This is a genomic window from Pseudomonas sp. MT92 (assembly GCF_058792515.1).
In genome coordinates this window covers 115,344-229,517 of the sequence record NZ_JBXAFA010000008.1, presented here as the reverse complement: position 1 = coordinate 229,517, position 114,174 = coordinate 115,344, and the positions used below count along the sequence as shown (strand labels likewise).

The following is a 114,174-nucleotide window of genomic DNA, read 5'->3' as shown; positions in this document are numbered from 1 at the left end:
CCGAGGGCGCAGACCGCGATGCCCAGGTGCGCCACCTGCATGCCCCAGTAACTGCGGGTCAGGGTCGGCAGGCCTTTGATCAGGCCTTTGTGGCGAGTCTTGTCGAAGATGTCACGCACACCGGCCAGCAATACCCAGGCGGCGAGCAGGAAGGTCGCCAGCACCGCCCAGTTGAAATCGCCATACGCGACACCGGCCACCACAGCCAGCGCGGTGCTGCCGAGCAACACCGGGGTCAGCATGCCTACCAGCCATTTCACCGGGGTGTCTTTCCAGCGCACGATCACGCCGACCGCCATCACCAGCATCAGCAACGCCATCAACGGAATGAACAGTGCGTTGAAATACGGTGGGCCGACCGACAGCTTGGCGCCGGTCATCGCATCCAGAACCAAGGGATACAAGGTGCCCAACAGGATCATCGAAGCCGCGACCACCAGCACCAGGTTGTTGCCCAGCAGCAGGGTTTCCCGCGACCAGAGGTTGAAGCCAACCTGGCTCTTGACCACCGGTGCGCGCAGGGCGAACAGCGTCAGCGAACCACCGACCACAAACAACAGGAAAATCAGGATGAACACGCCGCGCTCGGGATCGGACGCAAAGGCGTGCACCGAGGTCAGCACCCCGGAACGCACCAGGAAGGTCCCCAGCAGGCTCAGCGAGAAAGCGGCGATGGCCAGCAACACGGTCCAGCTCTTGAACACGCCACGCTTTTCCGTGACCGCCAAGGAGTGAATCAGCGCAGTGCCCACCAGCCACGGCATGAAGGAAGCGTTTTCCACCGGGTCCCAGAACCACCAGCCGCCCCAACCCAGTTCGTAGTAGGCCCACCACGAGCCCAGGGTGATGCCGATACCCAGGAACGCCCAGGCCACGATGGTCCAGGGGCGCGACCAACGAGCCCACGCAGCATCGAGACGACCGCCGAGCAATGCGGCAATGGCGAAGGCGAAGGCCACGGAAAAGCCGACATAGCCCATGTACAGCATCGGCGGGTGCACGATCAGGCCGATGTCTTGCAACAATGGATTGAGGTCACGACCGTCCGCCGGAATCTGCGGCAGGATCCGCGAGAACGGGTTGGACGTGAGGATCAGGAACAGCAGGAAACCGGTGCTGATCATGCCCATGACCGCCAGCACCCGCGCCAGCATCACTTGCGGCAACTGCCGGGAGAACACCGACACCGCGAAGGTCCAGCCGCCGAGGATCAGCGCCCAGAGCAGCAACGAACCTTCGTGCGCGCCCCACACGGCGCTGAATTTGTAGTACCAGGGCAACGCGCTGTTGGAGTTGCTGGCCACGTAGGCGACGGAGAAGTCGTCCGTCATGAAGGCGTAGGTCAGGCAACCGAAGGCAAATACCAGAAAGGCGAACTGCCCCCAGGCGGCAGGCTGGGCCAGGCTCATCCACAAGCGGTCGCCGCGCCAGGCGCCGAGCAGCGGCACCACGGCCTGAACCAGCGCCAGGCACAGTGCCAGGATCATGGCCAGGTGGCCCAGTTCCGGGATGAAGATTGCGGACGTCATGGGTCAACCCTCCTTCGCAGGTGTTGGAGCGGTTTGACCACTGTCCTTGAGGGCCTTGGTCACTTCCGGTGGCATGTATTTCTCATCGTGCTTGGCCAGCACTTCATCGGCCACCACCACGCCGTCGGCGTTGAGTTTGCCCAGGGCGACGATGCCCTGCCCTTCGCGGAACAGGTCCGGGAGGATGCCGCGATAGGTGATGGTGACGGACTTGTTGAAATCGGTGACGATGAACTTCACGTCCAGGGAGTCGCTGGAACGTTGCAGCGACCCCTTCTCGACCATGCCGCCGGCGCGGATGCGCGTGTCATGGGGGGCTTCGCCGTTGGCGATCTGGGTCGGGGTGTAAAACAGATTGATGTTCTGCTGCAGGGCGCTCAGGGCCAGGCCGACGGCAGCGCCGACACCGACCAGGATCCCGAGAATGATGATGAGACGCTTTTTACGCAGGGGATTCACTTGCCGTTCTCCCGGCGCAGACGACGCGCCTCTTGTTGCAGATAGCGCTTGCGGGCCAGGATCGGCGCCGCCACGTTGAGGGCCAGAACCGCCAGGCAGATGCCATAGGCTGACCAGACATACAGGCCATGATGGCCCATGGCGATGAAGTCGCCGAATGAAGCAAAACTCATCGAACGACCTCCAGGCTGTTTTCCACTTCGGCCTTCACCCAAGTGGCCCGCGCCTCGCGCTTGAGCACTTCGAGGCGCATGCGCAACAGCAACACCGCACCGAAGAAACAATAGAAACCCAGCGCCGTCAGCAACAATGGCAGCCACATTTCGGCGGGCATGGCCGGTTTTTCGGTGAGGGTGAAGGTCGCGCCCTGGTGCAGGGTGTTCCACCACTCCACCGAGTACTTGATGATCGGGATGTTGATCACGCCGACAATGGCCAGCACCGCGCACGCCTTGGCCGCGCTGTCACGATTGCTGATGGCGTTGCCCAGCGCAATGAGACCGAAGTACAGGAAAAGCAGAATCAGCATGGACGTTAGTCGGGCATCCCAGACCCACCACGAGCCCCAGGTCGGTTTGCCCCAGATCGCGCCGGTGACCAGTGCCACGGCGGTCATCCAGGCGCCGACGGGCGCCGCGCATTGCAGGGCGACGTCGGCCAGTTTCATCTTCCAGACCAGCCCGACGATGCCGCACACGGCCAGCATCACATAGATGGACTGCGCCAGCATGGCGGCTGGAACGTGGATATAGATGATGCGAAAACTGTTGCCCTGCTGGTAGTCGGGCGGTGCGAAGGCCAGGCCCCAGACCACGCCAACACCGATCAGCAGCAACGCCGCGACACTCAGCCATGGCAGCATTTTGCCGCTGATGCCGTAGAACCACTTGGGCGAGCCGAGCTTGTGAAACCACGTCCAGTTCATACTGTTTCCATCACGGTTGCCGCTCGTTATCACGAGTCAGCCAAAGGGTCTTTACTGGTTATTTTTTAACCAGACCTCATTATTCGCCGACGCTGATCTTCAGGCCAGCAGCTATTGCAAAAGGTGTCAGGGTTATCGCCAGGGCGGTCAGGCTACCAAGCCACAGGAGATAACCGGTCGCCGGCATGCCTTGCAAGGCCGCCTGCAAGGCGCCACTGCCAAGAATCAACACCGGGATGTACAACGGCAGTATCAGCAACGCCAGCAACAGGCCGCCGCGCTTCAAACCCACCGTCAGGGCCGCGCCCACCGCACCGAGCAGGCTCAGCACCGGTGTACCCAGCAATAAAGAAAGCAGCAACACCGGCAGACAGGCGGCAGGCAAACCGAGCATCAACGCCAGCAAGGGTGCGAGCAAAACCAGTGCCAGGCCGGAAAACGCCCAGTGTGCCAGCACCTTGGCCAAAACCAGAAGAGCCAGGGGGTGCGGCGAAAGGACCCACTGCTCCAGTGATCCATCTTCGAAATCACTGCGGAAAAGCCCGTCCAGCGAGAGCAAAACCGATAAAAGGGCTGCGACCCAGACCAGTCCCGGAGACAAGGTTTGCAACAATTGAGACTCGGGACCCACCGCCAAGGGGAACAACGAAACGACGATGGCGAAGAATACCAGCGGATTGGCCAACTCCGCCGGACGGCGGAACAGCAGACGGGCCTCACGGGCGACCAACAGGCCGAAAACACTCATACGGCCCATTTCCCCAGATCAATGTCGCGATAACCGGCCGGCATCCGGCTCAGGGTGTGGTGTGTGGTCAATACGACCACGCCGCCGCGCTCGCAATGCGCAGCCAGGTGCTCTTCGAGTTGGGCCACGCCCTGCTTGTCGAGGGCGGTGAACGGCTCATCGAGGATCCACAGCGGTGGACAGTCCAGGTGCAACCGGGCCAGCGCCACACGGCGTTGCTGGCCAGCGGACAGGGTGTGACAGGGAACATCTTCGAAACCGCGCAATCCGACGGTTGCCAGGGCCTGCCAGATGGCGTCGTGGGAGGCCGGCTGATGCAGAGCGCAGAGCCAGCTCAAATTCTCTTCCGGGGTCAGCAGGTCCTTGATCCCGGCGGCATGGCCGATCCACAGCAGGTTACGCGCCAGCTCCGTGCGCTGTTCGTTGAGCGGCTGACCATTGAGCAGAACTTGACCGTCGGTCGGCTGCATCAGGCCTGAAAGCAGGCGTAGCAGGCTGGTCTTACCACTGCCATTAGGGCCACTGATCTGTACCATTTCGCCACTGGCCAGTCTCAAATCGAGATTTTCGAAGAGCAGCCGAAGGTCTCGCTCACAGGCAAGGGCAACGGTTTGCAGGACAGGACTGATCAAGGGTTCAAGGGCCTTATACGGTTCAAGTCGGCTCTGGCACGGCCGTTAAAGAGAGGCAGAATAAAGGTATTGGCAGCCCGAACCAGAGAGCTGGGTCAAATATTTCATTGTTTCGGCCGCCCTGTAGACAACGGGGCCGCATTATACATGCCATTTCCTACTCTAAAGAGCGCATTTTCCCAAGGTTGTGACCGCGTATGACAGTCGAAATGAACACTCCACCTCTACCGCAGACCCTACCGGCGACCGCACGTCCGCTGACGGTCAGCGGCGAGCTGATCAAGCTGCTGACGCCGATGGAGGGCCTGATCACCGCCGGTCAGACCGCCACAGCCGAAGTGCTGTCGCTCAAGCAGGCGGACCAGACTTTTCAATTGCTGCTCAAGGTCACCCTCGACAGCGGCCGTCAGACCACCGTCCAGGCCACCAGCAACCAGCCGGTAGCCCAAGGCACCCGCATGGTGGTCACTCAGCCGTCGGCGAGCAACCTGGCGGTCACCGTGCAACAAGCCATTGCCTCCAGCGTCGCCACCCTCACCCGTATCGACACGGCGCAACTGCCGGTCGGCACGCTGCTGCAAGGCAAAGTGCTGACCTCCCAGGCGTTGCCGCAGGTGCCTGGCCAACCAGCGGTGTTTCGCTCGATGGTGAGCCTGCTCAATACCGTCCTGAGTGGCACTACCCTGAGCATCGAAAGCCCGCAGCCATTGCGCATCGGCACCCTGCTGAGCGCACAGGTGCAAGACACTCAGACACTGAAATTCGTGCCCTTGAGCACTCGTCAGGAACAACTGGCGGTGACTCATCAACTGCTCGACCAGCAAAGTCGCCAAGGCTCGCTGGACGGTTTGCTCAAACTCCTGCAAGACCTGCCGGATTCCGACCAGACCTCCGTCGAGTTGCGCTCCGCCGCTTCCCGGCTGCTTGCCGGCCTGCCCGATGTTCAGCAACTGAGTACGGCCAAAGGCCTGGCCCAGGCGTTACTCAACAGCGGTACGTTCCTCGAGACCAAGCTGCTGGCCGGGCAGAACCCGACACTGGCGCCTGACCTGAAGGCCGACCTGCTGAAGCTGATCGCGCAATTGACGCCAGGGCCTCAAGCCAACACCAACCTCAGCGCGATCATCGCGGCGAATACGCTGGTCCAGGCCATGCCGAATTTCGTGCGCAACGCCCTGGGCATGCTCGGCCAGGTCAGCGCCAAACCGCCGCCGACCAGTTTCCCGTTGCCCGAACGCCTGCTGCAAAATGCCGAGGGTGAAGATGACCTCGAACATCTGCTGCGCCTGGCCGCCGCTGCGGTTTCACGCCTGCAGAGCCATCAATTGTCGAGTCTGGAACAGACCGGCGTGACCGCCGACGGGCGCCTGGTGAGCACCTGGCAACTGGAAATTCCGATGCGCAACCTGCAGGACATCGTGCCGTTGCAGGTCAAGTTCCAACGAGAAGAAGCCCCCGAAAAAGAATCGCAACAGGAACGCCGCGAGGAACGCGAGCCCAAACAGCAATTGTGGCGCGTCGACCTGGCATTCGACATGGAACCCTTGGGGCCGCTGCTGGTTCAGGCACAGCTGATCAAAGGCAGCCTGTCGAGCCAACTGTGGGCCGAGCGGCCCTACACCGCCAGCCTGATCGAAAGCAACCTGTCGGCATTGCGCGAACGTCTGCTGGCATCCGGACTGAACGTCGGCGATCTCGATTGCCACCTCGGCACACCGCCCCAAGGCCCCCAAACCCGCCTCGAACAACGCTGGGTCGACGAAAACGCATGAAAAACCCCAACGCCCCACGCCAGGCCATCGCCCTCAAATACGACGGCACCCACGCCCCTTCCCTCACGGCCAAGGGCGATGAAGAACTCGCGGAAGAAATCCTGCGGATCGCTCGCGATCATGAAGTGCCAATCTACGAAAACGCCGAGCTGGTGAAATTGTTGGCGCGCATGGAATTGGGAGACAGCATTCCGCAGGAGCTCTATCTGACGATTGCCGAGATCATTGCGTTTGCGTGGATTCTAAAGGGCAAGTTCCCGGCCGGACACATTCCGGACGCGCCCATGGTCGAGAAGGATGTCACTGAACGCGGGGATGATTACTGACGCCATCGCGAGCAAGTCACGACCACAGAGGCAGCGGCCAAGACCTAAACCACTGTAGGAGCGAGCCTGCTCGCGATGGACTCAAGCTCGCCGCGTTGATTCAGAGAGCCCGCGTCATCGTTAACGCCCATCGCGAGCAGGCTCGCTCCTACAACGGCACCCTCGCACCGGTATCGGCCTTGAAAAAACGCAAAAGCCTGAGGCTGCGACCAACGATCAGACCGTTGATGATGCCTGACGCCAGTGCGGACGTTGCGACCGCCGACACGCCATCAGCGAGTTCCGGGTACATGGCCTCTTGATATCCGCTGTAATAACGCCAGGCAAAGAACCCCCAATACACAAGTAGCACCTTGGCGGTGCCATTCAGCACCAGACGTTCTCCATCGCGTACTACGCCTTGATACGAATAAAAGCGCAGTGCCAGAACCCAGCCTGCCAGCATTCCCAACGCATATACCAAGAGCGGGATTGCAGCGCCTTGGGTGAAATTCAACGAAACCAGGGAAATGGCGACAAATACCGCCGGAGTGAACTGCAGCGACCTTTTCGATTCATGACTCTTGAAACAGCCGCGCACACCGCAGTAAGTCAGGATAAAAAAGACCGCATAAACCCACAGCGGTGTACCACGCAAAATGTCGTACATATGCCTCCCTGGCATTGAAATTCACTCAACCAAGCGTCGTTGAATAACGGCGATGGTCTCAAGTCCGACGCGTTGATTCAGAGAGCCCGCGTTATCGTTAACGCCCATCGCGAGCAGGCTCGCTCCTACAGGCTTTTAGCTGCTCTTGTGCAACTTGCTCATCAACTCTGCCTCGGCCTGGGTCAAGCCGCAGGACTGGGTCAGTTCGTCGACGCTTGCGCCCATTCCGACCAGTCGCGCCGCCTGGGCGAACGACAGGCTGGAAGGGTCGCGCTGTTCCAGCTGGGCCAGTTTGTCCGGCAAAGGCGCGACGATCGCGCGCAGTTCGTGCAGGTCTTCACCCATGCGCACGCTACCGTTCTGGTAATTGTCGACGCGCTTGGCCAGCTCCTTGATGCGCTGATCACGCAGCGCATCACTCTGGGCCTGTTGCGCAGCAATCAGTCGCTGACCGCGAATGTACGCCAGAAACATTGCCAGCGTGCCTGCCCAAAACAGGAACAGGACAATGACCGCCACCTCAAGAATCAATCAGATACTCTCCAGTTCCGACCATTCTTCTTCGCTCATCATCTTGTCGAGTTCGACCAGGATCAGCAGTTCGTTGTTCTTGTTGCACACGCCTTGAATGAACTTGGCGGATTCTTCGTTACCCACGTTCGGCGCGGTTTCGATTTCCGACTGACGCAGGTAAACCACTTCGGCCACGCTGTCGACCATGATCCCGACCACTTGCTTATCGGCTTCGATGATCACGATACGGGTGTTGTCGCTGATTTCGGCGTTCATCAGGCCGAAGCGCTGACGGGTGTCGATCACGGTGACCACGTTACCGCGCAGGTTGATGATGCCCAGCACGTAGCTCGGTGCACCCGGAACCGGAGCGATTTCGGTGTAGCGCAGGACTTCCTGAACGCGCATCACGTTGATGCCGTAGGTTTCGTTGTCCAGTTTGAAGGTTACCCATTGCAGGATCGGATCTTCGGAACCCTTTGCCGCCGTCGCCTTATCATTCATACCCTGACCCCTCAAGAAACCGCCCTAGCGGTATTGTTCTGTTATGTAGGTTTGTGAGCCGGCTTGCTGCCGCCCATGTGCTTGGCCCCACCGCTGGCGATCAACTCGGCCAGCGCGGAAACGTCGAGCAATGCACACATGTGTTCAATCACGGTGCCCGCCAGCCATGGCCGTTGGCCACGATGGCTGCGCCATTTGATTTCGTTCGGGTCCAGGCGCAACGAGTGACTGACTTGATGCACCGCCAACCCCCACTCGTAGCCCTGGACCGAAATGACGTATTGCAGGCCCTGGCGGAAGTCATCGCGATAACGGTCGGGCATGACCCAACGCGCAGTGTCCAACACCTTCAGATTGCCCGCCTGGCTCGGCAGGATGCCAAGGAACCACTCCGGCTGGCCGAACAACGGCGTCAGTTCGTGCCCCGCCAGCGGGTAGATCGACCCCAGGCACACCAGCGGCACCGCCAGGGTCAACCCAGCGACATCGAACAGCAGGCATTCGAACGGTTCGGCGGCCCAGGACGGACGGCCATCGGTTTCCTCCGGTGGCGGTGTGACCGGCGGCAGATGCACTTCGACGACCGGTGGCACCAAGGCTTGGTGCATTTCAACGGGCGGCGGAACCAGTGCCTGCAGCAACGGCGCGATGGTCGATACCGGCGCCAGAACGGGGGCCGGTGCTTCGAGCACGGCGACTGCCGGCTTCGGTACTGAAGGTGTTAGTTCCGGGGCGGCAGCGACGGCGGCTTTCTGTGCATCACGGGCCTGTTCTTCGAGCACAGCGGCCTGGAACTCATCCAATGCAGCTTCGACTTCAATCGCTTCGACAACTTCGACGATTTCAGCAAGCGCTTGAACTTCAACCGGCAGTTCTTCGGTCGCCTCCATCAGCAAGCTGTCCAGATAAGACTGGAGCGCCAGTTGCGGACGCGAGGTGATCTTCACCGGCCGGTTCATGGCTGCCCCCTTTCCGGAGCGAGCTTGCTGGCGATGAAGGCATGAGCGCCGCGCATCTCCAGGAAGCCCGCGTTATCGTTGTCATCCATCGCGAGCAAGCTCGCTCCTACAGGGACTGGATTCATCTCACGCCACCTGCGGAACGAGTTGCGCCGCCAGCAAATGCTTGAGCAACGCACGGTAGGCAAGAACGCCCCGGCTTTTCCCGTCGAATTGCGAAGGCGTCAGCCCTGCCCGGCTGGCATCGCGCAATCGCGTGTCCACCGGAATGTAGCCTTGCCAGATGTCATCAGGGAATTTGTCGCGCAGGACACGCAGCGTGCCCATAGACGCTTGCGTTCGACGATCGAACAAAGTCGGCACGATGGTGAACGGCAATGCCTGTTTGCGTGACCGGTTGATCATCGCCAGGGTGTTGACCATACGCTCCAGGCCTTTGACCGCCAGGTGTTCGGTCTGCACCGGGATCACCAGCTGCTGGCTCGCCGCCAAGGCATTGACCATCAGCACGCCCAGCAACGGCGGGCTGTCGATCACCGCGTAGTCGAAGTCTTGCCACAATTGCGCCAGGCTCTTGGCAATCACCAGGCCCAGGCCACTCTGGCCCGGTGACTGACGCTCAAGGGTCGCCAGCGCCGTACTCGATGGCAGCAGGGAAATGCATTCGTCGCTGGTGGACAGCAACAACTGGCCGGGCAAGCCCTCAGGCACGCTGCCCTTGTGCAGGAACAGGTCGTAGTTGCTGTGTTCCAGGGTGTCGGGGTCGTAACCGAAATAGCTGGTCATGGAGCCGTGGGGGTCGAGATCGACCACGACCACGCGCTTGCCCGCCTCGGCCAGCAATCCGGCTAAAGCGATAGAGGAAGTGGTTTTACCGACACCACCCTTTTGATTGGCGACTGCCCAGACTCTCATTCGGATTGTTCCTCCCGGCCGATTGGATCGACCGAGAAATAGCTCAACGTGTTAATGCGGGTGACGGAGAATTGACGGCACCCTCTCGTCCCGGCGACTTGACCGGGGTCGGTGCAGTTTGTGTGCCAGCACGCTTCAACGCCGCATCCGGTTGTGCATGAGCGGTCCCCGTGCCGGTCAGGCTGCGTCGCACATCGAGATTGCGCGACACCACCAGCACCACCCGACGATTGCGCGCCCGGCCTTCCGCCGTGGCGTTATTAGCCACTGGCTGAAATTCGCCATACCCCACCGACGCCAGACGACTCGGGTTGACCCCCTGCATCGCGAGCATGCGCACGATACTGGCCGAACGGGCCGAAGACAGTTCCCAGTTGGTCGGGTACTGCGACGTGCGAATCGGTTGATCGTCGGTGAAACCCTCGACATGAATCGGGTTGTCGAACGGCTTCAGAATCGCGGCGACCTTGTCGATGATGTTGAACGCGATGTCACTGGGCATGGCGTCGCCGCTGCCAAACAACAGGCTGGAATTGAGTTCGATCTCGACCCACAACTCGTTGCCGCGCACAGTCATTTGATTGGAGCTGATCAAGTCGCCGAACGCCGCACTGATGTCGTCGGCGATGCTTTTGAGTGGATCGCTGGTGCCAGCGACACCGGCATCGACCTGATCGCTGTCCTGGACCAGTGGCTTGGCCGGGGTCACGGTCTTGGGCCGTTCCTCGCCGATCGGGATCGGTTTCAAGGAGCGATCGGCGTCGGTGAAGACACCGATCAGCGCTTGGGAAATAACCTTGTACTTGCCTTCGTTGATCGAAGAGATCGAGTACATCACCACGAAGAAAGCAAAGAGCAAGGTGATGAAGTCGGCGTAGGAAACCAGCCAACGTTCATGGTTTACATGCTCTTCATGCTGGCGACGACGTGCCATAGTTCATTACCCCCATCAATCCATGAAGCCCTGAAGCTTCAACTCAATGGAGCGAGGGTTCTCACCTTCGGCGATCGACAGGATGCCTTCCAGCAGCATTTCGCGATAACGCGATTGACGCAGCGCGATGGACTTGAGTTTCGCAGCAATCGGCAACAGCACCAGGTTGGCACTGGCCACGCCATAGATGGTGGCGACGAAGGCCACGGCGATTCCGCTGCCCAGTTGCGACGGATCACCCAGATTGCCCATGACATGAATCAGGCCCATCACCGCACCGATGATGCCGATGGTGGGTGCGTAACCGCCCATGCTTTCGAAGACCTTGGCGGCTTCGATGTCACGGCTTTCCTGGGTATAGAAATCGACTTCCAGAATGCTGCGGATCGCCTCGGGTTCGGCACCGTCGACCAGCAGTTGCAGGCCTTTGCGCGAGTAGTTGTCAGGTTCGGTGTCGGCCATGCCTTCCAGCCCGAGCAAGCCTTCCTTGCGCGCGGTCAGGCTCCAGTTGACGACACGGTCGACGCCACCGGCCAGATCGATGCGCGGCGGAAACAGAATCCACGCCAGAATCTGTATGGCGCGCTTGAAGGCGCTCATCGGGGATTGCAGCAACGCCGCGCCGAAGGTCCCGCCGAGTACGATCAACGCCGCCGGGCCGTTGGCCAATGCACCGAGGTGACCGCCTTCGAGGAAGTTGCCACCAATGATGGCAACGAACGCCAGAATGATCCCGATCAGGCTGAGAACGTCCATCAGACACACGCCTCGACCAAGTGCCGGCCAATGTCGTCGAGGCTATACACCGCGTCGGCGAGTTCAGCTTTGACGATGGCCATCGGCATGCCATAGATCACGCAACTGGCTTCATCCTGGGCCCAGATCGAACTGCCGCCCTGCTTGAGCAGACGCGCGCCTTCACGACCGTCGGCGCCCATGCCGGTCAACACGACCGCCAGAACTTTGTCACCGTAGGACTTGGCGGCGGAACCGAAGGTGATATCCACGCAAGGCTTGTAGTTCAGTCGCTCGTCGCCCGGCAGGATTTTCACCGCGCCACGACCATCGATCATCATTTGCTTGCCACCCGGCGCCAGCAGCGCCAGGCCCGGACGCAAGATATCGCCGTCCTCGGCTTCCTTGACGCTGATGCGGCAGAGCTTGTCCAGACGCTCGGCGAATGCCTTGGTGAAGGCTGCGGGCATGTGCTGGATCAGCACGATCGGTGCAGGGAAATTGGCCGGCAACTGGGTCAATACCCGTTGCAGCGCAACCGGACCGCCGGTGGAGGTGCCGATGGCGACCAGTTTGTAGGCCTTGCGTTTTGGCGCCGGCGACGAAGGCGCGTGCGCAGCACGAGCCGGAATCGGAGCCGGTGCCGGACGCGCAGGCACGTTGCCGCCGTAATTGCCAACGCTCGAAGGCGCTGGTGTCGGGGCGGGGGCCGCGACCGGTGGCGGTGCCGTGTAGGTGCTGATACGTCGGTTACTGCGCGAGATGCTGAGAATCTTCTCGCACAGCAGCTGCTTGACCTTCTCGGGATTGCGCGAGATGTCTTCAAAATTCTTCGGCAGGAAATCCACCGCGCCGGCGTCCAGGGCATCCAGGGTGACCCGGGCGCCTTCGTGGGTCAGCGAGGAAAACATCAAGACCGGGGTCGGGCAGCGCTGCATGATGTGCCGCACGGCCGTGATGCCGTCCATCATCGGCATCTCGTAGTCCATGGTGATCACGTCCGGCTTTAGGGCCAGCGCTTGATCGATCGCCTCTTTTCCGTTGGTCGCCGTACCGACGACCTGGATATTCGAATCCGCTGAAAGAATTTCCGAGACGCGGCGGCGGAAAAACCCCGAATCATCCACCACCAGGACTTTGACTGCCATAAACACTCCATTAGACAGAGCGAGGCTCAGTTGCCCCGCTCCATCAGAATCAAATACGCCGCGTGGCGTAACGCTTGAGCATGCTCGGAACATCGAGAATCAGCGCGATGCGACCGTCACCGGTAATGGTGGCGCCCGACATGCCTGGGGTTCCCTGGAGCATTTTGCCCAATGGCTTGATGACCACTTCTTCCTGGCCCACCAGTTGATCGACGACGAAGCCGATCCGCTGAGTGCCCACCGAAAGGATCACCACATGGCCCTCGCGCTGCTCTTCGTGAGCGGCGGAGCTGACCAGCCAGCGTTTGAGGTAGAACAACGGCAGCGCCTTGTCCCGCACGATCACCACTTCCTGGCCGTCCACGACGTTGGTGGTCGACAGGTCGAGGTGGAAAATTTCGTTGACGTTCACCAGCGGGAACGCGAACGCCTGGTTGCCGAGCATGACCATCAGCGTCGGCATGATCGCCAGGGTCAATGGCACCTTGATGACGATCTTCGAACCCTGGCCCTTGGCCGAGTAGATGTTGATCGAGCCGTTGAGCTGGGAAATCTTGGTTTTCACCACGTCCATGCCCACGCCACGACCCGACACGTCGGAGATCTCGGTCTTGGTCGAGAAGCCCGGGGCGAAGATCAGGTTGTAGCACTCGGTGTCGCTCAGGCGATCGGCCGCGTCCTTGTCCATCACACCGCGTTTTACCGCGATGGAACGCAGGACGTTCGGGTCCATGCCCTTGCCGTCATCGGAGATCGACAGCAGGATGTGGTCGCCTTCCTGTTCCGCGGCCAGGATCACCTTGCCACCGCGGGCCTTGCCCGAGGCTTCGCGTTCTTCCGGCGACTCGATACCGTGGTCGACTGCGTTGCGTACCAAGTGGACCAACGGGTCGGCCAGGGCCTCGACGAGGTTCTTGTCGAGGTCGGTTTCTTCGCCGACCAGCTCCAGGTTGATTTCTTTCTTGAGCTGGCGAGCCAGGTCGCGAACCAGACGCGGGAAGCGCCCGAAGACTTTCTTGATCGGTTGCATCCGGGTCTTCATGACCGCGGTCTGCAGATCGGCGGTGACCACATCGAGGTTCGACACAGCCTTGGACATGGCCTCATCGGCGCTGTTGGCACCCAGGCGAACCAGGCGGTTACGCACCAACACCAATTCGCCGACCATGTTCATGATTTCGTCGAGACGTGCGGTGTCAACCCGCACGGTTGTCTCTGCTTCACTGGCCGGCTTTTCGTGCGCCGGGGCCGGGGCCGAGGCCGGGGCACGGGCCGGAGCCGGGGCAGCGGCTGGCGCGGGTGCAGCGGCTGACGCCGGTGCTTCGGCTTTGGGCTCGCTAGCCTTCGCCACCGGTTTCGGGGCCGCGGCCTTGGCCACGGGCGTCGCCACCGAAGCACTGGCGCCGGTAGCAGTACCGACTTCAGTGAACTTGCCTTTGCCGTGCAATTCGTCGAGCAGCGATTCGAACTCGTGATCGCTGATCAGATCACTGCCCGCCGCCGCGGCGTTTGGCGCTGCTGGCGTCGGTACCGAAGCGATGGCCGACTCCAGCGCATCGACAGCAAAGTTGCCCTTGCCGTGCAACTGATCGAGCAAGGCTTCGAATTCGTCGTCGGTGATATCGGAGCTGTCGCCCGCCTCTTTCGGGGCTTGCGGTTCCGTGGACGCAGCAGGCGTCGCCACCACATCGACGGCGAACTGACCTTTACCGTGCAGTTGATCGAGCAACGACTCGAACTCGGCATCGGTGATTTCGTCACTGGCGGCGGCAGCGCCGTCCGGTACTGGAGCAGCAGCTGGCGCTTCAGCCTGGGCCTTGACGGCATTCAGCGAGTCCAGCAGTTGTTCGAATTCGTTGTCGGTGATGTCGCCCGAGTCGCTTTCGGCAACGGGCTCTTCCATCACTTCGGCGACAGGCGCGGGAGCCGCCTCGTCAGCCGATTGCGGCTCGGCCAGACGGGCCAGCGCCGCCAGCAATTCGGGTGTGGCCGCCGTGATCGGACTGCGCTCGCGGACTTCGCCGAACATGCCGTTCACCGCGTCCAGTGCTTCGAGAACCACGTCCATCAATTCCGAGTCAACGCGACGCTCGCCCTTGCGCAGGATGTCGAACACGTTCTCGGCGATGTGACAGCACTCCACCAGCTCATTGAGCTGAAGGAAGCCGGCGCCCCCTTTTACAGTGTGAAAACCGCGAAAAATTGCATTGAGCAAGTCCGCATCATCCGGCCGGCTTTCCAGCTCGACCAGTTGCTCGGACAGTTGCTCTAGAATCTCGCCGGCCTCAACCAGGAAATCCTGAAGGATCTCTTCATCGGCGCCGAAGCTCATTAAGGGGGTGCTCCTACAGGTCTAAAAACCCAAAAAACCTAAAATTCTAAAACGCTAAAATCCCAGGCTGGATAACAAATCGTCCACATCGTCCTGACCGGACACAACGTCTTCTCTTTTATCGGCATGAATCTGCGGACCTTCACCCTGAGAGAGATGTTTTTGTGGATCTTTTTCTGCAAGCATCGCTTCACGGTCATGTTCGATGCCGGCGAAGCGGTCCACCTGACTGGCCATGAGCACGAGCTTGAGCAGGTTGCTTTCGACTTCGGTGACCAGAAGGGTCACACGCTTGATCACCTGACCAGTGAGGTCCTGGTAATCCTGGGCAAGCAGGATGTCGTTCAGGTTGCTCGACACCGCGCGGTTGTCTGCGCTGCTGCGCGACAGGAACCCGTCGACCCGCCGGGCCAGCTCGCGGAACTCTTCAGCCCCGACTTCGCGACGCATGAACCGCCCCCAGTCCGTGCTCAAGGCCTGGGCTTCATCAGCCAGGCTGTTGACCAGCGGCGTGGCGCTTTCCACCAGGTCCATGGTGCGGTTGGCTGCGGCCTCGGTCAGCTTGACCACATACCCCAGACGCTCGGTGGCGTCGGTGATCTGTGACACCTCCTCGGCTTGCGGCATGTGCGGGTCAATCTGGAAATTGACGATCGCACTATGCAGCTCGCGGGTGAGCTTGCCCACTTCCTGGTACAGGCCGCGGTCACGGGTCTGGTTGAGCTCATGGATCAATTGCACAGCATCGCCGAACCTGCCTTTTTCAAGGCTCGCGACCAGTTCGACGGCGTGTTTTTTCAGGGTCGATTCGAAATCGCCCTGCGATGATTCGTTATGTCCCATAGCTCCCCCGTGGCGCAGTTCAACCAATGCGTTCGAAAATCTTCTCGATTTTTTCTTTCAACGCCTGGGCCGTGAAGGGTTTGACCACATAGCCGTTAACGCCCGCCTGGGCCGCTTCGATGATCTGCTCGCGCTTGGCTTCAGCGGTCACCATCAACACGGGCAGATGCTTGAGTTTTTCATCGGCACGCACGTGGCGCAGCAGATCAATACCGGTCATGCCAGGCATGTTCCAGTCCGTCACCAGAAAGTCGATGCTCCCGCTGTTGAGAACCGGAATGGCAGTAGTGCCATCGTCGGCCTCGACCGTGTTGGTGAACCCAAGGTCACGCAACAGGTTTTTTATGATCCGCCGCATCGTTGAGAAGTCATCAACGATGAGGATTTTCATGTTCTTGTCCAATTCGACCTCCAAGCAGACTAAAACGCGCCCAGCACCTGGACGCGCCATTTCAATCAATCTGGCAAAGCACTCAATGACAGTCTGGAGTACAACGGATCGAGACCGGCGCGGTTAATACCCCACCAGTCACGTCGCAGTGCCCCCACACTGCCTTCAGCGCGCTCGCCACTCTCCCAAACGCCCCCGCAAGCGGGCCGCGCACTGGCTGTGTAACTGGCTGACCCGAGATTCGCTAACCCCCAGGACCTCACCGATTTCCTTGAGATTCAACTCTTCGTCGTAGTACAGCGCCAACACCAGTCGCTCGCGCTCCGGCAAATTGGCAATCGCATCCGCCAGCGCCGCCTGGAAGCGTTCATCTTCCAGATCGCGTGACGGCTCGAGATGAGCACTCGCGCCATCCTCGTGCAGCCCTTCGTGTTCGCCGTCCTGCAACAGATCGTCGAAGCTGAACAACCGGCTGCCCAGGGTGTCGTTCAAAATCCCGTAATAATCATCGAGACTCAATTGGAGTTCGGCCGCAACTTCGTGATCTTTAGCGTCACGGCCGGTTTTAGCTTCAATCGAGCGAATTGCGTCGCTGACCATGCGCGTGTTGCGGTGAACCGAACGAGGCGCCCAGTCCCCCTTGCGCACTTCATCGAGCATGGCGCCGCGGATTCGTATGCCCGCGTACGTTTCGAAACTCGCGCCTTTGCTGGCGTCGTATTTGGCCGACACTTCCAGCAGGCCGATCATCCCGGCCTGGATCAGGTCTTCGACCTGGACACTGGCCGGCAGACGCGCCAGCAAATGGTAGGCAATGCGTTTAACCAGTGGCGCGTAACGCTCGATCAACTCGTACTGCGCGTCACGTGCCGACTTCTTGTAAAGGTTGTAACCGCTGGCGGTCATAGCACGGGTCCTGCCGTTTGTTGCACAAGGCGCTCAACGAAAAACTCCAGGTGTCCACGCGGGTTGGCAGGCAGCGGCCAGGTGTCGACTTTCTGGGCGATAGCCTTGAACGCCAGCGAGCACTTGGAGCGCGGGAACGCTTCGTAGACGGCACGTTGCTTCTGTACCGCCTTGCGTACGCTTTCGTCGTAAGGCACGGCACCGACATATTGCAGGGCGACGTCAAGAAAGCGATCCGTGACCTTGGTCAGTTTGGCGAACAGATTGCGGCCTTCCTGCGGGCTCTGCGCCATGTTGGCCAGGACCCGGAAACGGTTCATGCCGTAATCGCGGTTGAGCAATTTGATCAAGGCGTAGGCGTCGGTGATCGAAGTCGGCTCATCGCAGACCACCAGCAAGACTTCCTGCGCCGCGCGGACAAAACTGACTACCGAGTCACCAATGCCCGCAGCGGTGTCGATCACCAGTACGTCGAGGTTGTCGCCGATGTCGCTGAAGGCCTGGATCAGGCCGGCGTGTTGCGCCGGACTCAGATGAACCATGCTCTGGGTGCCGGACGCGGCCGGCACGATGCGGATGCCGCCCGGCCCCTGCAACAGGACGTCACGCAGCTCGCAGCGGCCTTCGATTACGTCGGCCAGGGTACGTTTGGGTGTCAGGCCCAGGAGAACGTCGACGTTCGCCAGCCCCAGGTCGGCGTCCAGCAGCATGACGCGACGGCCAAGCTCAGCTAAAGCCAGGGACAAGTTCACTGACACGTTAGTCTTCCCGACGCCACCTTTGCCGCCGGTCACCGCGATCACCTGTACGGGATGCATGCTGCCCATGTTATTTCTTTACCTTGTCTTGCATAGACGGAGGCCACATTACTGGCTGCGCGTTCTCAACCGGAACAATGCATGGCAGACCATCGATGTAGGTACAAAAACTATTCATTTTTACCTCAGCCAACCTGCTTGGTCGGACTGTGGTAGATGTCAGCGAACATGTCAGCCATGGCTTCTTCGCTGGGTTCTTCCTGCATTTGCACGCTAACGGCGCGACTGACCAACTGATGACGACGCGGCAGATGCAAATCATCCGGAATCCGCGGGCCATCGGTCAGGTAGGCCACCGGCAGTTCATGACTGATGGCCAGGCTCAACACCTCGCCCAGACTGGCCGTTTCATCCAGTTTAGTCAGGATGCAGCCGGCGAGCCCGCAGCGCTTGTAACTGTGATAAGCGGCGGTTAGAACCTGTTTCTGGCTGGTGGTTGCCAGAACCAGATAATTTTTCGATTTGATGCCCCGACCGGCCAGGCTTTCGAGCTGCATGCGCAGGGCCGGATCACTGGCCTGCAGGCCGGCGGTATCGATCAGCACCACGCGCTTGCGCAGCAATGGATCCAGCGCCTGCACCAGCGATTGCCCCGGATCGACATGGGTCACCGACACATTGAGAATCCGACCAAGGGTCTTGAGCTGCTCCTGGGCACCGATGCGGAAGCTGTCCATGCTCACCAGCGCGATGTTCTGCGGGCCGTACTTGAGCACGTAACGGGCGGCCAGCTTGGCCAGGGTGGTGGTCTTGCCCATGCCGGCGGGGCCGACCATGGCAATCACGCCGCCCTCTTCCAGCGGCTCCATTTCCGGCGTAGCGATCATCCGCGCCAGGTGCGCCAGCAGCATGCGCCAGGCCTGACGGGGTTCGTCGATATCGGTGATCAGCGCCAGCAGATCCCGTGACAACGGGCCGGACAGGCCGATGCGCTGCAAACGGCGCCACAGGTTCGCCTGATCCGGACGACTGCCTTGCAGCTGGTTCCAGGCCAGGGAGCCGAGCTGTACTTCCATCAGCTCACGCAAGCTGTTGAGTTCGAAACGCATGGAGTCCAATGCCCGCGGGTCCACACCGCTCGACGCTGGCGCTGCAGCGGGTGCAGGACGACGGGGTTCGGCATACGTCGGTTCGATCAACGGCTCGGCAGCGGTCAACGGCAAGCCGGCGAACAATTGACGATTGGTGCCAATGTCGCTCTCGCCATCGCCTCGCAGGCTCAATTCAGCCTGGGCGGTGACGATCCGCGATTGCGTCTTGCGCAGCTCGTCCTCAAGCTCCATGTTCGGCACACGCGGGGCCAGCGCCGACAGCTTGTAATCCAGGGCAGCCGTGAGTTCGACACCACCGGCGATACGGCGGTTGCCAATGATGGCGGCGTCGGCGCCCAGCTCATCACGAACCAGCTTCATGGCCTGACGCATATCGGCGGCGAAAAAACGCTTAACTTGCATAAACCACTACCTCAGCCGTTGGGCCCTACTGTCGCAACGATGGTCACTTGCTTGTTGTCAGGGATTTCCTGGTAAGCCAACACGTGCAAACCCGGGACTGCCAGCCGGCCAAATCGCGAAAGCATCGCGCGAACCGGACCAGCGACCAGCAGAATCACCGGTTGACCTTGCATCTCTTGACGCTGCGCCGCATCGATCAACGAGCGCTGCAGCTTCTCAGCCATGCTTGGCTCCAGCAGAACGCCCTCTTCCGAGCCTTGCCCTGCCTTCTGCAGACTATTGAGCAATATTTGTTCCAACCTTGGCTCCAGAGTGATAACCGGTAGCTCCGACTCAGTGCCTACAATGCTTTGGACGATGGCGCGGGATACGCCGACGCGCACGGCGGCCACCAAGGCGGCAGTATCTTGACTCTTGGCGGCATTGTTCGCGATGGCTTCGGCGATGCTGCGGATGTCCCGCACCGGCACCTGCTCGGCCAACAGCGCCTGCAGCACCTTGAGCAACTGCGACAGCGAAACCACGCCCGGCACCAGCTCTTCTGCCAGTTTTGGCGAGCTTTTGGCCAGCAACTGCATGAGTTGCTGCACTTCTTCGTGGCCGATCAGCTCGCTCGAATGCTTGTACAAAATCTGGTTCAAGTGGGTTGCCACTACTGTACTGGCATCGACCACGGTATAGCCGAGCGATTGCGCCTGTGCACGCTGGCTCATTTCGATCCAGACCGCCTCCAGGCCAAAAGCCGGATCTTTGGCGGTGATGCCATTGAGCGTCCCGTAGACCTGCCCCGGGTTAATCGCCAACTCGCGCTCCGGGTAAATCTCCGCCTCGGCCAGGATCACCCCCATGAGGGTCAAGCGATAGGCACTGGGTGCCAGGTCGAGGTTGTCACGTATATGCACGGTGGGCATCAGGAACCCGAGGTCCTGAGAGAGCTTCTTGCGCACGCCCTTGATTCGCGCGAGCAACTGGCCACCCTGGTTTCGGTCCACCAGCGGAATCAGGCGATAACCCACTTCCAGGCCGATCATGTCGATAGGCGTCACATCGTCCCAACCCAGTTCCTTGGTTTCCTGGGCGCGAGCCGGCGAAGGCAACAGTTCTTGCTGACGCTTGACCTCTTGCAGCGCCTGGACCTTGGCCACGTTCTGCTTCTTCCAGAACAGGTAGGCGCCGCCTGCCGCCAGGGCTGCCATGCTCAGGAACGAGAAATGCGGCATGCCGGGCACCAGGCCCATGACCGCCATCAAGCCAGCGGCCACCGCCAGCGCCTTGGGCGAGGCGAACATCTGGCGATTGATCTGCTTGCCCATGTCTTCCGAACCGGAAGCACGGGTCACCATGATCGCAGCAGCGGTCGACAACAACAGTGATGGCAATTGCGCCACCAAACCGTCACCGATGGTCAACAGCGCGTACACCTTGCCGGCATCGGCAAAGTTCATGTTGTGCTGGAAGATCCCGACCGCCATGCCGCCGATCAGGTTGATAAACAGAATCAGCAGGCCGGCAATGGCGTCACCGCGAACAAACTTGCTGGCACCGTCCATGGAACCGTAGAACTCGGCTTCCTGGGCCACTTCCATCCGGCGCAGCTTGGCTTGATTCTGATCGATCAGGCCGGCGTTGAGGTCGGCGTCGATGGCCATCTGTTTACCGGGCATCGCGTCCAGGGTGAAACGCGCGCTGACCTCGGAGATGCGTCCGGCACCCTTGGTCACAACGACGAAGTTGATGATCATCAGAATCGCAAACACCACGATACCGACCACGTAGTTACCGCCGATCACCACCTCACCGAAAGCCTGGATCACCTTACCGGCAGCGGCGTGGCCGTCCTGACCATGGAGCATCACCACCCGCGTGGAGGCCACGTTCAACGCCAGCCGCAACAACGTCGCCACCAGCAGAATGGTCGGGAACACCGCGAAATCCAGCGGCCGCAAGGCGTACACGCACACCAGCAGCACGACGATCGACAGGGCAATGTTGAAAGTGAAGAACACGTCGAGCAGGAACGGCGGCACCGGCAACATCATCATCGCCAGCATGACCAGCAGCAACAACGGCACACCCAGATTGCCTCGACTGAGGTCAGCGATATTGCTGCGGGCACTGTTGATTAACTGAGAGCGATCCACCGGTTTTCCCCGTTCCTTTAAAGCAAACTTTTGACGCCTGAAGCGGGCGCAGAGCGGCTACTGCAAGAAGCCTTCCAACTTTTGCGAAGGGAGAAACAGATGTTTTTTTCAGGGGGATATGGATGGCCTGGACGGACGTGCTCACGGGTTTGCGCTTTGGCAACACTTCTTGCGCAACCATCGGTGCGACGACTAACCCCCGGTTAATGCAGCCCCTGCAAACTGCGGCCCGGCAACGAATATCGATAAGGCCTTGAAACAGGAAGGAAACGGCAATGCAGGACATCAAGAATACTGAATACACCCGCACCGCCAAGGGGTTGCACTGGGGCATGGCGCTGGTCTGGATGATCAGTTGGGCGATGGGTATTTTGGCCACGCACTGGCGTGATGAGCTGAACCCTCAACACGGGCTCACCTTTTTGCACAAGGCGCTGGCCAGTACATTGCTCTTTGCGATTGTCATGCGCGTTGCGTGGCGACTGATGCACCAACCGCCTGCCTTGCCGCACAGCATGTCTGCACTGATGAAACGCGGCGCAATGATCGGACATGCTTTGCTCTACGCAATAGCCTTGATCGCCCTGCCCCTTTCGGGCTGGTACTGGAGCTCGGTTGCGGACAAACCCATCCTGGTGGCGGGCCTGTTTACTCTGCCTTCACTGGTGAATCCCGATCCCGATCTCTACGACCTGGCCAAATACACTCATACCTGGACCTCGTGGTTCTGTGGCGCACTGGTCGGCGGGCATATCTTGATTGCGTTGAAGCACCAATTTATCGACAAGGACAACATCCTCGCTGCAATGCTGCCAAAAACCAAAACGCAACGTTGAAAATCAGGCGTCGCGCCGCAAATCCGGCGGAATCGGCAGATCATCCTTGAGCGGATCAGGCCGCTTGCCCTTGCCTGCCCGGTACTGGCGAATCTGATAAACGTAAGCCAGCACCTGCGCGACGGCCAGATAGAGCCCACCCGGAATTTCCTGCTCAAGCTCGGTGGAGTAATAAATCGACCGCGCCAATGCCGGCGATTCCAGCAAAAGGATCTCGTTGGCCGCCGCGATTTCCCGGATTTTCAGGGCCAGGAAGTCGCTGCCCTTGGCGATCAGCATCGGCGCCCCGCCCTTGTCCGGATCGTATTTGAGCGCCACGGCGTAGTGGGTCGGGTTGGTGATGACCACGTCCGCCTGGGGAATTGCCGCCATCATCCGCCGCTGGGACATATCGCGCTGCAGCTGGCGAATCCGCTGTTTGACCTCTGGGCGCCCTTCCTGATCCTTGTGTTCGTCGCGGATTTCCTGCTTGGTCATCAGCAGCTTCTTGTGGCTTTCCCAAAGCTGTACCGGGACATCCACGGCGGCGATGATGATCAGCCCGCAAGCCATCCACAAGGTGCTCCAGCCCACCACTTGCAGACTGTGGATGATCGCCATTTCCAGCGGTTCATGGGCGATGCGCAACAAGTCGTCGATGTCGGAGGTCAACACCGCCAGGGCCACGAACAGGACGATGATGAACTTGGCCAGGGCCTTGAGCAGCTCCACCAGCGCCTTGGCGGAAAACATGCGCTTGAGACCCGGACCGGGGTTCATGCGACTGAATTTGGGCGCCATGGAACCCGCGGCGAACAACCAGCCACCGAGTGAAATCGGTCCGATAATCGCCGCCAGCACCATCGCAATCATGAAGGGTTGAATCGACCATAGCGCGATTTTCCCTGAATGCATGAGGTAGGTGGCCATGGATCGCTGATCCAGAATCACTTCCCGCGGCAGCGAGAAATTCAGGCGCATCAGCTCCATCATGTCTTGCGCCATGACCCCGCCGAAAATCAGCAGCGCACTGGCACCGACGAGCATGATGGCCAGGGTGTTGAGCTCCTTGGAGCGGGCAATCTCGCCCTTCTCCCGGGCATCCTTTTTCTTTTTCTCCGTGGGGTCTTCTGTTTTGTCCTGACCGCTTTCGCTCTCTGCCATGACTCAGCGCGCCTGTGCCAGTTCGCGTAAAAACTGCAAGGCCTCGGAGGCCATCGGTTGATACTGGTTGAGTATGTCCGCCAGCCCGACCCAGACGATAAACAGCCCGAGCACCAGCGTCAGTGGAAAACCTATGGAGAAAATGTTCAATTGCGGCGCCGCCCGGGTCATCACGCCAAAGGCGATGTTGATCACCAGCAACGCCGTGATCGCCGGCAACACCAGCAGCAGCGCCGCACCCAGCACCCAGCCGAGCTTGCCGGCCAGCTCCCAGTAATGATTGACCGTCAAGCCACTACCGACCGGCAGCGTGGTGAAGCTTTCAGTGAGCACCTCGAACACCACCAGATGGCCGTTCATCGAGAGGAACAACAGCGTCACCAGCATGGTGAAGAATTGCCCGATCACCGCCACCGACACACCGTTGGTGGGGTCGACCATGGACGCGAAACCCATGCCCATCTGAATGGCGACGATTTGCCCCGCCACGACGAAGGCCTGGAAGAACAACTGCAACGAGAAGCCCATTACCGCACCGATGAGGATCTGCTCGGCGATCAGCAGCAACCCGCTCAGGTCCAGCGCATGCACCGGCGGCATGGGGGGCAGGCCCGGCGCGATGACCACGGTGATCGCCACGGCGAAATACAGGCGTACCCGCCGGGGCACCAGGGTCGTGCCGAAAACCGGCATGACCATCAGCAGCGACCCCACGCGAAACAGCGGCAACATGAATGCCGCCACCCAGGTACTGATCTGGGTGTCGGTCAATGCGAGCAGCGACATGGTTTAACCGATGACCTGCGGAATGCTGCCGTACAACTGCTGGATGTACTCCATGAAGGTCTGCACCAACCACGGACCAGCAACGATCAGCGTCACCAGCATCACCAACAGACGCGGCAAAAAGCTCAGGGTCTGTTCGTTGATCTGGGTGGCGGCCTGGAACATCGCCACCAACAGACCCACCAGCAAACTGGGGATGACCAGCACGGCCACCATCATGGTGGTCAACCAGAGCGCTTCGCGGAAGATATCGACGGCGACTTCAGGCGTCATGGCGACACACCGCCAAAACTGCTGGCCAGGGTGCCGATGATCAACGCCCAGCCATCGACCAGTACAAACAGCATGATTTTGAACGGCAGGGAAATGATCAGAGGCGACAGCATCATCATACCCATCGCCATCAGCACACTGGCCACGACCAGGTCGATGATCAGGAACGGAATGAAGATCATGAAGCCGATCTGAAACGCGGTTTTGAGCTCCGACGTCACGAATGCCGGCACCAGGATGGTCAGTGGCGCCTGATCAGGCGTGGCAATGTCGGTGCGCTTGGACAGGCGCATGAACAGCTCCAGATCGCTGGTACGGGTCTGGGCGAGCATGAAGTCCTTGATCGGCACCTGGGCCTTGGCCACGGCATCCTGGGCGGTGAGTTTCTCTGCCAGGTACGGTTGCAAGGCATCCTGGTTAACGCGATCGAACACCGGCGCCATGATGAACAAGGTCAGGAACAGCGCCATGCCCGTGAGGATCTGGTTCGACGGCGTCTGCTGCAGGCCCAGGGCCTGACGCAGGATCGAAAAGACGATGATGATCCGGGTGAAACTGGTCATCAGCATGACGAACGCCGGGATGAAACTCAGCGCGGTCATGATCAGCAGGATCTGCAGGCTGACCGAGTACTCCTGCGCGCCCTGGGCATTGGTGCCCAGGGTAATCGCCGGGATCGATAGCGGATCGGCGGCGAACGCCAGCGGCGTGGCCAGCATCAGCGCCAGCGTCAAGACGATGCGTAACGCACCCATTACTTCTTATCCTTCTGATCCTTGCCCAACAGCTCCATCAGGCGCTGGGCAAACTCGGGGGTCGTCGACTCGGTATTGGGCACCTGCACCGGCTCCTTGAGCACATGCAACGCCGTGATGGTGCCAGGGCTCAGACCCAGAAGAATCTGCTCGTTGCCGACTTGCACCAGCATCAAACGGTCACGCGGGCCCAGGGCACGGGAACCGATCAGTTCGATCACCTGCCCCTTGCCGGCCGGTCCAGCCTGCTGGACCCGACGCAACAGCCAGGCGAGGAAAAAAATCAGCCCCAGCACCAGCAGCAAGCCGAATACCAGTTGCGTCAATTGCCCGGCCACACCGCTGCCGACCGCGGGTACGGCAGCGGCGTTCGCAACCGTCGCCACCGGTTCGGCCGCCAGCACGCTGAGCGGCAACGCCAGCACAAACCCCAGAAGCCTTTTCACTCAGCGCAGCTTCTTGATGCGTTCGCTTGGGCTGATCACGTCGGTCAGGCGGATGCCGAACTTCTCGTTGACCACCACCACTTCGCCGTGGGCAATCAGCGTGCCGTTGACCAACACGTCCAGAGGCTCACCGGCCAGACGATCGAGCTCGATCACCGAACCCTGGTTGAGCTGCAGCAGGTTGCGGATGTTGATGTCGGTGCTGCCGACTTCCATGGAGATCGACACCGGAATGTCGAGAATCACGTCCAGGTTCGGACCCTCGAGACTGACCGGCTCGTTGCTTTTCGGCGAGCTGCCGAACTCTTCCATGGGCAAGCGATTGGATGACGAACTGGCCGCATCGGCGGCCAGCAAGGCATCGATGTCGTCCTGCCCGGCATCACCGGTTTCTTCCAGGGCCGCAGCCCATTCGTCCGCCAGCGCCTGGTCGTCCTGGGTATTCATGTCGTTTGCCATCTCGTGTTCCTCGGCAGGCAACCATTCGATTGGAAGCCGTCAGTTAAAAGCGAATGTTTAGGGCGCCTGTCAGCGGCGTTCGATCGGCTCGATCACCTGCAACGCGAGGTTGCCTTTGTGCGAACCCATCTTGACCTTGAAGGCCGGCACACCGTTGGCGCGCATGATCATCTCTTCCGGCATTTCCACCGGGATCACGTCCCCCGGCTGCATGTGCAGGATGTCGCGCAGGCGCAGCTGGCGACGGGCAACCGTGGCGCCGATTGGCACGTCGACATCCATGACGTCCTGGCGCAATGCATTGACCCAACGCTCGTCCTGATCGTCGAGGTCCGACTGGAAACCGGCGTCGAGCATTTCGCGCACCGGCTCGATCATCGAGTACGGCATGGTCACGTGCAGGTCACCGCCACCGCCATCGAGTTCGATGTGGAAGGTCGAGACCACAATGGCTTCGCTCGGACCGACGATGTTGGCCATGGCCGGGTTCACTTCCGAGTTGATGTACTCGAAGTTCACTTCCATGATCGCCTGCCAGGCCTCCTTCAGATCGACGAAGGCCTGTTCCAGCACCATGCGCACGACACGCAGCTCGGTCGGGGTGAATTCACGACCTTCGATCTTCGCGTGACGGCCGTCCCCACCAAAGAAGTTGTCCACCAGCTTGAACACCAGTTTGGCGTCGAGGATGAACAGCGCCGTACCGCGCAGCGGCTTGATCTTGACCAGGTTGAGACTGGTCGGCACGTACAGCGAGTGCACGTATTCGCCGAATTTCATCACCTGCACGCCACCGACCGCCACGTCTGCCGAGCGGCGCAGCATGTTGAACATGCTGATGCGTGTGTAGCGGGCGAAACGCTCGTTGATCATTTCCAGGGTCGGCATGCGTCCACGGACGATGCGATCCTGGCTGGTCAGGTCATAGCTTTTGACGCTGCCGGGTTCGGCAACGGTATCGGTCTGTACCAGACCATCGTCGACGCCATGCAACAGCGCGTCGATCTCATCCTGGGACAGCAGGTCTTGCACGGCCATGTCGTGTTCCTACTGCAGTACGAAATTAGTGAAAAGCAACTGTTCGACGACCACTTTGCCAAGTTCTTTCTGCGCCACTTCCTGGACGCTGGCCGTGGCCTTCTGGCGCAACATTTCCTGGCCGACCGGCGACGCGAGCGTGGCGAAGTCTTGCCCGGAGAACAGCATGACCAGGTTATTGCGGATCACCGGCATGTGAACCTTGAGCGCATCCAGATCAGCCTGGTTGCGGGCCAGCATGGTGATGCTCACCTGCATGTAGCGTTGACGGCCGTTCTGGTTGAAGTTGGCCACGAACGCCGGCGCCATGGATTCGAAAATCGCGGGCTGCTTGCCGACCGGGGCGGTTTCAGCCACGGCAACAGGCTTGCTCTGGTTACTGTGCATGAAGTACCAGGTCGCCCCCACGGACAAGCCGATCGCCAGCAGCAGGGCCACCACGATCAAGATAATCAGCTTGAGTTTGCCTTTGGTTGCGGGGTCTTTTACTGCTGCGTCGCTCTTCGCCATGCCAATAATCCGTCACTATTCGGGTTTTCACAGTCGCACGGCAAGGCAAGAGCAAGTGTTATGCCATGTAGGAGCGAGCCTGCTCGCGAAAAAACCGGGAACGTCGCCGGACGCGGGGTCTGGCGCGTTATCGTTGACGCCCATCGTCGGAACGCCACCCGGAGCGAGCTCGCTCCTGCAAGGGTTTTGCGGTTAATCAGGCGTAGTAGTCGACGGCACTGGAGCCGATCACGCTGGTCGTTGTCGCAGCCACTTCAGCCACGCTCGAGGCGATATCGTCATCCACGGAGTCGAGGCGGCCACCACTGGCACTGGTACGCCCACTCTGCCCTTGATGGGCCTGATCCTGTCCTTGCTGCGATCCACGGGACTGATCGGACACGTTGACATCGACCTGCCCCATGCCCTGCTGCGCGAACATGTCGCGTAACCGATGCATCTGCCCGTCGAGCGCTTCGCGAACAGCCGGATGAGCGCTCATGAACGTCACCTGGGTCTGTTGATCCGGCACCATGTTGACCCGAATGTCGAGGCGCCCCAGTTCCGCCGGCTGCAACTGAATGTCAGCCGCCTTCAGATTGGCACTCGACAGGTACATGACACGATTGACCACTTCGTCGGTCCAGCCACTCTGATGCATCGCGATCGGCTGGTTCACGGGCAATGCGTTGGCGGTTTTCGGCGTGGCGGCCTGAGTCAACGCCGCCAGACGGTTGGCGAAATCATCAACCCGAGTGTCGCTGCTGGCGGATTTGAGATCCTTTAGACCGTCATCGATCAGGCCACTGAACGCCTTGTCCCCACCCTGGCTGGTGCTGTCCTTGTCGGCTTGCACTTCAAGCATGCTCGCCATGCCGGCGGCAAAACTCTGTGCCGAGGTCGGCTCTCCATCAGCCTGCGCCTGTGCGGAGGTCGATGCCGCTTTCGGCTGCGCCTGACTGGATGCGGAAACGTGGCCGCTCTGCTCCATCGCCATGCGAACAGCCGGTAACGCGTCAAGGGGATCGGCTTGGGGATCAAAATCGGGGGGCGTGGTCGCGGCGGCCGCAGTTGTCGTTGTCGCTGGCGCTGTGACCGCTGCGGCGACTGGCGCTTCAACCGATGGCTGTACAGTTTCAGCCACTGGCGGCGTTGTCGGCACAGGGGCGGTCACCACCGGCTGCACGGCCTGCATCATGGCCGGATCGAGCGCCGGGTCTACTGGCGCTGTATCGGCAGCCAGGGTCTGCGCGGCATCCGAAGCATTATCGCTGGCGACCTTGTCACCGCCCTGCGCCGGTTTATCGGCGGGCAAGGTTTTGCCGCTATCGGCAACCGTCGGTTCCGGGGCGGCAGATTTATCGCCGGTGATGTCTTTTTTTCCGGCGTTGTCGGGAGCTGTTTCGCGTGCCGGCTTGGCCGGTCCGTCTGCCGTTGCAACGGGTTTGTTCTCGGCTTGCTTGGCATAGACCTGCGCGAAGCTGGAGGCCTTGTCCCCGGGCTCAGCGGTTGGCGCCGTGGAATTGGCGGCAGCTTGAGTCTTGGCCTGCGCGGCGGCCTGAAGAAGTGAATTGGGGGTAACGGGCATGAAACGGTCTCCGCTGCACTGGGATCGTAGGTACAGTTGGGGGAGATTACTGCAAGGGTCGCGCCAGTTTTGTTCAAACGGCGCCGTTACTAGCGCCGAATGATCAAACTGGCGGAGAGCGAACGCCGTCGCTCCTCCTCATAGAGCGGTCGAACGAACGCGAATTCGCGATCGATTTCCGCGACAAGCGCCTCAGCGCCTGAAAGATTTTTACCTTGAGCCTTCAGCTCCAGCTCATGACACAGGCCAGCCAGGCGAATCGCGCCCATGTTGCTGCTGCTGCCCTTGAAGCTGTGGGCCGTCTCAAGGAACTGCGTAGCGTTGGCGGCCTGTTTCAGCAGCTGCAAGCGCTGTTCGGAATCTGCGAGAAAGGTATCCACCAGGATCGGATACTCGCCCTCCATGACCTCTTGCAACGCGCTAAGCACGTCCGGGTCGAGATGTTTATCTGCCACTTGCTCACTCCTTGATCAAGAATGCGCGGATTATGCCAGAGCCTCCCAGTAAAACTCCACGCGGGCACTACGACCATCGTCGGACCAGCTGGCATTGCGCCCCAACTGGCGGATCAGACTGATTCCGCGTCCCGACAGACGGACAGGATCCAGGGGACGTTCCAGCACCCGCTCGACATCAAATCCCTTGCCGCTGTCTTCGACGCAAATCGCCAGGCAACCGCCCTCGCCCTCTGGCGTGACCTGCAAATGCACCCGGACAAAACCGTCCTGCAACTCATCCAGGCGCACATTGCGCTGTTGGTAGTAGCGGGTAAAACCCGAAGCATCGCGCTTGAGGCCTGAATCCAGGCCAAGCACACCATGCTCCAGCGCATTGGAATACAACTCGGCCAGCACGCTGTAGAGCGCCCCGCTTTGTGCCCGCAGACCGTGAACCTCCAGCAGCAATTGCAGCAAATAGGGCAACGGGTTGAAGCGCTTGAGGGTGGCGGCACGAAATTCGAAACTCACCGACCAGTCCAGCGGGCAGGATTGACCGCTGTCGGAGTAGACCACGGCGGGCGGATTCAGCCGCGCGGGCTCCAACAGGCTGATTTCGACCATGCTCACGTCGTCGCGCGCTTCGCCGCCAAAGTCCCGCAGCGCCCGCTCGATCTCTTCGAACAGTGCATCCGGCTGACGATTGAGCGCAAACACCTCTTGCAGTCGCTGCACGCCAAACAGCTGTTCGTTGGCATCGCAGGTGTCGATCACACCGTCGGAGAGCAGGAATACCCGATCCCCGAGCGCCATCGGAAACACTTCAGTGCGATCATCAAACGCTTGCGGACTCAGCACGCCGAGGGGCAAATGGCGGGCAGTCAGGGGCGTTCGTTCGCCAGTGGCCATGCTGTGCAGGTAGCCGTCCGGCATGCCGCCATTCCAGACCTCCACCGAACGTCGCTGAACACTCAGGCACAGCAGCGTTGCGCAGCAGAACATGTCCACCGGCAGGATGCGTTTGAGCTTGGCATTCATCTCGCGCAAGGTTTCCGCCAGGCCATAGCCCTTGGCGGTCATGCCGTAAAAGACTTCAGCCAGGGGCATCGCACCGACGGCAGCCGGCAAACCGTGGCCGGTGAAATCGCCAAGCAGCACATGCATGTCACCCGCCGGGGTGAACGCGGCCAGTAACAGATCGCCGTTGAACAGCGCATAGGGCGATTGCAGGTAACGGATATTAGGGGCGTTGAGGCAGCCAGAATGGGCCACCTTGTCGAACACGGCCTTCGCCACCCGCTGCTCGTTGAGCAAATACTCGTGGTGCCGGGCGATCTGATCGCGCTGTTGCAGCACGGTGGCCTGCAATCGTCGCAATCGGTCCATCGCCTTGATCTTGGCCGAGAGAATCACCTGGTTGTAAGGCTTTGCCAGAAAGTCGTCGCCGCCCACTTCCAGGCAACGGGCCAGGGCTTCGCTTTCGGACAATGACGTCAGGAAGATGATGGGCACCAGGGTTTCCCCGGCCAGCGCCTTGATCTGCCGGGCGGCTTCGAAGCCATCCATCACAGGCATCATCACGTCCATCAACACCAGTTGCGGACATTGCAGGCGAAAGACTTCGACCGCTTCGGCACCGTTGGCCGCGGTCAGCACCTGATGCCCCTGGCGACGAACGATGCTCGACAACAGCATGCGATCTGCCGCGCTGTCTTCGGCAATCAGAATCGTCAGCGATTCGAGTGCAGGCTGCACGGCGTTCAACTGATGTCGAACAGTTTGTCGAAATTGGAAATCGCGAGGATTTTCTTCACATCGGAACTGCTGTTGACGACGCGAATATCGGAGTTTTCGCCACCGGCATGATCCCTAAGCAGCAACAACATCCCCAGTGCCGAACTGTCGAGATAAGTCGCTTCTTTGAGGTCGACGACAACGGAACTCGGCATGGCGCGATCGGCGAGGTCATAGGATTCACGAAATTCCTGATGCTTGGCGAAATCGAATCGTCCCTTGACCGATATCGTCAGCTTTTGTCCATCCGCAGAGATTTCTGTAACAACTGACATGTCATGGCTTCCTTGTCATTGGGGAACCTGCTTGTACAAGGTTTAGCATTTGGTAAAGGTTGGGGCAAGGCCGGAAAAAGTTGCCGTCCATCAGATCGCCATCGCGGCTCATCTTTTCAATACGCATCCTGGCGCGGCAAGCGCTGGGACAACTCATCCAGCAGCTTTTGTTCGCGCTTGTCTTCGAGCACCCGCGCTTCATCCGCGTAGCGTTGCACCAGTTTGCGCAAACCTTCGACCCGAGCAAATGCCTGCTGCCAGGTTTCCCGGGCCTTGTTCAGGTTGTTCTGGTGCCAGGCCAGGCTTTGGCGCTGCTGATCGATGGCCGTGCCCAGTTGCGCCAGAAAGCCTTGATAGCCCAGCAGCCATTGGCCCGACACGCCGCCACTGCCGCGCACGATCCATTGTTCTTGATAATCGAGACGAAAGGCTTCGAGGTCGGCGAGTTTGCTTTCCGCCAGACGCACCTGCCCCTGAAAGTGCCCAAGACGCTGGGCTGCGGTTTTCTCGGCCTTTTCGGCCATGCCCACCACGGGGGCCAGGCGCCCTGCCCGGGTCTGGGCCATGACCGGTTAACCGCCCGCCGCAGGCGCGAAGATCGAGGCTAGATAGGCTTCGCTTTCGCCCAGGCTGACGTTGTCGTTGAGGCCCTGGCGCAGGTATGTGACCAACCGTGGCTGCAGGGAAATCGCCAGATCGGTCTCGCGATCACCACCGGCAACATAGGCACCGACGCTGATCAAATCGCGACTCTGTTGATAGCGCGACCACAACTGTTTGAAATACTGCGCACGGGCCATGTGCTCCGGCGACACCACCGCCGGCATGACCCGGCTGATGGACGCCTCGATGTCGATCGCCGGGTAATGCCCCTCTTCGGCCAAGCGCCGGGAAAGCACAATGTGGCCATCGAGCACGCCTCGCGCCGAGTCGGCAATCGGGTCCTGCTGATCGTCGCCTTCGGACAGTACGGTGTAGAACGCGGTGATCGAACCACCGCCCTTCTCGGCGTTACCGGCCCGTTCCACCAGTTTCGGCAACTTGGCGAACACCGAGGGCGGATAACCCTTGGTCGCCGGCGGTTCGCCGATGGCCAGGGCAATTTCCCGCTGGGCCTGGGCGAAACGGGTCAGCGAATCCATCAGCAACAGGACGTTCTTGCCCTTGTCACGGAAATATTCGGCAATTCGCGTGCAATACATGGCTGCGCGCAGACGCATCAGTGGCGCATCGTCCGCTGGCGACGCCACCACCACCGAACGCTTGAGCCCCTCCTCACCGAGGATGTGCTCGATGAACTCCTTCACTTCACGACCCCGCTCACCGATCAGCCCGACGACGATAATGTCGGCCTCGGTGAAGCGGGTCATCATGCCCAGCAAAACGGATTTACCGACGCCGGTACCGGCGAACAGCCCGAGCCGCTGACCGCGACCGACCGTCAACATACCGTTGATGCAGCGAATGCCGACATCCAGCGGCTCGCTGATCGGTTCGCGCTTGAGCGGGTTGATGGTCGGGCCGTCCATCGGCACCCAGTCCTCGGCTTTCATCCCGCCCTTGCCGTCCAGCGCACGCCCGGCACCATCGAGTACTCGCCCGAGCATGCTCATGCCCATCGGCAGGCGACCGGCATCCGCCAGGGGAACAACCCGGGCGCCGGGCGCAATGCCGGCGACGCTGCCGACCGGCATCAGAAAGACTTTGCTGCCGGAGAAGCCCATGACTTCGGCTTCGACCTGTACCGGGTGATAGCTGTCGTCGTTGATGACCATGCAACGGCTGCCCATGGCGGCGCGCAAGCCTTCGGCTTCAAGGGTCAAACCGACCATGCGCAGCAAGCGCCCTTCCAGGATCGGTGCGCCGGCCAGTTCCGTGGCCTCGGCATAACTGCCCAGGCGCCTGGCGAAACTGGTGCGATCAAGGCGCATCGGGAACGTCCGGCGCTGGCGCAATGGCCGGCTTGGCTTCGACCGGCAGTTCCAGGCTCAGGTCAGGGGCGGCCGGGTGCAGGGCCTGTTCGTGCAGTTGATCCAACAGCTTGTCCATCACCCGTGCAACGCGGGTTTCGATCGTGGCATCGATGCGGCTGTGTTCCGTCTCGACCCGGCAACCGCCCGGCAGCAATGCTTCGTCTTCAACGATGCGCCAGGTTTCCTCATGACGCTCGCGCAGGGCTTTGACCTGCTCGAAATCTTGCGGATTGATGTACAGCCGCACATTGCCGACGCCCAGCGGCAGGAGCTTGAGGGCCTCGCGCATGACGTGTTCAATCTGCGTCGAATCGATGGTCAGTTCGCGCTGAATCACTTGTTTTGTGATGTGCTGGACGAGGTCGACCAAAGACTTTTCGATCTGTGTGTCCTGTTCGGCAATAGGCTCGAACAGATGCGCCATCAGTTGTTCCAGACCGGCAATCTTCGCCGCCAGCGCCACTTCGGCTTCCTGACGAACCCGCAGCGTGGTGCTATGGAATCCCTCTCGCTCACCGGTGGCGAAGCCTTCGTTGTAGGCTTCCTGACGAATGCTTTCGAGCTCTTCGAGGGTCAGTGGCTGGACTTCTTCCAGCGGCACTTCTTCCATTTCCGGCGGTTCGGGTTCGGGTTCCGGCTCAGGCTCGGGTGCAGGCGGGTCGAAGCTGGGCAGCGCCCAGGTATCGAAACCACTGACATCCCTGGCCCGGATCAGGTCAGTGGGCGACTCATCATGCTTGGCCATGGTGTTAGATCATTTCCTCGCCGCCCTTGCCGCCGAGAACGATTTCCCCGGCTTCGGCCATACGGCGGGCGATGGTGAGGATTTCTTTCTGCGCGGTTTCCACGTCGCTGACGCGCACCGGGCCCTTGGCCTCTAGGTCGTCGCGCAACAGTTCGGCCGCACGCTTGGACATGTTCTTGAAGATCTTTTCCTTGACCCCTTCGTCCGAGCCCTTGAGGGCCAGCACCAGGACGTCGGAGGACACTTCGCGCAGCAACGCCTGGATACCACGGTCGTCGACATCGGTCAGGTTGTTGAACACGAACATCAAGTCTTCGATCTGACCGGACAGGTCTTCGTCGACTTCACGGATCGAATCCATCAACTGACCTTCGATCGAGCTGTCGAGGAAGTTCATGATGTCGGCGGCGCGCTTGATACCGCCCAGGGTGGTACGCGAAGCATTCGAGTTGCCGGAGAACTGCTTCTCCAGAATCTGGTTGAGTTCTTTCAGGGCTGCCGGTTGCACGGTGTTCAGCGAGGAAACCCGCAGAATGATGTCCAGTCGCACCTTGTGGTCGAAGTTGCCAAGCACTTCACCAGCCTGGTCCGGATCGAGATAGGCCACCACGATTGCCTGGATCTGCGGGTGTTCGTAGCGGATCACGTCAGCGACGGCGCGCGGCTCCATCCACTTCAGGCTGTCGAGGCCACTGGTGTTGCCGCCCAGCAGGATCCGGTCGATCAGGCCGTTGGCCTTGTCTTCGCCCAGGGCCTGGGTGAGCATTTTGCGCACGTAATCGTCGGAGCCAACGCCCAGGCTGGTCTGGTCGCCGACGATGTCGACGAACTCGCTCATCACCTGCTCGACCTGCTCGCGGTGCACGTTACCCATCTGCGCCATGGCCACACCTACACGCTGGACCTCCTTGGGCCCCATGTGGCGCAGTACCTGAGCGGCATCGGTCGAGCCCAGAGACAGCAGCAGGATCGCGGCTTTGTCGACTTTGGACAGTTTGGCGGCAACGGCTCGGTTATCACTCATCTGCGTTAATCCACTCTTTCACGACCTGGGCCACACGACCCGGATCTTCTGCCACCAGACTCTTGATTGCGTTCAACTGTGCGTCATAGCCTTCGCTCGGGCTCGGCAGCAGGATGCTGGTCGGGCCACCGAGGCTGACGCGGTCGTTGGCCAGTTCGCCGTCCAGACCGCCCATGCCGCCCAACTCGACGTCGCTGCCGATGCCGGCCAGCTGCTTGCCTTTGCCGCCACCGGTGATGTTGTTGAGCACCGGACGCAGTACACCGAACACCAGCACCAGGATGAACAAGACACCCAGCACTTGCTTGACGATGTCCCAGAACCACGGCTGGGAGTAGAATGGAATATCGGCAATCACTTCACCGCGCTCGGCAGAGAACGGCATGTTGATCACGCTGACACTGTCGCCACGGCTGGCATCGAAACCGACAGCGTCCTGCACCAGACGAGTGAAGCGCGCCAATTCATCGGCGCTCCACGGCGCACGGGTGGTTTCACCGTTGGCCGGGTTGATCTTGACCTGATCATCCACCACCACCGACACCGACAGGCGATTCAAACGACCCTGCTGCTGCTTGGTGTGGCTGATGGAACGGTCGAGTTCGAAGTTCTTGGTGGATTGTTGACGCTTGTCCGCCGGGTACGGAGCCAGCATCGGCTGACCGGTGGCCGGGTCCATGATTTGCTGGCCGTTGGCATCAAGCAATGGCTGGCCTGGCTGTACCATACCGGCCGACGCCGTGGCGCCACCGGTGGTTTGCGGTGCCGAGGCCGGCGACGGCGGCTGGTTGCTCAGGGCACCCGGTACGCCTTGCGGGCCATTGCTTGCGGTACGCTGTTCGTTGACCGACTGCTCACTGCGCAACGCTGGCTGGTCGGGATTGAACTGCTCGGAAGTCGATTCGACGGCACTGAAATCCACATCGGCCGAGACTTCGGCTTTGTAGCGGTCATTGCCCAACACCGGCTGCAGGATGTTATACACGCGCTGGGTGAGCATGCTTTCCATGCGACGGCTGTAATCGAACTGCTTGCCGGCCATGGTCAGTTCGGAGTTTTCCGCCTGATCAGACAGCAGGTTGCCTTTCTGGTCGACGACGGTGATCTGCGACTTGCTCAGTTCGGGAACGCTGGTCGCCACCAGGTTGATGATGGCCACGACTTGGCCAGGCTCCAAAGAGCGGCCGGAATAGAGTTCAACCAGGACCGAAGCGCTTGGCTTGCGCTCGTCACGCACGAACACGGAGCTCTTCGGAATCGCCAGGTGCACGCGGGCACCCTTGACGTTGTTCAGGCTGGAGATGGTGCGCGCCAGTTCACCTTCAAGACCGCGACGGTAGCGGGTCGCCTCCATGAACTGGCTGGTGCCCAGACCCTGCTCTTTGTCGAGGATTTCAAACCCGATGTTACCATCGCTGGGAGTGACACCAGCAGCCGCGAGTTTGAGCCGCGCGCGGGACAGGTCATCGGCCTTGACCAGCAAGGCACCGGAATTGGGTTCAACGGTGTAGGGAATATCGGCGGAGGCCAGGGTATCCATGACCTGCTTGGCGTCCATACCGGCAAGGCTGCCGTACAGCGGCCGATAGTCCGGTTGCTGGGACCACAACACCACGGCAAAACCAATCGCCACGCTCGCGGCCAGGCCGACCAACAGGCCTACCTGACGCAGCATGGTCATCTCGGAAAGATTTTCCAGGAAGGACAGGCCGAACAGCGGCGGTTTGCCGTCTATCGGTGTGGCCTTGGCCGGAACATTATCGGCGACTGCTTCTGCCATGACTCAATCTCGTCCTTAAACCGGCATCTGCATGATGTCTTGGTAAGCCTGAACCAGCTTGTTACGCACTTGGGTCAACGCTTGAAAAGACACGCTGGCCTTTTGCGAGGAAATCATCACGTCGGTAAGGTCGACGCCGCTCTTGCCAATCTCGAAGGCGTTGGCCAATTGAGTGGAAGCCTGCTGGGTGTCGCTCACTTTATTGACAGCCTGACCGAGCATGTCGGAAAAGCTGGTGCCACTCAGTTCAGGGACTGCGGCAGACGACTTCGGCGCAGACATGGCATCCATTTGCATGGCGCGCATATCCAGCATCAATCGGTTGAACTCAATACCTTGGCTCATGACTTCTCTCTTTGACGAACTACGTCGTTGGCGTCCCGCAATTTTTTTGACACTCACTCGGCGGGTAATGAGGTGTTAGCAACAAGGGTGCCAGCTCCGTGGCTGCGCCCAACAAAAGCCAACCCCGGCCCTAATCCGAACCTCGCTCCCACAGGAACTGCGTCAGGTGGCGAACAAACAGGCTTCCACGTCCATTCCCGCATCGCGCATTTGCGCCAATTTGTAGCGCAAGGTACGCGGGCTGATGCCCAGCCGCTCAGCCGCCTCCTTGCGCCTGCCACGCTCGGTACGCAGCGTGTCGATAATCATCTGGAACTCACGGCGGCGCAGGTCATCCCCCAGCGCTCCGCCCGTTTCGGCTTCGACCTCCACTGCCCGCACGGGCACCGACGCCAAGGCCGGCAGGGGCGCGCAGGCGACCGGGCCGCTCAGACAGAAATCCTGAGGCTGAATCAAGCCACCTTGCTGCAGGATCAGCGCACGCTGGATCGCGTTATCCAGCTCACGCACATTACCCGGCCACGGATAACCGACCAGGCAAGCCTGCGCCTCGGGGGACAGTCGCGCCACGGCATGCTTCATTTTATTGACGTGCTTGGCCAGAAGACGCTCGGCCAGCGGCAGGATGTCGGCGGGGCGCTCACGCAACGGACGCCAGGCCAGCGGAAACACCGACAGGCGATAATAAAGGTCTTCACGGAAACGCCCCGCCGCCACTTCCCCGGCCAGATCACGGTTAGTGGTGGCGACGACACGAATGTCCAGGGTGATCGGCTTGCGCGCACCGACTCGCTCAACCTCGCGCTCTTGCAGCACACGCAGCAATTTCGCCTGAAGCCCCAGGGGCATCTCGGAAATTTCGTCGAGCAGGATAGTCCCGCCATCGGCCTGCTCGAACTTGCCGGCTTGCGCCGCTATGGCACCGGTGAACGAACCTTTTTCGTGACCGAACAGCGTGCCCTCCAGCATGTTGTCGGGGATCGCCGCACAGTTGATCGCAATGAACGGCTGGCTGCCGCGATGAGAATGCTGATGAATATAGCGTGCCAGTACTTCTTTCCCCGTCCCCGACTCACCGGAAATCAGCACCGTGGAGTCGCTGCGCGCGACCCGCGCAGCCAGTTCGAGCAACTGCGCACTGGCCGGTTCGAACGCGACAGGCCCCTCGCTCTCCGACGCGCCCAGACTGCCCAAGGCATGCCGGGCCACCAGATCGAGCAAGGCCTTGGGCTCGAACGGCTTGACCAGATAATCCGCAGCGCCCTGGCGCATCGCATCGACTGCCCTCTCCACGGCACCGTGCGCGGTCATCAGCAACACCGGCAGTTGCGGCTGACGCGCGCGCAGCAAGCCGAGCAATTGATGACCATCCATGCCCGGCATATTGACGTCGCTGATCACCAGGCTGAACGCCTCGCCCCCCACGGCGGCCAATGCCTCTTCCGCCGAACCGACGGCTTTGTAATCGCGTCCGGCGAGCAACAGCGTGTCAGCCAGTGCTTCGCGTAGTGCGCGGTCATCCTCGACCAGTAAAACTTTGATACCCATAACCTTCACTCGGCTCTCTGAGCGCTGGTTTTCTCACCAAAAAAAAGCGGCAGACTCACCTGCGCACAAGTGCCGCGCCCCAGCCGCGAGCGCAACTGCAACTCGCCCTGATGGGCACGCGCAACCGCCTTGACCACCGTCAGGCCCAGGCCGGTCCCGGTGGATTTCGTGGTAAAAAACGGCTCACCCAAACGCGCCAGCACGGCGTCGTCGATACCGCTGCCGCTATCGCTGACACACAGGCGCAGAGTGTTTTCGCGGGTGTACAGATGGACCTTCAGACGGACATGACCGCCGCTGGCCTGAATGGCGTTTTCGATGAGATTGAGAATGGCCCCGACCAGGGTGTCGCGACTGCACAGCAACTCGCCGACATGGCTATCACACTGCCAGCGGATCGGCATGTCCTGCACATGGGTCAATGCGGCCGCTTGCAGCGACTGCATCAGTTGCCTAGGGGTTACACGATCGGTCAAGGGCAGCTCGCCGCGGGCAAACACCAGCATATCGCGCACCTGGTGCTCCAGCTCATGCAGGCGCTCCTTGAGTCGCCCGGCGAAACGCTGCTGGGTCTCGACCGGCAACGCCTGCTCGGTCAAATGGCTTGCATACAGCAACGCGGCAGACAATGGCGTACGAATCTGATGAGCCAGCGACGCGACCATTCGCCCCACGGACGACAGGCGTTCGTGGCGGGCCAATTGATCTTGCAAATGACGGGTTTCAGTCAGGTCGTTGAGCAACACCAACTGACCGGGTTCTGCATCCAGCGAGCGCGTGGCAATCGACAAACGCCGACCGTCCTTGAGGGACACTTCATGGCCGTCGTCTTCACGGGGCGCAAAGCAACGGGCAATGACATGCCGCCACAGCTCACCCTCAAGAGGCAGCCCAAGCAGTTCGCAAGCCGCCGGATTGGCCTCGCGCACGATGCCCAGGGCATCAATGACGATGACACCGCCGGGTAACAGATCGAGGAGGTTTTGCAGACGGTTGGCCAGGCGTTCTTTTTCCGCCAGCTCCTGCATGCGCTGGGCACTGACCACCGCCAGCTCACCCTTGAGTTCAGTGACCCGGGCCTCGAGCATGCTGTAGGAATCGGTCAACTGGCTCGACATTTGGTTGAACAGGGCAAAAGCCTGCTCAAGACCCTGCCGGCTTGCCTGCTCTACCGACGACGGTTGCCCCAGGGTATTCCCAAAAGCATCTGAGACAGGAGACATCTGGGCGGCTTGGGGCATCGTGCTCTCTCGCTTGGCTGACCGTCAGTGAAACGGAACGTTGCGAGGGATGTAGCAATACCCGTGCCGAAAAAAAACCGCCTATAAATGAAGGAGTTGAAAAACAGGCGTCAATCATCCGCCTGTTCATCACCGTCACGACGACTCATACCGTACTTGCGCATCTTCTCCACCAGGGTGGTCCGACGGATTCGCAGGCGTTCGGCAGCTCGCGCGACAATGCCGTTGGCATCGTCCAGGGCCTGCTGAATCAAGCCTTGCTCCAGACCACCGAGGTAATCCTTCAGGTCCAGGCCTTCCGGCGGCAGCATGGCATTGGCACTGAAGTCGGGCGTATGACCGTTGATGGCCACCCGCTCTTCCAGGTCGGTGCGCAGGCTGTCGACCAACTGCTCGTCTTCGTCGTCGACGTAGCGGAATTTTTTCGGCAATTCGACCACGCCGATCACGCCGTACGGATGCATGATCGCCATGCGCTCCACAAGGTTCGCCAGCTCGCGGACGTTACCCGGCCAGCCGTGACGGCACAGCGACATGATTGCCGCCGAGTTGAAACGGATCGAACCCCGCTTTTCGTGCTCCATGCGCGAGATCAACTCGTTCATCAGCAGCGGAATGTCCTCGACGCGCTCGCGCAACGGCGCCATCTCGATCGGGAACACATTCAGGCGGTAGTACAGGTCTTCGCGGAAGGTGCCGATCTCGATCATGCTTTCGAGATTCTTGTGAGTCGCCGCGATGATGCGCACATCGACGCTCTGGGTCTTGTTGCTGCCCACGCGCTCGAAGGTGCGCTCCTGCAACACACGCAGCAATTTGACCTGCATCGGCAACGGCATGTCGCCGATTTCGTCGAGGAACAGGGTGCCGCCGTTGGCCAGTTCGAAACGCCCGGCACGGCTGGTTATCGCACCGGTAAAGGCGCCCTTCTCATGGCCGAACAATTCGCTTTCCAGCAGCTCCGCGGGGATCGCCCCGCAGTTGACCGGCACGAACGGCGCCTCACGGCGCTTGGAGTGGTAATGCAGGTTACGCGCAACCACTTCCTTGCCAGTCCCCGACTCACCGAGGATCAGCACGCTGGCATCGGTATCGGCGACTTGCTGCATCATCTGGCGGACGTGTTGAATGGCCCGGCTGGTGCCGACAAGGCTACGGAAAAGATTGGGTTCGCGGTGACGACCGCGCTCACGGGCCTGGTCGTACATCTCGCGATAGACCTGGGCACGGTGCAGGGAGTCGAGCAACTTGCTGTAGCTGGGAGGCATTTCCAGGGTCGAAAGCACTCGGCGACGCTGGTCTTCCGGCAGGTCAATTGAAGAATTATCGCCCATCAACAAAACTGGAAGGAACTCATCCCAGGTGGAGAGTGTCTTTAACAGACTCAGAAGCGCACCTGGAGCATTGACCGTCCCGATGAGGACACAGATTACTTCACGACTGGATGCCAACGAACCGACAGCCTGCTGCCAGTCATGGCTACCGCAGGGTAAATTTTCTTCACCGAGAAAATTCAGAATCACCGCCAAATCGCGGCGGCGGACGCTATCGTCATCAATCAGCAGAATTTTGGTTTCACGCCACATGCAATAGCAACTTCCCTAGTCAACTCAATGCCCGAAATAAGGGGCAAGCGAGACGCTTGCAGGACACCATGTGCCTGTAGACGCCTGAAATCTGAAAACAGCCACTAGTTAAGTCAAAAAAACGTGCACAGTCAAATTTATGGCGCACATGTCTGGATTAACCGAGGATTAATTATCCAAACAGATGGTAAACCTTTGCCGCGTTCTGTGCTTGATGGATCTGCGTCATCTCATCGACTATCGCCTGCCTTTCTCCCGTTGCCGCCTCAAGAAGCTGCTTGTACACCCCCAGCAACTCCTCAAGGTTATCGCGCAACGCGGCCTCGTCCAGGATCGCCTCACTCATAACGTCTTCCATGCAGGAACGGCAATCCAGGTCCAATGCACCAATGACTTCCCAGTTGCGCTCAGCCAATGCCCCGACCAACGCTTCGCGGGTCTGTTCGATTCGCTGCAATACAAGACTCATGGTGATCTCCTTAAAACTGCGGGCTTGGCTCGGCGATGGCGTCCCACCCTTCTTTGACGGTGCGAAGCAAACCCGCGACTTCGTCGAGAATCTTTGGGTCGGTCTTGATGTTGGCTTCAGCCAGACGCTTCATCATGTAGACATAGAGGTTATCAAGCTGCCCCACTTCTTCAGCCCTGCTCTCAAGATCCAGGCCCTCACGCAAGCCGCCAATGATACCGATGGCCTTGCTGATCAATACACCTTTACCCGGAATATCCTTGCGCTCCATGGCACCTTTTGCCTGGGCAATACGATCCAGCCCACCCTCCATCAGCATCTGCACCAAACGGTGCGGACTGGCTTCGGAGACCTGGGCTTGCGCTCCAACTTTTTGATATTGCCGAAGGGCTAACATCGGATTCATGTTTCTACCTCATCACAATTCATGGGCTCGCTTGACCAATATATCGGCTACGAGCCAAAAAACTTTAAATCAAAAAACAAAAACCCGGCGCGTTAAAACACAGCCGGGTTTTTTCTGTCACATCATCGCTACTTAGCCGCGTTGTTGCGCATCCAGGCTATTGAAGAACGAGGTGATGTTGCTTCCCGTCGCCTTCATCTGCCCAACCAACAGGTCCATGGCGTTGTACTTGGCGGTCAGCGTCGCCGTCAGCGTGGTGACACGCAGATCCAACGCCACTTGCTGAGAACTCAAGTCGTTTTTCTGCTTGTTCAGGCTGGTGGTGCGCTGATCCAACATGCCACCGGTCTGCGAGTAAGGGCTGATCGCCTTGCTCATTCTGGCCAGTAGGCCGTTGCTGCTGTTGGTACCGGTAAACAGGGTTTGAATCTGACTGCCCAACGCCTTGGTGGTCATTGCAGTATTGAACTTTGCGGTATCAAAATTCAGCGTACCGGCCTTCTGGTCCGTCGTGATACCCAATTGCGCCAGCACCGACAGCTGCCCACCCGGACCCGGCGTGACCAGCTCCTTGCGAACATCAGCCAGCAGCGAACGAGGCAAGGAGTCACCGGTCATTGGAGCAGAGACCGTCAGCTTGCCACTGCTATCGGCGGTGGCCTGGGTCAGTGAGGTGACCGTTTTCACCAAGGTGTTATAGGAGTCGACGAAGGACTGCAACGCAGTCTGCAACCCGGTCGTGTTGGTCGACACAGTTACTGTCGAGGTACCCAGTGCCACCAGCGTCATGCTCAATCCGCTCACCGCACCATTGATGGTGTTGGTTTTGCTGGTCACTGCCAGACCATCAATCGTCAGACTCGCATCAGTAGCCAGCGCACCAATCGTTCCTGCACCGTTTGGATCAGGAATGGTCTGGCCCGGGTTACTCGGATCAGGGATGGTGCCCAGGACTTGAGTGCCGTCGATTGCCAGACCGGGAATACCGCTGACCTTCAGGTCTGACCCCTTGCCGGTCGTAGTCGACCCGATAACAAGGCGTGAGCCCGAGCTGTCAGTCACGATGTTGGCCGATATGCCTTGACCACTCAGAGTGGAGTTGATCGCGTCACGAGCGGATTGCAAAGTTGCACTCGTCGGGATAGTAACGTTGTAGTCAGTGCCATTTTGACTGATGGTCAAATTACCACTCGGAATGGTACTGGTAGCACCGCCTGCAAAAGAAGCGCTAGCCACTTTCGAACCGGTAGCCAGGTTGTTGACCTTGATGTTGTACGTACCGTTGACGGCCGTGTTGTCAGAGGTCGCCGTCAAGGTCGTCGCAGTCGACGAAGTTGCCGCAAAACCCGCAAACGCAGGGGCTGTGCTGCTATTGAGCTTATCCATGGCGGCCTGATAGGCGGCCAGCGCACTTTTGAGCGAGCCCACACCCGATATCTTCGACGTATTGAGCGTCGTCTGGGTGGTGATCTGGTTCTGCTTGGCCGACTTGTCACTGTTGACCAGCGCTGTAACGATCGAATTGATATCCAGACCGGAACCGAGGCCTGTACCCGGCGTGATTGGACTTGCCATGTGCATCTCCCTTTCTGTCTGTCGCCGGTCTTTTGACCGGATGCGCCGTCAACTCAACGTACAAACACGATTCATGCCATTTCTCAGGCTTTCGCGTCGAACAGCACGTTGCTGGCCGTATTCAAACTTTCCGCCAGTTTCAGGACTTCTTCGGAAGGGATCTGCCGCACCACCAAACCCGATTCACTGGCAATCACTTTCACAACCACTTTGCCGGAAGCCTCGTCGATGGAGAACTCCAGATTGCGTTTGACCGACTGTACGAATTTTTCGATCTCTTGCACGGCCTGCTTCAACTTGCCCGGATCCGAGCTTTTGCTTTCAGCCACAGGTTGAACGGTATCGTTGTCGCTGCGAGACACAGTAGCCGGTTTATCGGCAGCGGTACCAGGGGCGGCCGGGTAAGACAAATTCAGCTTAACGCTCATGTCCATATCCATCACCTTCTAAAGCAAAAAAGCGAGAGAGCACGACAAGCGCACCCCCCCGCCAAAACTCATTCCGAAATTACTGAAGCAGTTTCAGTACAGCGGAAGGCAGCTGGTTGGCTTGAGCCAGAACAGCGGTGGAAGCTTGTTGCAGGGTTTGTTGCTTGGTCAGCTCCGAAGTCTCTGCTGCGAAGTCGGTGTCTTGTACGCGACCCATTGCAGCGGTGGCGTTCTCGTTGACGTTTTGCAGGTTGGCGATGGTGCTAGTCAGGCGGTTTTGCGAAGCACCGAGGTTTGCACGGTTGGCAGTTACGATGGCGATAGCGGCGTCGATTGCGGTGATTGCACCGTCGATAGCCGAACCGGCGGCAGCACTGGTTGCACCGGTCAGAACAACAGTACCGGAACCTACGGACAGGCTGGCGGCGTCGAACTTGCTGCTCAGGGTCAAGGTGATCTGGTTGGAAGTACCGGTGTTGGCACCTACTTGAATAGTCATGGCGCCAGCAGTACCGTCCAGCAGGTATTTGCCGTTCAGGTTGGTGCTGCTCGCGATACGAGTCAGTTCGTCCGACATCTGGGTGAATTCAGAGTTGGTCGCGGTGCGGTCAGCAGTACCGTTGGTGCCGTTACGTGCTTGTACAGCCAGTTCACGCATACGCTGCAGAATGTTGGTGGTTTCTTGCAGAGCGCCTTCAGCGGTCTGAGCCATCGAGATACCGTCGTTGGCGTTTTTGATCGCTACGGTCTGACCGCGAATCTGGCTGCTCATGCGGGTAGCAATCTGCAGGCCGGCAGCGTCGTCTTTTGCGCTGTTGATTTTCAGGCCGGAAGACAGGCGAGTCATGGAAGTAGACAGGGCGTCCGATGCACGGCCCAGGTTCTTCTGGACGTTCAGGGAAGTAACGTTAGTGTTTACGCCTAAAGACATGATGAGTTCCTCGTTGGTTGGGTGCTGCGGCTTCCGGCCCTGGCAACCGCCGGGTATGGCCTAGAGAACCTTCGTAGTAGTTATCGTCGCGATTGCAGGTTGCTTGAGGGCTTTTTTGAAAAAAATTGCCATCACACTGCCACCCCTCCGAAAACAAAGGCCTGCACGAGACCCACGAGAGAAACTTGACGTCAAAAAACGCCTATAAAAGCGAAGCGAAAAAACGACAGGATTACGCTGACCCAGTAAAAATATCGATTAGAGATAAACGTGGCCTGCTTCCAGCAAGTCGATCAATTCATATTCCATTGAGTCAGCCAACCCCAGCCAGTCCTGCGCTTCCTGTGCAGCGAACATCGACATCAGCAATTGCGCCCACTGCTGCTGGATCGCTGGAGGTGTTCGGCTAAACAGAGTTTGCGACTTCTCAAAGACGTCGACCATGGTCAGCGCCGCCTCGACATCACGCCCGAGACGAAACAGCCCGGCGCACTGACGGCAATCACTGATGCATTGTGCAAAACCACTCACTGCACGAACTCCTGATTGAACGTCGTACCGACAATCATCGCGCCTGCCCGACTGCTGTTAAAAAAGCGCACCTGCGGATGCCCGGCGATGTAGCGCTCCAACTCACACAGGTAACTGCGAAAATTCAACTGCGTGCGCACGCGCTGCCCATGCCCGTCGAGCACCCAGTGCTTGGCCTGACTCACCGCAGGACCAAGCTCGCCATCATTCCAGCCGGCATGGGTTTTGTTCATGGGGAACGCGAAATCGGCGCCGAACAGCGTAATGCGGTCCGCGCCCATCTTCACGGCCAGATCCACCGCTGGATGGATCACACTGCCGCCGACATACAACTCAGCCTTGCTGATCTGCTGGCGGATAGCGGCATAGACCGGACTGGCGGAATACCCGACGTAACGAGCCCCTTGCCACGCCGTCAAGACCTGAGGGTCGCTCAGCGGCAGATAGACCAGAGGGATGTCGCCCGTGTCTTCGGGCGGCAAATGCCTGAAGCTGATGCGTTGGTCGATAGTGACCACCAGGTCCGGCTTGATGCCGTGTTCGCGCAGGGGTCGGTAGGCGGTATCGACGCTGATGAACAAGGGCCGCTGTGCCTGCGCGCGTACCGCTCGAAGCTGCTCGAAATGCTGTTCCAGGCTCGGCCCCGTGGCAATCACATACACTTCCCGACCCTGGCATGTCGCAAACAACTCGGCGACATCGGCATCCTGGCTGACGAGCTCAACACTCTCTTCCAGTCGCTGGACAATCTCCGGGGACTGCGGGTCGAACTCGCGATTATTGAAGGCAAGGTGCACTTCGCTGATCAGCCGATCACGAATCTTGGCGTTAAAATCGTCTGCCAGCAGCATCTCGGAGGGCAACGCAAAAAACGGCAGGTGGATGTCCGGCGAATCACCGGCATACCGCAACTCGATCCGTGGATCGCTGAGCCACTGCCGCTGATCGAGCAACTGCAGCGTCAACAGGAAAATCGCACCGTTGAGGATATGCACGTACAAACGCTGAAGATCGGTGCTCTCAAGCAAGACGGACGGCAAGTCACCCAACCCCGTGCCGTAGACATGCACCACCGGGCTGGCCGGGGGTAGGCTGGCGGCCTGCAGTCGTGCTTCACGCGTACGGTCATGGCGACTGGTGAGCTGAATGCCGGCAATGCTCAGGGTCGAGCCTAAACCTTCTACCAGCGCAGCCTGATCTTCCATACTCGCTTCGGTGATCAACCGTGCAAACAGCGCCGGCCAGCGTCGCTCTATCACCGGAGCATTGTGGTCAAAGCTGTCGCTCATATCGCCTCGCTCGCCATCCAAAAAAAATAGCGTTCAAGGTTACACCCTGAACGCTATTTTTTATGCCCCAAAGTCAGCTCAAGGACGATAAATGATCGCCGAGCCCCAGGACAATCCAACACCAAAACCGCTCAACGCGACGCGCTTCCAGCTGGAACCCAGAACGTGTTTTTCCAGCAGCAACGGAATGCTCGACGACACGGTATTACCGGTCTCGACCATGTCCTTGATGAACTTTTCCGGCTCACCTTCGAAGCGTCGCGCCACTGCATCGACAATCGCCGCACTGCCCTGGTGAATGCAGAAGGCATCGACATCGTCAGCCGTCAGTTGCGCTTCAGCCAACAGCTCATGCAAATGCGCCGGAACCTTGAGCAGCGCGAAGTTGAAGACCTGACGGCCGTTCATGAAGAACACGCCATCGGTTACCTTCAGGTGCGGTGCGCCGGAACCGTCGGTGCCGAACTTGGCCTTGCCCAGCTGCCATGGCGCGTCTTCGCCCATCCAGGTAGCGGTGGCAGCGTCGCCGAAGAGCATGGTGGTGTTGCGATCTTCCGGGTCGACGATCTTCGAGTACGGGTCAGCCGTCACCAGCAGACCATTTTTCAGCCCCGTGGCTTCCATGAAACCTTTGATCGCATAGATGCCGTAAACGTAGCCAGAACAGCCCAGGGAGATATCGAACGCAGCGACGGTGGTCGGCAGGCCCAGTTTGTCCTGAACGATCGCTGCAGTATGGGGCAGGCCTTCTTCGTCGCCGTTCTGCGTGACGACGATCAGCACGTCGATAGCTTCACGTTTCAAACCGGGATTGTTGGCAAACAGCGCGTTGACTGCTTCGACACACAGGTCCGATGTTTCCTGCCCGGCGTCTTTGCGCGGCAGGAAAGCCGAACCGATCTTGCCCAGGATGAACTCTTCATCCTTTTCGAATTTTGCACCTTGTGCGTAATTGTCCACGCCGGCTACAGGAACGTAGCTCGCAATGCTTTTTATGCCAATCATTACGACTTCCCAATAATAAACAGCCCAAAACCACCGCTCGCAAGGAATTGAGGGGCGCCGACTAACGGAGAAAAACGTCACCTCGAAGAGGCGACAGCAAGAAGAATAAAAGGCTATCACTGGCCAAAAACAGAGACCAGGCGCCACCTTCCCTATTTATACAATACAGTGAAGATGCGCGTTCTGACTCGCAGGTCACTCTATTTTGCCGAATCAGGGCGATAAGGCGTTATTCGACCAATGACCAGTCCAGTGGCGTCCCACGCTTGATAGCGTGGCGCGCACGGCGCCCCAGAAGGATTTGCGCGTGTTTCGGTGCCAGCCCGAGGCCTGGACGAATGGCACGCAAATTGTCGACGGTGAAGGGTTCACCGGCCGTCATATCCTCGGTGACGTAGAGCGAACGGCGGTACACCAGCGACTTTCGCTCGGCCTCGGACACACCGTAATGCACTTGCCCCATGGCTTGCCAGGCACGTTCGGTTTCGATCACCAGGCTGGCGAGCTCAGCCGGTTCGAGCGAAAAACTGGCGTCCACGCCCCCGGCAGCACGGTCGAGGGTGAAGTGTTTTTCCACCACCGTCGCCCCCAGCGCGACGGCTGCCACCGACACGCCGACGCCCATGGAGTGATCGGACAGGCCCACTTCACAACCAAACAATTCGCGCAGATGAGGAATCGTCCGCACATTGCTATTGGCTGGCGTCGCCGGATAGGTGCTGGTGCACTTGAGTAATACCAGGTCCTGGCAACCGGCCTCGCGGGCAGCACGTACGGTTTCGTCGAGTTCCGCGATACTGGCCATGCCCGTGGAAATGATCAATGGCTTACCGGTAGCAGCGACCCGCCGAATCAGCGGCAGATCGGTGTTCTCGAAACTGGCGATCTTGTACGCCGGCACGTCGAGGCTTTCCAGGAAGTCCACCGCGCTGTTATCAAACGGCGTGGAGAACGCCAGCATGCCCAGCTCCCTGGCACGGGCGAAAATCGGTGCATGCCACTCCCAGGGTGTATGGGCCTTCTCATACAGCGCGTACAGCGAAGTACCTGCCCACAGGCTGTTCGGGTCCTTGATGAAGAACTCGTCTTCGGACAGGTCCAGGGTCATGGTGTCGGCGGTGTAGGTTTGCAGCTTCAAGGCATGAGCGCCGGCCCTGGAGGCGGCTTCGACGATCTGCAGCGCCACTTCCAGGGACTGGTTATGGTTGCCACTCATCTCGGCAATGATGAACGGCGGCGCATCAGCACCGATGCTACGGTGGCCAATCTTGAAACTAGTCATTGTGGTGATCCTTCAATAGGCGCGTGAAGGCGCAAGCACTCTGGGTGAAACCGGCTTCGCGAAACACCTTCAGCGACGGCTTATTCGCCGGCAAAACCTGCGCGGTAATGGTTTGCAGTTGCGGCCAATGCTGCGTCACGAAAGCTTCGCCTCGCGCCAGCAACGCGCTGCCCCAACCCAGGCCAAATCGCCCTTCGAACAGGTAAATCGAGACTTCGGCTGCGAAGCCGCGCAAGTCATAACGCAGCACCCCGACCGGGCCGTCATCCGCTTCGGCGATCAACAGCAAGCGTTGATCGTTGCTCAGACTGGCAGTCAGCCAGTTTTGATGCGGCTGCCATTCAATCACCCCGGTTTCCAGCGACCAGCGACGCACCGCCTCGGCATTGCGTCCTTCGAACAACAACTGTGCATCGCCTGCTGTCGCCGGGCGCACCTGCAACACCGCACCGGCCAGCGCCGCCGCGACACGCTGCGCACCCCGACCATCGACCAGTTGCCGTGAACGTCCAGCCAGGCTTTGCCGTAATCCCTGATTGCCGACGACAAAACCGATGGCCTGACGCAACTGCTCGACACTGACCTGCTCGCGGGTGCCCAGATACACATGAGCCCCCGACGTCGCCATCACTTCGCCGTTGGCTTGCTGATTATTCGAGACCGCAATACAGATCGTCGGCAGCCCCATGGCCGCCCTCTCCCAACTGGTCCCGCCGCCGGCACCGACAAACAGGTCGGCTTCGGTCATCAATCGGTAAAAGTCGTCGACAAAACGGTGCAAGCGCCAGTTCGGATGATGTGCCGCCAGAACCCGCATTTCCTCCCACGCCGGGTTATCGCCACCGGCAACAAAATCGACTTCAAGCTGATGAAAATCCGCCAGCGCCAGCATCGCGTGGTGAGTCTGCATCGCGGCATCGAAGCCGCCGAAGTTCACCAGTACGCGCTTCGCCTGGCGCTTGATCTTGATCGCCGGGCAGCAGAACTCATCCCGCAGCATGGCGAAGCGTGGTCCGATCAAAGTCCGACAATCGGGTGCAAGCAGTCCGGCATAAGCCTCAGGGGTACCCGACAGATTCTGGTTCAGCAGCAAATCGACGCTGTAGGTGCGCGTCGCCAGATCATCCACCGCCGCAATCCGGGGTGCCCAGCGACGAGCCGCCGTCTGCCAGTGATGATCGAGGCTGTAGTGGTCGACGATGATCCAGTCGAAGGCCTGATGGTGTTCCAGCGCTTGCCCCAGCGCGGCAATGTCCGCCTGCCACGGCAACATGGCTTCGATGGCTTGCTGCGGGTCTTCGTCGGGATAGCGATCCGGCAACGCAAAGGTTTCAAAACCTTCGGCGGCAACGCTGTCGAGTCGATGGCCCTGCAATTGACGACAGGCAAATGCCACGTGCCCGCCCTGCTGGCGCAACACCCTGGCCAGGGTCAGGCAGCGGGCAATGTGACCGCTGCCAATGGTCGGCGAAGCGTCGGCACGGATCAGTACTCTCATTGCAGCTCCCCACCGGCCTTCAGCGCCGCGTAAAGGTATTCGGCGCGCTTCCAGTCCTCGAGGGTATCGATGTCCTGCACCAGATAGCGCGGCAGGATCACCGGCAGGCTTTGCGGTGAATACAACACCTCGCCCTGCAGCCAGGCACTGCTGCGGCCCCAGTAAAACTGCCCGGCGTCTTGATAGGCCGGCGGCAGGTCCTGGGAGCGAGTCTCGCGAAACTGCGGGTACAACGCCATCAAGGCACCCTGCTCATCGAGGGTCAGGGCACGCTGCACCGGAAAGCCGAAATCGCAGACCGAGAAGGCGAAGGACTTGTCCGGATGCTGCTCCAGCAGCTTTAAACCCTGCTGCAAAAATCGCGCTTGCAGCCATGGCGCCGTGGCATAGATGCAACAGGCGCAATCAAAATCCTGGCCTTGTCGAGACAACTCCGCCAAGGCATGCACAATCACCGCCGCCGTGCCGGTGAAATCATCAGCCAATGCCGCGGGCCGCATAAACGGCACTTGCGCACCGCAGGCCCGAGCCAGCGCGGCGATTTCTTCATCGTCGGTGCTGACCACCACCTGGGCGAACAGTCCCGAATCGAGGGCGGTTTGAATCGAACGGGCAACCATCGGCACGTCGTCGAACGGCTTGAGGTTCTTGCGCGGTATGCGTTTACTGCCACCGCGAGCCGGGATGATTGCGACGTTGTTCAAGAGCGTTTTTCCAGCAGGAACCACGTGATGTCGTCTACCGGGAACTGCGGGTCGCGGTGATAACCAAAACCGTAATCCAGCAGTTGCAGGTCAGCGTAACGATCAAGCATTTCACCGGCAAAATCGCGTTTGAACAACTTGCCGCTGTTCCCGCGATAGGACACTTCGACCGGCACCGGGTTGTAGTACTCGGCGATCAGGATATAACGCTGGCTCAACGCATACAGCTGGTCATAGGCTGCGGCCAGCAGTTCCGGCGCCAGATGAATCAGCACGCCTTTGCTCAGGGTCAAGTCAAAGCTGCGCTCGCGGGGAAAATCGAACAGCGAGCCGTGCCATATTTGCGCGATGTCCAGCGCCTGGGCCTGGGCACAGGCGCTGGCATTGATCTCCACGCCGAACAGTTCACACCGGGGCAACAGCTGGCGCAGCGCCTGCAAGTTATTGCCGGCATTGGTGCCCACCAGCTCAACCAGACTGTCAATCCGCCCGGCACGTGTCAGTGCCTTGGCAAACAACGCCAGGTTGGCCGCCACCAGGGGCTGCCCGACGTTGCGGTCGACGTACTGGTTACCGAAGTCGCCTTGCCAGAATCTTTCCTGCTCGCTCAATTCGCGCATCGCACATTCCCATCCGCCGCCTGTGGCGGTATTTATTCGGTCAGCCGGCGCAGTTGCTCGACCACGAAATCCTGTTGCTCATCACTGAGCAACGGAAACAGCGGCAGGCTGATGGCCTCGGCGTAGTAACGTTCGGCTTGCGGAAAGTCGCCCTCGGCGAAACCCAGGTCGCGATAGTACGGCTGCAAATGCACCGGAATGTAGTGCAGATTCACACCGACGCCGGCAGCTCGCAACCCTTCGAACACCTGTCGATGGCTGAGTTTGATGCGATCAAGTTGCAAGCGCACCACATACAGATGCCACGCCGACTCGGCTTCAGGCTGAGGGCTGGGCAAGGTCAACGGCAAAGACGCCAGCAACCGGTCATAACGCGCCGCCAGTTCACGCCGGCGCTCGATGAAGCCATCCAGTTTGTTCAGTTGCGACAGCCCGAGGGCGGCTTGCAGGTCGGTGATTCGGTAATTGAAGCCCAGTTCCACTTGCTGGTAATACCAGGGGCCATGGCTGGCCTCGGTCATGTGCTGCGGATCGCGAGTCATGCCGTGGCTGCGTAGACGTTGCAAGCGCTCGGCCAGTTCCGGGCGATTAGTCAGCACCATGCCACCTTCGGCGCTGGTGATGATTTTCACCGGATGAAAACTGAACACCGTCATTGCCGCGAAATCACCACAGCCCACCGGTCGCCCGGCATAGGACGCGCCGACCGCATGGGAGGCGTCCTCAATGACCGTGAAAGCATAACGCTCGGCCAGCTCGGCGATCAGCCGCATGTCGCAACTCTGGCCGGAGAACGCCACCGCCACCAGCACCTTAGGCAACGTACCGTTGTCCTCCGCCGCTTCCAGCCTGGCTTTCAGGGCATCAGCATCGAGGTTCCAGGTCAGCGGATCGATGTCGACGAAGTCCACCTCGGCACCGCAATAACGACCGCAATTGGCCGACGCCAGAAAGGTGTTGGGCGTGGTCCACAAACGATCACCCGGCCCGAGCCCGGCCGCCAGGCAAGCGATGTGCAACGCCGCCGTGGCGTTACACACTGCCACCGCAAAATCGGCCTGGCAACGGTCGGCCATGGCCTGTTCGAATCGCTCGATGGTCGGCCCTTGAGTCAGCCAGTCGGACTGCAACACGGCGACCACCGCGTCGATGTCCGCCTGATCGAGACTCTGCCGACCGTAAGGAATCATGCCGACAGCTCCGCGTGCAGATCAGCAATCTGCCCCACCGTCAGGAATTGCGGGTTGGTGTCGGAGCGATACTCGAAGTCTTCGCTCACCGGCTGGCCCTGCTCGCCCAGTTTGTCCACGGAAAAATCCACGTCGACGCTGGTGAAGCGGATCGACGGCTGGATCGTGTAGTGATCGTCGAACTCCAGGGTCATGCGCGCATCGTCCAGCGGCACCATCAGCTCATGGAGTTTTTCGCCCGGACGAATGCCCACGTTCTTGTGCGGCAAGTGCCCGGCCATACCCACCGCCAGATCGACGATGCGGATCGACGGAATCTTCGGCACAAACACTTCACCGCCATGCATGCGGGCAAAGCTGTCGAGCACAAACTGCACGCCGTGATCAAGGGTGATCCAAAAGCGCGTCATGCGCTCATCGGTGATCGGCAGCTCTGTCGCGCCCTCGGCAATCAGCTTGCTGAAGAACGGCACGACCGAACCCCGGGAGCCGGCCACGTTACCGTAACGGACCACCGAGAAGCGTGTGTTCTGGTCCCCGGCAATATTGTTCGCGGCGACGAACAATTTGTCCGACAGCAGCTTGGTTGCGCCGTACAGGTTGATCGGGCTGGCGGCTTTGTCGGTGGACAGCGCGACGACTTTTTTCACGCCGTTATCTATGGCCGCGGCAATGATGTTTTCCGCGCCGTTGACGTTGGTACGAATGCATTCGGTGGGGTTGTACTCGGCCGCCGGCACTTGCTTCAGGGCGGCGGCATGCACCACGTAGTCAATGCCGCGCATGGCCTGGCGCAAACGCTCGGCGTCGCGCACATCGCCCAGGAAGTAACGCATGCACGGCGCGTTGAACGTCTGCTGCATCTCGTACTGCTTGAGCTCATCACGCGAAAACACCACCACCCGCTTGGGCTGATATTGCTCCAGCAGGCGACGGATGAAGTTGCGACCGAACGAACCGGTGCCGCCGGAGATGAAAATCGATTTACCGTTGAACATGCCGCGAATCCTTCTACCTGTGCACCAGACTTAAACCAGCAACCGCGCCCAATCCACACTGGTCGCGCTGCCAAGGGTAAAACCCTTGCCGGTCAAGGCGAGGTTCTTGTTGTACGCCAGATCATGCTGGAACGGCCCCGCCCACTTTTCACGCAAGGCCTGAAGAGTCTGCGGCGCATCGGGCAAGGTGCCTGGGTGAATGACCTGTACTTGCGGCGTCCACACCACCAGATAACCCGCCTGACCAACCTTCAGGCACAGATCGACATCGGCGAAAGCATCGGTGAAGGCGCCTTCGTCCAGTCCGCCAACCTCGTCGAACAACGCTTTGGGGATCATCAGGCACACGGCCGAGACGGCCGAATAGTTTTGTTCCAGCACCAGACGATTCAGGTAGCCCTTGGCATCCTTCGGCTCACCGACAAAGGCCGAACCGACGCCGTCGTTCATGCCCAGAATCAGCCCGGCCTGGGTAACGTTGCCGTCGCGGTTCTGCAACTTGGCACCGACCACGCCCACTTCCGGACGCTGGGCCTGGTTGAGCAGGGATTCGAGCCAGTTGGGGTTGACCACTTCACTGTCCGCTGCCAGCAGCACCAGGTATTCACCCTGGGCCTGCTGACTGGCTTCGTTGTACAAGGCCGACGTGCTGAGACGCTCTTGCGCGCGCAAGACACGGACCCGGTCGCCCGGCTGTCCGAGACCGTCCAGCCATTGCAGAAGGTCGGGGGACTGACTCGCGTTATCGGCAATCAGCACTTCGTAACGGGTGTAGCGGGTACGTTGCACGATGCCGGTGAGGCAACGTTGAAGTTGCTCCAGATCGTCCTGGCTCGCCACAATGATTGTCACCAGCGGACGTTCAGTGTGACGGTAGTCGATACGGTAAGTGCCAGGTTCGTCCGAGCTGACTTGCGCCTTGTAGCCACGGGTCGCGAGGTGACGGATCAACGCCTGACGCTCGTGGGCGTTTTCCTCCAGTACCGGTGCACGGGCGATCAGCAGCGGCTCGTCCAGATGTGCCAGCCAGGCCAGGCCGCCCTGTTCGATGATGCGCAGCAGCAGGTCGAATTCCAGCGCCTTGCTGAAGTCGGCCTGGTAACCGCCCGCGTCCAGCAACACATCCTTGCGAATCAGCCAGTGTCGCGCCATCAGCGCTGGGAGGCTTTGCAGCAGGTCGAGGTTAAAGCCTGGACGGAACACATCCACCAGCGCACCATTGGCATCGCGGTGAATTTCGTCGGATGCCACCGCTCGGCATTCAGGCGCGGCACGCAGTTCCAGTCCGGCGCGCAGCAGACCACCCGCAGTGAACTCGTCACCCGCCTCGGTCAGCAGCAACCAGTCGCACGTCGATTGACGCGCGATCTGATTGAGCTTGTCGACATAGTTGACCGGGGTTACACGAACAAAGTGCAGCGTGTTGCGCTCTGTGGTGGCCGTCAACAATTCGCCCGTGGTGAACACCACGATCTTGAAGGCGTGGTTGTGACCTTCCAGCAAACTGTCGAGGGTGATTTGCAGTTTGGCCGCGTCGTTTTCGAGGTCCAGCACCAAAATGCCAAATTGTGGACCACCGTTGTGGTCCGCCAGGAAACGCGAAGTCGCGGCGACTTCGTCAGCCTCAGGGGCGCGCGCCGCCAGCCACTTGAGCAGGCGACCGGAGCGCATGGCACCGAACGCCTCGTCATTGCCTTGCGTCGATACAGCGTCCAGGCGCTCGGCCCAGGCGAACATGTCCCGCGCCTCGTCGGCGTCGCCTAGCAGTTCCAACTGCTGCGCCAGGCGCTTGACCACTTGACGGTTGAACGGGCTGCGGTCATACGCATGCCAGAGTCGCTCGACAACACTTTCAGTCGTGTCGTTGTTGCGAGGACGCATCATGTCTTCCTGGTGCGCCCAAATACCTTCGAGCCCCTGGAGCTGAACACGGCCGGCCGGCATGCCGTGCAGCATCATCTCGAATCGGCTCAACAGATCGAAAAACGGCTGATTGTAGAAAGGCATTTCTACGTATTGCAAAAGCCCGAAGCGACGGCTTGGCCCCTTCTGCACATCAGTCCAGCGCGACTCGAAAATAGGTTCGGCGGTCAGCGCCCGACGGTTACGCAGGCTGTCGGCCAGAGCCTCGAAACTGTCCAGTGCCAACTGCTTGCCCTGCGCGGGATCGAGCCCCGTCTGGGCACTTGGCAACGTCGACAGTAATTGAGCGTAAGTCTCACGATCCGCCACCGATTTTGCATCGGCTAGGGTCAGGGTGCTGTAGATCTCGGTGTTGTGCTCCGACTCCAGGTAATTGACCTCGCGCACCACATAAGGGATCGGCAGAATTCGCGCCTTGGCCCTCGCCAACATGTAGTACGCATGACCGATTTCCTGCCATTCAAAGATGGTGTCTTGCGGCATGAGCGCGTACCAGTCACGCAACATCGCGGTACGGTGAACGGCATAGAACGGGGGAATGTACTGATGCATGAAGTCAATCACGCGATCCTGAGCGCGATCGGACGAATAGTCTTCACAAACCTTCTTGTCCCGGCGGTAATAGCTCACGCTATCGGCCAGCGCCAGATACATCAGGCAGTAACCATGGCACATGCCGTAGTCCGGGTTCGCTTCCAGGAACGAGACCGAAGCGTCGAGGGCGTCATGCACGATGAAGTCATCGTCGGCAGCGAACACCATGTAGGGCGTAGTGACTTGTTGCACACCGTAATCGAGCTTGGCCCGAATGCCCCAATAGCCGTACTGCGGCAAATGCCGGTAGTCGATGCCAGGGTAAGCACCGTCGATGCCATCGGTGACCTTAGCTGAAGAATCCAGCACCAGAATCCTGCAAGGCAAGGCGCTGTAAAACTTCACTGCCCGACGCGCAAATGCCGGGCGATTGTGGGTAATCACTACCACCGTCACCAACTCGTTCAGTGGTAATCCGCTTTCAGAAACGTACTTGCCTTGCATATTCTTTCCCCACAACCGGCGTATCGCCCGATGAACTCAACAATGATGTCGTTGCTTAACGAACCCGACGCAGATAACCGTCCGGTGCCACGGTGATCAGCAGTTTGCTGTGAATCCGGGCATCGATTTCAAAATCGCGATTCTCTTCCAGATAGGCCCATACGGCAGTTTTCGGGTTGTCACCCTTGCCCCAAGGACGATCCGGGAAGGCGTCTTCGGGCATGTCTTCGACCACGGTGTCCATCACCACGCAATAACTGCCGACCGAAACCAGCGGTGCATACAGACGCAACTCTTCAAGCACATGCTCATGGGTATGGTTGGAGTCCAGAACCACCAGCACTTTCTTGCCGGCAACCCGCGCACGGACCTCGTCAACTATGGCCGTATCGATACTCGACCCCTGGATCATGCTGATCCGTCGAGCCATCGGATGGGCTTCAATGGCTTCGCGGTTGTGTTGACGAATATCGATGTCCACACCCAGCACTTCGCCGTGACCGATCAGTTCCATCATCGAGGCGTAAAACACCAGAGAGCCGCCGTGGGCGATGCCCGTTTCGACAATCACATCCGGGCGCAGGTCCCAGATGATTTCCTGCATGGCGACCATGTCCTGAGGAAACTGAATGATTGGCCGGCCCATCCAGCTGAAGTTGTAGGTGTACTTGTGTTTGGCCGTGACACCGACCCAGTCCAGCGACTCGGACCGAAGTTTTTTGTCCTGCTGCAAACCTTCGATGTTCTGGCTTACTTCTTTGCGAAACTGCTCATGAGGATTCATGCAAACACTCCGTTACGGGGTTTTGTCAGTTGAAAACCCGGCCGTCCTGATAAGGAACAGCCTGAGTCTTGATAATTCGAGCTGGATTGCCCACAACGACTGCGTAGTCGGGGACGTCCCGGGTGACCACGGCTCCGGCGCCGACTGTCGCCCAGCGACCGATGCGCAACCGTGGCAGGATGGTGGCGTTGACGCCGATGAAAGCACCGTCACCCACTTCGACGCAGCCGGCGATAGCAACACCGGGCGCCATGAACACGGAATGCCCGATCCGGCCTTCGTGCCCGATCACGCTGCCGTAGCTGATGCTGCTGTTATCGCCCAGGGACACTTCAGCCTGGATGATCACGCCTTCCTGGAGATAGTTACCGGTGCCCATGCGCGTCATGCTCAGATCGATGCCCGGGTGCAGGAAGTTGCCCAGCGTCCCCCCGGCCTCGATGATCTGTCGTGTGGTCTCGTAACGGGTCTTGGTGTCGCGGGTGATCAGGTTCACAAACTGCGTATCCGGGCCTTTCAAATCGGCCACACGCTCCACTCCACCGATCACCGGCACGCCGTAAAACAAGGTGCCGTGCTTGGCTGCATCGTTGTCGAGAAACGCAAACTCCACGGCCGGATCGGCCCGTTTGACGGAGCCGATCATGCGCACTGCTTCAGGGTTCGCCGCCCCCAACAGGTAGACGATCACAGCACATTCCTTTGCTGGCAGACCGCGCGAATGACCTCAATCACCCGCTGCTGATCGGCGTCGGTCATGTCGTGATAGCTCGGCAGATTGATGGCCCGCTCCGACAGCGAAAACGCCATCGGCGTGTGCACCGGTTTATCGGCGAACATCGGCAGTGCCGACAATGGCCAGAAAAACACCCGCGCATCGATATCGGCGGCCTGAAAGGCTTCGATCAATAGCTCCCGGGTAATCCCAGTGTTTTCATGGAACACCACCGTGGGCATCCAGTAACCATTCCTGGAGTGATGCGGCTGCGGGTTCATGGACAGCAACGGGATATCCAGCAGCCCTTGGGCATAACGATCGAAGATCGCGCGTTTACGGGCGATCAGCTCATCGACACGTTCGATCTGGGCGCAACCGATCGCGGCCTGCAGATTACTCATCTTGTACTTGAAACCGATGAAGTCCGGCCAAAATTGACGTTTGCTGCCGTTGACCCGACCGTGATTGGAGAGCGTAAGCACTCGCTCATACAGCGCCTTGTCCGAGGTCACGAAAATCCCGCCTTCTCCGGTGGTCATGGTCTTGGTGCCATGAAAGGAGAATGCGCCAAAAGCCCCCAACGAGCCGGCGGCTTTACCACGCCATTGCGAGCCGATGGCTTCGGCGGCGTCTTCGATGACAGCAATACCGTGCTCACGGCCGATCTCCAGCAACGCGTCCAAATCACACAGATTGCCGTACAAATGCACTGCCACGATGGCCTTGGTTCGCGGAGTAATGGCTTTGCGCACCTGTTCCGGATCCAGGCACCAACTGTCCGCCAACACGTCGACGAAAACCGGGGTAGCCCCCAGGTAATCGATGGGCGCCGCCGAAGCGATCCAGTTGGTATTCGCCAGAATCACTTCATCGCCCGGACCGATGTCAAGTGCCGCCATTCCCATGTGCAAAGCGCCGGTGCAACTGGACGTCGCGATGGCATACGGTACGTCCATGTGCTGTGCGAAGGATTTTTCGAAACGTGTGATGTATTCGTAGCAGCGCTCACCCCAGCCATGCTGCACAGCGTCCAGCACGTACTTGGCCTCCAGTTCACCCACACTGGGCTTGGTATAGTGAATTCGGCTCATCTGAAGCTCAACTCCGGAATGGCAACGACAAAACGTGCGCCCCAACTGCGGACAACCGCGAATTGCTGGGTAATCTCGTACAGCAGGTTCCATGGCAGTATCAGAACGTAATCCGGCTTTTCGATTTCAATCCGCTCGGGAGAAACCACCGGAATGCGGCTGCCCGGCAAGTACTTGCCTTGCTTGTGCGGACTGGCATCTGCCACCCAGGCCAACAGATCCGGCTTGACCCCGGCGTAGTTGAGCAATGTGTTGCCCTTGGCGGCGGCGCCGTAACCGACCACGATCTTGCCATCAGCCTTGGCCTGCAACAGGAAACGCAGCAGTTCGTGTTTGATACGTTCGGCATTAGGCGCGAGGGTCGAGTAGTACCCGGCGGTTTTTACCCCGGCGTCGAGCTCGGCCTTCAGTTGCAGTTGAACAGCCGGCTGTACGTCGCGGCGAACGCCATCGGCGCGCTGGACGAAGACCCGAAGCGATCCGCCATGGGTGGTCAGCTGACTGACGTCGAATACTTCCAGGCCGTTGCGCTCGCACAGCGTCTGCACGGCAGTCAACGACAGGTAGGAATAGTGCTCGTGGTACAGCGTGTCGAACTGCTGGCCAGCCATCAGTGTGAGCAACTGCGGAAACTCGAACGTCGCCACGCCGGTTGGCTTGAGCAGGATCGCGAAACCGCCAAGGAAATCGTTGATGTCCGGCACGTGGGCCAACACGTTGTTGGCGGCCATCAGGTCGGCGGCCCAGCCTTCAGTGTTCAACTGTGATGCGGTGTAGCGACCGAAGAACAGTTCGCGGATCTCCAGGCCTTTTTCCCGCGCCGCTTGCGCGGTGCTTCGGGTCGGCTCAACGCCCAGGCAAGGAATACCGCGCTTGGCCACGTACTGCAACAGGTAACCGTCGTTCGCGGCGATTTCCACCACGCGGCTATCGGTCGTCAGGTCGAAACGCTCAACCATCTCGGCCACATAGCGCTCGGCGTGGGCCAGCCAGGTGCTGGAGAACGAACTGAAATAGGCGTACTCGGCGTCGAACAGGCTGTCGGCGCGGGTGTAGTCCTCGGTCTGCACCAGCCAGCAGTGCTGACACACCGCCACTTTCAGCGGCACCCATTGCTCGGCGTGCTCAAGCTGATCGGCGCACACATAGGCGTTGGACGGCGGCGAAGTGCCGAGATCGATCAGCGGCAAAGCCAAAGAAGTCCCGCAACCACGGCAGTTCATACACGCACTCCAGCGAAGTACTGATCGAGCAAGGGATGGCTGGAGTCCCGGGCCGACAGATTATTGACAGGCAACGGCCAGGCAATCGCCAGCCTTGGATCGTTGACACTCAAACCGCCCTCGTGCGCAGGCGCGTAGTCCGCGCTGTGCAGGTAGAGCAACTCGGCGTCGTCGGTGAGGGTCTGGAAACCGTGGGCGAACCCGGCCGGGATCAGCAGGCTGCGGCCGTCGCCGGCCCGCAGGTGTTCGGCGTGCCAATGCAGGAACGTCTCGGAGTCAGGGCGCAAGTCCACTGCCACATCCCAGACTTCACCGCGCAGGCAGCTGATCAACTTGGCTTCCGGCGCGCTGGCGTTCTGATAATGCAGACCGCGCACACTGCCGCATTCACGGGTGCGGGAATGGTTGATCTGACGGATATGAAACGGCTGGCCGAACGCGCTCAGGCTGCCTTCGCAAAACAGGCGCGCGAAATGCCCGCGCTCATCCTCGAAGCGTTTGTGTTGCACGCTGAACAGGCCGACCAGCGGCAACGGTTTCAACAGAAACTCGCTCACAGCGCGCCTCGGTACAGGTTCAATTGACCCAGGGTGATGGCGCGCATGTCATCGCCGTTCTGCCAGGCCAGGTGCCAATCAAGGGTTTGGGTCAGGCACTGCTGCAACGACCAGCGCGGCTGCCAGGCCAACAATTGGCGAGCACGGCTGCTGTCCAGGCGCAACAGACCCGCTTCATGCAAATCACTCGGTTCGATGCGCAAGCCACGCGCTTGTGGCCAGCGGTTGGCGAGCAACTTGACCACTTCGCCAACGCTGCACATGTCCGCTTCGCTCGGACCGAAGTTCCACGCGCCGGTAAACTCCGGGCCGTGCTCGTAGAGGCCGACGGCCAGTTGCAGGTAACCGGCCAGCGGTTCCAGCGCGTGCTGCCACGGGCGCACGGCGTGTGGGTAGCGCAGGGTCACGGGTTCGTCGGCGGACCACGCCTTCAAGACGTCGGGAATCAATCGTTCCGGAGCAAAATCCCCCCCACCCAGCACGTTGCCGGCACGCGCCGTGGCGAGTGCCAGGCCATGCTCGGCATATTTTTCGGCCGGGAAAAATGACGCGACATACGACTGCGCGAGCAACTCGCAACAGGCCTTGCTGCTGCTGTAAGGATCATGCCCGCCGAGGGCTTCGTTTTCACGGTAGGGCCACACCCATTCCTGATTGGCGTAAACCTTGTCGGTGGTCACCAGCACGCACGCGCGAACGCCGCCGACCTGACGGATCGCCTCGAGCAGATTGAGCGTGCCCATGACGTTGCTGGAGTAAGTCCCCAGCGGATCGCGATAGCCTTCGCGCACCAGCGGTTGGGCTGCCAGGTGCAGGACAATTTCCGGTTGGGTTTCGGCGATCAATTCCAGCAAGGCACCCAGGTCACGCAGGTCACCGCGTTGATCGTTGATGCCTTCGTGAACACGCGCCAGTTCGAACAGGCTTGGCTCGGTGGACGGATCAAGGGAAAACCCGCTGACCTCGGCGCCGAGGCTTTGCAGCCACAACGTCAGCCAACTGCCTTTGAAACCGGTGTGGCCAGTCAGCAGAACCCGCTTGCCGCGCCAGAACTCCGGGCTCAGTCCCATTGTTTCCATGGGGCCTCCCCGCTCTGCCACAAATGCTCCAGATGGTTCTTGTCACGCAGGGTGTCCATCGGATGCCAGAAGCCATCGTGCTGGAATGCGTTCAGTTGCCCTTCGGCAGCCAGGGTCGTCAACGGCTGCGACTCCCAGACTGTTTCGTCGGCAGTGATCAGCGACAGCACTTTGGGTGACAAGACGAAGAAGCCACCGTTGATCCAGCCCCCATCGCCGCGAGGTTTTTCGATGAAACCACGCACCAGATCGCCGTCACGCTCCAGCGCGCCGTAACGTCCGGGTGGCTGCACCGCCGTGACCGTCGCCAACTTACCGCTGCTTAAGTGAAAATCCACCAAAGCGCCAATGTTTAGATCCGAGACGCCGTCGCCGTAGGTGAAACAGAACGCCTGTTCGCCTTCAACGTAACGGGCGGCGCGACGCAGGCGGCCACCGGTCATGGTGTCTTCGCCGGTGTCGATCAGGGTCACGCGCCACGGCTCGCTGTAGTTCTGGTGAACGTCCATGCGATTGTTGGACATGTCGAAGGTGACGTCAGAGGTGTGCAGGAAGTAGTTGGCGAAGAAGTCCTTGATCGCATAGCCCTTGTAGCCCAGGCAAATCACGAAGTCGTGAATTCCATGAGCGGAATACTGCTTCATGATGTGCCAGAGAATTGGCTTGCCACCGATCTCGATCATTGGCTTGGGCTTGAGGTGCGACTCCTCGCTGATGCGCGTGCCCAGACCACCCGCCAGAATAACTGCCTTCATCATTTCCCCTTTTGTTCGTCACAGGGCCTGCCCAAGCCTGACAAGGCTTTGCGGCCATCTGGATAAATCGCATGAGGCGGCACCCATCGGCTTCTGGCTGCGTCGCACATGCTAGATTTATGGCGATTTTCAGGGGACTTGCAGGAAACGCGCCAGCTCGAACGGCGGCGCTGTGTAGCCGCTACCGTTGGGCAGCGACTACATCAGAGGGTGTATCAATCGGCCAGCCAGCCATTCTCCCAGTACCGCACGTTATCGCCGCGCAGCATGTAATCGCGCAGTACCGCTTCGCGCAGTTCATCGCCCATGCGGTAGCTCGCTTCCGGGTCCGCCAGGTGCATGCGGATGGCTTGCAGCCACTCATCGGTAGAGTTGCTGACCACCCGCGTGCAAGGCAAGTAACCGCGGTACGCCTCGGTATCGGTGCAGACCACCGGGTAGCCGCACGCGCCATACTCCAGCAGACGCAAGTTGCTCTTGCAGTCGTTGAAGATATGAAACTCCAGCGGTGCCAGCGCCAGATCCAGGTTCAGACTGGCCAGCTTCGCCGGGTAGACGCTCAGGTCGATCACCCCGTGGAACTCATGCATGTAAGGTTTCAACTCTTCGGGACACATGCCGAAGAACACCCAATCGACCTCGTTGGCCAGTTCACGGACCACGTCGGCAATGATCGCCAGGTCACCGGAGTGGCTGGTGCCGCCGCCCCAGCCAACCCGTGGTTTTTTCGACGTGCGACGCTGACTGCGCAGATCACTCCACAGGTGAGTGGCGAGCATATTCGGCACTACCCGAATGTCGTGGTGCATGGACGACAACGCATCGGCCAGCGACTGCGTCGAAACCACCACGCGATCGCACAAGCCGATGCCGCGACGGACCAGACGCTCCATCTCGACATTGTCCGGCATATTGCGAATATGCGCGTTCTTCTTCGGCGCCTTGATGACATAGTCATCCAGCTCGAAAATCAGACGGGCATTGGTGTAGGGCTTGAACGCGGCGATCTCGTTGATCGGTCCTTCGCTGTAGCGCCCCTGCAAAATGATCACGTCAGGTGACTCGCGCTCGATCTCGAAAATCGACGGCAAATCGTAGTAGACCCGTCCGGTTGCCCGGCCAGCCTTCTCCAGCTCGATCAGCGGCTGGATCGCCCGATAGTGTCCGACCGCCGAGGAGTTGACCGGCAGCGCCATGACCTTCGGTAACTGGCGAACGGAGAACGGACTCCACCCTGTGCGCAAGCCTGGCTCTAAACTGTAGCTGGAGCCGCCCCACGTATTGAGCATCAGGTTGGGATTGTAGGCCGGGTCGCGAGCGACAATCGGTAGCCAACGGCGGTAGAACGTATCCTGCTCTTGAAGGCGAAGCGCAATCTCGGCCTCTCCCACCGTGGCCGCGGGCGGTGTGCCGAGGGCCAGTTGGGCATACGGCGTCCACACCACCAGGTAACCGTTTTGGCGAATCCGTAGACACAGATCCACCTCGTTAAGGGTCAAGGTAAAGTCCTGCGCCTGAAAACCACCCACGCTTTCGAACAGCGATCTTCGCACCATCAGGCAATCGGCACCGACAGCACTCATGTCCTGCACCACTTGCAAACGGTGCATGTAACCGGCTGCATTAACGGGGTCGCCGAAAAACGGTGAGGTTGCCGGCCCTTGCAGCCCGAGAATCAGTCCTGCATGCAGAACCCGGCCATCTGAATTGAACAGCTTGGCTCCCACGACACCGACTTCCGGGCGCTGGGCATGATTGAGCAGCTCATTCAGCCAGTCCTCACACGTGACCACCGCATATGGATCGAGCATCAGCACATACTCGCCACGGGCCTGCTGAACGGCGAAATTGCGCGTTGCCGCGACATTACCTTGCTGCGCAAACGCCTTCACCCGGAATCGGTCGCTGCCCAGTTGCGCCATGGCGCTCAACCACTCATGCATCGGCGGCGATTCACTGCCATTGTCGATCAACAGCAACTCGTACTCGCTGTACGCCGTTTTCTCCAGGAGCGTTTCGACACAACGCTGCACGGCTGCCAACTGGTCTTTGCAGACAATGATGATCGACACCAGCGGTCGGACCGCATGCAGGTAATCGACACGATTGAGCAAGGTAAAGCTGCCCTGGCGAATTTCATGGGCAACGCCCAATCGTTGAAGATGTGCCTCCAGCACCTGCGGGTTGAGTTCAATGACGCCCGGCAGTGCCAGCCATTGCGCCAGGCCGAGCGTCGACTCCAGCATCACCTCGGCAATATGCTCGATGACCTTGATGCCGTCCCTCTCGACCATGCGCCACAGCACATCGTGAGGCGCCAGTTCGCCATAGTTCGAATTGAAGCCACCCAACGCCAGGAACTGCTCGCGCTGAAATGCCAGGGCACGCCCGACGTAGGGATAACTGCGCATCAGGTCCAGGTTGAAGTCTGGCTTCAGGATCGGGTCCACCGACTCACCATCACGCAAACGACCTTCATCGCTATAAACACACAACGCCTCTGGCGACGCGCTGATCTTATCGGCCAGCAGCAACAAGGCCGGCTCAACCAGACGATCACCGGCTCGCAGCACATAAAACCAGTCAACGCCGTCGAGCTGTGGCAGCAAGCCGGTGATCTGCTCATAGCCGTCATCCTGCAACGGCAGGTTGAACACTTTGCCGTCGAGTTGCGCTTCGGTGCAGGCGCTGGACAACACCAGGATCAGTTCCGATGCATAGATCTGCCCGGCAAGGCTGTCGAGGGTGAGATCCAGACTGGCGCGACTGCCCAGATCATCAATAATGATCGGCAGAATTTTGGGTTGCCGCGACCAGCCAGCCAATGTGTCCGGCAGGAGACTGCGCTGGGTTTCGCTGAGCGTGCGACACGCCAGCCATTGCGCGTAAACCTCGGAAAAACTCTCGCTGGCAATACCGACACGATATCCCTGGTTGGCCTGGCGGGCACCCAAAGTTCGGCTCAGGGGCAGCTCGTCCCAGACACGTGGCGCCTCGTCGCTGCGACTCAAGGGCAGGTAACGAACCCAACCGGCCGCCGGTGCGCCCTCGCCACCGCGAACCTTGAGCATCTGCACCAACCACTGTCTTTCCTGCTCCGCCGCATCTTTCATCGACTGCTGACGGCTCAAACGCTCCGGATACAGGCGCTCGACACTCAATACATAGTTGAGCACCGCCAGGTTGCCCCGACGTAGCAGGCAGATGTACAAGGCCAGATCTAGTGACGCGACAAAACAATGGCCGGGCTGAGTCAATGCGGGCATTAGTTCCTCTAGATCCTTGCGGCGGAATAATGCGCCACTGAAACCACCGAGGAAGTTGACCGGAAAGCTCTCGAAAATCGCCAGCAGGTCATCGCCCTTGAAGATTCCGCACACAGGCGACAGCGTGCTGTTCTCCAGACGAGACGGCAACGGATGATCGTCAGCATCCCACAAGGCCCGCTGGGCCAGCACCAGATTGATGTCCGCCTGCTGATCCAACACGTGTGCCTGGCGCTCGATACAGGCCGGCGACAACTGATCGTCATCACACAGAAATTTGATGTACTCGCCTTTGGCTTCGTCTAGGCACGCCAGCAGATTGCCGACAAAACCCAATGTCCCAGGGTTTCGTACGTAACGCACTCGCTGCTCGGCATCACCCGTCAGCGACTCGACAACCTGGCGGATTTCATCGCCACGACTGTCGTCGCACACGATGATTTCAAGGTTGGCGTATTGCTGGATAAGGGCGGTGTGCAGGGACCCGGCAAAAAAGCGCGGATTGAAGGCGGGGATGACAAGGCTGACAAGCGAAACTGGATTCACGGCGGAGCTCTCAAGTGGTGGCCGCCCACCCGGCCGGATGAGCGCCTCAAACCGCTGAAAAAAGACGATGGGTATTCGGCGGTTTACGGCCGTGCGCTGACGCGCAGGCCCCGTTAGATTTTGTTGAACAGACCCAGTTGAGTGATTTTGCTGAACGCCAGTTGCGAAGCCTGCAACATCGTCTGTTGCAAGGTCAGACGCGTCATCACCTCAGCAGGATCGGAATCGCGAATCGACGCCTGGGTCTGGGTGTTGGCCAGCGACAGAGCCTGGTTGGTTGCGTTTTGGGTATCGAGGGCAGCACCGCGTGCACCCACCGAACTCAGGGCACCAGATAGCTGGTCAGTGCCACTTGCCAGGTTAGCGATGCCCGAGTCCACTGCCGCTTGCAGCTTTTGCATCGCGATCGCATTGCCATTGGTTGGTGTGCTCAGTGCGGTTTTCAACTGGCTCACGGTATCCAGAATGCTCTGGGTTTCATGAGAGTCGACGGCAACGTTGAACTGATCGCCAGCACTCGGACCTGGCGTCGGCGCAGGACCACTCGCCACGGTGAAGGTCACACCGGATGCGGTGCCAACGCCAGCCATTACCGTACCGCTGGACACAGGCTTGCTGTTGGCGGTCAGAGGCGCCGCATACAGATCAAAGTTAGTGGCATCCTTGAACTTGACGATGGCCGAACCGCTCGGAAAACTGGCGTGATAATCGGTAGCGTTGGTGATGCTGCTGCCCGTTATTTGTGCCGAGCTCGGGTTGCCAGGGCTGCGGGTCGTGGTGAATGTATCAGCCTTGGATTCCAGCGTAAAAACGTTAGGCAGCGTGGCCGCAGGACTGTCCGTAGCGCTCAGATTGATGTTCAGACTCAGCTCGACACCGCGAAAACTGACCGCTTGGCCAGCCGCGGTGGTTGGATCGAACATTCCACCCTTACTAGCTTCAGCCGTCACGTCGTTACCGGCCGAGTCAGTGATTTTCAGCTGGGTACCACTGGCGAACTCCACCGTGTATGGCTCACCGCTGCGGAACTTGCTGTTGTAGGTGATGTTCGACGAAACCTGGCCATTGGAAAGCGTTACCTTCCCGTTATCTGGCGACGGAGCCGTCATGATGACCTGACTACGACTGGTGTTGATCGCCTGCTCAAACGCTTCCCAACCGGTGCTGTTAGTGGCCATCGACATAGTGTCGCCAACGGCAAGATCAAGCGTCGTCTGATCGCCATTGTAGCTGTAGGTGCCGTCACTGTTACGCGAGAACGGAGCGGTATCGCCCTTGGAGCCGGCGAAAATGTACTTGCCGTTTTCATCCTTGGTGTTCATCAGGCTTAGTAGCTGATCTTCAATCTGGCCGAGTTCGGACGCATTCGCCTGACGGTCAGCGTCGCTATAACCGGTGTTACCGACACCAATTGCCAACTCCTTGGCGCGCTGCAACACACTGGTGATGCTGGTCATGACCGACTCGGTCTGCCCCAGTGTCGACTTGATCGTGTTGGAATTGACCGTGTACTGATCAAGCATCGAAGCCTGCTGACCCAATTGCAGCAGACGCGAAGCCCCCACCGGATCATCGGCGGCGGTGTTGACGCGAACCAGACTGCTCGCTTCTTCGCTGGTCTTAACGGCGTTGGCGAAATTTTTCTGATAGTTCGCCGCAGTGGACTCGTAAAACTGGCCGGTGGAAATGCGCATGGGCTACGACTCCTTAAAGACTGTTGATCAGTGTGCTGAAGATTTCTTGCGCAGCCTTGATGATCTGCGAAGAGGCCGTGTAGTACTGCTGATACTTGACCAGATTGCCGGTCTCCTCGTCGAGGTCGACACCGGAAAGCGAGTCACGGGCGCTCTTGGCGTTCGCCAGAATGGCCGAGGTCGCGGCACTGTCGAGCTTGCCTTGAGCCGCCTTGGCGCCAACACCCTCGATCAGTTTTCCGTAAGCATCGCTCAGGGAAATGCCTTTGCTGGCCGACCCCGTATCCACGGTTTTCTGGGTCTGTAAACCCGCCAACACTGTGCCATTACGATTGTCCAGCGTACCTGGCTGGCTGAGCGTGACATTGATCGCCGTGCCCTTGTCAGGAGAGCCGGCCACCGTCATGTCGAAACTCACAGTGTACTGAGTAGCTGGCGCAGGCGGAATCGGCGAACCGGTCGAATCCTTGAGCGGAATATTGAGTCTCAGCAGGTTGCTCTGACCTGGCTTGATGGTGCCAGCGGCGACAGCGTTACCCTGAGCATCCAGAAGCGGGAGAACGTTACCCTGGGCATCCAGAAGCTGGTAGCTCTGGCTGGTGCCGTCGGAAGACACATCACCAAACACAATCCTGGTCGGCGTGGAGTTTTTCAGGCCGTTCTGCATTGCAGTGGCGGTGGCCGAATCATAAATATCAAATTTCGTGGTCAGGGTCGGTTGACCACTGGCAGGAATGATCAGCGTTCCGCTACCACCCGGGGCAATGGCCGCGCCCAGCGGTGCCGCGATGGCCAGACGCTTGGAGTCGGTCATCTCGGTCTGGATGTTCGCCGCGGCATTACGGGTCGGGGTGATCTTGAAGCTGTCGCCCGCGGCTGCCCCGCCGTTGAGCGTCAGCGCAAAGCCCTCGATCACCGGTGGTGGGTTGGTGGTGGTGCTGTAGGCGCCCACGGCGGAGCCGTCCGGCAGGCGTTGTACGGTGTAGTCTGTGGCGCTGGTGAACGTCACCTTGTAATCGTTGGTGGTCAGCTTGCCGCTGTCTTCAATGCTGACATCGAAGTTGCCCGAGCCGGCGCTGTTGCCGATCGTGGCAATGCTGCGCTGAGCCATGTTCGTGGCACTGTTGATGTTGTTGAACAGATTGCCGCCGAAATTACCGTTCTTGTCGATGCCTTGGGCCTGGATGCTGTTCATCTGATCGGCGACGACGAGCGCCACACGACCCAACTCGTTCATGGCCGGATCGAGTACTTCGCTGCGATAACGCAGCAGGCCGCCGATTTCACCACCGGTCGTGATCGATGTGATGTCGATGGTGCTCGATCCACGATTGAGCTGCAGCGATACACGTCCCGGATCAGCCTTGCTTGGCACCGTCTCCAGTTTGTTGACGGTATTGCCAATCACCAACGGCTGACCGCTGCCCAGATAGATGTCTACGTTTCCTTCACGCTCAACAAACTGCGCACCGGTAAAGGTTGAAAGCTGACGCATGGTTTCGTTGCGAGCATCCAGCAGGTCATTTGGCGCACCGCCCGAACTGGAGACTTCGCTGATTTTCTTGTTCAACTGCGCCACAGTAGTAGCCAGCTTGTTGACCTGATCAGCCATGCTGGTCAGGTTGCCGTTGATGTCGGCGTTTTGCGAGTTCAACTGGCTGGAGATCGAGTTGAAGCGGTTGCTCAGGGCCTGCGCATCGCTGAGCAGCAACTGACGGGAAGCGTCGTCGCCGGGCTTGGCATTGACGTTCTGCACCGAAGCAAAGAACTTGGTCAGTGCGCCGTTGAGGCCGGTGCCGCTGTCGGAAAGCAACTTGTCGAGCGGCGTGACCTGGCCCAGGTAGGCAGCCGAATCACTGTTGAGCGATGTCGTGGTCTGCAACTGTGCATCGAGGTAGCTGTTGTACACCCGGCGCACATCGGCCAGTGTCGTGCCGGTGCCGATGTAGACGTTGCCGTACTGAATCGACGCCTTGGAGCCCTGCACGGTTTGCTGGCGCGAATAACCGGCGGTGTCGACATTGGAAATGTTATTGCCGGTAGTCATCAATGCAGACTGGCTAGCGGACAAACCCGACATCCCGATATTGAGCAAACTCATGATTCAGACCTTATAAATTCGTTGAAACGCCCGCCGCAGCGTAGTTCTGGTAACTCGTCATCTGCCTGGCTATCTGCGAAATCTTGCTTGCGTAGTCCGGGTCGGTTGCGTAACCGGCCTTTTGCAACTCGCGTACAAACTGTTCTGGGTTATCGGCCGACTTCACGACATCTTGATAGCGATTGTTGGTCTGCAGCAAAGTCACAAGGTCGTGGAAGCTGTCCTTGTAGGAATCGTAGGAACGGAACTGGGCCGTCTCCCTGACCATCTCGCCATTCCTGAATTCGCTGGTGATCGCCCGCGCCGAATCTCCCTTCCAGCTGCTGCCGGCCTTGATGCCGAACAGGTTGTGACTACTGCTGCCATCCTGGGCGCGCATGACCGATTTGCCCCAACCGGTTTCCAGGGCGGCCTGGGCCACCAGGTAACGCGGGTCGACGCCGATGCGCGCGGCGGCTTCCTTGGCCATCGGCAGCATAGTGTTGACGAATTCGTCGGCGGAGCTGAAGGCTTTTTTCGCCGGCGCGAGCGGAATCTGCGCCATGGCACGACCGTAAATCTGCATACCGCCGCCGGCAGCCGTGTCCGTTTGCGAAGCGAGCCAGTCGCCGTTGTACAGGGGGCCGGAACCGCTGCGAGTGCTCTGCGGCAACTGGATTTTGTTCTGCACCGTGGCGGCGGTCGCAGCGGTGGTCGAGGCCGAAGGCACCAGACCCGCCAGCAAGCGGTCAGCCAGTTTCGGCGGCAAGGCAAGACGCCGCTGATTGATCATCGCCATGTCGTTGCGGTGCGCGCCCTCGCCCGTCGGCGCATGGACCGACCGCGAAGCCCACAACGGACGCTGTCCATTGACTCGCGAAAGCGGCCCACCGGTTGCGACTGTACCGGCGGCCACCGGTGTCTGCGCTGCTGCCTTTGCCGCTTCCTGCTTGGCCGCCGACGCTGCGGCCGCCTCACCGGGAGCCATCGGCTTGTTCTTCGACATCTGCCGCATCAGCACGTCGGCCAGACCGATACCACCGCCCTCGCGGGACATGGAGACGGCCAACTGCTGGTCGTACATTTCCTGGTATTGCTTGGCCGCTGGCGTGTTAAGCGGATTGTCCTGACCGAGCGCCTCGGTGGCCGAGCGCATGGATTTGAGCATTTCACCGAGGAACAGCGACTCGAATTCCTGCGCAACCTTGCGCATATTGCCATCGCTGTTCTTGTCGCCGACCTTGAGCTGGTTCAGACGATTGAGGTCCGAGTAGGAACCCGAATCGCTGCTGCTGACCAGACCGCTCTTGCGCATATCCATGATGCCGTCCTCAGATCACGATCAGATCGGCTTGCAACGCGCCGGCCTGCTTCAGAGCTTCGAGGATCGCCATCAAGTCACCCGGGGCCGCGCCGACCTGATTCACCGCCCGCACGATTTCGTCGAGGGTGGTGCCGGGGCCGAATTTGAACATCGGCTTGGCTTCCTGCTGGGCATTGACTTTGGAACGAGGCACGACCGCTGTCTGACCATTGGACAGAGGGCCCGGCTGGCTGACGATCGGGTCTTCGGTGATGGTCACTGTCAGGCTGCCGTGGGTCACGGCGGCCGGTGAAACCTTGACGTTCTGACCAATCACGATGGTGCCGGTACGGGAGTTGATGATGACTTTCGCCACCGCCTGGCCCGGATCGATTTCGAGGTTTTCGATGATCGACAGGTAGTCGACCCGCTGACTCGGATCCAGCGGCGCACTGACGCGAATCGAACCGCCGTCGATGGCCTGGGCCACGCCAGGGCCGAGCATGTCGTTGATCTTGTCGACGATGCGCTTGGCGGTGGTGAAGTCGGAACGGTTGAGGTTCAGCGTCAGGCTGTTGCCCTGGTTGAAACCGCTCGGCACCGCTCGCTCGACCGAGGCTCCGCCCGGGATGCGACCGGCCGACGGAACGTTGACGGTGATTTTCGAACCGTCGCGGCCTTCAGCATCGAAACCGCCCACCACCAGGTTGCCCTGGGCGATGGCATAGACGTTACCGTCGATACCCTTGAGCGGCGTCAGCAGCAAGGTACCGCCACGCAGGCTCTTGGAGTTACCGATGGACGAAACGGTGATGTCGACCTGCTGTCCCGGCTTGGCGAACGCTGGCAAGTCAGCACTGATCGACACGGCCGCGACGTTCTTCAACTGCACGTTGCCTGATCCCGGCGGTACCTTGATACCGAACTGCGAGAGCATGTTGTTGAAGGTCTGCAGGGTGAACGGGGTTTGCGTCGTCTGGTCACCGGTGCCGTTAAGCCCGACCACCAGCCCGTAACCGATCAATTGGTTGGAACGCACGCCGGAAATACTGGCGATATCCTTTAGCCGCTCGGCTTGAGCACCCAGCGACAAGGACATCAACAGCGCAGCTGCGATCAGGTGCTTGAAGTTCAACTTGCTCACCAAAAAAGCCACCTAGAAAGGGAACAGCGGGCTGAGGAAGAAACGGTCGAACCAGCCTGGCTGACTCGCATCGGCAAACGAACCGGTGCCCGAATAGGTGATGCGCGCATCGGCGACGCGAGTCGACGAAACAGTGTTGTCGGTAGCGATGTCATCGGCACGCACGAGCCCTGCGATCCGCACCAGCTCATCCCCGGTGTTGAGGGTCATCCACTTCTCGCCTCGCACGGCAATGATGCCGTTGGGCAACACGTCGGCGACGGTCACGGTGATCGAGCCGGTCAGGGTATTGCCCTGGGCTGCCTTGCTGTCGCCTTTGGTCGCACGGTCACCTTCGTAACTGGCGCTCAGACTCAGGTCGCCACTACCAAACGGGTTGTTGGTATTGGGCGTAGAACCGAACAGCGACGTCAGGCCGATGCCGGTCTTGCTGTTCTTGGCCACCTGCGAGTTGGCGTTTTTACTGGCCTGGGTCTTCTCGTTCAGCGTGATGGTGATGATGTCACCGACCCGAAACGCCTTGCGGTCGCCGTAGAGGTTCTGTTCGAAACCGGCCTGGTAGATCGAGCCGTTGTTCGCGGCAGCCGGCAGCGGCGTACGCGGCAACACCGGGGCATAGTAGGGATCATTGGGCTTGGGTGTCGACGGCACACAGCCCGAGAGCACGGTGACTCCAGTCAATGCCAGAACGGAAACGAAGCGATTCATGACCCTACCTCACGGTGTTGCAGGCGGCCTCATGGCCGCCTCATAGACTTGATTACAGATTCTGCGTTACGAACGAGAGCATCTGGTCGGCGGTGGAGATCACCTTGGAGTTCATCTCGTAGGCGCGCTGAGTGGTGATCATGTTGACCATCTCTTCAACGGTGCTGACGTTGGACGTTTCCAGAGTGTTCTGCAGCGTGGTGCCGAAACCGGCCAGGCCTGGCGTACCGACTTGCGGCGCACCACTGGCGGCGGTTTCCAGGAACAGGTTGTTACCCACGGCCTGCAGGCCGGCCGGGTTGATGAAGTCGGCGGTTTGCAGGTTGCCGATCACCTGGGCAGCCGGGTTGCCGGCAACGGTGATGGACACGGTGCCATCGCGACCGACCGTGAAGGTCTGGGCATCGTTAGGAATGACGATGGCCGGCTCCAGGGCAAACCCGCTGGCGTTGACGATCTGGCCATTGGAGTCCAGGTGGAAGGTACCGTCACGGGTGTAGGACGTTGTGCCGTCAGGCTGCAGAATCTGGAAGAAACCGCGACCATCGATGGCCATGTCCAGCGGCTGCTCGGTGGTCTGCAGGCTGCCGGCGGTGAAGTTCTTCTGGGTGCCGACAATGCGCACACCGGTACCCAGTTGCAGGCCCGACGGCAGTTCGCTGTCCTGGGTCGACTGGGCGCCTGGCTGACGCTTGATCTGATAGAGCAGATCCTGGAACTCGGCGCGGTCACGTTTGAAACCCGTGGTCGACACGTTGGCCAGGTTGTTGGAGATGGTGGTCAGGTTGGTGTCCTGGGCGGACAGACCGGTTTTGGCAACCCATAGAGCCGGAAGCATTCGATTCTCCTCGTGCGCCTGTTTTACGGCGCGACGTTCTGATAGTTAGCTGATCTGCAAGACCCGAGCCATGGCCTGGTCGTCGTCTTTGGCGGTGTTCATCATCTTGATGTGCAGCTCGAATTGCTTGGACAAGGCCAGCACCGAGGTCATCTCTTCCACGGCGTTGACGTTGCTCGACTCGAGGAACCCGGACACCAGCTTGACGTTGGCATCGGCTTGCGCCGGCTGACCGTCCTTGGTGTGGATCGAACCGTCCAGGCCTTTGGTCATGTTCTTGATGTCCGGATTGACCAGCTTGATGCGGTCGACTTCGGCCATCACGCGAGGGCCTTCACCCATCGCACGGATGCTGATGGTGCCGTCTTCGCCCACTTCGATCTGCTGCTCTGGCGGCACGGCAATCGGCCCGCCATTGCCGATGACCGGCATGCCGTTGCCGGCCCGCAATACGCCCAGGGCGTCAACCACCAGACTGCCGGTGCGCACATAGCTTTCACCGCCATCAGGGTTCTGCACGGCCAGCCAGCCGTTGCCTTGCACGGCGACATCGAGGTCGCGACCGGTCTCCACCAGGGCACCCGGTGAAAAGTCCGTGGCCGGGCGTTCGGACATCGCAAACGCACGCGCCGGAAAGCTGTCACCGAACACCGGCATCGAACGCGCCTGCTCCAGGTCTTTCTGGAAGCCGTTGGTGGAGATGTTCGCCAGGTTGTTGGCATGAGCCTTTTGCGCCAGGGCATTCTGGCTGGCGCCGGTCATTGCCACATAAAGGTACTTGTCCAAAATCTTTCCTCTGCCTGCCGGACGTTTGCCGCCCACTGCTGTACTGATGAGCCACAAGCAATTTGCAGACCAACTTGTTCCTGGCGCGGTAAGACCCGGCAAACAAAGGGCTTGAGGGATTGAGCAGGCGCGGAGGGTTTGTATCAGAGACGAAAAACCGGCGGTGTTATGCCGGTGGGTGGCAAGGCTTGACCTGTTGTAGCTGCCCCCCCCCCCCCCCGTGGCAAGGGAGCTTGCTCCCGCTGCGCTGCGAAGCAGCACCGGAATGGATAACCGCAATCTTTCAGGCATATCGTGCAGCAACCACTTTGCCAAAGGTGCTTTGAGCTCAAGTCGGGCCTGGAAATCGATGTGCGCTAGCTCATGCTTACCGAAAAACTGGACGATCTCGTGATCTAGAGCAAGCCAAAACTCTTCATTCTGCCGTTTCCAGCTCAACTATGAGATCAATCTGAACATTTTCCCGTCGCCATCCGAATTCTCAATAAAAAGGCTGGCGGAAGCGATACGTTGCAGGCTGTCTTTCAACCACTTGTAGCTTGTCGTACCTGGGGATCTGCCAATAGCCTGGAGAAAATGGCTGCGTACAAAATGAATCTGTTCCCCAGCTTTACGGCCCTGGGCAAGGAGGAGTGCATGCAGGAAAACATCGTTATCGGCCATGTCCAGTTGTTCGCCCGTATAGAGGGTAGCACTAGTCGGGTAGCCCCAGCTTATTACTGATCCAGCCCCCCCCCTGAGAACCGTACGTGCGATTTTCACCGCATACGGCTCAAGCCGTTAATAAGCCTTGAGGAATTAAGGCGTATCGGCCTCTCTGCGTCCCTGGAGCCAATACACCTTTGCAATCAGTTCCGAGTCGACTACGCCTCCCTCCGATAGTGGTGATAGATGGCAGGCCGCAGACACGCGCTTTCGCCCGTGCTCTATCATGCTGGCCTGATGTCGCTACTTCTGAGATAGTCCCATCAGACTTTATGTAATCAACGACCGCGCAGAAGTCTGCCCGGTTTACCGTGGGGGGTGATGTTCCAACCCCTATCCGAACTATTACAGCCCCGCGCTCGCTTTCTCTGCGACCCCTTACCCAGACGGCCAACAGCTCACCTTACGGCTCACCTGCCCAAAAGGCAGCGGTATGGGCTTACCACGTTCGTTACCTGTCACACGACCAGGTTAGAGCCTGCCTTTTTGCAGGGAGCCTTGTGATGACGTATTTCCACATCCCACAGAAATAACCAACTCCCTACCTTTTGGTTCATGCCTGTCTGCCGCTTTGGCATGTTTTCAGTCATGGCATTTATCAGCAGCTCACTTGCGTTGCTCATACTGGCCAGCCTGGCGCCTCAACGCTCTGTGAGGCACGGCTATAACGCTTGGCGGTTGCAAAACTCCGTTGAAGACAGGACCACTCAACCGTGAGGCCTTCTTTCCTGTCTCGATAAGAGAAATGCGTTGGGATCAGCTCCTGCTGCAGCCTACAGCATGGCTGCCATCCTCAAAGACCTTGGTGGCCGACTTGCACATATAGCTCGTTCGGCTGAAGAACGCAGTCTGCCCCTCCAGATCACCACGATTGAGTTTGTAGATCGACTTGCGTGGGCTCTCGACCAAGCCTCTGACTTCCCCTATCGATAACCCCAAAGCGCTGGCCCATGCTTCTTGCAGGCGATTAAACATGTTGTCCCTGTCTGAGTTGAACCAGCCCAGGCAATTGAAGGCATCACGGTTGAGCAGGATTGCCAGGTGATAGTGAGGCTTGCCCTGCTGCCCGTGCTCCCGCACCCAGAAGTAGCGGACCTTGCAGTCATGAGCATACGGATTCGATACGCAAGCCCTGCTGCGGTTATGTTTAATCTTGGCTTTAAAGGATGCGATAAAATACTCAATGACTTGGTTCGTGTATGCGTAGTCAGGTAGCGGAATACCCATAGGTAGTCGTAGGTCTACTCGGAAAGCAAACACTCGTGGGTATTCAGCCAGCGCATACTGCATCGTCTCCAACAGACGATGCAGGTACTGCTGAATGAAGGGGGCCTTTGTCCTCTTGAATAGGCCAACCTAGGAAGGTACTGTCACGGTGAAAGATAAGGTTGGTGTTGTCAGGATGACGGATCATGGTGGTACTCCCGTGGGTAAGTTCATACCTTCAGCACGGTGAGTACTTTTTTACCGACATCCCTTAATGCCTGCCTGACAAGCAGGCCTCGATGGGCCTGCTACATTGCCTCAACCTACCGGATGAATCTTTGTCCTTGGGTAGATGAAGTAGCTACTAAAAGCATATTACCAGTACCGAAAAGCCACCCCCTGAACTCCCGCGATAAATGCCTACAGATCGTGGCTCAAAGCCCGTAAAACCCGGCAGGTTATTACTCTGGTGAAATATCATCCAGATCAATGGAGATCGATGTTTCATTCACTCCATGGCAACGCAGCCCCCCCTGGACAAAAAATAAGGCAGCGTGAGGTAGAGCCCACCGTGCCGATGACCACCCCCGGCTTCGGCCTAGGGCAGTCCATCGGACGGAATGACTAAGCTCGGCTCTTCAGTTACAGGTAACCTCGTTCAGCCAACGATACGCAACCTTCATAACCCACGACGACATGATCCAATAGCCGGGTGCCAACCATATTGAGAGCGTTCTTGAGGGTGGTGGTCAACGTGCGATCGGCTTGACTGGGCTCCGGGTCACCGGAGGGATGGTTGTGAACCATAATGACGGCCGCGGCGTTCTGCTCTAGAGCGATCTTGACCACTTCCCGCGGGTACACACTGGCCCCATCCAGCGTGCCTCTGAACAGCTCCCTGAAGCCTATTACCCGGTGTTTAGTGTCGAGCAGTAGCAAAGCAAAGACTTCGTGCTCGTGGTACTGCAGCAGTGTTTGCAGGTGGCTGAAGACCTGCTTGGGCTCAGTCAATGCCCGGCCTTTAGACAGACGACTCATCGCCAGTTGTTGCGCCATCTGCAGAATGTCGGCTTCGGTGACGGGTGATTCCATCACGTAGGTACCGGTGGTTTCACCGGCTACGAGCTTGTGATATTTCATGCGGATATTCCTGTGCGAATGCGTGAGAACTAAAGGGGAAGAGCGCGATTACTGGACGGTGGGCTTGCCGTTGTGCCGCGTGGCTTGCGACTCCAACTTTTGGGCGAGTGAGGGTTTGGCAGGCGCTGCCAGTTGGGCTTGGGGCTCTACAGGGCTGGGCTGATCTTCAATGGTGGGGAAGAACTCCTCGACGATGGCACCGGTGTCCTCCTCGCTGTCTTCAAAGGCCCCATTGTTAAAGCCCTGCCGGGCCGCGTGATCCAAGGCACGCTGGTCAAACCCCGCGGCTTGCCGGGTTTCCTCCAACTGCTGGGCTTCCCGCAAGGCGTCTTCCATGCTCAAGCCACTGCGCACCGTGATGTCCACGTAGAAGATCGGCGTGCCATGGCTTTGCCGGGTGGACTTACCGCGCAGGCGTAGCTCCAGCGGCAGGCAGGCCAGGCGATTGCCGGAGATTGCGCTGAAGTACTGCAGGCGTGCCGCCAGGGTGCGGATGCTATTGAACCCAGTGGTACGGAAGACAAAACTGCCCAGCGGATCGTCATCGCCAATTACCACGTTCAGCCGGCCGTAAGGCTTGCAGGCATGGCCTTGAGCCAGTGAACAGCCATCCGGTGAAGGACAGGGCAACGACTGGATGCCGTCCTTGGTCAAACGCTTGCAAGTCTCACCATTACCGACACACAGCGGCCGGCCGCTGTTACGGTCGAACAGGCTGTAGTCCGCCCGAAAGTTCAGGTCAGGTTCGTTGAACAGCAGCCGGATCGGAATACTGCGCAGTTTGCCATCCTGGCCATTGCGCAGTTCCTCATTGAGCGGGTGAAGCAGCCAACCGTCGCGGCTTTGTACCTGCGACGTGATGGTGAACTGATCATCTTTCTCCGGCAGACGTTTGCCGTTTTTCTCGACGACCTTGCCGATGGAAATACGCCCGAGTACCGGTGGGGTAATGGCTAAACCTTTGAGCATGGCGGTTCTCCTTAATCTGGAAATAAAAAAGCCACCGGGACCTAAACGGTCCGGGTGGCGTGGGTGAGGAGGGATGATTCAGCCGATCAGGAAGCGGCGACTGCCTGTTTTGATCTTGGGGTAGCGGGCCTGCAGGTAGGGTTTGTCCTTGAGCATCTGTTCGACATCCAGCCCAAGGCTGTCCTTGGACTTTTTCCAGCTGATGTAACCATCGGCAAACTCGGCCCGGGTGGCTGCTCCCATGGCCTGCTGCAGGACCTGCTTGAGCTGCGCCTCACGCGTCTCCTGCTGGGCAATGCGCTGGCGAACAGCCTTGAGCTCCAGGTAGGTGCTGGTCAACTCCGTGTGTTGGCTGAAGTCCAGGGTCTGACCGTGATCCTCGGGGTAGAGGCAGCGCAATGCCGCTTCCGCTGAGGCCGTGCCATCGGCCGGCGGTGGGGTGTCACTGACCACGTAATCCCAGAACAGCCGCTCCAGGTCGATCAGCCGAGCAATCATCGATTCGTCCCGTTCGATGCGATGGACCTCCAGGTGCTGGCCACCGAGCAGTACCGCCACATCCGCCGCCTGCTTGCCGGTGACGGCGAGCTGATGCATGACCTGCAACTGCACATACTCCGGTACACCTTCTTTCCAGAGGCGAGCCCCGTTGATACCGGCCGTTTTGCATTCGAGGATCTGTACCTCAGGCGCGCCGATCACCTCTCGGTCGATGTTGGCCAGCATCCAGGCCAGTTTTGGATCAGGATGCTGCAGCACCGCATTGACCCGGCGGACCCGATGGCCACTACGCTTGGTGTAATGGGTCGCGACAATCGGCTCCAGAATGTTGCCCCAGTAAGCTGGGCTGTCTTCATCCTGTGGATCGAGTTTGGGCAGTGAGGTATCTCGCCCGGTTTTTTCCAGCCACAGCTCCAGTTGGGATTTGTACGGATTAAGCCCGACGGCTGCGGCGGCATCCGAACTGCCGATGCCTTGTTTACGCACGACCAGCCATTCCTCACGCGGCAGGTGTTTGGTGCCCACCAGGCGCAAGGCCGGACGGGGTTTGCGACTGGGGTGTTGCAGATTTTGCATGTCCATGATGGTTTCCTGTGCGGCATAAAAAAACGCCCGGCCAGCAGAAGCTGACCAGGCGTTTTAAGCGTTGAGTGGGTGAGTAGGACTAAGCGGCGAGTTGCAGGGCTGCGGTCAGTGCGCGTTGTTTGATCACCGCTCCTTGGCCAAACCAGGCCGAGTCCATGCGGTATTCCGTACTGCGGGCACGCCGCTCGTGATCAACGTACTCGGTCACCGCATTGAGCAAGCCCCACGCAGTTCCTTGCGCTGACTCCAGGGTCGCTCCGCGGCCCTGCCCTTCATACAGGCTCTGAACCTTGCGTAACGCCCGCTCGTTGGGCAGTACCGCCGGTAGCGGACTGCTAGGACTGGCATCGCACAGCACATTCATAAAGAAGCCCATAGCTTCATGCCACTGAACCTTGCGTTCAGACAGCATGCGCATGTGGTGCATGAAGGTGTCCCATTGGGAGACGGCGATACCCAACTGCTTTTTCACCGCCTGCGGATCGAAGCGGGTGTTGTGCGGCACCTTGATCGCACGGGTGGTGCCATCCAGAGCGATGGTCAGCGTGTTGTTGCAAACTACCCGCACCGTGGTGGGAGTGGCGGTGGTGGCCAAGGTGCCATCACAGGAGGTGGCCAGCAGCAGGTAGCCATTCACCTGGTCGTTACCCTTCAGCGCGGTTGTCTGCCCTGTACGGGCGAGAGCCCAGAACTTGCGACCGCCTTTCAGTACCCCAGCGGTTTCCAGCTCGTAGCCCGAGACATCGGTGAGATCGCGATAGAACTCCAAGACCTCACGCGGCTGTACCACCTGATAGCGCTGAGAAACCACCGACAACGGGGCATTAGTGTCGGAGCGGTACAGCACTTTCTGTTCAGGGAAGGTGTGAATCGATCCCAGGGAACCGATGCTCTCGGATTTGAAATGCACTGGGCTGTCTTGGATCTTCCAATCCATACCCGCTTCGTGCTGCCAGACTTCGAGCGGTTGTTTGGGGGAGAGGCGACTGCCCAGACCATGCCAGGGCGTAGCTCCCACATAGGCCATTTGTTCAACGAGATGAGCCATGGGAATGATTCCTTGCGAATAAAAGGAATGGCCTCGCTGTCAGCGACCAACGAGGTCAGTTCATCACTACTTAGCGGTTGACGCTGAAGCGGTAACCGCACTCCAGGCACAGGTAGTTATTCAGCACCTTGTCATCCAACTGTGCACCTAGCGTGGCTCCGGCGACCCCTCCTGCAACCCCACCGAACAGACCACCGAGAATCGCCCCGGCAATACTGCCAATGGCGATCCCCACCGGCCCTCCAACTACACCTAAAATCGCGCCGGCTTCCGCGCCCGACAAGGCACCCGCGGCGCCACTGGCCGCACCGCCGGCGGCTCCCATCAATCCACCCGTTTGTTTACCGATATTTTTCGTGACTATTCGTCCAGAGTTGCAGCTTGGGCAAGGGCTATACATACGTAGATCCTCTCAAGTAATGAGCGTGCAGAGCCAACAAGCAAGCACGCCAAATCCCCTACCGCAGTCAATACCGTAGGGAGTACAGATGAGTGATATAGATCTAAGATTTTTTTATTTAATGTTTGCCACGGGACGTGGAAAGAATTTTATGAGTGTCTAAGGAGACGCTGATGAATTCGAAAACCGGTTAATGTCCATCTTATAAACCAAGAGCTCCAGCCTAGTTAAAGAGGCAAAATCTGAATTGATCAGCGAACTCCTAAAGTAAAGCGCTGATGTAGTATATGTTCAACGAACAATGTTCAAAACTTATTTCAAATGGCCATTCGCAACTCAGAAATTTCAATTACAAAATTGATATGTCATCCATAAATAATTGCTTTTAGTACCGGTCATCTGCTTAGCCCATATCGCTTTGGGACCTTGACTTTTGTGATCAGCCCATATTTGTATCGATCTTCAAGAGAAATATCATCTTCTTGATTGAGGACGTTAAATCTTTGCTGTGAGTCATTACTTCCCGTAAATATGTAACATTTACGTTCACTGTCCTCCCTTCGGGGCATGGCCAAAAGCAATATAGATCTTTTGTATAAACGTGGGTCATCCCCTACGATTGCGCTGAACAGAATCAGAAAATCTACTTTTTCATCTGATATTTCATCTATGATTGATGGCAGCTTTTGGATTTTCCGAGCCAAACAAAAAGCGACATGATAAATGAATTCTGACAATAGATTACTACTATCGTCTGTGTCCGATTGACTGCCTGTACCGATTGTACTTTTAAAGTCTTTATCAATGCGCCTGAGTATCTCTTCATCTATAAAAAAATTTGTATTCTCGATTTTAGACAGTAAAGTATTCGTCAAAAGTTCAGTATTCCAGAACTTGGAAAGTAACATCGAAGCATACTCTTCAATCTTTGCTTGTAGCAATTTCGAAACCAACAAATTTAGCGCATTTGGCTCGAACAATTCATAAAGCTTATTAAATTTATTATCGCTCGGTAAAAAACCATGAAAATTATAATGTAAAAAAATTCAGGTCTTTTTATATTTATCGACTTATGCAGAATCATTCCTGCTTCAGCCAGATTTTTATTATATGAAAGATTCTCAAATGGGTACACTATTGTGATGGCAGGATGACCGCCCTGACTTAACAGCAGATGATGAAGGTTTAGAAAGTAAATCGACTTTGTAGGTCCAAACAGCTGGGCGTTTGTAGCTCCATGTATCCATGAACGAATGATTCCCAATGAATTAAGTTTGTAAATCTGTGATTTTACACGCTCTCGGTTCAGACCTGTTTTCCTGGACAAATCGGATAACGACTCATCCCTGACAGCGCCAAATAGATCGGAATGACTGAGCAGCACCGCCAGCAGCAGTCGGTTGGTGATACTCAACTTTTCGCCATGCATCTGATTGGCGCTATGCAGCAAGTGATCAATTCGGCTTTTGTGGACCAGTGTCACGGGGTCTCTATTATCCTCAAGCAGCTTCTCAAGCCGAGCCGAGCACTGATACTCACTCCTTGGACGACCTCTCCCCGTCACAATTTTCCGGTGAATCAAAAGCTGCAGCGCCTCCAACTCTGTGATTGATCGAGTCACGATGCGATCCGTAACCCCGATCGCTTGTGCGAGCGCCTTAATGCCCAGACTTACAGAGTCATCAAGACTGTACAACTGCAAGAATCGGACGAGAAAAAACTTTACCTCTGGGCTGATGGAGTCTAATTCCAAGCGTAGTAAACGGTGATGCATGGCAACGCTATCTCCTGATTTTTTTTGAGTAAAGCTATTATATCGCAGAAAAACACCCTGTATTTTTTTTGTGTCGATTGACAACTTATCACTCCGTAATTTCACTCCGTAACGTTACGTTGTGATAGTGACCTGGAAAGGAATAGGATGGGCAAGCCTAAACATATGAGAGGGAATTAAATGAGCACGTCAGGAGGGGTATTCACATGGATTTCCGCGAAAAATGATATGCAAATAAATTGGGCTATACGCTATATCCTTAGGAACGATTCAAATTATATACACCTTTCTTCCTACGCAGACATTAAGTCGTTTGGAGAAAGCATTAAAGACAATAGCGATTGTCGAGAATTTATTAGGCGAATGAAAGCAGCCTGGAATCAAAAACAATTTAGGGATCGTTCCAATGGAAAAATATCTTGTAATTTCTCCTTGAAAATATCGACCAAAAATGCACTAAACGATCTGGCTAATCGGCAGAATATAAGTGTGACTGAATGCTTGGACCAGTTGATTTTAAATAAATTCAATCAGCATACAAACGCTAACGCTATTCCAATGCCTGGTCATCGATCGAAGCACAATACACCCGTTTCTATTTTTTTTGGTGAGAAACACATTGGAGAACAACCACCCCAACCATTACTATCTAGCCTCGTTGAGAAAGTCATACCTAACACGATTCAGCCGCCCTCGGAAAAATCAAACATTCAATCTAGTAAAATTGATGCATTCAAGAGCGAAATGGCATCAAAATTATCAGAGATGAGTATTTTCTCAAAACAAAATTAGATACCAATCATCATCTAAAATACTACAATCCGCGTCCCCATCGCGCTCTACCAGAGCAACTTACTGACTTCTGCAGCATTGTCGTTCTCCAGGAATGGGAGCAGTTTGTCTAGGAAACCGCTGATTAATTCTAAAACTGACTGATGTCTATTATAACTCAAAGCTTCCTGACTGGTTACAGAGGCAAAAATCAGAATTAATCAGCGGTTCCTTAAGCCCCCCTCTTACGCGAAACATATGCCTATTTTTCATTACATATTTTTCAATCTCAGTTTTTTCTCTTAACCTAGACACAGTCCTGGGTTGTTTGACAGCGATACCTTTACATCGCTGCCTGTATCTTCAGCCAAGATTTCCTGGACTTCTTTGATAAAACTAGAATTTTCTGCAAGACTCTTTCTCACACTGCGATCCCTGTCGGCGACCAACCTTGCTTGCAGCTCGTCTGAAATCTTCGGATACAAGGCGATAATAGTTTTCAACGCCGTATCAGCATTGCTTAGCAAAATTAGTTTCTCGCTCTCCGTCAAATCTGGACATTGGGCCAGTACCTGCTTTATGCTAATTTTACCATTTTCTAACAGCTTAAATTTTACACTGCTAGTGTGCTGTCTCACAAATAAAGATCCTAATGCCGGTGAGGCCATTGCCTAATGGGCTCGCTGTATCTTGTTCAGAATATCCTCGGCGGCGGCAAAAACTGAGTGCAACACCTGACCTTTCCGGTACGGTGCTGCCCCATGTCTTATCACGAACTCAGCGTCGAAGAACGCGCCGCCATTCTAATCGGTCATGTCCAGGGTCTCAGCCAGCGTCGAATTGCTCGGCTGATCGAACGATCTCCTTCGATCATCAGCCGGGAGTTACGCCGCAATCGAGAGGTCTGTGGTAGTTACTCGGCCCGTGCGGCCCAGCAACAAATGCAAGCCCGCCGCCAAACCTGTCGGCCGATGCGAAAGCTGTTGCCGGGTAGCGAACGCTTCGAGTTGGTGGCCCATATGCTGCGCGAGCGTTTGTCTCCCGAGCAGATTGCCGGCAAGGTATGCAGCATGAACATTCCCAGCCTTAGAGATGCCTACGTCTGCCGCGAGACGATCTATAACGCGATCTATGCCCTGCCGGTCGGCGAACTGCGCAAGGAACTGATCATCTGTCTGCGCCAAGGCAAAACGGCCCGCTGGCCACGCTCAGGCGGCGTGGATCGGCGCGGCCAGATCCCCGAGATGTTCAGCATTCATGTGCGCCCGCCGGAGATTGAAGACCGTCTGATGCCTGGGCATTGGGAAGGCGACTTGATCAAGGGCAAGGCCAACGCCTCGTCCGTAGGCACGTTGGTGGAACGCACCAGTGGCTACCTGATGCTGGTGAAGATGAATGACGCGACCGCAACCTCAGCGATGGAGGGCTTCAGCGCCGCGCTCAATAGCATGCCGTTGGCGATGCGCAGGAGCATGACCTACGACCAGGGCCGAGAGATGACGCGGCACGCGGAGATTACCCAGAGCACCGGGGTGGCGATTTACTTCTGCGACCCGCACAGCCCTTGGCAGCGCGGCAGTAATGAAAATATCCACGGGCTGATCCGCCAGTACCTGCCCAAAGGGGCGGACTTGTCGGGACACAGCCAAGGACAGTTAGATGCCATTGCCTTGCAATTGAATATACGCCCACGTAAATGCTTCGATTTCAAATGTCCGATCGAGGTGATGAGTGAGGTGATGCAAAAGGCCATTGCGATGCGGCACGATACTCCCATGACAATTCAATAACCGTGTTGCATTCAGCTCCTGCAACCGCCCTCCCCTTTGGCGCTCCAGACATAGCGAGTCGGCTGCGCATTTCGCAGTGCCAGGAATGTGGTGATCGAGCTTTCCAGTTCGCTCAGGTTAGAAACTTATTTCAGAGAGGGCACACTAGCGTAGTTTAGGATGGCTTTACGGCCGCTTCGCGCCCGAGCGTGAGCAAGCTCCCTCGCCACAGGGTCAGGCGTTGTCTTTCCCAACCTGATAATCACGCAACTTATTGGCAATGGTGGTGTGGGAAACCCCCAACCGCTTACCCAATTGCCGACTGCTCGGATGCTCGGAATACAGCCGCTCCAGCACTGCCTTTTCGAAACGCCCGACAATCTCATCCAGCCCACCTTCGAGGGAAAAATCGCCAAGGGGCTGACGCACACCGTAATCAGGCAAGCGAATATGCTCGACCTTGACCGTGCCGCCTTCACACAGCGACACCGCCTGAAACAGCACGTTTTCCAACTGCCGAACGTTGCCCGGCCAATGGTAATGACTGAGTCGTTCCATGGCCGCCGGCGCGAGTTTTGGCAACGGGCAACCGATCTGTCGACTGGCTTGATCGAGGAAGTGTTCCACCAGCGGCGCCAAACCGTCGAGGCATTCGCGCAGCGGCGGGATGTGCAGCGACAACACGTTCAAGCGGTGATACAGGTCCTGACGAAACTCTCCGCGGGCGCACAACTCGGACAAATCGACCTGGGTCGCACAAATCACTCGCACATCGAGATAAACCTCTTCATCACTGCCTACACGACGGAAGCAACCGTCCTGCAGGAAGCGCAGAAGTTTCACCTGCAAACGCGGGCTCATTTCCCCAACGCCATCGAGAAACAGCGTACCGCCCGCCGTCAGCTCCAGCAGGCCGAGCTTGCCTTCAGCCCGCGCACCTTCGAAAGCGCCGGGGCCGTAGCCGAACAATTCAGTCTCGGCCATGGACTCCGGCAGACCGGCGCAGTTGAGCGCCATCAACGGTGACTGACCACGAGGACTGGCCAGATGGCAGGCGCGTGCCAGCAATTCTTTACCGGTACCGGTTTCGCCCTCTATCAATAGCGGTGCGTCCAGTGGCGCCATGCGCCGCGCCTCACGCACCACCGCCGCCATCACTTTCGAGCTTTGGAAGATGCTGTCGAAGCCGCGCAGCTCCTGTTTGCGCACGTTATAAATACGCTCGCCCACCCGGTCGGCGCGATGCAGCGTCAATACCGCACCGGCCATGGCTTCGCTATCGTCATGCTCCGATTGCAGCGGCGCGATGTCAGCCAGAAACACGTCGCCCTTGACCTTGACCCGCAGCCCATTGATCCGCGATTTGTTGGCGCGCACCAGCTCTGGCAAGTCGAAATCTTCGGCGTAACGCGACAGCGGTATCCCCGGCACCTCATCGACGCGCACCCCGAGCAATTGCGCAGCTGCGCGGTTGGCCGCCACGATGGAGCCGCCCATGTCGATCGAGAGCACCGGAAACTCCAGGGCGCCGAGCAAGGCATTGAGCTCCATGTGCCGACGCTCGCTGGGCATCAGCCCTACGCGCTTGACGCCAAAAACCCCGGCGATGGCCTCGAATTTCGGACGCAACGCCTGGAACTGAATGTTGATCAGGTTCGGGCAATGCAGGTAGATGGCGTTGCCATGCTCACCGCCCACTTCCCCACGAGCGACGTTAATCCCGTACCCCACCAGCAAGTTGAGAATGTCGCGCAGGATGCCAATGCGGTTCTGGCAGTGGACTTTGATACGCATATAAAAGGCCTGATAAACGATGATTGACCTGTGGGAGCCAGCCTGCTGGCGTTGGCGTCGCAACAGGCGATTTTGATGTCAAATGACACACCGCTATCGCCAGCAGGCTGGCTCCCACAGGGATAGCGCCCGATTTTTCTGATTAGGCGCCCAGATAGTCGTCAAGATTATGTGACACCCAGAGCGCTTTTCAAACCGGCAAATCTCAATAACTGCGCGACGCCGGCCAATACGTAACGAAAACTTTACGATATTTGCGGATTTTTCCTACATTCGCCGCTGAACGCCTGCTGCACCACTGCAATTCATGGGTTATTTCTAGGTCCATAGCTGGACATAACAAGAACGAAGTCCCCTCGCAGGAGAGCAGCATGAAGCAGACGCAATACGTGGCTCGCGAGCCCGATGCGCAAGGTTTTATCGACTACACCGCTGAAGAACACGCGGTGTGGAACACGCTGATCACTCGCCAGTTGAAAGTGATCGAAGGGCGTGCGTGCCAGGAATACCTGGACGGTATCGAAAAGCTCGGTCTGCCCCACGACCGCATTCCGCAACTGGGCGAAATCAACAAGGTGCTCGGTGAAACCACCGGTTGGCAGGTCGCCCGGGTGCCGGCGCTGATCCCCTTCCAGACCTTTTTTGAATTGCTCGCCAACAAGCAGTTTCCGGTTGCCACTTTTATTCGCACCCGCGAAGAACTGGATTACCTGCAAGAGCCGGACATTTTCCACGAGATCTTCGGCCACTGTCCGTTGCTGACCAACCCTTGGTTCGCGGAATTTACCCATACCTACGGCAAACTCGGCCTGCAGGCCTCCAAGGAAGAACGCGTGTACCTGGCGCGCCTGTACTGGATGACCATCGAGTTCGGCCTGCTGGAAACCCCGCAAGGCCGGCGCATCTACGGCGGCGGCATCCTGTCTTCGCCGAAAGAGACCGTGTACTGCCTGTCGGGCGAACCTGAACATCAGGCGTTCGATCCGCTGGAGTGCATGCGCACGCCTTACCGCATCGACATCCTGCAGCCACTGTATTTCGTCTTGCCAGATCTCAAGCGCCTGTTCGACCTCGCCCACGAAGACATCATGGGCATGGTCAAGCAAGCGATGCAGATGGGCCTGCATGCACCGAAATTTCCGCCAAAACCAAAAGCCGCGTGATCCGCAGCTTTTAGAACCAAGTGAGCCTGTCCGGAACCGACGCTTTGCTTTAGCGTGGTGACATGACGGCCGAATTCCAAACATTCGATTTCAGGAACACACCATGTCCACATTGAACCAAGCCCACTGCGAAGCCTGCCGCGCCGATGCTCCGCAAGTCAGCGACGAAGAACTGCCGGTACTGATCAAGCAGATCCCGGACTGGAACATCGAAGTACGCGACAGCATCATGCAGCTGGAAAAAGTCTTCCTGTTCAAAAACTTCAAGCACGCCCTGGCGTTCACCAACGCCGTCGGTGAAATCTCCGAGGCCGAAGGTCACCACCCAGGCCTGCTGACCGAGTGGGGCAAAGTCACCGTCACCTGGTGGAGCCACTCGATCAAAGGCCTGCACCGCAATGACTTCATCATGGCCGCGCGCACGGACGAAGTGGCCAAGGACGCCGAGGGCCGAAAATAATGCATTTCGACGCCATCGGCCGGGTGCCCGGCGATCCGATCCTCGGCCTGATGGAGGCCTATGCGCAGGACCCCAACCCGCGCAAATTCGACCTCGGCGTGGGTGTCTACAAAGACGCCCAGGGCCTGACCTCGATTCCCCAGGCCGTGAAACTCGCCGAGGCGCGCCTGGTCGATCGCCAGACCACCAAGACCTACATCGGCGGTCATGGCGAACCGGCCTTCGGCAAGCTCATCAGTGAGCTGGTGCTCGGCGCCGATTCAAAACTGATCAGCGAACATCGCGCCGGCGCCACCCAGACACCGGGCGGTACCGGAGCGTTGCGCCTGAGCGCGGACTTCATCGCCCAGTGCCTGCCGGGCCGTGGCATCTGGTTGAGCAATCCGACCTGGCCGATCCACGAAACCATTTTCGCGGCGGCCAAGGTCAAGGTCAGTCATTACCCCTACGTGGGCAGCGACAATCGTCTCGACGTCGATGCCATGCTCGCCGTGCTCAATGACGCGCCAAAGGGTGACGTGGTGCTGCTGCACGCCTGCTGCCACAACCCGACCGGTTTCGATCTGTCCCACGACGACTGGCGCCGTGTGTTGGACGTGGTGCGTCGGCGTGAACTGCTGCCGCTGATCGATTTCGCCTACCAGGGCTTCGGCGATGGGCTGGAACAGGACGCATGGTCGACCCGTTTGTTCGCCGCCGAGTTGCCGGAAGTGCTGATCACCAGCTCCTGCTCGAAGAACTTCGGCCTGTATCGCGACCGCACCGGCGCTTTGATTGTCTGCGCGAAAACCGCCGACAAGCTGGTGGATATCCGCAGCCAACTGGCCAACATCGCCCGCAACCTGTGGTCGACGCCACCGGATCACGGTGCTGCGGTGGTGGCAACCATCCTCGGCGATCCAGAGTTGAAGCGCTTGTGGGCCGACGAAGTGGAAACCATGCGCTTGCGTATTGCCCAACTGCGAAGCGGACTGGTGGAAGCCCTTGAACCCCACGGTTTACGCGAGCGTTTTGCGCACATTGGTGTGCAGCGCGGAATGTTTTCCTACACCGGCTTGACCCCTGAACAGGTGAAAAACCTGCGCGACCATCACAGCGTGTACATGGTCAGTTCCGGTCGGGCCAACGTGGCGGGGATTGATGCGACGCGTCTGGATCTGCTGGCACAGGCGATTGCTGACGTCTGCAAGTAACCCCCAAAACACTGCCCCCCGTAGGAGCGAGCAGGCTCGCTCCTACAAAGGGCCTGCGTCAATACAACAGACCTGTCTAGACAATCCCATTCGTCGAAACAAATAGATATAAAAGTCTGTTTGTCATTTCCCCTGCTGTATCCTGCCCAGGCTTTTTTTAAAAGCGCGGATCTACCAGATCTATCAACAGACTTAGCGAGGAGCGCGACTATGCACGAGATTCCTAATCTCCCCTTCCCAAGCCTGCACGAACCTGAGCAGACGACCACGCAACAAGCCGGCGCCCAACAGCCCGAGCCGAAAGAAGCCACTGGCAGCCGCAAGGCTGACAGCGAAGACTGAAACACCCGCCGTACAGACCGTGTGGAAAGCGCTAACATGCGCTTTCCACACCGCCTGAACCGTGAGTCCCGCACCATGACCGACAACGTCACTCCTCCTTTTGATGAAGCATTGCAGGCCAGCGTTCTGATCGGTACCGCCGAGAAAATGATCGAGATCTGGACTCGTCTGTCTTCTGAAAAACAAGCCGCATTGCTGGCCCGCTTCGGCAGCGAAGAAAATGCGCTGGCCGCCCTGGTCACCACGCAACTGTTGGCGCCCGCCAAGCCCTGACTAATCCCGTTCGGCAATTAGTTTTACTTTTTCTCAACCCACGACCGCCTACGCCGTTATCATAAGCAGCCTATCTATCTGCTATCCCGTGGACCTTTGACCCATGTCTGAAAACCAGCGCCCCCTGGCGGTCACGCTGCAAGTTGTCTCCATCGTCCTGTTTACCTTTATCGGCTACCTGAACATTGGTATTCCCCTGGCCGTATTGCCCGGCTACGTCCACAGCGACCTCGGCTTCGGCGCGGTGATCGCCGGTTTGGTGATCAGCGTGCAATACCTTGCCACCCTGCTCAGCCGTCCGTACGCCGGGAAAATCATCGATAACAAGGGCAGCAAATTGGCCGTGATGTACGGCTTGGCCGGTTGCGGGCTCAGTGGCGTATTCATGCTGCTTTCAGCCTGGACCCAAAGCCTGCCGATATTGAGTCTGATCAGCCTGTTGGTCGGTCGCCTGGTGCTCGGCAGTGCGGAAAGCCTGGTGGGCTCCGGCTCGATTGGCTGGGGCATCGGCCGGGTTGGCGCGGCGAACACCGCCAAGGTCATCTCCTGGAACGGCATCGCCAGTTATGGCGCACTGGCGGTCGGCGCGCCGCTGGGGGTGCTGCTGGTCAATCAAATGGGCTTGTGGAGCATGGGCGTGAGTATCGTGTTGCTGGCTGCCCTTGGCCTGTTGCTGGCATGGCCGAAAACCGCTGCGCCGATCGTGACCGGTGAGCGCTTGCCGTTCATGCATGTACTCGGTCGGGTGCTGCCCCACGGCTGCGGACTGGCCTTGGGCTCCATCGGTTTCGGTACCATCGCCACGTTTATCACCCTGTATTACGCCACCCGGCACTGGGACAACGCGGTGCTGTGCCTGAGCCTGTTTGGTGCCAGCTTCATTGGTGCACGACTGTTGTTCGGCAACCTGATCAACCGCCTCGGCGGCTTCCGCGTGGCGATTGCCTGCCTGTCGGTGGAGGTCCTGGGGCTGTTGCTGCTGTGGCTGGCACCTGACGCGCACTGGGCGCTCGCGGGCGCTGCGCTCAGTGGCTTTGGCTTCTCACTGGTGTTTCCGGCGCTGGGGGTCGAAGCGGTCAACCTCGTGCCCGCGTCCAGCCGTGGCGCGGCGGTCGGGGCTTATTCGCTGTTCATCGACTTGTCGCTGGGGATCACCGGACCACTGGCTGGCGCGATTGCGGCGGGCTTCGGTTTTGCCTCTATCTTCCTGTTCGCCGCCCTGGCCGCTTTAACCGGTTTGATGCTCAGCATCTACTTGTACCGGCAGGCGCCGAAACAGCGCGAAGCGCGAGAATCCCGCTAAAAGTCGACCTTGCCGCGCCCGGCCTTGATGTTGCCGCGCTTGCTCTTGGATTCGAGCCGACGAGTCTTCGAACCGAGGGTCGGCTTGGTCGGGCGGCGTTTCTTTTCGACCTTGGTGGCGCTGAGGATCAGCTCGGTCAAACGCGCCAGCGCATCGGCCCGGTTCTGTTCCTGGGTCCGGTATTGCTGGGCCTTGATGATCAACACACCTTCACCGGTGATACGACTGTCGCGCAACGCCAGCAGCCGTTCCTTGTAGAACTCGGGCAAGGACGAGGCCGCAATGTCGAAGCGCAGGTGCACCGCGCTGGAGACCTTGTTGACGTTCTGCCCACCGGCGCCCTGGGCGCGGATGGCGGTCAACTCGATCTCGGCATCCGGTATATGCACGTTGTTGGAAATCACCAGCATGGAAAAGGGGTCCGGGGTCGGGAGCGTTCAGGATACCGCGAATGACGCTCTGAATAGCAGGTAATCACTTGCGCAGGCGAGATCGAAAAAGCCTTGCCGGACTATTCTTACAGCCATGTCGGATTTACAAAAGGGATGTTGCATTGTTTCCAATAGCCGCACTAATCTAAGGACTCACATCAAGCTGGTTATTTAGACAATGAATTTTGAGAATATTCGATACCATATTTCGGTTACTCTTTTGGTTTTAGGGTGTTCAATTCCGATCATGGGAATGGCTGTCTGGATAATAACTGAGATAGTTCCGCTTGAAGGCCGAGATTTAAAAATCGCCTATTTGGCAACCTATGCAACCATCGTATTATTCGGATTACGCTTTTACACTCCAAGACTGCGAGGCTTTGCATAAACCAATCACGTTAAACTACTCAACGCGCGCATATTTGAAAGAGATACCAATGAATCTTGAAAATATACGATACCACATCGCCGTCACCCTTCTAGTATTAGGCTGTTCTGGCTTGCCGACATTATTTATTGTGTTTTGCATAAACAAGGTAATTCACATAGATGAAAACCATCTGGACACTGCATACCTATTAACATACGCGATACTCGTATTTTTTGGGCTATGCTTTTACATCCCAAGAATGCGCGGCTTTACATAACGAAGCAGCGCATTCCGAAATATTACGGGGCACCTCCCTGCAATTCACCTTCCTCATAAATAGCGTTCAACGTTATAGAATCAACCAAACCTTCAAAAATCAGCGCTAACTTTCCGGCTTGCTGATAAGCCCGCTCATTACTAATAGGATCAAATCTAAAAAATTGTGCAGAACCTGGTTTTCGTACCACCCTGAACATTCCATAACCCGACAAAATCAAGTCTGTAGTGTAGTACGCTAAATTACCATTATAACCATCCCTAAATAACGCCTGATAACCATGCCGAATTGGCCCTTGAGTAGCAGGTGTGCCAGGACCGTTATAAATATTAGTCACACCTTCAGCGATATTGTTAGCCCCATGACTGACTAGAAGTGCACCAGGCACAACCCCAACGCCCCAGGACGCCCCTGCTACTGCTATCCCTGCTTTAATCTGCGCACCTCCTGCTAAAATAGTGATGCCGTTCTGAACATAAAAATTTGCCTTAGATAATAATTCTCCGTGTTCAGCCCTGATCTGTTCCAGCCCTTCCCACGCACTAATAACCCCCTCATCTACCGCCTGAATCACTTCATCAACATAGGCGGCGACCATCGAACCAAATCGAAGCCGTGCAAAACCGTCAGGAATATGCGCCATGCCAATGGCGCACCCCGCTGCAACCAGATCAGAAGCAGATCTGGTTACATCATGAATATCGCAGGAAGATTCATTCATCCTCTTTCATCCAGGTGCTATAAGCACTGGTCGCCGCTGGAACATGCGCCCAGGCAATATTCCTGTATCGGATAGACACCAACTCTTGCGGCTCGGCATCATTCATGCGAATGGCATGGGGAACCTGCTGGCTGATATGCGCAATACGCGCATCGGTGAGGTGTATCGAATAATATCGCTCTTGACCTCCGGTCGAGGAGGTTCGGTATAAATTGATGATGCAGTCCAGTTCTTCACCAGTATGCAGCGCGCTCGCCAGCAGAGGCGATGACTTGTCGATGGCTTTGGTAATCATGATCGGCATGTGCTTGCCGCGACCGCTTGTGACACTGCCATCATTACCCGTGAGCATATCGTGCGAGTAAGCCAACACCGTGATTTCATCCTGATGGCCGAGTTGGCATTTGTTGCCGATAGAGCTTTGGCCTGAACAACCCGCTGAAATCAAGCCTTGTCGTTTACCGGTGATACTCATGTAACTTTGACTCGCCACAATCAGCACTCCTTGTTTAATTGGAGCGCCCGAGTCTAGGGCAAACAGGAGCAGGCAGGCTGTAGGCCCGTTCCGAATTAATCCGTTTTATTAAAAGTTCCGAAATGACTGTAGTAATCGATACTCGACTTTGTAGGAACCAGACTTCATCGCAATCGTGAAATCAGAACATCAAGAACAATAAACCCGGCACATGGCCGGGTTTGTTGTTTCTGTGCTCTACGCTTACTTCGCGCTGGCAGCCTGCAGCGCCTGCCGCGCACTGCGCTTGTTCTTGATGCCGTAGCAGACCCACATGAACACGATCCAGACCGGAATCGCATACACCGAGATCTGGATCCCCGGAATCAACAGCATCACGCCGAGAATGAACACCACGAACGCCAGGCAGATGTAGTTCCCGTACGGGTACCACAGGGCCTTGAACAGCGGCGTCTGGCGGGTCTTGTTCATGTGCTGGCGGAACTTGAAGTGCGAGAAGCTGATCATCGCCCAGTTGATCACCAGGGTAGCCACCACCAGTGACATCAGCAGTTCCAGCGCGTTTTGTGGGATCAGGTAGTTCAGCAGCACCGCGATCAGCGTCACGGCAGCCGAGGCCAGGATCGAACGCACCGGCACACCGCGCTTGTCGATCTTCGCCAGCGCTTTCGGCGCGTCGCCCTGCTCGGCCATGCCCAGCAACATGCGGCTGTTGCAGTAGGTGCCGCTGTTGTACACCGACAACGCCGCCGTCAGAACCACGAAGTTGAGGATGTGCGCGGCGGTGTTGCTACCCAGCATCGAGAACACCTGGACGAAAGGACTGCCGCTGTAGGAGTCGCCGGATGCGTTCAGGGTCTGCAGCAGGCTGTCCCACGGGGTCAGCGACAGCAGGATAACCAGCGCACCGATGTAGAAAATCAGGATGCGGTAGATCACCTGGTTGATGGCTTTGGGGATCACGGTTTTCGGCTTGTCGGCTTCGGCTGCGGTGAAGCCGAGCATTTCCAGGCCACCGAAGGAGAACATGATGATCGCCATGGCCATCACCAGACCGCTGACGCCGTTCGGGAAGAAGCCGCCGTGGGACCACAGGTTGCTCACCGAGGCTTGCGGGCCGCCGTGACCGCTGACCAGCAGGTAGCTGCCCAGGCCAATCATGCCGACGATCGCCACGACCTTGATGATCGCGAACCAGAACTCGGCCTCGCCAAAGACTTTGACGTTGGCGAGGTTGATCAGGTTGATCAGCACGAAGAAGCCAGCAGCCGTGACCCAGCTCGGGATGTGCGGCGCCCAGTAGTGAATGTATTTGCCGACGGCGGTCAGCTCCGACATGCCCACCAGAATGTACAGGATCCAGCAGTTCCAGCCCGACAGGAAGCCGGCGAAACCGCCCCAGTACTTGTGTGCGAAGTGACTGAAGGAACCGGCCACCGGCTCTTCAACGATCATTTCGCCCAGTTGGCGCATGATCATGAAGGCAATGAAGCCGCAAATGGCATAGCCGAGGATCATCGACGGGCCGGCGGATTTCAGTACCCCGGCCGAGCCGAGGAACAAACCGGTACCAATCGCGCCACCGAGGGCAATCAGTTGAATATGGCGATTTTTCAGGCCGCGTTTCAGCTCGCCTGAATGCGAGTTTTGTCCACTCATGAAAAGGGTCTCACGCAAGGTTTGATGATGTTCAGTAGACGTTGCTGCTCAGCAAAGGCGTTAAGCGGCACCGATCAAACCCCAGCGCAGGCACCAGGAGTTCAGCGTATTTACAACGGTCATGCGTCACCTGTTTGTTTTTATCTGTGACGAAATCGAACCCGACACGCTCGTGACGCGGCGGAGTGAACAAGGCGGATAGCCTCGAGGTTTGCGCAGATGCGCAGGAGGTCACAGGTAAAACGCGGCGCATTGTACACCGCTAACCCCCTGCCGCCAGACACCGCTGAGTCAGCGTGTCGGTTGCCGGGATTGCCTGTGTCCACTCCGAATGGCTCGGGCGGCTGTAAAAAAGGGCTCAGACCTTTGCGGGTCATTGACGGGGACAGCAGAAAAATTGCCCCACGCAGAGAGGTGAAAACGGATTGCGGCGTTCATTGCGCCTCCTTTTTGTTATGCACCTGCACGACAGGCATGGCGCGCATGACACCCTGCATGAGGCGTTGAGACAAGCGGGTTAGAGCCATCGGCCGAGACTGAAAGGGTCGCGAAGTGGAAGAATTTTCTTACAGCATCAGGGAAGTGAGGATTGCACGGGGGTAATCGGCGGAATTCGTCAAAAAATCGTTACAGGGCGTAACGTCGGGTTTCCATTCCGGAGCTGGCGCAGGCCCGGCTAACGACATCGCGAGTCAGCCCGCTCCCGCACTGATCGTTGGCGCCGCCCACATTCATGTACACCCGTTAACCCTGGGGGAGCGGGATTGCCAGCGAAGAGGCCTCCAAAAACAACGCATCGCTGAAGCCAGGCGCAAAAAAAACGCCAACCCGAGGGATGGCGTTTTTGACTTGTCGCTCACAGCTTGCAGCCAGTGACTACATCACTCCGGCTTACGACGACCAAAGCCCGGACGCTGACCGGAACCGGCCGGTGCGCCACGACGCTTGCCGGAAGGCTTGTCACCCTCGACCAGCTTGATCCCCGGACGCTTTGGTGCCGGCTTGGCCGGACGCTTGGTGTCGACTGGACGATCGGCGACCGGCGTACCGCGACCGGCTGGAGCACCGCGACCTTCACCACGCTCGGTGCGGCCATTGGCCGGACGCGGAGTGCGTGGACCGCGCTCGCCATCCTGGCGTGCAACAGGCTTGCGCCCCGGACGCTCACCTTCGATCTGCGGCTCGCGGCTTTCACGCGGTGCGGCAGGCGCTCCAGCCGCCGGACGCAGGGTACGTACGCGCTCGGTCTTGGCCATCGGACGCGACGACTTGCGCTGCATACGCTCAAGCTTGTCTTTGCTTTTGGCGTTCAGTTGCGGCATGGCCACCGGGGTCAAGCCGACTTCGGCACTAAGAATGTCGACTTCGTACTGGCTCATTTCGCGCCAGCGGCCCATCGGCAGGTCGGAGTTGAGGAACACCGGACCAAAACGCACGCGCTTCAGACGGCTGACCACCAACCCTTGGGATTCCCACAGACGACGGACTTCGCGATTGCGACCTTCCATCACCACGCAGTGGTACCAGTGGTTGAAACCTTCTCCACCCGGAGCCTGCTGGATATCGGTGAAACGCGCCGGGCCGTCTTCGAGCACGACACCCGCTTTCAGGCGCTCGATCATCTCGTCATCGACTTCGCCACGTACACGCACGGCGTATTCGCGGTCCATCTCGTAGGACGGGTGCATCAGGCGGTTGGCCAGCTCACCGTCGGTGGTGAACATCAGCAACCCCGTGGTGTTGATGTCCAGGCGACCGATGTTGATCCAGCGCCCTTCTTTCGGACGCGGCAGCTTGTCGAACACGGTCGGACGCCCTTCCGGATCGACACGGGTGCAGATTTCGCCGTCGGGTTTGTTGTACATGATCACGCGGCGTACCGACTCGGCGGCTTCTTCGCGCTTGATCACCTTGCCATCGATGGTGATGGCGTCGTGCATGTCGACGCGCTGGCCAAGGGTGGCGTCTTTGCCGTTGACCTTGATGCGGCCGTGGCTGATCCAGGCTTCCACGTCACGGCGCGAGCCGACGCCGATACGGGCGAGGACTTTCTGCAGTTTTTCGCCTGCTGGGCCGATTGGCTGGTCGTCTTGCTGGTCGTTGATACTCATCTGGGCACCTCCCGGTGTGATCTGTCCAGGCGTGGCCTGGAACGTTGCAAATCTGTGTACTTGGGCGAAGGGATCGCCGAAGGGTCGCGAATCATACGCTCATCAGGGCGTTTGCGCATCAGAGACTAGTTGATCCGCCCAAGCTTATTGGCTTTTCCGCCAGCCGGTGATTTTGTGATGATTGACCAGAGCCCGCTCCCACAGGGGTATTGGCCAGTTACAGGGTCAAGATCAGTCTTCGAATTCGCGGCGTTCGGCTTCGATGGCTTCGGCTAAAGCCAAGGCTTCGGCCTCTTCATCACTCAGCTCGGGTTTTGGCTGTTCCAGGGCAGCAACCGCCGCCAGCAGTTTTTCCCGGGCTTCGGCGACACCGAGAATGTCGTCTTCCTGTTCCGACTCGATGCCTGGTTCGGACTCCGCTTCAAGGTCAGGCGCCGGCTCGATCTGCACGGCTTCGGTGTCCGGCTGAACGTCAGCGAACTCCGGATCAGTCACGGATACCTCGCCATCACGCAACAAATCATCGAAATCGGTCTTGATCCCCTCCTCCATGCTGTCCAGTTCCAGCAACAGGGTATGGAAACTGGTTTCTTCCTTGGGCTCTTCCGGCTCGGCACTGGCATCCGCCAGTTCCTGGAGGCCCGGCGGTACGGGCGCGTCGTCGAAATCGAGCACCGGATCGGGCTCCAGTTCGCGCAATTCGGCCAGCGGCGGCAGGTCGTCGAGGTTTTTCAGGTTGAAGTGATCGAGAAACGCCTTGGTGGTGGCAAACATCGCCGGCTTGCCCGGCACGTCGCGGTATCCAACGATGCGAATCCACTCGCGCTCCATCAGCGTTTTGACGATCTGACTGTTGACCGCCACACCCCGCACGTCCTCGATCTCGCCACGGGTGATCGGCTGGCGGTAGGCGATCAGGGCGATGGTCTCGAGCATGGCGCGGGAATAGCGCTGCGGGCGCTCCTCCCACAAGCGGCCGACCCACGGCGAAAACTTTTCGCGGATTTGCAGGCGATACCCGGACGCGACCTCCTTCAGTTCAAAGGCGCGGCCATCGCAGGACTTGGCGAGTATCGTCAACGCTTTCTTGAAAACCGGGGGCTCCGGCCGCTCGCCCTCTTCGAAGAGTTCGAACAGGCGCTCGAGGGATTGCGGTTTTCCCGAGGCCAACAGAAAGGCTTCGAGCAAAGGTGCCAGCTCGCGGGGTTCACTCAAGTTCATGATTCAACTCGTTATTCGGCTCGGGCTCGCACATGGATCGCTGCGAACGGCTCATTCTGTACCAACTCGACCAAGGATTCCTTGACCAGCTCGAGGATCGCCATAAAGGTCACCACCACCCCCAGACGTCCTTCTTCGGCGGTGAACAGCTCGACGAACGGCACAAACCCGCCGCCCTTGAGCCGTTCCAGCACATCGCTCATGCGTTCGCGGGTGGACAGCGCCTCGCGGCTGACCTGGTGGCTTTCGAACATGTCGCCGCGACGCAGCACTTCGGCCATGGACAGCAGCAGTTCCGACAGCCGCACGTCCGGCAGCAGCTTGCGCGCCCGGGCTTCCGGGGCGTCGAGCTTGGGCACCAGCACATCGCGACCGACGCGACTCAGACCATCGATGCCTTCGGCAGCGGCCTTGAAGCGCTCGTACTCTTGCAAGCGGCGGATCAGCTCGGCGCGCGGGTCTTCTTCCTCGTCTTCGACGGTTTCGGCCCGTGGCAGCAGCATCCGCGACTTGATCTCGGCCAGCATCGCGGCCATCACCAGGTACTCGGCGGCCAGCTCCAGGCGCACCGACTGCATCAACTCGACATACCCCATGTACTGACGGGTGATTTCCGCCACCGGGATGTCGAGGATATTGATGTTCTGTTTACGGATCAGGTACAGCAGCAGATCGAGGGGGCCTTCGAAGGCTTCGAGAAAGACTTCGAGCGCATCCGGCGGAATGTACAGGTCCAGCGGCATTTCCATGACCGCCTGGCCATAGACCATGGCGAAGGGCAGCTCTTGCTGGGCTCCGGCCTGACTGTCGACGGGTTCTACTGCAGACATCTAGGCCTCGGCCATGAACGGCGTGGGATCGCCGCAACCGACGCGGATCACTTCCGGCTCGCCGTCGGCGAGGTTGATCACGGTGGACGCCTTGACCCCGCCGAAACCGCCGTCGATGATCAGGTCAACCTGATGCTCAAGCACCTGGCGCATTTCATAGGGATCGGTCATCGGGTCGGTTTCGCCGGGCAGGATCAGAGTCACGCTCATCAGCGGCTCGCCGAGCTCTTCAAGCAGCGCCAAGGCAATCGGATGGCTCGGCACCCGCAGGCCGATGGTGCGTTTTTTCGGGTGCAACAGCAGACGCGGCACTTCACGGGTGGCGTTGAGAATGAAGGTGTACGGGCCCGGTAGATGGGCCTTGAGCAAGCGGAAAAGGCCCGTGTCGATCTTGGCGAACAGTCCCAATTGCGAAAGGTCGCTGCAAATCAGCGCGAAATTGTGCTTGTCATCCAGCCCGCGCAACCGGCGCACGCGCTCCACGGCATTCTTGTCGCCGATCTGGCAACCAATGGCGTAGGACGAGTCTGTGGGATAAATCACCACCCCGCCGTTGCGGATGATTTCGACCGCCTGCTTGATCAGGCGCGCTTGCGGGTTTTCCGGATGAATCTGGAAAAATTGACTCACATTCTCTACCTGTTCAGACGGCGGCAATAATTGGGTCATGTTTGAATCGACACCACAGTGGTGGCAGATCCTCCGGGACCGGGCGGTACTCACCGATCTCGGACCAGCCTCCAGGGCCATGAAAATCACTGCCGGCGCTGACCAGCAGACCAAACTCCCGGGCGAGAATGGCCAGGCTGCCCACTTGCTCGGCGGGCTGATGGCCATTGACCACTTCAATTGCGTGGCCCCCTGCTTGAATATAGTCGGCAATCAGGCGGCGACGTTTACTGCGAGTGAAATCGTAATGCCAAGGGTGCGCCAGACTGACCCAGGCGTTGGCTGCGCGCAGCGTTTCAACGGTATCTTCCAGGGTCGGCCAATGTAGCTTGACGTCGCCCAGCTTGCCGGCACCCAGCCATTTGCGGAACGCTTCGGCGCGATCCTTGACGAAACCTTCGCGCACCATCCAGTCGGCAAAGTGCGGGCGGGCCGGCGCGTTGCCGCTGTCACCCAATTCCTGCTGGATCTCCCGTGCGCCTTCCAGCGCGCCCGGCATGCCTTTGAGCGCCAGTTTTCGGCTGATTTCTTCGGATCGCAACCAGCGACCGTCATGCAATTTGGCGATTGCCTCGACCAACGGCGCGGCATTGACGTCGAAACCGTAGCCCAAGACATGAATGGTCGCACCGCCCCAGGTACAGGACAATTCGACACCGTTGACCAGTTGCATCCCCAGCGCGTTCGCTGCGTTGCGGGCCTCGTCGAGGCCCTCGAGGGTATCGTGATCGGTCAAGGCCAGGACTCGCACGCCTTTCTCGAACGCACGCGCAACCAGAACCGCAGGCGCCAGGGCGCCATCGGAGGCCGTGCTATGGCAGTGCAAATCAACATTCACGGGGCTTTGTAACCTCAAATCAGCTGGCGCTATCGCGCGCCCATATGTTTGTTATTATGCCGCCACATCCTGCTTCTGGCTGCCACTGTGAAACAATTCATCGATTTCATCCCCCTCCTGCTGTTTTTCATCGTCTTCAAGATTGATCCAAGGGTCGTCGACATTGCCGGCCACGAGGTCACTGTAGGCGGCATCTACAGCGCCACCGCGATGCTCATCATCAGTTCCCTGGTGGTCTACGGCACGCTGTTCATCAAACAGCGCAAGCTGGAGAAGAGCCAGTGGCTGACCCTGATCGCCTGCCTGGTCTTCGGCAGCCTGACCCTGGCGTTCCACAGCGAGACCTTCCTGAAATGGAAGGCCCCGGTGGTCAACTGGCTGTTCGCCCTCGCGTTCATTGGCAGCCATTTCGTCGGTGAGCAGTTGCTGATCAAACGCATCATGGGCCACGCGCTGACCCTGCCTGACGCCATCTGGACCCGCCTGAACATCGCCTGGATCGTGTTCTTCCTGTTTTGCGGTGCCGCCAATCTCTTTGTCGCGTTCACCTTCCAGAGCTACTGGGTCGACTTCAAGGTCTTCGGCAGCCTGGGCATGACTTTACTGTTCCTGGTCGGTCAAGGTATCTACCTGTCCCGCCACTTGCACGATGCCGATACCACCACGCCAAAAACCGAGGACTGACATGCTTTACGCAATCATTGCCACAGACGTCGCCAACTCCCTGGAAGCTCGCCTGGCCGCCCGGCCAGCGCACCTTGAGCGTCTGCAAGCGCTCAAGGGCGAAGGTCGCATCGTATTGGCCGGCCCGCATCCGGCGGTCGACAGCAATGATCCGGGCGCGGCGGGTTTCACCGGCAGTCTGATCGTCGCCGAATTCGACTCCCTGAGCGCTGCCCAGGCCTGGGCCGACGCCGATCCGTATATCGCCGCAGGCGTCTACGCCAACGTTTCGGTCAAGCCGTTCAAGCAAGTCCTGCCGTAATTCGTCCCCCTCGCGATGAACCTTCTCGGTTCATCGCGCTCTCAATCGCTCATTATTCTCGTTTGCCTGCCGACAACTTCCCAATACTCGTATTGGAATCAGGAGTCGTGATGCGCAAGGGTCCGTTGTGTCTGATGTTGGTCACGTTGTCGATCGTGGCCCCCGCCCACGGTGAAGAAAGCGCCAGTGGCGGTAGTTCGACGCCGTTGTCCCTGAGCGCTGGCAGCCAGATCACTGAGTTGCAACAGCGTCTTAAGGAAAGCGAGCGGCAACGGGAAGAACTGAGCAAACAACTGCAAAATGCCGATGGCGAGCGCGAAAGCCCCGTGCTGGCCCGATTGCGCCAGGAGAACCAGCGCTTGAAGCTGCAGCTCAAGGAGGCCCAGGCCAGTAGCCCGCTGCCGCGTTTGCTGACCGATCAGCAACAATGGTTCGTCATCGGCGCTGGAGTTGCGCTATTGGCCCTGCTCTGCGGTATCTTCGCCAGTGGTGCAAGTCGAAAACGTCGACAATGGCTAAATTGAGTGAGTCATGAGCGAGCTGTTACTTATTGATGATGATCAGGAGTTGTGCGAGCTCCTGAGCAGTTGGCTGAGCCAGGAAGGCTTTCAAGTCCGTGCCTGTCACGATGGCCAGAGCGCCCGTCGTGCACTGGCCGAAACGTCTCCGGCAGCCGTCGTGCTGGATGTGATGTTGCCGGATGGCAGCGGCCTGGAACTGCTCAAGCAACTGCGCAGCGATCACCCGGACTTGCCGGTACTGATGCTTTCGGCCCGCGGTGAACCTTTGGACCGCATCCTCGGCCTGGAACTGGGTGCCGACGACTACCTGGCCAAACCCTGCGACCCGCGGGAACTGACCGCCCGCCTGCGAGCGGTGCTACGCCGCAGCCACCCGGCGGCCGTTTCCAGCCAGCTGGAACTGGGCGATCTGTGCTTCAGCCCGGTGCGCGGCGTAGTCAGCATCGACGAACAGGAATTCACCCTCACCGTCTCCGAAAGCCGCTTGCTGGAAGCCTTGCTCAAGCAGCCCGGCGAGCCACTGGACAAACAGGAACTGGCGCAAATCGCCCTCGGTCGCAAACTGACGCTGTACGACCGCAGCCTGGACATGCACGTCAGCAACCTTCGCAAGAAGATCGGCCCGCACCCCGATGGCCGTCCGCGCATCGTCGCGCTGCGCAGCCGTGGTTACTACTACAGCCTGTAAACCGAGAAAGAGCTGGCCAACTGCAACCTGTGGCGAGGGAGCTTGCGCCCGTTGACTGCGCAGCAGTCCCGCTGTTGGGGCCGCTTCGCAGCCCGGCGCCCCAAATGACGTTATGTCAGCTCGGCGCAAAACCATCTTTACCCAAGCTTTACGCTCCACTGACCGCCGCTGACCTTGATCTCCGTAATCTGTACTCATCCGGAACGTACCGGGAATGAGACAAGGAGATTCACCATGCGCAAGACTCTTATCGCTCTGATGTTCGCCGCCGCCCTGCCGACCGTTGCCATGGCCATGCCTGAAGGCACAGGCCCGATGGGTGGGCCAATGGACGGTTCGCGCCACGGCGGTCAGATGCACGGCATGCACGGCAAAGGCCCGTACAGCAAACTGGACCTGAGCCGCGAACAGCGTGATCAGATCCGCAAGATCATGGGCGAGCAAATGCACGAGCGTCAGCAACTGGTAGACAAGTACCTGGAAAAACTCTCGCCAGCCGACCAGAAAGCCATGAAGGACGAAATGGCCGCCAACCACAAGAAAGCCGAAGCCGACGTCCGCGCGCTGCTTAAACCGGATCAACAGAAGAAATTCGACGAGATCCAGAAGCAACAGGCTGAGCGCCGCGCCGAATGGGCCGAATTCAAGGCCTGGAAAGCGCAACAACCGCAAAAAGCGCAATAATGCGTTAACCCCGGACCCAATGGCTCACCCCATTGGGTCTGCTGCTTTTACTGTAGGAGCGAGCCTGCTCGCGATGGACGTCAACGACAACGCGCGGCAACAGGTAGCACGTGTTGTCTATTCGTTCTTCGCGAGCAGGCTCGCACCTACAGGTGATTCCGTGATTGTTTGAGGATTCTCTGTGCGCTCATTGTTCTGGCGTATTCTGGCCAGCTTCTGGCTGGCGATCGCTTTGGTTGCCGGGCTCTCCATTCTGCTGGGGCACATGCTCAATCAGGACGCGTGGATTCTCAGTCGTCATCCCGGCCTCAACACCCTGGCCGAGGAGTGGACTCAAACCTATGAGACCCAAGGCGAGGACGCCGCCCAGGACATTCTCGAACAACGCAAACGCCAATATCACATCGATGTTCAGGTGCTCAACGAAAGCGGCGACCCGGTGGTGCGCGGCACCTTCCCACGTCGCGCGGCGGCCTTCGAAGCACGCCAGAACAATGATGACCGGCGCCTGCCATGGCGTCGTCTGACCGCGGAATACACCAGCGAAAAAACCGGCGACACCTACCTGCTGATCTATCGTATTCCACACCCGGAACTGGATGCCTGGCACCGCGAAAGCCTGCTCTGGCCGCTGAGTGCACTGGGGATCGCCCTGGTGGTGCTGACTCTGTTCAGCTTGTTCGTGACCCTTTCCATTACCCGTCCGCTCAGCCGTTTGCGCGGCGCGGTGCATGATCTGGGGCAAACCACTTACCAACAAAACAGCCTGGTCAAACTGGCCAACCGCCGCGATGAGTTTGGCGTACTGGCCACTGATTTCAACCGCATGGGTGCACGCCTGCAAAGCCTGATCGGCAGCCAGCGGCAGTTGCTGCGCGATGTGTCCCACGAACTGCGCTCTCCCCTCGCCCGGCTGCGCATTGCCCTGGCCTTGGCCGAACGGGCGTCACCGGAAGAACGGCAAAAGCTCTGGCCGCGCCTGACGCGCGAATGCGACCGACTCGAAGCGCTGATCAGCGAAATTCTGGTACTGGCACGGGTCGATGCCGATAACGCCAGCGCTGAGGAGGTGGATCTCAACGCCTTGCTCGCAACGCTGCAACGGGATGCGCAAATGGCTTCACCGGAACAAAGCGTAACGCTGGAGGCTGAGGCGCAATTGAACCTCAAAGGCTGGCCGACCATGATCGAACGCGCCGTGGACAACCTGCTGCGCAATGCCCAGCGCTTCAATCCGGTGAGCGGGCAACCGATCGAAATGCTGGCATTTCGTCAGGGAGATCGGATCGTGGTGAGCGTGCGCGATCATGGGCCGGGCGTTGACGCCGAACACTTGAATCAACTCGGTGAACCCTTCTACCGCGCGCCGGGGCAGACTGCGGCAGGTCACGGTTTGGGATTGGCCATTGCACGGCGGGCAGCGGAGAGACATGGCGGCAGCCTGGTGCTGGCCAATCACCCGGAAGGCGGGTTTGTTGCCAGTCTGGAACTACCACTCGTCCCAGGCGCAGTGGTCCAACCCTGAACCCACTTTTGATCGAGGTCGTCAGGCTTTACCGGGCCAGGCGCTGACGAACTCGGCCAGATCAACTTTCTCCGCAACGCGCGGTTCTTTCTGCGGCGTGCCAAGGTACAGAAACGCAATCACCTCCTCGCCTTCGGCCAATCCCAACCCCTTGGCCACATGCGGAGAATAGGCCAGATCACCCGTACGCCACACCGCGCCAATGCCCTGCGCATAGGCCGCCAGCAAAATCCCGTGGGCCGCGCAGCCAGCCGCCAGCCGTTGCTCGGACTTGGGATATTTGACGTGATCCTGCAAGCGCGCAATCACCACGACCACCAGCGGTGCCCGCAGCGGACCGTTGCGCGCCTTGTCGATGGCCGCCTCGCTGGCTTCGCCATCCTGCAGCTTCGCGGCTTCGGCCAGCAACTCGCCCATTTGCTCGCGCGCAGCACCTTCGACAGTCAAGAAACGCCACGGCTGCAAGTGACCGTGATCGGGTGCACGCATGGCGGCGGCAAACAGCGCCTCGCGCTGCTCTGGCGTGGGAGCCGGCTCGACCAGGCGTGGGACGGAAACACGGTTGAGCAATACGTCGAGAGCCTGCATCGGCCACCTCCTGAAAAATTGGTGCGGCTATTCTAGCGGTATCTACCGCCGGAGTGCCGGTTTACATGCCCTGCACCGCAGGTAGAATGGCGCCCTTCCCACATTCAGCCGAGCGGACCTCATGGCGTTGCCGACCTTACGGATCATTGGTTTCATCATCGGCATCTTCCTGATAACCCTGGCCATCGCCATGGTCGTGCCCATGGCCACGCTAGTGATCTTCGACCGCACCCATGACCTGCCGTCGTTCCTCTGGGCCAGCATGATCACCTTTGTCGCCGGCCTGGCGCTGGTCATTCCGGGACGACCCGAGCACATTCACCTGCGCCCACGGGACATGTACCTGCTGACCGTCAGCAGTTGGCTGGTGGTGTGCATCTTTGCCGCACTGCCGTTTCTGTTGACCCAGCGCATCAGCTACACCGACTCGTTTTTTGAAAGCATGTCCGGCATCACCGCCACCGGTTCAACGGTACTCAGTGGCCTGGACACCATGTCCCCCGGCATTCTGATGTGGCGCTCGCTGTTGCACTGGATCGGCGGCATCGGCTTTATCGGCATGGCGGTGGCGATTCTGCCACTGCTGCGCATCGGTGGCATGCGGCTGTTTCAGACCGAGTCGTCGGACCGCTCCGAAAAAGTCATGCCCCGCTCGCACATGGTGGCGCGATTGATCGTGGCGGCCTACGTCGGCATCACCATTGTCGGCAGCCTGGCGTTCTGGTGGGCCGGGATGAGTCTGTTCGATGCGATCAACCATGCGATGTCGGCGATTTCCACCGGTGGTTTCTCCACCTCCGACCAGTCCCTGGCCAAATGGACACAACCGGCGGTGCACTGGGTGGCGATCGTCATCATGATTCTCGGCAGCCTGCCGTTCACCCTGTACGTGGCGACCCTGCGCGGCAACCGCCGGGCGCTGATCAAGGATCAACAGGTCCAAGGTTTGCTCGGCATGTTGCTGGTGACCTGGCTGGTGCTTGGCACCTGGTACTGGTGGACCACCAAACTGCATTGGCTGGAAGCGCTGCGGCATGTGGCGCTGAACGTGACGTCGGTGGTGACGACCACCGGTTTCGCACTGGGGGACTACAGCCTCTGGGGCAATTTCTCGCTGATGCTGTTCTTCTATCTGGGCTTTGTCGGCGGCTGTTCCGGCTCGACGGCTGGCGGGATCAAGATTTTCCGCTTCCAGGTGGCCTACATTCTGCTCAAGGCCAACCTTAATCAATTGATTCATCCGCGCGCGGTGATCAAGCAGAAGTACAACGGTCACCGGCTCGATGAAGAGATCGTGCGTTCGATTCTGACCTTTTCGTTTTTCTTCGCCATCACCATCTGCGTGATCGCGCTGTTGCTGTCGCTGCTCGGAGTGGACTGGATGACCGCGCTCACCGGCGCCGCCAGCACCGTGTCCGGTGTCGGCCCCGGCCTGGGTGAAACCATCGGCCCGGCCGGCAACTTCGCTTCGCTGCCCGACGCCGCCAAGTGGATTCTCTCGTTCGGCATGCTCTTGGGCCGACTGGAGATCATTACGGTATTTGTTCTGTGCATTCCAGCGTTCTGGCGTCACTGACCGTCGGTGGCGCTTCCATCAATCGCGCCCGGTATTCGCCGGGCGTGGCATCGAACCAGCGCCGGAAGGCGCGGAAGAAGTTGCTCGGATCGGCGAACCCCAGCAGGTAGGCAATTTCCAGCAGGGTCATGGTCGGTTGCGCCAGATACTGCTCGGCCAATTCGCGCCGGGTGTCGTCGAGCAATGTTTGAAAACTCGTGCCCTCTTCCTGCAAGCGTCGCTGCAACGTACGTTGCGACAGGTGCAGCGTTTGCGCCACGGTGTCGCGCTTGGGTTCGCCCTGTGGCAGCAAACGGCATAGCACCTGCCGCGCCTTGTGGGTCACGCGCCCCTCGGAAAACCGTGCCAGGTATTCGCCGGCAAAGCGGTCATGCAGCAACGCCATGGCCTCGTTGGCCGTCGGCAATGGCGCTTCCATGTCCGAACGCTCGAAAATCAGCGCATCGTAAGGTGCGTTGAACACCAGCGGCGCATGGAAAGCCTGTTTATAAGGTTCGAGATTGGCCGGTTGATCGCCCTGGACCAGCACCTTGCGCGGGTGCAGCGTGCGACCGGTCAGCCAGCCGCACAGCGCCAGGGCGCAGGCCAGTGAGGCTTCGGCGCTTTGACGAGTGGGCGGCAAATGATCGCCGTGAACCGTCAGAATCAGCGCATACCCCTCATCCAGCAGGCGGAAACTCAGGTCCGCGCTTTCAGCAATAATCCGCTGGTAACGCACCAGTCGCTTGAAACCTTCGGCCAGGGTCTGGCTGGACATCAAGGCGTAGCCGGTCACATGGAACTGCGCGGGTCGTACCACCTTGCCCATGTTCAGGCCAATCGCCGGGTTGCCGGACAGCTCAACCGCGCGTTGCCAGAGTCGTGTCATGGAGTCCTGCGGGAAGCGCGCATCCGGATCATCCAATGCCGCATAGTCAAGCCCCAGCTGTTTGAACAGAACCCGGCAATCCAGGCCGTCCATTTCCAGTGCTTTGACAATCCCCATCGCCCAGCTTGCAGAAGTCGTTCGTTCGCTCATGTCGGGTTCTTACATGATGAGCCGCACTGTCACGGCCAATTTCCGAAGGATACTAAAGTGGCGCCTATTGTCACTGGCCGATGCCATTGATCACTCTAGACTCAAATAAGCTACCCGCAGAACAACTTGCAGTCAGAACAATAACCCCAGAGATCGCGGTCGTGGAAAACGTCAAACGATTCAACAGCTTCGCTGAGTTTTACCCGTATTACCTCAGCGAGCACAGCGACAGCACTTGCCGACGAATGCACTTCATCGGCACGACGTTGGTCATTTTCATTCTGGCGCTGACCATTGGTCGGGGCACCTGGATGCTGTTGTGGGCTTTGCCGGTGGCCGGTTACAGCTTCGCCTGGGTCGGACATTTCTTCTTCGAAAGGAATCGCCCTGCAACTTTCCAACATCCCTTCTATAGCCTGCTCGGCGATTTCGTCATGTATCGCGACATGATTCTGGGCCGCGTGCCGTTCTAGAACACAGGAGGATTGCCGATGAATGCAAACGCCCGTTTCACCCACATGAAGGACGGCACCCAGGAAGACTGGGCGATCATTGCTGCGGACTTCAGTGCCTACGCCCGTCAACTGCCGGTACGAATCGCGGCGCACCTGAAGTTGTTGGAGGGTGATTTTGGTGGCTTTCCAGTGGACCGCCTGACCCACTCCCTGCAAACCGCCACCCGCGCCTGGCGCGACGGCCGCGATGAAGAGTACGTGGTCTGCGCCCTGCTCCACGACATCGGCGACACCCTTGGCTCCTACAACCACCCGGACATCGCAGCCGCCATCCTCAAGCCGTTCGTCAGCGCCGAAAATTTGTGGATGGTGGAAAAACACGGGATTTTCCAGGGCTACTACTTTTTCCATCACCTGGGCATGGACCGACACCTGCGCGAGCAATTCAGCGATCACCCGCAGTACCTGGCAACCATCGAATTCTGCGCCAGGTACGACGCGGCGGCGTTTGATCCGGCATATGACACCCTGCCGCTGAGCTTCTTTGAACCGATGATGGCGCGACTGTTTGCGCAGCCGAAGCACTCGATCTACAAGGCGGCGATGGAAGAATACTCACCCGCCTGACAGGCCACAGGGGACCGCGTTCTTTCAGGAAAAACGATCAAATGGTGGGAGCGAGCCTGCTCGCGATGAGGCCACTGCAATCAGCGCAATGTTCAAGCCGGCTCGGCGACTTTCAAAGCCTTCAACTGCGCCTCCCGCGCCTGGGCATCAGCCAGGCGATACAATTCGATCGTGCCATCCCAATGCTCGATCAGCGCCGTGCACGACTCCACCCAGTCCCCGCAATTGAGGTAATCCACCTCGCCGACCTTGCGAATCTCGGCATGGTGAATGTGCCCGCACACCACGCCATGCAGCTCGCGTTTGACACACTCATGGGCGATGGCTTCTTCAAAATCGCTGATGAAGCTGACGGCGGTTTTCACCTTGTGCTTGAGGTACGCCGACAGCGACCAGTAGCCATAGCCATACCGGGCACGCCAATGGTTGAGCCAACGATTGAGGGTCAGGGTGAATTCGTAGGCCGAGTCGCCGAGAAAGGCCAGCCAGCGGTGATAGCGAGTGATCACGTCAAACTGGTCCCCGTGGATCACCAACAAATGCCTGCCGTCAGCGGTCACGTGCACCGCTTCGTCCACCAACTGGATATTGCCCAGAATCAGCTTCGAATAGCGGCGCAGGAATTCGTCATGGTTGCCGGTGACGTAGATCACCTCGGTACCGCGCTTGGCCATGGTCAGCAAGCGCCGGATCACGTTGGTGTGCGCCTGCGGCCAGTACATGCCGCCGCGCAGTTTCCAGCCGTCAATGATATCGCCCACCAGATAGATCTTGTCTGCGTGGTAACCCTTGAGAAACTGCGACAGATGCTCGGCCTGGCAATCGCGCGTGCCCAAATGCACGTCGGAAATCCATAGGGTCCTCACACGTTGCTTACGGCTGGGTTTGGCGAGCTCGGCGCTGGTCATGGACAACCCTCAGGACTGGTTTTCGCCAGCTTGCGCCGGGTGGATTAATAGCCCATGACAGCGGCAAGTCAGTCTTGTGACAACGCGAACGAGCCGCCTCGGTGTAAACTGCCGCCCAGTCCCCGGAGCCCTGCGATGAGACCGATCCTCACCCTTCGTCAGTACAGCCACGACCTGATCATCCACAGCCATGAGCACGCACAATTGGTGTTCGGGCTGTCGGGCGCGCTGGATTTCGAGATCGACGGGCGTGGCAGCCAGGTGGTTCAGCAGAGTTTCGCCGTAGTGCCATCCGGCGCGCACCATGCGTGCGGCAGCGCCAATGGCAGCCGTTGCCTGGTACTGGACGTGCCCGGTGATCAATGGGTCTCTCAGTCCCTGGGCGATCATGCCGAATCCAGCCGACGCTTGCTCGACAACGCTGGACGGCTGTCGCTGGATGCCGGGCAAAGCCAACTGGTCGCCTGGCTGGCCAACAGCCCGGTCGAGGATCCGCTGATTGCGCAACAGGGTGCGGTGCTGTTGCTGGCCAGTCTGAACAACGCAAGACCTGACAGCGTCAGTACTCGGCGCCTGCCCTACGCTGCATTGAATGCGCACATTGACCAATACGCCGCCTACCCGCTGCAAGTCGCCGATCTGGCACGCGTGGCCGGCCTCTCCAGTGCCCGTCTGCATGCCCGGTTCGTTGCCGAATGCGGGCAGACGCCGATGGATTACATCCGCAGTCGCCGCCTGCATAAGGCCGTTACCTTGTTGCGCGAATCGATGCTGCCCATAGGCGAGATTGCCTGTCGCGTCGGTTACAGCTCCCAGAGTGCATTCGCCGCCGCGGTGCTGCGCGAGTTCGGCACATCACCGGGCAAACTGCGACGCGAGGCTGGCGACAAACAGTGAGAGTCTGACGACAGACACGACGGTAGCGGCTGCGGTTAAATGGTCCGGCTC

116 protein-coding genes and 1 pseudogene (1 of these 117 cut by a window edge) are annotated in these 114,174 nt (G+C 58.9%); 21 read left to right on the top strand and 96 right to left on the bottom strand.

The genetic code is table 11. The features are described 5' to 3' along the window. From AC1Q6D_RS17105 to ccmA, 6 genes are all read right to left on the bottom strand, one after another. Positions 1–1,529: the 5' portion of a heme lyase CcmF/NrfE family subunit gene (locus AC1Q6D_RS17105; protein WP_103402503.1), read on the bottom strand. The gene continues 460 nt to the left of window position 1, outside the view; only the first 1,529 of its 1,989 coding nucleotides appear in the window; it begins with the start codon at positions 1,527–1,529; its stop codon lies beyond the left edge, outside the window. 3 nt (positions 1,530–1,532) lie between these two features. After that, the gene (ccmE, locus tag AC1Q6D_RS17100; RefSeq protein ID WP_047531942.1) at positions 1,533–1,988 is read right to left on the bottom strand and encodes a cytochrome c maturation protein CcmE; all 456 of its coding nucleotides are present in this window, start codon (positions 1,986–1,988) and stop codon (positions 1,533–1,535) included. Further along, on the bottom strand, positions 1,985–2,161 hold the full coding sequence (gene ccmD / locus AC1Q6D_RS17095; protein ID WP_007980758.1) for a heme exporter protein CcmD: 177 nt from the start codon (positions 2,159–2,161) through the stop codon (positions 1,985–1,987). The genes ccmE and ccmD overlap by 4 nt, the downstream gene beginning before the upstream one ends. Continuing rightward, complete coding sequence (locus AC1Q6D_RS17090) at positions 2,158–2,913, bottom strand: heme ABC transporter permease (protein WP_103402502.1); 756 nt, start codon at positions 2,911–2,913, stop codon at positions 2,158–2,160. Before AC1Q6D_RS17090 ends, ccmD begins: the two co-directional genes overlap by 4 nt. 79 nt (positions 2,914–2,992) lie before the next feature. Then, on the bottom strand, positions 2,993–3,661 hold the full coding sequence (gene ccmB / locus AC1Q6D_RS17085; RefSeq protein WP_007980754.1) for a heme exporter protein CcmB: 669 nt from the start codon (positions 3,659–3,661) through the stop codon (positions 2,993–2,995). Continuing rightward, the gene (gene ccmA / locus AC1Q6D_RS17080; RefSeq protein WP_103402501.1) at positions 3,658–4,293 is read right to left on the bottom strand and encodes a cytochrome c biogenesis heme-transporting ATPase CcmA; all 636 of its coding nucleotides are present in this window, start codon (positions 4,291–4,293) and stop codon (positions 3,658–3,660) included. The genes ccmB and ccmA overlap by 4 nt, the downstream gene beginning before the upstream one ends. Positions 4,294–4,490: 197 nt before the next feature. Between ccmA and fliK the strand changes: the two genes are divergently transcribed. Together fliK and AC1Q6D_RS17070 are read left to right on the top strand one after the other, a co-directional pair. Continuing rightward, entirely contained in the window at positions 4,491–6,065 is a 1,575-nt protein-coding gene (gene fliK / locus AC1Q6D_RS17075; RefSeq protein WP_103402500.1) for a flagellar hook-length control protein FliK, read from the top strand. Then, the gene (locus AC1Q6D_RS17070) at positions 6,062–6,391 is read left to right on the top strand and encodes an EscU/YscU/HrcU family type III secretion system export apparatus switch protein (protein WP_103402499.1); all 330 of its coding nucleotides are present in this window, start codon (positions 6,062–6,064) and stop codon (positions 6,389–6,391) included. Before fliK ends, AC1Q6D_RS17070 begins: the two co-directional genes overlap by 4 nt. A gap of 148 nt (positions 6,392–6,539) precedes the next feature. Here the strand turns inward: AC1Q6D_RS17070 and AC1Q6D_RS17065 are convergent, their stop codons facing one another. The 16 genes from AC1Q6D_RS17065 to flhA all read right to left on the bottom strand — a co-directional run bounded on the left by AC1Q6D_RS17065 (position 6,540) and on the right by flhA (position 21,633). Then, entirely contained in the window at positions 6,540–7,040 is a 501-nt protein-coding gene (locus AC1Q6D_RS17065; RefSeq protein ID WP_103402498.1) for a DUF6622 family protein, read from the bottom strand. Positions 7,041–7,175: 135 nt separating this feature from the next. Continuing rightward, entirely contained in the window at positions 7,176–7,571 is a 396-nt protein-coding gene (locus tag AC1Q6D_RS17060; RefSeq protein WP_103402497.1) for a DUF2802 domain-containing protein, read from the bottom strand. Next, the gene (locus tag AC1Q6D_RS17055) at positions 7,572–8,057 is read right to left on the bottom strand and encodes a chemotaxis protein CheW (RefSeq protein WP_007980742.1); all 486 of its coding nucleotides are present in this window, start codon (positions 8,055–8,057) and stop codon (positions 7,572–7,574) included. A 41-nt stretch (positions 8,058–8,098) separates the two neighbouring features. Then, complete coding sequence (locus AC1Q6D_RS17050; protein WP_103402496.1) at positions 8,099–9,016, bottom strand: CheW domain-containing protein; 918 nt, start codon at positions 9,014–9,016, stop codon at positions 8,099–8,101. Continuing rightward, positions 9,013–9,141 (bottom strand): hypothetical protein, encoded by a 129-nt coding sequence (locus AC1Q6D_RS17045; protein WP_256590085.1) that lies wholly within the window; start codon positions 9,139–9,141, stop codon positions 9,013–9,015. The genes AC1Q6D_RS17050 and AC1Q6D_RS17045 overlap by 4 nt, the downstream gene beginning before the upstream one ends. A gap of 1 nt (position 9,142) precedes the next feature. Then, positions 9,143–9,931 carry a ParA family protein gene (locus AC1Q6D_RS17040; protein WP_103402495.1) on the bottom strand — a complete coding sequence of 263 codons (789 nt, stop codon included), beginning with the start codon at positions 9,929–9,931 and terminating at the stop codon, positions 9,143–9,145. Positions 9,932–9,974: 43 nt separating this feature from the next. After that, positions 9,975–10,865, bottom strand: coding sequence for a flagellar motor protein MotD (gene motD, locus AC1Q6D_RS17035; protein ID WP_103402494.1), 891 nt, complete (start codon positions 10,863–10,865; stop codon positions 9,975–9,977). A 15-nt stretch (positions 10,866–10,880) separates the two neighbouring features. Beyond that, positions 10,881–11,621, bottom strand: coding sequence for a flagellar motor protein (locus AC1Q6D_RS17030; protein WP_090464116.1), 741 nt, complete (start codon positions 11,619–11,621; stop codon positions 10,881–10,883). Next, a complete protein-coding gene (locus AC1Q6D_RS17025; RefSeq protein ID WP_103402493.1) occupies positions 11,621–12,748 on the bottom strand; it encodes a protein-glutamate methylesterase/protein-glutamine glutaminase in 1,128 nt (375 codons plus the stop codon). The genes AC1Q6D_RS17030 and AC1Q6D_RS17025 overlap by 1 nt, the downstream gene beginning before the upstream one ends. Before the next feature lie 49 nt (positions 12,749–12,797). Next, complete coding sequence (locus AC1Q6D_RS17020) at positions 12,798–15,080, bottom strand: chemotaxis protein CheA (RefSeq protein ID WP_103402492.1); 2,283 nt, start codon at positions 15,078–15,080, stop codon at positions 12,798–12,800. Positions 15,081–15,134: 54 nt separating this feature from the next. After that, on the bottom strand, positions 15,135–15,923 hold the full coding sequence (locus tag AC1Q6D_RS17015) for a protein phosphatase CheZ (RefSeq protein ID WP_103402491.1): 789 nt from the start codon (positions 15,921–15,923) through the stop codon (positions 15,135–15,137). Between the two features lie 19 nt (positions 15,924–15,942). Next, positions 15,943–16,314, bottom strand: coding sequence for a chemotaxis response regulator CheY (locus tag AC1Q6D_RS17010; RefSeq protein WP_003183998.1), 372 nt, complete (start codon positions 16,312–16,314; stop codon positions 15,943–15,945). Positions 16,315–16,479: 165 nt separating this feature from the next. Continuing rightward, positions 16,480–17,220: an RNA polymerase sigma factor FliA gene (gene fliA / locus AC1Q6D_RS17005; RefSeq protein ID WP_047531963.1), complete on the bottom strand. Its 741-nt coding sequence runs from the start codon at positions 17,218–17,220 to the stop codon at positions 16,480–16,482. After that, positions 17,217–18,047, bottom strand: coding sequence for a flagellar synthesis regulator FleN (fleN, locus tag AC1Q6D_RS17000; protein ID WP_008001746.1), 831 nt, complete (start codon positions 18,045–18,047; stop codon positions 17,217–17,219). The genes fliA and fleN overlap by 4 nt, the downstream gene beginning before the upstream one ends. 116 nt (positions 18,048–18,163) lie before the next feature. Next, a complete protein-coding gene (flhF, locus tag AC1Q6D_RS16995) occupies positions 18,164–19,492 on the bottom strand; it encodes a flagellar biosynthesis GTPase FlhF (RefSeq protein WP_047531967.1) in 1,329 nt (442 codons plus the stop codon). 11 nt (positions 19,493–19,503) lie between these two features. Then, on the bottom strand, positions 19,504–21,633 hold the full coding sequence (flhA, locus tag AC1Q6D_RS16990) for a flagellar biosynthesis protein FlhA (RefSeq protein WP_103402490.1): 2,130 nt from the start codon (positions 21,631–21,633) through the stop codon (positions 19,504–19,506). A gap of 275 nt (positions 21,634–21,908) precedes the next feature. Between flhA and AC1Q6D_RS16985 the strand changes: the two genes are divergently transcribed. Then, a complete protein-coding gene (locus tag AC1Q6D_RS16985) occupies positions 21,909–22,469 on the top strand; it encodes a cytochrome b (RefSeq protein ID WP_103402489.1) in 561 nt (186 codons plus the stop codon). Positions 22,470–22,472: 3 nt separating this feature from the next. Here the strand turns inward: AC1Q6D_RS16985 and flhB are convergent, their stop codons facing one another. From flhB to AC1Q6D_RS16685, 60 genes and pseudogenes are all read right to left on the bottom strand, one after another. Then, positions 22,473–23,612, bottom strand: coding sequence for a flagellar biosynthesis protein FlhB (gene flhB / locus AC1Q6D_RS16980; RefSeq protein WP_103402488.1), 1,140 nt, complete (start codon positions 23,610–23,612; stop codon positions 22,473–22,475). A gap of 3 nt (positions 23,613–23,615) precedes the next feature. Further along, positions 23,616–24,398, bottom strand: a complete 783-nt coding sequence (fliR, locus tag AC1Q6D_RS16975; protein WP_103402487.1) for a flagellar biosynthetic protein FliR — start codon at positions 24,396–24,398, stop codon at positions 23,616–23,618. 3 nt (positions 24,399–24,401) lie between these two features. Continuing rightward, on the bottom strand, positions 24,402–24,671 hold the full coding sequence (fliQ, locus tag AC1Q6D_RS16970) for a flagellar biosynthesis protein FliQ (protein WP_103402486.1): 270 nt from the start codon (positions 24,669–24,671) through the stop codon (positions 24,402–24,404). Continuing rightward, the gene (gene fliP, locus AC1Q6D_RS16965; protein WP_103402485.1) at positions 24,668–25,426 is read right to left on the bottom strand and encodes a flagellar type III secretion system pore protein FliP; all 759 of its coding nucleotides are present in this window, start codon (positions 25,424–25,426) and stop codon (positions 24,668–24,670) included. Before fliP ends, fliQ begins: the two co-directional genes overlap by 4 nt. Next, positions 25,426–25,872, bottom strand: coding sequence for a flagellar biosynthetic protein FliO (fliO, locus tag AC1Q6D_RS16960; protein ID WP_103402484.1), 447 nt, complete (start codon positions 25,870–25,872; stop codon positions 25,426–25,428). Before fliO ends, fliP begins: the two co-directional genes overlap by 1 nt. After that, complete coding sequence (fliN, locus tag AC1Q6D_RS16955) at positions 25,873–26,331, bottom strand: flagellar motor switch protein FliN (RefSeq protein ID WP_103402483.1); 459 nt, start codon at positions 26,329–26,331, stop codon at positions 25,873–25,875. Positions 26,332–26,400: 69 nt separating this feature from the next. Next, positions 26,401–27,369 carry a flagellar motor switch protein FliM gene (fliM, locus tag AC1Q6D_RS16950; RefSeq protein ID WP_047531984.1) on the bottom strand — a complete coding sequence of 323 codons (969 nt, stop codon included), beginning with the start codon at positions 27,367–27,369 and terminating at the stop codon, positions 26,401–26,403. A 9-nt stretch (positions 27,370–27,378) separates the two neighbouring features. Continuing rightward, positions 27,379–27,879 carry a flagellar basal body-associated protein FliL gene (gene fliL / locus AC1Q6D_RS16945; RefSeq protein WP_103402482.1) on the bottom strand — a complete coding sequence of 167 codons (501 nt, stop codon included), beginning with the start codon at positions 27,877–27,879 and terminating at the stop codon, positions 27,379–27,381. Between the two features lie 196 nt (positions 27,880–28,075). After that, positions 28,076–29,446: a flagellar hook-length control protein FliK gene (locus tag AC1Q6D_RS16940; RefSeq protein ID WP_103402481.1), complete on the bottom strand. Its 1,371-nt coding sequence runs from the start codon at positions 29,444–29,446 to the stop codon at positions 28,076–28,078. 89 nt (positions 29,447–29,535) lie between these two features. After that, the gene (locus AC1Q6D_RS16935) at positions 29,536–29,901 is read right to left on the bottom strand and encodes an Hpt domain-containing protein (RefSeq protein ID WP_103402480.1); all 366 of its coding nucleotides are present in this window, start codon (positions 29,899–29,901) and stop codon (positions 29,536–29,538) included. Positions 29,902–29,931: 30 nt separating this feature from the next. Further along, complete coding sequence (locus AC1Q6D_RS16930) at positions 29,932–31,638, bottom strand: ATP-binding SpoIIE family protein phosphatase (protein WP_103402732.1); 1,707 nt, start codon at positions 31,636–31,638, stop codon at positions 29,932–29,934. 5 nt (positions 31,639–31,643) lie between these two features. Then, complete coding sequence (locus tag AC1Q6D_RS16925; protein WP_103402479.1) at positions 31,644–31,952, bottom strand: STAS domain-containing protein; 309 nt, start codon at positions 31,950–31,952, stop codon at positions 31,644–31,646. Positions 31,953–32,068: 116 nt separating this feature from the next. Next, on the bottom strand, positions 32,069–32,518 hold the full coding sequence (gene fliJ / locus AC1Q6D_RS16920) for a flagellar export protein FliJ (protein WP_103402478.1): 450 nt from the start codon (positions 32,516–32,518) through the stop codon (positions 32,069–32,071). 6 nt (positions 32,519–32,524) lie between these two features. After that, positions 32,525–33,883, bottom strand: a complete 1,359-nt coding sequence (gene fliI / locus AC1Q6D_RS16915) for a flagellar protein export ATPase FliI (RefSeq protein ID WP_103402477.1) — start codon at positions 33,881–33,883, stop codon at positions 32,525–32,527. Beyond that, a complete protein-coding gene (fliH, locus tag AC1Q6D_RS16910) occupies positions 33,873–34,670 on the bottom strand; it encodes a flagellar assembly protein FliH (RefSeq protein WP_103402476.1) in 798 nt (265 codons plus the stop codon). The genes fliI and fliH overlap by 11 nt, the downstream gene beginning before the upstream one ends. A 4-nt stretch (positions 34,671–34,674) precedes the next feature. Further along, complete coding sequence (gene fliG / locus AC1Q6D_RS16905) at positions 34,675–35,694, bottom strand: flagellar motor switch protein FliG (protein WP_103402475.1); 1,020 nt, start codon at positions 35,692–35,694, stop codon at positions 34,675–34,677. Further along, complete coding sequence (fliF, locus tag AC1Q6D_RS16900; protein WP_103402474.1) at positions 35,687–37,474, bottom strand: flagellar basal-body MS-ring/collar protein FliF; 1,788 nt, start codon at positions 37,472–37,474, stop codon at positions 35,687–35,689. Before fliF ends, fliG begins: the two co-directional genes overlap by 8 nt. Positions 37,475–37,489: 15 nt before the next feature. Continuing rightward, positions 37,490–37,819: a flagellar hook-basal body complex protein FliE gene (gene fliE, locus AC1Q6D_RS16895; protein ID WP_103402473.1), complete on the bottom strand. Its 330-nt coding sequence runs from the start codon at positions 37,817–37,819 to the stop codon at positions 37,490–37,492. Between the two features lie 162 nt (positions 37,820–37,981). Next, positions 37,982–39,367 (bottom strand): sigma-54-dependent transcriptional regulator, encoded by a 1,386-nt coding sequence (locus tag AC1Q6D_RS16890; RefSeq protein WP_103402472.1) that lies wholly within the window; start codon positions 39,365–39,367, stop codon positions 37,982–37,984. Between the two features lie 5 nt (positions 39,368–39,372). Then, positions 39,373–40,590 (bottom strand): sensor histidine kinase, encoded by a 1,218-nt coding sequence (locus tag AC1Q6D_RS16885; RefSeq protein WP_371919871.1) that lies wholly within the window; start codon positions 40,588–40,590, stop codon positions 39,373–39,375. Positions 40,591–40,718: 128 nt separating this feature from the next. Continuing rightward, on the bottom strand, positions 40,719–42,194 hold the full coding sequence (locus tag AC1Q6D_RS16880; protein ID WP_103402470.1) for a sigma-54 dependent transcriptional regulator: 1,476 nt from the start codon (positions 42,192–42,194) through the stop codon (positions 40,719–40,721). 172 nt (positions 42,195–42,366) lie between these two features. Continuing rightward, positions 42,367–42,663, bottom strand: a complete 297-nt coding sequence (locus tag AC1Q6D_RS16875; RefSeq protein WP_103402469.1) for a flagellar protein FliT — start codon at positions 42,661–42,663, stop codon at positions 42,367–42,369. Between the two features lie 10 nt (positions 42,664–42,673). Beyond that, positions 42,674–43,069, bottom strand: coding sequence for a flagellar export chaperone FliS (gene fliS / locus AC1Q6D_RS16870; protein WP_103402468.1), 396 nt, complete (start codon positions 43,067–43,069; stop codon positions 42,674–42,676). Between the two features lie 132 nt (positions 43,070–43,201). Continuing rightward, the gene (gene fliD, locus AC1Q6D_RS16865; protein WP_103402467.1) at positions 43,202–44,644 is read right to left on the bottom strand and encodes a flagellar filament capping protein FliD; all 1,443 of its coding nucleotides are present in this window, start codon (positions 44,642–44,644) and stop codon (positions 43,202–43,204) included. A gap of 83 nt (positions 44,645–44,727) precedes the next feature. Continuing rightward, positions 44,728–45,078, bottom strand: a complete 351-nt coding sequence (locus tag AC1Q6D_RS16860; RefSeq protein ID WP_103402466.1) for a flagellar protein FlaG — start codon at positions 45,076–45,078, stop codon at positions 44,728–44,730. Between the two features lie 73 nt (positions 45,079–45,151). Further along, entirely contained in the window at positions 45,152–46,003 is an 852-nt protein-coding gene (locus tag AC1Q6D_RS16855) for a flagellin domain-containing protein (RefSeq protein WP_130203795.1), read from the bottom strand. 258 nt (positions 46,004–46,261) lie between these two features. Beyond that, positions 46,262–46,534, bottom strand: a complete 273-nt coding sequence (locus AC1Q6D_RS16850; protein WP_103402464.1) for a hypothetical protein — start codon at positions 46,532–46,534, stop codon at positions 46,262–46,264. Continuing rightward, positions 46,531–47,823 (bottom strand): motility associated factor glycosyltransferase family protein, encoded by a 1,293-nt coding sequence (locus tag AC1Q6D_RS16845; RefSeq protein WP_103402463.1) that lies wholly within the window; start codon positions 47,821–47,823, stop codon positions 46,531–46,533. The genes AC1Q6D_RS16850 and AC1Q6D_RS16845 overlap by 4 nt, the downstream gene beginning before the upstream one ends. A gap of 78 nt (positions 47,824–47,901) precedes the next feature. Next, on the bottom strand, positions 47,902–48,828 hold the full coding sequence (locus AC1Q6D_RS16840; protein ID WP_103402462.1) for a ketoacyl-ACP synthase III: 927 nt from the start codon (positions 48,826–48,828) through the stop codon (positions 47,902–47,904). 229 nt (positions 48,829–49,057) lie between these two features. Then, a complete protein-coding gene (pseI, locus tag AC1Q6D_RS16835) occupies positions 49,058–50,110 on the bottom strand; it encodes a pseudaminic acid synthase (protein WP_103402461.1) in 1,053 nt (350 codons plus the stop codon). After that, positions 50,103–51,608 (bottom strand): UDP-2,4-diacetamido-2,4,6-trideoxy-beta-L-altropyranose hydrolase, encoded by a 1,506-nt coding sequence (gene pseG / locus AC1Q6D_RS16830; RefSeq protein ID WP_103402460.1) that lies wholly within the window; start codon positions 51,606–51,608, stop codon positions 50,103–50,105. Before pseG ends, pseI begins: the two co-directional genes overlap by 8 nt. Then, positions 51,605–52,312 (bottom strand): pseudaminic acid cytidylyltransferase, encoded by a 708-nt coding sequence (gene pseF / locus AC1Q6D_RS16825; protein ID WP_103402459.1) that lies wholly within the window; start codon positions 52,310–52,312, stop codon positions 51,605–51,607. The genes pseG and pseF overlap by 4 nt, the downstream gene beginning before the upstream one ends. After that, positions 52,309–52,932, bottom strand: coding sequence for a pseudaminic acid biosynthesis-associated methylase (locus AC1Q6D_RS16820; RefSeq protein WP_103402458.1), 624 nt, complete (start codon positions 52,930–52,932; stop codon positions 52,309–52,311). The genes pseF and AC1Q6D_RS16820 overlap by 4 nt, the downstream gene beginning before the upstream one ends. Positions 52,933–52,964: 32 nt before the next feature. Further along, a complete protein-coding gene (gene pseC / locus AC1Q6D_RS16815; RefSeq protein ID WP_103402457.1) occupies positions 52,965–54,122 on the bottom strand; it encodes a UDP-4-amino-4,6-dideoxy-N-acetyl-beta-L-altrosamine transaminase in 1,158 nt (385 codons plus the stop codon). Then, positions 54,119–55,120 carry a UDP-N-acetylglucosamine 4,6-dehydratase (inverting) gene (gene pseB / locus AC1Q6D_RS16810; protein ID WP_103402456.1) on the bottom strand — a complete coding sequence of 334 codons (1,002 nt, stop codon included), beginning with the start codon at positions 55,118–55,120 and terminating at the stop codon, positions 54,119–54,121. Before pseB ends, pseC begins: the two co-directional genes overlap by 4 nt. A 30-nt stretch (positions 55,121–55,150) precedes the next feature. Beyond that, a complete protein-coding gene (locus tag AC1Q6D_RS16805) occupies positions 55,151–58,081 on the bottom strand; it encodes a TIGR00180 family glycosyltransferase (protein WP_103402455.1) in 2,931 nt (976 codons plus the stop codon). Positions 58,082–58,136: 55 nt separating this feature from the next. Beyond that, positions 58,137–58,865, bottom strand: a complete 729-nt coding sequence (locus AC1Q6D_RS16800) for a cephalosporin hydroxylase family protein (protein ID WP_103402454.1) — start codon at positions 58,863–58,865, stop codon at positions 58,137–58,139. A gap of 25 nt (positions 58,866–58,890) precedes the next feature. Beyond that, positions 58,891–59,556 carry an acetyltransferase gene (locus AC1Q6D_RS16795; RefSeq protein WP_103402453.1) on the bottom strand — a complete coding sequence of 222 codons (666 nt, stop codon included), beginning with the start codon at positions 59,554–59,556 and terminating at the stop codon, positions 58,891–58,893. Further along, complete coding sequence (locus AC1Q6D_RS16790) at positions 59,553–60,674, bottom strand: DegT/DnrJ/EryC1/StrS family aminotransferase (RefSeq protein WP_103402452.1); 1,122 nt, start codon at positions 60,672–60,674, stop codon at positions 59,553–59,555. The genes AC1Q6D_RS16795 and AC1Q6D_RS16790 overlap by 4 nt, the downstream gene beginning before the upstream one ends. Continuing rightward, the gene (locus AC1Q6D_RS16785; protein ID WP_103402451.1) at positions 60,671–61,897 is read right to left on the bottom strand and encodes a class I SAM-dependent methyltransferase; all 1,227 of its coding nucleotides are present in this window, start codon (positions 61,895–61,897) and stop codon (positions 60,671–60,673) included. Before AC1Q6D_RS16785 ends, AC1Q6D_RS16790 begins: the two co-directional genes overlap by 4 nt. Continuing rightward, positions 61,894–62,454: a dTDP-4-dehydrorhamnose 3,5-epimerase family protein gene (locus AC1Q6D_RS16780; RefSeq protein WP_103402450.1), complete on the bottom strand. Its 561-nt coding sequence runs from the start codon at positions 62,452–62,454 to the stop codon at positions 61,894–61,896. The genes AC1Q6D_RS16785 and AC1Q6D_RS16780 overlap by 4 nt, the downstream gene beginning before the upstream one ends. Then, on the bottom strand, positions 62,451–63,533 hold the full coding sequence (gene rfbG, locus AC1Q6D_RS16775) for a CDP-glucose 4,6-dehydratase (RefSeq protein ID WP_103402449.1): 1,083 nt from the start codon (positions 63,531–63,533) through the stop codon (positions 62,451–62,453). The genes AC1Q6D_RS16780 and rfbG overlap by 4 nt, the downstream gene beginning before the upstream one ends. Beyond that, a complete protein-coding gene (gene rfbF / locus AC1Q6D_RS16770) occupies positions 63,515–64,288 on the bottom strand; it encodes a glucose-1-phosphate cytidylyltransferase (RefSeq protein ID WP_103402448.1) in 774 nt (257 codons plus the stop codon). The genes rfbG and rfbF overlap by 19 nt, the downstream gene beginning before the upstream one ends. Before the next feature lie 215 nt (positions 64,289–64,503). Then, positions 64,504–68,100, bottom strand: a complete 3,597-nt coding sequence (locus tag AC1Q6D_RS16765) for a glycosyltransferase (protein WP_103402447.1) — start codon at positions 68,098–68,100, stop codon at positions 64,504–64,506. A 113-nt stretch (positions 68,101–68,213) separates the two neighbouring features. Then, on the bottom strand, positions 68,214–69,794 hold the full coding sequence (locus AC1Q6D_RS16760) for a flagellar hook-associated protein 3 (protein ID WP_103402446.1): 1,581 nt from the start codon (positions 69,792–69,794) through the stop codon (positions 68,214–68,216). 13 nt (positions 69,795–69,807) lie between these two features. Further along, entirely contained in the window at positions 69,808–71,895 is a 2,088-nt protein-coding gene (gene flgK / locus AC1Q6D_RS16755) for a flagellar hook-associated protein FlgK (RefSeq protein ID WP_103402445.1), read from the bottom strand. Between the two features lie 10 nt (positions 71,896–71,905). Further along, a complete protein-coding gene (gene flgJ, locus AC1Q6D_RS16750) occupies positions 71,906–73,195 on the bottom strand; it encodes a flagellar assembly peptidoglycan hydrolase FlgJ (protein ID WP_103402444.1) in 1,290 nt (429 codons plus the stop codon). A gap of 10 nt (positions 73,196–73,205) precedes the next feature. Further along, the gene (locus AC1Q6D_RS16745) at positions 73,206–74,276 is read right to left on the bottom strand and encodes a flagellar basal body P-ring protein FlgI (protein ID WP_236693152.1); all 1,071 of its coding nucleotides are present in this window, start codon (positions 74,274–74,276) and stop codon (positions 73,206–73,208) included. 57 nt (positions 74,277–74,333) lie between these two features. After that, the gene (gene flgH / locus AC1Q6D_RS16740) at positions 74,334–75,029 is read right to left on the bottom strand and encodes a flagellar basal body L-ring protein FlgH (protein WP_103402443.1); all 696 of its coding nucleotides are present in this window, start codon (positions 75,027–75,029) and stop codon (positions 74,334–74,336) included. Between the two features lie 52 nt (positions 75,030–75,081). Then, positions 75,082–75,867, bottom strand: a complete 786-nt coding sequence (gene flgG, locus AC1Q6D_RS16735) for a flagellar basal-body rod protein FlgG (protein ID WP_047532060.1) — start codon at positions 75,865–75,867, stop codon at positions 75,082–75,084. A 45-nt stretch (positions 75,868–75,912) separates the two neighbouring features. Then, positions 75,913–76,653, bottom strand: coding sequence for a flagellar basal body rod protein FlgF (locus AC1Q6D_RS16730; protein ID WP_047532062.1), 741 nt, complete (start codon positions 76,651–76,653; stop codon positions 75,913–75,915). Positions 76,654–77,091: 438 nt separating this feature from the next. Continuing rightward, positions 77,092–77,316 (bottom strand): replication initiation protein, encoded by a 225-nt coding sequence (locus AC1Q6D_RS16725; RefSeq protein ID WP_146041531.1) that lies wholly within the window; start codon positions 77,314–77,316, stop codon positions 77,092–77,094. Between the two features lie 798 nt (positions 77,317–78,114). Beyond that, positions 78,115–78,772 (bottom strand): annotated as a pseudogene (locus tag AC1Q6D_RS16720) (inovirus Gp2 family protein). A gap of 434 nt (positions 78,773–79,206) precedes the next feature. Continuing rightward, positions 79,207–79,704, bottom strand: a complete 498-nt coding sequence (gene radC, locus AC1Q6D_RS16715; RefSeq protein WP_103406399.1) for a RadC family protein — start codon at positions 79,702–79,704, stop codon at positions 79,207–79,209. A gap of 48 nt (positions 79,705–79,752) precedes the next feature. Further along, on the bottom strand, positions 79,753–80,673 hold the full coding sequence (locus AC1Q6D_RS16710) for a recombination directionality factor (RefSeq protein WP_103406398.1): 921 nt from the start codon (positions 80,671–80,673) through the stop codon (positions 79,753–79,755). A 78-nt stretch (positions 80,674–80,751) separates the two neighbouring features. Continuing rightward, on the bottom strand, positions 80,752–81,756 hold the full coding sequence (locus tag AC1Q6D_RS16705; RefSeq protein WP_103406397.1) for a YqaJ viral recombinase family nuclease: 1,005 nt from the start codon (positions 81,754–81,756) through the stop codon (positions 80,752–80,754). An 82-nt stretch (positions 81,757–81,838) separates the two neighbouring features. Then, the gene (locus AC1Q6D_RS16700; RefSeq protein WP_103406396.1) at positions 81,839–82,807 is read right to left on the bottom strand and encodes a DUF932 domain-containing protein; all 969 of its coding nucleotides are present in this window, start codon (positions 82,805–82,807) and stop codon (positions 81,839–81,841) included. Positions 82,808–82,877: 70 nt separating this feature from the next. After that, a complete protein-coding gene (locus AC1Q6D_RS16695) occupies positions 82,878–83,207 on the bottom strand; it encodes a hypothetical protein (RefSeq protein ID WP_103406395.1) in 330 nt (109 codons plus the stop codon). A 395-nt stretch (positions 83,208–83,602) separates the two neighbouring features. Then, positions 83,603–84,115, bottom strand: a complete 513-nt coding sequence (locus AC1Q6D_RS16690; RefSeq protein ID WP_146041530.1) for a hypothetical protein — start codon at positions 84,113–84,115, stop codon at positions 83,603–83,605. A 50-nt stretch (positions 84,116–84,165) separates the two neighbouring features. Next, complete coding sequence (locus AC1Q6D_RS16685; protein WP_146041529.1) at positions 84,166–85,065, bottom strand: hypothetical protein; 900 nt, start codon at positions 85,063–85,065, stop codon at positions 84,166–84,168. Between the two features lie 96 nt (positions 85,066–85,161). On the opposite strand from AC1Q6D_RS16685, the gene AC1Q6D_RS16680 reads away from it, so the two are divergent. Next, positions 85,162–85,773 carry a hypothetical protein gene (locus AC1Q6D_RS16680; RefSeq protein WP_146041528.1) on the top strand — a complete coding sequence of 204 codons (612 nt, stop codon included), beginning with the start codon at positions 85,162–85,164 and terminating at the stop codon, positions 85,771–85,773. Between the two features lie 281 nt (positions 85,774–86,054). Here the strand turns inward: AC1Q6D_RS16680 and AC1Q6D_RS16675 are convergent, their stop codons facing one another. After that, positions 86,055–86,390, bottom strand: coding sequence for a hypothetical protein (locus AC1Q6D_RS16675; RefSeq protein ID WP_103406392.1), 336 nt, complete (start codon positions 86,388–86,390; stop codon positions 86,055–86,057). A gap of 123 nt (positions 86,391–86,513) precedes the next feature. Here AC1Q6D_RS16675 and AC1Q6D_RS16670 point away from each other — a divergent pair, with 123 nt between their 5' ends. Next, on the top strand, positions 86,514–87,542 hold the full coding sequence (locus AC1Q6D_RS16670) for an IS30 family transposase (protein ID WP_103406391.1): 1,029 nt from the start codon (positions 86,514–86,516) through the stop codon (positions 87,540–87,542). A gap of 213 nt (positions 87,543–87,755) precedes the next feature. Here the strand turns inward: AC1Q6D_RS16670 and AC1Q6D_RS16665 are convergent, their stop codons facing one another. Beyond that, positions 87,756–89,315 carry a sigma-54-dependent transcriptional regulator gene (locus tag AC1Q6D_RS16665; protein WP_103406390.1) on the bottom strand — a complete coding sequence of 520 codons (1,560 nt, stop codon included), beginning with the start codon at positions 89,313–89,315 and terminating at the stop codon, positions 87,756–87,758. Positions 89,316–89,686: 371 nt separating this feature from the next. Between AC1Q6D_RS16665 and phhA the strand changes: the two genes are divergently transcribed. The 6 genes from phhA to AC1Q6D_RS16635 all read left to right on the top strand — a co-directional run bounded on the left by phhA (position 89,687) and on the right by AC1Q6D_RS16635 (position 94,049). Then, a complete protein-coding gene (gene phhA / locus AC1Q6D_RS16660) occupies positions 89,687–90,478 on the top strand; it encodes a phenylalanine 4-monooxygenase (RefSeq protein WP_103406389.1) in 792 nt (263 codons plus the stop codon). A 103-nt stretch (positions 90,479–90,581) separates the two neighbouring features. Next, on the top strand, positions 90,582–90,938 hold the full coding sequence (locus AC1Q6D_RS16655; RefSeq protein ID WP_017337151.1) for a 4a-hydroxytetrahydrobiopterin dehydratase: 357 nt from the start codon (positions 90,582–90,584) through the stop codon (positions 90,936–90,938). After that, positions 90,938–92,131 carry an amino acid aminotransferase gene (locus AC1Q6D_RS16650; protein ID WP_103406388.1) on the top strand — a complete coding sequence of 398 codons (1,194 nt, stop codon included), beginning with the start codon at positions 90,938–90,940 and terminating at the stop codon, positions 92,129–92,131. Before AC1Q6D_RS16655 ends, AC1Q6D_RS16650 begins: the two co-directional genes overlap by 1 nt. Before the next feature lie 210 nt (positions 92,132–92,341). Next, on the top strand, positions 92,342–92,473 hold the full coding sequence (locus AC1Q6D_RS16645; protein ID WP_256590390.1) for a hypothetical protein: 132 nt from the start codon (positions 92,342–92,344) through the stop codon (positions 92,471–92,473). 36 nt (positions 92,474–92,509) lie between these two features. After that, complete coding sequence (locus tag AC1Q6D_RS16640) at positions 92,510–92,746, top strand: hypothetical protein (RefSeq protein ID WP_178083164.1); 237 nt, start codon at positions 92,510–92,512, stop codon at positions 92,744–92,746. Positions 92,747–92,849: 103 nt separating this feature from the next. Further along, the gene (locus AC1Q6D_RS16635; protein ID WP_103406387.1) at positions 92,850–94,049 is read left to right on the top strand and encodes an MFS transporter; all 1,200 of its coding nucleotides are present in this window, start codon (positions 92,850–92,852) and stop codon (positions 94,047–94,049) included. On the opposite strand, the gene arfB is transcribed toward AC1Q6D_RS16635, so the two are convergent. The 9 genes from arfB to AC1Q6D_RS16590 all read right to left on the bottom strand — a co-directional run bounded on the left by arfB (position 94,046) and on the right by AC1Q6D_RS16590 (position 103,651). Continuing rightward, positions 94,046–94,459 (bottom strand): alternative ribosome rescue aminoacyl-tRNA hydrolase ArfB, encoded by a 414-nt coding sequence (arfB, locus tag AC1Q6D_RS16630; protein WP_103406386.1) that lies wholly within the window; start codon positions 94,457–94,459, stop codon positions 94,046–94,048. The genes AC1Q6D_RS16635 and arfB overlap by 4 nt on opposite strands. Positions 94,460–95,149: 690 nt before the next feature. Beyond that, positions 95,150–95,848 (bottom strand): DUF4225 domain-containing protein, encoded by a 699-nt coding sequence (locus tag AC1Q6D_RS16625; protein WP_103406385.1) that lies wholly within the window; start codon positions 95,846–95,848, stop codon positions 95,150–95,152. Continuing rightward, entirely contained in the window at positions 95,841–96,341 is a 501-nt protein-coding gene (locus AC1Q6D_RS16620) for an Hcp family type VI secretion system effector (protein ID WP_103406384.1), read from the bottom strand. Before AC1Q6D_RS16620 ends, AC1Q6D_RS16625 begins: the two co-directional genes overlap by 8 nt. 225 nt (positions 96,342–96,566) lie before the next feature. Continuing rightward, a complete protein-coding gene (locus tag AC1Q6D_RS16615) occupies positions 96,567–97,982 on the bottom strand; it encodes an amino acid permease (protein WP_103406383.1) in 1,416 nt (471 codons plus the stop codon). An 881-nt stretch (positions 97,983–98,863) separates the two neighbouring features. Then, entirely contained in the window at positions 98,864–100,093 is a 1,230-nt protein-coding gene (gene rluB / locus AC1Q6D_RS16610; RefSeq protein WP_047532076.1) for a 23S rRNA pseudouridine(2605) synthase RluB, read from the bottom strand. A 231-nt stretch (positions 100,094–100,324) separates the two neighbouring features. Continuing rightward, on the bottom strand, positions 100,325–101,314 hold the full coding sequence (gene scpB / locus AC1Q6D_RS16605; RefSeq protein WP_103406382.1) for an SMC-Scp complex subunit ScpB: 990 nt from the start codon (positions 101,312–101,314) through the stop codon (positions 100,325–100,327). A gap of 11 nt (positions 101,315–101,325) precedes the next feature. Next, positions 101,326–102,144, bottom strand: coding sequence for a segregation and condensation protein A (locus AC1Q6D_RS16600; RefSeq protein WP_047532079.1), 819 nt, complete (start codon positions 102,142–102,144; stop codon positions 101,326–101,328). After that, a complete protein-coding gene (locus AC1Q6D_RS16595; RefSeq protein ID WP_103406401.1) occupies positions 102,145–102,774 on the bottom strand; it encodes an L-threonylcarbamoyladenylate synthase in 630 nt (209 codons plus the stop codon). Positions 102,775–102,787: 13 nt separating this feature from the next. Then, complete coding sequence (locus tag AC1Q6D_RS16590) at positions 102,788–103,651, bottom strand: PHP domain-containing protein (RefSeq protein WP_103406381.1); 864 nt, start codon at positions 103,649–103,651, stop codon at positions 102,788–102,790. An 87-nt stretch (positions 103,652–103,738) separates the two neighbouring features. On the opposite strand from AC1Q6D_RS16590, the gene AC1Q6D_RS16585 reads away from it, so the two are divergent. The 6 genes from AC1Q6D_RS16585 (at position 103,739) to AC1Q6D_RS16560 (ending at position 108,054) form a co-directional block, all read left to right on the top strand. Then, positions 103,739–104,335 (top strand): septation protein A, encoded by a 597-nt coding sequence (locus AC1Q6D_RS16585; protein ID WP_103406380.1) that lies wholly within the window; start codon positions 103,739–103,741, stop codon positions 104,333–104,335. Between the two features lies 1 nt (position 104,336). Then, positions 104,337–104,636 (top strand): YciI family protein, encoded by a 300-nt coding sequence (locus tag AC1Q6D_RS16580; RefSeq protein ID WP_047532085.1) that lies wholly within the window; start codon positions 104,337–104,339, stop codon positions 104,634–104,636. Positions 104,637–104,746: 110 nt separating this feature from the next. Further along, the gene (locus AC1Q6D_RS16575; RefSeq protein WP_090464234.1) at positions 104,747–105,160 is read left to right on the top strand and encodes an SH3 domain-containing protein; all 414 of its coding nucleotides are present in this window, start codon (positions 104,747–104,749) and stop codon (positions 105,158–105,160) included. Positions 105,161–105,167: 7 nt separating this feature from the next. Then, entirely contained in the window at positions 105,168–105,845 is a 678-nt protein-coding gene (locus tag AC1Q6D_RS16570) for a response regulator transcription factor (RefSeq protein ID WP_027922300.1), read from the top strand. Between the two features lie 234 nt (positions 105,846–106,079). Further along, a complete protein-coding gene (locus AC1Q6D_RS16565; RefSeq protein WP_103406379.1) occupies positions 106,080–106,529 on the top strand; it encodes a Spy/CpxP family protein refolding chaperone in 450 nt (149 codons plus the stop codon). Positions 106,530–106,710: 181 nt separating this feature from the next. Then, positions 106,711–108,054, top strand: coding sequence for a sensor histidine kinase (locus tag AC1Q6D_RS16560; protein ID WP_103406378.1), 1,344 nt, complete (start codon positions 106,711–106,713; stop codon positions 108,052–108,054). Positions 108,055–108,075: 21 nt separating this feature from the next. Here the strand turns inward: AC1Q6D_RS16560 and AC1Q6D_RS16555 are convergent, their stop codons facing one another. Beyond that, a complete protein-coding gene (locus tag AC1Q6D_RS16555; protein ID WP_103406377.1) occupies positions 108,076–108,642 on the bottom strand; it encodes an NAD(P)H nitroreductase in 567 nt (188 codons plus the stop codon). Between the two features lie 121 nt (positions 108,643–108,763). On the opposite strand from AC1Q6D_RS16555, the gene AC1Q6D_RS16550 reads away from it, so the two are divergent. After that, on the top strand, positions 108,764–110,218 hold the full coding sequence (locus tag AC1Q6D_RS16550) for a TrkH family potassium uptake protein (protein WP_103406376.1): 1,455 nt from the start codon (positions 108,764–108,766) through the stop codon (positions 110,216–110,218). Here AC1Q6D_RS16550 and AC1Q6D_RS16545 read toward each other — a convergent pair. Further along, the gene (locus AC1Q6D_RS16545) at positions 110,175–111,236 is read right to left on the bottom strand and encodes an AraC family transcriptional regulator (protein ID WP_090464243.1); all 1,062 of its coding nucleotides are present in this window, start codon (positions 111,234–111,236) and stop codon (positions 110,175–110,177) included. The two genes, AC1Q6D_RS16550 and AC1Q6D_RS16545, sit on opposite strands and share 44 nt — an antisense overlap. A 161-nt stretch (positions 111,237–111,397) precedes the next feature. Between AC1Q6D_RS16545 and AC1Q6D_RS16540 the strand changes: the two genes are divergently transcribed. Both AC1Q6D_RS16540 and AC1Q6D_RS16535 read left to right on the top strand, forming a co-directional pair. Then, positions 111,398–111,709: an Mpo1-like protein gene (locus AC1Q6D_RS16540; protein ID WP_047532095.1), complete on the top strand. Its 312-nt coding sequence runs from the start codon at positions 111,398–111,400 to the stop codon at positions 111,707–111,709. A gap of 18 nt (positions 111,710–111,727) precedes the next feature. Further along, entirely contained in the window at positions 111,728–112,318 is a 591-nt protein-coding gene (locus tag AC1Q6D_RS16535; protein ID WP_103406375.1) for an HD domain-containing protein, read from the top strand. 92 nt (positions 112,319–112,410) lie between these two features. Here the strand turns inward: AC1Q6D_RS16535 and AC1Q6D_RS16530 are convergent, their stop codons facing one another. Beyond that, positions 112,411–113,226: a UDP-2,3-diacylglucosamine diphosphatase gene (locus AC1Q6D_RS16530; protein WP_047532099.1), complete on the bottom strand. Its 816-nt coding sequence runs from the start codon at positions 113,224–113,226 to the stop codon at positions 112,411–112,413. Between the two features lie 135 nt (positions 113,227–113,361). Between AC1Q6D_RS16530 and AC1Q6D_RS16525 the strand changes: the two genes are divergently transcribed. Beyond that, entirely contained in the window at positions 113,362–114,123 is a 762-nt protein-coding gene (locus AC1Q6D_RS16525; protein WP_103406374.1) for a helix-turn-helix transcriptional regulator, read from the top strand. Positions 114,124–114,174 lie beyond the last annotated feature (51 nt).

Bases quoted from the DNA above. Each gene is read 5' to 3' on its own strand.
- fliR (WP_103402487.1), bottom strand. From the start codon at position 24,398: ATGTCGCTGCTCGCATTGACCGACACCCAGATCAGTACCTGGGTGGCG.
- fliQ (WP_103402486.1), bottom strand. From the start codon at position 24,671: ATGACGCCTGAAGTCGCCGTCGATATCTTCCGCGAAGCGCTCTGGTTG.
- AC1Q6D_RS16695 (WP_103406395.1), bottom strand. From the start codon at position 83,207: ATGTATAGCCCTTGCCCAAGCTGCAACTCTGGACGAATAGTCACGAAA.
- pseG (WP_103402460.1), bottom strand. From the start codon at position 51,608: ATGAGAGTACTGATCCGTGCCGACGCTTCGCCGACCATTGGCAGCGGT.
- AC1Q6D_RS17055 (WP_007980742.1), bottom strand. From the start codon at position 8,057: ATGAATGATAAGGCGACGGCGGCAAAGGGTTCCGAAGATCCGATCCTG.
- AC1Q6D_RS16885 (WP_371919871.1), bottom strand. From the start codon at position 40,590: ATGTCTCCTGTCTCAGATGCTTTTGGGAATACCCTGGGGCAACCGTCG.
- AC1Q6D_RS16805 (WP_103402455.1), bottom strand. From the start codon at position 58,081: ATGCAAGGCAAGTACGTTTCTGAAAGCGGATTACCACTGAACGAGTTG.
- flhB (WP_103402488.1), bottom strand. From the start codon at position 23,612: ATGGCAGAGAGCGAAAGCGGTCAGGACAAAACAGAAGACCCCACGGAG.
- AC1Q6D_RS16565 (WP_103406379.1), top strand. From the start codon at position 106,080: ATGCGCAAGACTCTTATCGCTCTGATGTTCGCCGCCGCCCTGCCGACC.
- fliD (WP_103402467.1), bottom strand. From the start codon at position 44,644: ATGGCAAGTCCAATCACGCCGGGTACAGGCCTCGGTTCCGGTCTGGAT.
- AC1Q6D_RS16760 (WP_103402446.1), bottom strand. From the start codon at position 69,794: ATGCGCATTTCCACCGGCCAGTTTTACGAGTCCACTGCGGCGAACTAT.
- AC1Q6D_RS17040 (WP_103402495.1), bottom strand. From the start codon at position 9,931: ATGAGAGTCTGGGCAGTCGCCAATCAAAAGGGTGGTGTCGGTAAAACC.
- flgG (WP_047532060.1), bottom strand. From the start codon at position 75,867: ATGCTTCCGGCTCTATGGGTTGCCAAAACCGGTCTGTCCGCCCAGGAC.
- AC1Q6D_RS16665 (WP_103406390.1), bottom strand. From the start codon at position 89,315: ATGCGTATCAAAGTCCACTGCCAGAACCGCATTGGCATCCTGCGCGAC.
- AC1Q6D_RS16645 (WP_256590390.1), top strand. From the start codon at position 92,342: ATGCACGAGATTCCTAATCTCCCCTTCCCAAGCCTGCACGAACCTGAG.
- AC1Q6D_RS16525 (WP_103406374.1), top strand. From the start codon at position 113,362: ATGAGACCGATCCTCACCCTTCGTCAGTACAGCCACGACCTGATCATC.
- scpB (WP_103406382.1), bottom strand. From the start codon at position 101,314: ATGAACTTGAGTGAACCCCGCGAGCTGGCACCTTTGCTCGAAGCCTTT.
- AC1Q6D_RS16745 (WP_236693152.1), bottom strand. From the start codon at position 74,276: ATGTCCTTGTCGCTGGGTGCTCAAGCCGAGCGGCTAAAGGATATCGCC.
- fleN (WP_008001746.1), bottom strand. From the start codon at position 18,047: ATGGGCAGCATGCATCCCGTACAGGTGATCGCGGTGACCGGCGGCAAA.
- AC1Q6D_RS16860 (WP_103402466.1), bottom strand. From the start codon at position 45,078: ATGGACATGAGCGTTAAGCTGAATTTGTCTTACCCGGCCGCCCCTGGT.
- fliP (WP_103402485.1), bottom strand. From the start codon at position 25,426: ATGGGTGCGTTACGCATCGTCTTGACGCTGGCGCTGATGCTGGCCACG.
- AC1Q6D_RS16840 (WP_103402462.1), bottom strand. From the start codon at position 48,828: ATGATTGGCATAAAAAGCATTGCGAGCTACGTTCCTGTAGCCGGCGTG.
- fliL (WP_103402482.1), bottom strand. From the start codon at position 27,879: ATGGCGAAGAGCGACGCAGCAGTAAAAGACCCCGCAACCAAAGGCAAA.
- fliJ (WP_103402478.1), bottom strand. From the start codon at position 32,518: ATGGCCCAGACCCGGGCAGGGCGCCTGGCCCCCGTGGTGGGCATGGCC.
- AC1Q6D_RS16710 (WP_103406398.1), bottom strand. From the start codon at position 80,673: ATGCTCAAAGGTTTAGCCATTACCCCACCGGTACTCGGGCGTATTTCC.
- AC1Q6D_RS16725 (WP_146041531.1), bottom strand. From the start codon at position 77,316: ATGGCCGATAACGATGTTTTCCTGCATGCACTCCTCCTTGCCCAGGGC.
- AC1Q6D_RS16555 (WP_103406377.1), bottom strand. From the start codon at position 108,642: ATGCAGGCTCTCGACGTATTGCTCAACCGTGTTTCCGTCCCACGCCTG.
- AC1Q6D_RS17025 (WP_103402493.1), bottom strand. From the start codon at position 12,748: ATGGCAGTCAAAGTCCTGGTGGTGGATGATTCGGGGTTTTTCCGCCGC.
- AC1Q6D_RS17065 (WP_103402498.1), bottom strand. From the start codon at position 7,040: ATGTACGACATTTTGCGTGGTACACCGCTGTGGGTTTATGCGGTCTTT.
- AC1Q6D_RS17090 (WP_103402502.1), bottom strand. From the start codon at position 2,913: ATGAACTGGACGTGGTTTCACAAGCTCGGCTCGCCCAAGTGGTTCTAC.
- fliF (WP_103402474.1), bottom strand. From the start codon at position 37,474: ATGGCAGAAGCAGTCGCCGATAATGTTCCGGCCAAGGCCACACCGATA.
- AC1Q6D_RS16790 (WP_103402452.1), bottom strand. From the start codon at position 60,674: ATGAGCCGAATTCACTATACCAAGCCCAGTGTGGGTGAACTGGAGGCC.
- AC1Q6D_RS16880 (WP_103402470.1), bottom strand. From the start codon at position 42,194: ATGTGGCGTGAAACCAAAATTCTGCTGATTGATGACGATAGCGTCCGC.
- motD (WP_103402494.1), bottom strand. From the start codon at position 10,865: ATGGCACGTCGTCGCCAGCATGAAGAGCATGTAAACCATGAACGTTGG.
- AC1Q6D_RS17015 (WP_103402491.1), bottom strand. From the start codon at position 15,923: ATGGGACATAACGAATCATCGCAGGGCGATTTCGAATCGACCCTGAAA.
- flgJ (WP_103402444.1), bottom strand. From the start codon at position 73,195: ATGGATATGCGCAAGAGCGGTCTGGTCAGCAGCAGCGATTCGGGTTCC.
- flgH (WP_103402443.1), bottom strand. From the start codon at position 75,029: ATGAATCGCTTCGTTTCCGTTCTGGCATTGACTGGAGTCACCGTGCTC.
- AC1Q6D_RS17010 (WP_003183998.1), bottom strand. From the start codon at position 16,314: ATGAAAATCCTCATCGTTGATGACTTCTCAACGATGCGGCGGATCATA.
- ccmB (WP_007980754.1), bottom strand. From the start codon at position 3,661: ATGAGTGTTTTCGGCCTGTTGGTCGCCCGTGAGGCCCGTCTGCTGTTC.
- AC1Q6D_RS16600 (WP_047532079.1), bottom strand. From the start codon at position 102,144: ATGTCTGCAGTAGAACCCGTCGACAGTCAGGCCGGAGCCCAGCAAGAG.
- AC1Q6D_RS16705 (WP_103406397.1), bottom strand. From the start codon at position 81,756: ATGGACATGCAAAATCTGCAACACCCCAGTCGCAAACCCCGTCCGGCC.
- AC1Q6D_RS16800 (WP_103402454.1), bottom strand. From the start codon at position 58,865: ATGAATCCTCATGAGCAGTTTCGCAAAGAAGTAAGCCAGAACATCGAA.
- AC1Q6D_RS16530 (WP_047532099.1), bottom strand. From the start codon at position 113,226: ATGACCAGCGCCGAGCTCGCCAAACCCAGCCGTAAGCAACGTGTGAGG.
- flhF (WP_047531967.1), bottom strand. From the start codon at position 19,492: ATGCAAGTTAAGCGTTTTTTCGCCGCCGATATGCGTCAGGCCATGAAG.
- AC1Q6D_RS16940 (WP_103402481.1), bottom strand. From the start codon at position 29,446: ATGCCCGTTACCCCCAATTCACTTCTTCAGGCCGCCGCGCAGGCCAAG.
- fliS (WP_103402468.1), bottom strand. From the start codon at position 43,069: ATGAATCCGATGTTAGCCCTTCGGCAATATCAAAAAGTTGGAGCGCAA.
- AC1Q6D_RS17020 (WP_103402492.1), bottom strand. From the start codon at position 15,080: ATGAGCTTCGGCGCCGATGAAGAGATCCTTCAGGATTTCCTGGTTGAG.
- AC1Q6D_RS17070 (WP_103402499.1), top strand. From the start codon at position 6,062: ATGAAAAACCCCAACGCCCCACGCCAGGCCATCGCCCTCAAATACGAC.
- AC1Q6D_RS16855 (WP_130203795.1), bottom strand. From the start codon at position 46,003: ATGTCTTTAGGCGTAAACACTAACGTTACTTCCCTGAACGTCCAGAAG.
- AC1Q6D_RS16650 (WP_103406388.1), top strand. From the start codon at position 90,938: ATGCATTTCGACGCCATCGGCCGGGTGCCCGGCGATCCGATCCTCGGC.
- fliI (WP_103402477.1), bottom strand. From the start codon at position 33,883: ATGCGCCTTGATCGCACCAGTTTCGCCAGGCGCCTGGGCAGTTATGCC.
- pseC (WP_103402457.1), bottom strand. From the start codon at position 54,122: ATGATTCCTTACGGTCGGCAGAGTCTCGATCAGGCGGACATCGACGCG.
- AC1Q6D_RS16670 (WP_103406391.1), top strand. From the start codon at position 86,514: ATGTCTTATCACGAACTCAGCGTCGAAGAACGCGCCGCCATTCTAATC.
- fliG (WP_103402475.1), bottom strand. From the start codon at position 35,694: ATGAGTGATAACCGAGCCGTTGCCGCCAAACTGTCCAAAGTCGACAAA.
- phhA (WP_103406389.1), top strand. From the start codon at position 89,687: ATGAAGCAGACGCAATACGTGGCTCGCGAGCCCGATGCGCAAGGTTTT.
- fliH (WP_103402476.1), bottom strand. From the start codon at position 34,670: ATGGCCAAGCATGATGAGTCGCCCACTGACCTGATCCGGGCCAGGGAT.
- fliA (WP_047531963.1), bottom strand. From the start codon at position 17,220: ATGACCGCCAGCGGTTACAACCTTTACAAGAAGTCGGCACGTGACGCG.
- fliN (WP_103402483.1), bottom strand. From the start codon at position 26,331: ATGGCAAACGACATGAATACCCAGGACGACCAGGCGCTGGCGGACGAA.
- pseB (WP_103402456.1), bottom strand. From the start codon at position 55,120: ATGTTCAACGGTAAATCGATTTTCATCTCCGGCGGCACCGGTTCGTTC.
- AC1Q6D_RS17030 (WP_090464116.1), bottom strand. From the start codon at position 11,621: ATGGACGTTCTCAGCCTGATCGGGATCATTCTGGCGTTCGTTGCCATC.
- AC1Q6D_RS16890 (WP_103402472.1), bottom strand. From the start codon at position 39,367: ATGGGTATCAAAGTTTTACTGGTCGAGGATGACCGCGCACTACGCGAA.
- AC1Q6D_RS16570 (WP_027922300.1), top strand. From the start codon at position 105,168: ATGAGCGAGCTGTTACTTATTGATGATGATCAGGAGTTGTGCGAGCTC.
- AC1Q6D_RS16845 (WP_103402463.1), bottom strand. From the start codon at position 47,823: ATGAGCGACAGCTTTGACCACAATGCTCCGGTGATAGAGCGACGCTGG.
- rfbG (WP_103402449.1), bottom strand. From the start codon at position 63,533: ATGGAAACAATGGGACTGAGCCCGGAGTTCTGGCGCGGCAAGCGGGTT.
- AC1Q6D_RS16700 (WP_103406396.1), bottom strand. From the start codon at position 82,807: ATGGCTCATCTCGTTGAACAAATGGCCTATGTGGGAGCTACGCCCTGG.
- flgK (WP_103402445.1), bottom strand. From the start codon at position 71,895: ATGAGTTTGCTCAATATCGGGATGTCGGGTTTGTCCGCTAGCCAGTCT.
- AC1Q6D_RS16875 (WP_103402469.1), bottom strand. From the start codon at position 42,663: ATGAGTCTTGTATTGCAGCGAATCGAACAGACCCGCGAAGCGTTGGTC.
- AC1Q6D_RS17050 (WP_103402496.1), bottom strand. From the start codon at position 9,016: ATGAACCGGCCGGTGAAGATCACCTCGCGTCCGCAACTGGCGCTCCAG.
- AC1Q6D_RS16615 (WP_103406383.1), bottom strand. From the start codon at position 97,982: ATGAGTGGACAAAACTCGCATTCAGGCGAGCTGAAACGCGGCCTGAAA.
- AC1Q6D_RS16655 (WP_017337151.1), top strand. From the start codon at position 90,582: ATGTCCACATTGAACCAAGCCCACTGCGAAGCCTGCCGCGCCGATGCT.
- AC1Q6D_RS16640 (WP_178083164.1), top strand. From the start codon at position 92,510: ATGCGCTTTCCACACCGCCTGAACCGTGAGTCCCGCACCATGACCGAC.
- pseI (WP_103402461.1), bottom strand. From the start codon at position 50,110: ATGACTAGTTTCAAGATTGGCCACCGTAGCATCGGTGCTGATGCGCCG.
- AC1Q6D_RS16550 (WP_103406376.1), top strand. From the start codon at position 108,764: ATGGCGTTGCCGACCTTACGGATCATTGGTTTCATCATCGGCATCTTC.
- AC1Q6D_RS16925 (WP_103402479.1), bottom strand. From the start codon at position 31,952: ATGTCAGTTGTTACAGAAATCTCTGCGGATGGACAAAAGCTGACGATA.
- fliK (WP_103402500.1), top strand. From the start codon at position 4,491: ATGACAGTCGAAATGAACACTCCACCTCTACCGCAGACCCTACCGGCG.
- AC1Q6D_RS16985 (WP_103402489.1), top strand. From the start codon at position 21,909: ATGCAGGACATCAAGAATACTGAATACACCCGCACCGCCAAGGGGTTG.
- AC1Q6D_RS16635 (WP_103406387.1), top strand. From the start codon at position 92,850: ATGTCTGAAAACCAGCGCCCCCTGGCGGTCACGCTGCAAGTTGTCTCC.
- AC1Q6D_RS16820 (WP_103402458.1), bottom strand. From the start codon at position 52,932: ATGCGCGAATTGAGCGAGCAGGAAAGATTCTGGCAAGGCGACTTCGGT.
- AC1Q6D_RS16580 (WP_047532085.1), top strand. From the start codon at position 104,337: ATGCTTTACGCAATCATTGCCACAGACGTCGCCAACTCCCTGGAAGCT.
- radC (WP_103406399.1), bottom strand. From the start codon at position 79,704: ATGAAATATCACAAGCTCGTAGCCGGTGAAACCACCGGTACCTACGTG.
- AC1Q6D_RS16545 (WP_090464243.1), bottom strand. From the start codon at position 111,236: ATGAGCGAACGAACGACTTCTGCAAGCTGGGCGATGGGGATTGTCAAA.
- fliM (WP_047531984.1), bottom strand. From the start codon at position 27,369: ATGGCCGTGCAAGACCTGCTGTCCCAGGATGAGATCGACGCGCTGTTG.
- rfbF (WP_103402448.1), bottom strand. From the start codon at position 64,288: ATGAAGGCAGTTATTCTGGCGGGTGGTCTGGGCACGCGCATCAGCGAG.
- AC1Q6D_RS17045 (WP_256590085.1), bottom strand. From the start codon at position 9,141: ATGAATCCAGTCCCTGTAGGAGCGAGCTTGCTCGCGATGGATGACAAC.
- ccmD (WP_007980758.1), bottom strand. From the start codon at position 2,161: ATGAGTTTTGCTTCATTCGGCGACTTCATCGCCATGGGCCATCATGGC.
- AC1Q6D_RS16785 (WP_103402451.1), bottom strand. From the start codon at position 61,897: ATGAACTGCCGTGGTTGCGGGACTTCTTTGGCTTTGCCGCTGATCGAT.
- arfB (WP_103406386.1), bottom strand. From the start codon at position 94,459: ATGCTGGTGATTTCCAACAACGTGCATATACCGGATGCCGAGATCGAG.
- AC1Q6D_RS16680 (WP_146041528.1), top strand. From the start codon at position 85,162: ATGAGCACGTCAGGAGGGGTATTCACATGGATTTCCGCGAAAAATGAT.
- AC1Q6D_RS16535 (WP_103406375.1), top strand. From the start codon at position 111,728: ATGAATGCAAACGCCCGTTTCACCCACATGAAGGACGGCACCCAGGAA.
- rluB (WP_047532076.1), bottom strand. From the start codon at position 100,093: ATGAGTATCAACGACCAGCAAGACGACCAGCCAATCGGCCCAGCAGGC.
- AC1Q6D_RS16625 (WP_103406385.1), bottom strand. From the start codon at position 95,848: ATGAATGAATCTTCCTGCGATATTCATGATGTAACCAGATCTGCTTCT.
- fliE (WP_103402473.1), bottom strand. From the start codon at position 37,819: ATGAGCCAAGGTATTGAGTTCAACCGATTGATGCTGGATATGCGCGCC.
- AC1Q6D_RS16575 (WP_090464234.1), top strand. From the start codon at position 104,747: ATGCGCAAGGGTCCGTTGTGTCTGATGTTGGTCACGTTGTCGATCGTG.
- AC1Q6D_RS16690 (WP_146041530.1), bottom strand. From the start codon at position 84,115: ATGTTACTTTCCAAGTTCTGGAATACTGAACTTTTGACGAATACTTTA.